This window comes from Rhodococcus sp. 5G237 (genome assembly GCF_053764735.1).
This window is the reverse complement of sequence record NZ_JBSNCD010000006.1, coordinates 170,496-285,838: the sequence shown is the minus strand read 5'-3', so window position 1 is coordinate 285,838 and position 115,343 is coordinate 170,496. Positions and strand designations below refer to the sequence as shown.

The window sequence follows — 115,343 nt, the reverse complement described above, 5'->3', positions numbered from 1 at the left end:
ACTCGAGCAGTACCTGGGGTTGTAAGCGACGATGGAAGCGTGGTGAGACCGCCCAGCGCGCGTTCGGTAGTTCCCGGCCCCGGTCGGCTCGGCCTCGTCGAGCCGACCGCCCCCGCCGAGCTCGCTCGACTCGGATGGAACGACGCCGACAGCGTCGAACTGCTGTGGGCGCTGTCCCGTGCCCCCAACGCCGACCTGGCCCTGCGCACCCTCGCGCGCCTGGCCGACGCGCTCGGTGACGACTGGGCCGAACTCGACTCGGCGCTGCGCTCCGACACGCGCCTGCGCGGCCGGTTGTTCGGTCTGTTCGGGGCGTCGTCGGCGCTCGGCGACCACATCGTCGCCAACCCGGATCGCTGGAAGATGCTCGCGGGCAGCGCGGCGCTGCCCGACAAGCACACCTTCACGGCGCGGATGCTCGACAGCGTCGACGCCGAACCCGAGCCCGACGGACGTCCCGGCCGGCTGATCCACCGGGCCGGGCTCATCGGCCCGCACGCGGTCGCGGCGCTGCGCACCACCTACCGCGACCAACTGATGCTGATCGCCGCCGCCGATCTCGCGGCGGTCGTCGAGAACGAACCGGTGCTGCCCTATCTCGAGGTCGGGGCGCTGCTCGCCGACCTCGCCGACGCGGCGCTGACCGCGGCCCTTGCGGTGGCCGTGTCCACGGTGATCCCGGAGGGCCCGTGCCCGATCGACCTCGCCGTCATCGCGATGGGCAAGTGCGGTGCGCGCGAGCTGAACTACGTCAGCGACGTCGACGTCGTCTTCGTCTCCGAACCCGCCGACGCCCGCGCGAGCCGGATCGCCGGCGAGATGATGCGCATCGGCACGTCGGCCTTCTTCGAGGTCGACGCCGCGCTGCGACCGGAGGGCAAACGCGGCGAGCTCGTCCGCACCCTCGAATCCCACGTCGCCTACTACAACCGGTGGGCCAAGACCTGGGAGTTCCAGGCACTGCTCAAGGCACGGCCGATGACCGGGAACCTCGACCTCGGCCGCCGGTACATCGACGCCCTGAGCCCGATGGTGTGGACCGCCTCCGAACGCGAGGACTTCGTGCCCGACGTGCAGGCGATGCGCCGCCGGGTCGAGGAGATGGTGCCCCCGGAATTACGCGAACGCGAACTCAAGCTCGGACGCGGCAGCCTCCGCGACGTCGAGTTCGCCGTGCAGTTGCTCCAACTCGTGCACGGTCGCGTCGACGAATCGCTGCGCGTGCCCAACACCGTCGAAGCGCTGTGCGCGCTCGCCGACGGCGGTTATGTCGGGCGCGACGACGCCGCGAACATGCGGGCGTCCTACGAGTTCCTCCGCCTGCTCGAACACCGGCTCCAGCTCCAGCGGCTCAAGCGGACCCACACCCTGCCACCGCCCGAGGACCGCGAGGCCCTGCGGTGGCTCGCGCGCGCCGCGCACATGCGGCCGGACGGGCGCAAGGACGCCCTCGGCGTGCTCGAATCGGAGATCAAGCGCAACTCGTCGCGGATCCGGAAACTGCACGCGCGCCTGTTCTACCGGCCGCTGCTGGACTCGGTGAGCAAGCTCGACAAGGAAGCGCTGCGGTTGTCGCCCGACGCGGCCGTCCGCCAGCTCGCCGCGCTGGGGTACAACGGCCCGCAGCACGCGATGGAACATCTGGCGGCGTTGTCCGGGGGAGCCTCCCGCAAGGCGCGCATCCAGGCACTGCTGCTCCCTCAGTTGCTCGAATATCTCGGCGAGACAACCGATCCCGACGCCGGTCTGCTCGCCTACCGGCGGCTGTCCGATGCGCTCTACGACACGGTCTGGTTCCTGCGGGTGCTGCGCGACGAGCCGGCCGTCGCCGAACGTCTCATGACGGTGCTCGGCTCGTCGGCCTACGTCGCCGATCTGCTGGTGAAGTCTCCCGAGGTCATCCGCCTGTATGCCGACGCGTCGACCGGGCCGCGGCTGCTCGAGGCGAACCCGCCCGAGGTTGCGCGCGCCCTCGTCGCATCGTCCTCGCGCTACTCCGACCCCGCTCGCGCCATCGCCGCCGCGCGTTCGCTGCGCCGCGCCGAACTCGCGCGCGTCGCGAGTGCCGACATCCTCGGCATGCTCGACGTGCCGCAAGTGTGCCGGGCGTTGTCCACGGTATGGGCGGGTGTCCTCGAAGCCGCGCTCGACGCGGTGATCCGGGGCTCGGAACAGTCCCGCGGACCGGCGCCGGCGCGTATCGCAGTGATCGGGATGGGCCGGCTCGGAGGCGGCGAACTCGGCTACGGATCCGACGCGGACGTGCTGTTCGTGTGCGACCCGCTGCCGGACGCCGACGAGACCGATGCGGTCAAGTGGGCCACGAGCATCGCCGAGCAGGTGCGGCGACTCCTCGGCGCGCCGAGCACCGACCCACCGCTCGAGGTCGATCTGGATCTGCGTCCGGAAGGTCGCAGCGGCCCGATCGTCCGGACGTTCGCGTCCTACCGGGCGTACTACACGCAGTGGGCCGAGGTGTGGGAGGTGCAGGCGCTGCTGCGTGCACACGCCGTCGCGGGCGACCGCGAACTCGGCACCCGCTTCCTGCACATGATCGACGAGGTGCGCTATCCGGAGGGCGGGGTCTCGCAGGAGGCCGTCCGCGAGATCCGGCGCATCAAGGCACGTGTGGACTCCGAGCGGCTGCCGCGCGGGGCCGACCCGGCCACCCACACCAAACTCGGACGGGGCGGCCTCGCCGACATCGAATGGACCGTGCAGCTGCTGCAACTCCAGCACGGCTACCGGCTCCCGGCGCTCCGCACGACCTCGACGCTCGAGGCGCTCGACGGCATCGGCGCCGCCGAGCTGCTCAGCGCGACCGACGTCGAACTCCTGCGCACGGCATGGATCACCGCGACGGATGCGCGGAACTGTCTCGTGCTCGTCCGCGGCAAACCGACCGACCAGCTCCCGGGGCCGGGACGGCTGCTCGAAGCCGTTGCCCGCGTGACGGGGTGGCGTGGTGAGGACGCGTCGGAGTTCCTCGACCACTACCTACGCGTCACGCGTCGGGCGCGGGCGGTCGTCGAGCGGGTGTTCTGGGACTGACGGACCGTCAGTCGCAGAAGACGACGAGTGCGAGTCCTCGCCAGACCTCGACCTCGGTCTTGTCCCACTCCTTGTTCTCGTGGTCCCAGTCGTACTCGACCTCGACGTCGTAGCCGCGGTCGCGTTGCTCGGTCACCCTGCAGTTCTGCATGGTGCTGCCGGACCGGTTGAGGATGATGTAGGGGACGCCCGCGTCGGAGAGCACCTGCTGTGCCTGCTCCTGCGACATGCCGACGACGGAGATGTCGGTCTGGGCCGCTGCGGTGCCTGCGAATGCGACGGACAGAGGGACGGGGGACAGCATGACAGCGGCGCATGCTGCCGAAACGAGGGATCTACGCATGGTGGCCTCCCGAGGAGACGTGTCGTTCGGATACGGACCACGTCGCATCCACTCCCCCGCGAGCGGGTGTGACGAACATCACCAAAGCTGTGTCCTCACGGTACACCCGTGTGCAGTACGGCTGTCCAGTCGGTTTCGGCTCGGCGGACCTGCGCACGACCCCCTGCACACGACGGAGCCACCCGCCGAACACGACGGGTGGCTCCGGGACGGTGCGTCAGGCGCGGTCGTGGACCGCCGGCGCGGTCACTTCTTCAGATCGAAACGATCCAGGTTCATCACCTTCGTCCAGGCCGCGACGAAATCGCGGACGAACTTCGGGCCGGCATCGTCGGTCGCGTAGACCTCGGCGAGCGCCCGCAGCTGCGAGTTATGCCCGAAGACCAGGTCGACGGCGGTCGCGGTGTACTTGACCTGGTCCGATCCCCGAGCGCGTCCTTCGTAGACGCCCTCGCTGTTCTGCGAGACCTTCCACTCGGTCCCCATGTCGAGCAGATTGACGAAGAAGTCGTTCGTCAGGGTCTGCGGGCGGTCGGTGAAGACCCCGTGCTTGCTGCCGCCGTGATTCGCGCCGAGCGCACGCAGACCGCCGACGAGCACCGTCGTCTCGGGCGCGGTCAGCGTCAGCAGGTTGGCGCGCTCGAGGAACAGCTTCTCGGGCGGAAGCTTCTCTTCACCGCGCAGGTAGTTGCGGAAACCGTCGTGCTTCGGCTCGAGCACCTCGAACGACTCGACGTCGGTCCACTCCTGGCTCGCATCGGTGCGGCCGGGGAAGAACGGAACCGTGATGTCGTGTCCCGCATCCTTGGCGGCCTTCTCCACCGCGGCGTTACCGGCGAGGACGATCAGATCCGCCAGGGAGACCTTCTTGTTGCCGCCCGAGCCGTTGAAGTCCTGCTGGATACCCTCGAGGATCTGCAGTACCTGTGCGAGCTGCTCGGGTTCGTTGGCTTCCCAGTCCTTCTGCGGCTCGAGCCGCACGCGTGCGCCGTTCGCACCGCCGCGCTTGTCGGTGCCGCGGAAGCTCGCGGCCGACGCCCACGCGGTGGCGACGAGCTGCGGGATCGTCGCTCCCGAGTCGAGGACCTTCGCCTTGAGTGAGGCGATGTCGCTCTCGTCGATCAGCTCGTGGTCGACGTCCGGCACCGGGTCCTGCCAGATCTGCGGTTCCGGGATCCACGGTCCGCGGTACCGCGAGAGCGGACCCATGTCGCGGTGCAGCAGCTTGAACCACGCCTTGGCGAACTCCTGCTCGAGTTCCTCGGGATGGTCGAGCCAGCGCCGGGTGATCTCGCCGTAGATCGGGTCGTAGCGCAGCGCGAGGTCGCTGGTGAGCATGCCCGGCGCGTGCTTCTTCGCCGGGTCGTGGGCGTCGGGCACGGTGTCCGCGCCGGCACCGCCCTTCGGCGTCCACTGCCACGCCCCGGCGGGGCTCTTGGTCTTCTCCCACTCGTAGGCGTACAGCGTCTCGAGGAAGGTGTTGTCCCACTTCGTCGGAGTGGGCGTCCAGGTGACCTCGAGGCCGCTGGTGATCGTGTCGGCACCGGCGCCGGTGCCATGCGAGTTCTTCCAGCCGAGACCCTGCTGTTCGAGCGGGGCACCCTCGGGTTCGGGACCGAGATTGTCGGCGGGAGCGGCACCGTGCGTCTTGCCGACGGTATGACCACCGACGATGAGCGCAGCCGTCTCGACGTCGTTCATCGCCATCCGGGCGAACGTCTCGCGGATGTCGCGTCCGGACGCGAGGATCTCCGGGTTGCCGTTGGGGCCTTCGGGATTGACGTAGATCAAACCCATCTGGACGGCGCCCAGCGGGCCCTGGAGTTCGCGCTCACCGGCGTAGCGTTCGTCGCCGAGCCAGGTGTCCTCCGGGCCCCAGAAGACCTCGTCGGGCTCCCAGATGTCCTCGCGGCCGAACGCGAAGCCGAATGTCTTGAACCCCATCGACTCGTAGGCGCAGTTGCCGGCGAAGACCAGCAGGTCGGCCCAGGAGAGCTTGCGGCCGTACTTCTGCTTGATCGGCCACAGGAGGCGACGCGCCTTGTCGAGGCTGACGTTGTCGGGCCAGCTGTTGAGCGGCGCGAACCGCTGCGCGCCCTTGCCGCCGCCACCGCGACCGTCGGCGATGCGGTAGGTGCCGGCCGAGTGCCAGCTCATGCGGATGAACAGACCCCCGTAGTGACCGAAGTCGGCCGGCCACCAATCCTGGGAATCCGTCATCAGGTCGATCAGATCCTGACGGAGCGCCTCGACGTCGAGGGATTCGACTTCCTTCGAGTAGTCGAAGTCGGGTTCCAACGGATTGGACAGCGGTGAATGCTGGTGCAGGACAGTCAGATCCAGCTGGTCCGGCCACCAGTCCTGATTGGTCCTCGGCCGGTGCGGTGACGGCTCGGGGGAGGGGATTGCTGGGTTTTCGCTTTCGGACACTGCGGTTTCCTTCCGGATCAGGGTCGATCGGACCGATTCAGGGCTGTTGTCGTGGATCGTCTGTCGAACAGTCGCGGCACAGGCCCCAGAAGACGACGTCCGCCTCGTCGACGTCGAAACCTGCGTCGTCCACCGGTGACAGGCAACGCGAGTCGCCGATGGTGTGGTCGACATCCGAGATCGCGGCGCAGGACCGGCAGACGAGGTGGTGATGGTTGTCGCCGACGCGCACCTCGTACCGCGCGTGGAAACCTGCGGGCTGGATTCGCCGGAGCAGGCCGTGTGCCGAGAGCGCGTGGAGGATGTCGTACACGGTGTGCCGGCCGATGCCGGGAACGACGGCGCCGACCGCGTCGAAGATGCGATCGGCATCGGCGTGCGGGTGCTCGTGCGCCGCATCGAGCACCGCCAGACGCTGTCGGGTCACGCGAAGACCGGCTGCGCGTAACCGCTCGGAGAAATCCCGCGTCGAGGGCACGTGCCCACTATGGACCACTTTTCTGGAACCGGTCGCGATTTCGCCGGATTCGATGACGAACAAACGATTCTCGCGCGCCGAACCGGGGCTTGCTGCTGCTGCAGCAGGGGCGAACCCCGTTTCGGCGCGCGAGGATGCCGGAGCGGAAGGGGCGCAGACAAGGCGAGAGGCCGCCCGTCCCGGAAGGGACGAACGGCCTCTCGAAGAGTGCTTACCGGACTCGACTCAGCAGTCGAAGTACAGCTGGAACTCGTAGGGGTGCGGGCGCAGGTTGACCGGAGCGATCTCCTGCTCGCGCTTGAGCGAGATCCAGGTCTCGATGAGGTCGGTGGTGAAGACGCCGCCCTCGGTGAGGTACTCGTGGTCGCGCTCGAGGTTGTCGATCACGGCCGACAGGCTGGTGGGGGCCTGCGGGATGTTCTTGGCCTCCTCCGGCGGGAGCTCGTAGAGGTCCTTGTCGACCGGAGCGAGCGGCTCGATCTTGTTCTTGATGCCGTCGAGGCCGGCCATCATCTGCGCCGCGAAGTTCAGGTAGGGGTTACCCGAGGAGTCGGGAGCGCGGAACTCGAGACGCTTGGCCTTCGGGTTGTTGCCCGTGATCGGGATACGCACGGCGGCCGAACGGTTGCGCTGGCTGTACACGAGGTTGATCGGAGCCTCGTAGCCCGGCACCAGACGGTGGTACGAGTTGATCGTCGGGTTCGTGAAGGCGAGCAGCGACGGCGCGTGGTGGAGGATGCCGCCGATGTACCAGCGGGCGAGGTCGGACAGACCCGCGTAGCCGGACTCGTCGTGGAACAGCGGCTTGCCGTCCTTCCACAGCGACTGGTGCACGTGCATGCCCGAGCCGTTGTCGCCGAAGAGCGGCTTCGGCATGAAGGTGGCGGTCTTGCCGTTCTTCCACGCCGTGTTCTTGACGATGTACTTGAACAGCTGCAGGTCGTCGGCTGCGGAGAGCAGCGTGTTGAACTTGTAGTTGATCTCGGCCTGGCCGCCGGTGCCCACCTCGTGGTGGCCGCGCTCGAGCTCGAAGCCGGCGAGCTGCAGGTTGGTGGAGATCTCGTCGCGCAGGTCGACGTAGTGGTCGTACGGAGCGACGGGGAAGTAGCCACCCTTCGGGCGGACCTTGTAGCCGCGGTTCGGGGTGCCGTCGGCGTTGTACTCGGCGCCGGTGTTCCACGAGCCGGAGATCGAATCGAGCTCGTAGAACGCGCCGTTCATCTTCGAGTCGTAGGAGACGGAGTCGAAGATGTAGAACTCGGCCTCGGCACCGAAGAAGGCGGTGTCGGCGATGCCGGTGCTGATCAGGTATTCCTCGGCCTTACGCGCGACGTTGCGGGGGTCGCGGCTGTAGGACTCACGGGTGAACGGATCGTGGACGAAGAAGCTGACGTTCAGGGTCTTGGCGGCGCGGAAGGGATCGATGCGGGCGGTCGTCACATCGGGGAGCAGGAGCATGTCCGACTCGTGGATGGACTGGAAACCCCGCACGGAGGATCCGTCGAATGCCAGGCCGTCCTCGAAGACGTCCTCGTTGAACGCCTTCGCCGGGATCGAGAAGTGCTGTTCGATGCCGGGCAGGTCCGTGAAGCGGATATCGACGTACTCGACGTTCTCTTCCGCGATGTACTTGATGACCTCTTCGGCCGTGGTGAACGCCACGCTTGTGCTCCTTCAGTCGGTGCGCGCCATGGGTGCTGGGCGCCTGCGTCGGATCAGACGTTATGGATCTGGTGTTGCCCGTCCATCAAGCCTATGTTTCGCGGGTGTTACACATGCTTTCGTCCTGCTGTGAGGTCGAAAAGGTGGTATAAGTCACCGCGGCCAACACGGGTCGACGCTGGTCCGCCCATGAGAGCTTATCCTGGTGCCATGGCACGCATGACGGGCAGTTGGCTTTCCGGGCCTGCTGCGGCGCTTCCCAAAGGTCTCCAGCAGGAGCAGGACTATCCCGGGCAACTGCTCGGCCTCCCCGAACACGGCCCCGGCTCCATGGTGCCCACCGTCCGCCGGGTACTCGCCCTCGCGGTCGACTGGTTCATGTCCATGGCGATCGCCGCCGGCCTCGTCGGGGGCAACCCGCTCGAGAGCCCGCTGCTGTCGTCGTACACCCTCATCATCTGGTTCGTGGTGGGCGTGGGATGCGTGAGCCTGTTCTCGTTCACCCCCGGCCAGTTCGTCGCCGGGCTGCAGGTCGTGCGGGTGGACGCCCCCGTGCGGGTCGGCATCGTGCGCGCGCTCGCACGTCAGGTGCTGCTGGTGTTCATCGCCCCGGCGCTCGTCACCGACATCGACGGTCGCGGCCTGCAGGATCGCGCCACGGGCACCGCGGTCGTCCGTTCGCGCTGACCGCGCACGCGTCCGTTCGAGCCGATCACCCGAAAACTGCTCCGCATACGCCGAAGGCCGCCTTCGTCCCCGGGACGAGAGGCGGCCTTGGGCGTACTTCGGAAGATCAGCGGCGGCGCATCGTGCGCTGCACGCTGCGCATCTTCGCACCGGCGGGAAGCGGACCCTTGGGCATGGCCGGCCCGGACTTCTTCGTGCTCAGCGCGGACAGGCGACCCTCGATGGTGTCCATCCGCTTGGTGTCGATGTTGCGAGGCAGCTTGTTCAGACGCTTCTGCAGCTGGGAGAGCGGAATCTGGCCCTCCTCGTTGCCGACGACGAACTCGTAGATCGGGGTGTCGCCGACGAGACGCGCGACCCGCTTCTTCTCCTGGGCCATCAGGCCCTTCACGCGACCGGGGTTGCCCTCACCGACGAGGATGATGCCGGGGCGTCCGATGACGCGGTGCACGGCGTCGAGCTGGGTGGTGCCCGCGACCGCCTGGCTCACGCGCCATGCGCCCTGCAGGTTGTCGAGCGCCCACGCGGCCGCACCGGCCTGGCCGTCGGCCTTCGAGTACACGCTCTTCTGCACGCGGCGCCCGAAGATGATGAAGGCCAACAGGACGCCGACGAGGATGCCGACCGGCAGCAGGAACCACTGGATGTCGAAGATCAGGCCGACGAGGAAGAACACCACGATCGAACCGACGAGGGCACCGATCATCCACGGCAGGAGTGCCTTGTCCTCCTTGCGCTGGATCTGGAACGCCTGCCACAGCTGGGTTCGACGCTCCTTCGACGCCTGCTTGCGTGCGGCCTTCGCCGCGGCCTTCGCTTCCTTGTCGGTCTTGCTGCCCTTCGCCATGTACTCAAGGATACGGCCCCGGTGATGGCACGTTTACCACCACCGGGGCCGCCTGAGGACCTGCCGCGACGAGCGGCGCGAGGTCAGTTGCCGAAGCGCGCGAGAACGGCGCCGGCTTCCTGGGACGCCGTGCCCTCCTCGGCGAGATGCGCCTGGTCGGCGGGAAGTTCGCGTCCGTGGTGGGCCATCGCCTGCGCGTACAGGCGACCGGCGCGGTACGACGAACGCACCAGCGGCCCGGCCATCACACCGGCGAACCCGATCTCGCGGGCGGTCTCGGAGTGATCGACGAACTCCTGCGGCTTGACCCAGCGCTCGACCGGATGGTGGAGCGGGGAGGGCCGCAGGTACTGGGTGATCGTGATGATGTCGCAGCCGGCGTCGTGCAGGTCGTGCAGCGCTTCGGTGACCTCCTCGGGGGTCTCGCCCATGCCGAGGATGAGGTTGGACTTGGTGACCAGTCCGAAATCGCGGGCCTGCCGGATGACGTCGAGCGACCGCTCGTAGCGGAAGGCCGGACGGATGCGCTTGAAGATCCGCGGCACGGTCTCGACGTTGTGGGCGAGCACCTCGGGACGCGACTCGAAGACTTCCTGCAGCAGGTCGGGCTTGCCGTTGAAGTCGGGGATGAGGTTCTCGACGCCGGTGCCCGGATTGAGCGCGTGGATCTGCTTCACTGTCTCGGCGTACAGCCATGCGCCGCCGTCGGGCAGATCGTCGCGGGCGACGCCGGTGATCGTGGAGTAGCGCAGACCCATCGAGCGGACCGACTCGGCGACACGGCGCGGCTCGTCGCGGTCGAGCGCGGCGGGCTTACCGGTGTCGATCTGGCAGAAGTCGCAGCGACGGGTGCACTGCTCGCCACCGATGAGGAATGTCGCCTCGCGGTCTTCCCAGCACTCGTAGATGTTGGGACAACCGGCTTCCTCACAGACCGTGTGCAGACCTTCGCGTCGCACCAGGCCCTTGAGGTCGGTGTACTCCGGGCCCATCTTCGCCCGGGTCTTGATCCAGTTGGGTTTGCGTTCGATCGGCGTCTGCGCGTTTCGGGTCTCGATCCGCAGCAGCTTGCGTCCTTCTGGGGCCACAGTCACGCCCTCGATCGTACGCCGCCGGTCCCGCCCGGACCCGGCGGGTGCGACCGCCCCTCAGAACCGGTGCGTCGTGAATTCCGGGGTGGTGGTGGGAATTCCGGACGTCCCGACCGCCTGCTCGAAGGTGACCCGCTCGATGTCGCACTCGGTCACGGGGATTCGACCGTCGAGAGCAGCGATGACGGCCTCGGTGACGGCCGGGATCACGTCGTCGACGGTGACCTCCCGGCCGAGTTCGCCGGTGAGCGACGCGACTCCGGCGTCGCGGATGCCGCACGGGACGATCGAGTCGAACGCGTCGAGAGCCGAATTGCAGTTGAGAGCGAAGCCGTGCATGGCGACCCCACGCTGCACCCGGATACCGATCGCGGCGATCTTGCGTTCGGGGAGCCAATGCCCGTCGCGCAGCTCGGCGGGGAGCCAGACGCCGGAACGTCCCTCCACACGGCCGCAGGTCAGGCCCATATCGGTGCAGACGCGGATCAGACCCTGCTCGATGCGACGCACGTAGCCGACTACGTCGATCGGCTCGGCGAGCTTGACGATGGGGTAACCCACGAGCTGTCCGGGGCCGTGCCAGGTGATCTTGCCGCCGCGGTCGACGTCGATGACGGGCGTGCCGTCGGTGGGGCGATCGCCGTCCTCGGTTCGGCGCCCGGCCGTATAGACGGGCGGGTGTTCGAGCAGCAGCAGGGTGTCGGCGCCGATGCCGTCGGCGCGCTCGTTCGCGAGTTCGCGCTGCCTCTCCCAGGCCTCGAGATAACCGAGGGTTCCGAGCCGTACGACGGCGACGGGAGCCGAATCGGAACGGGCGGAAGACGAGGGATCACTCATGTTCCTGAACTCTACGCCGCACCGCAGGGGGAGGGCACCCGCTGTGGCGCGGACGCCGACGGGGGCATCACCGCAGCGGTGATGCCCCCGTCGGAGGTCGTCCGGACGGGTAGTCCGGATCCGGGAACCTACAGTCCCAGATCGGCCTCGAACGCGCCCTCCTCGAGACGATGCTTGATCGTCTTGAGGAAGCGGCCCGCGTCGGCACCGTCGATCAGGCGGTGATCGTAGGTCAGCGGCAGGTAGCACATCGAGCGGACGCCGATGGACTCGTTGCCGGTCTCGTCGATCACCACGACCGGACGCTTGACGATCGCGCCGGTTCCGAGCATCGCGGCCTGCGGCGGCACGAGGATCGGGGTGTCGAACAATGCGCCCTGGCTACCGATATTGGTGATGGTGAAGGTGCCACCGGCCAGCTCGTCGGGCTTGAGACCACCCTTGCGGGCACGCTCGGCGATGTCGGCGATCGCGCGGGCGAGCTCGGCCAGCGACAGGTCGCCGGCGTTGTGGATCACCGGGGAGAGCAGACCCTGCTCGGTGTCCACCGCGATGCCGAGGTGCTCGGCCGCGTGGTAGGTGATCTCCTTCTTGCCGTCGTCGAAGGAGGCGTTGACGTTCGGGTGCGCGCGCAGCGCCTCGACGACGGCCTTGGCGAAGAACGGCAGGAAGGTGAGGTTGACGCCCTCGCGCTCGGAGAACGTCTTCTTCGCCTGGGCCCGCAACTGGGCGATCTTGGTGACGTCGACCTCGAAGGTCTGGGTGAGCTGCGCGGTGGTCTGCAGCGACTCGAGGGTCTTCTTCGCCGTGATCTGGCGGATGCGGTTGACCTTCTGGGTCGTTCCGCGCAGCTTGGCGAGCTCGGGACGGACACCCGGAGCCGGACCGGCCGCAGCGGCAGGCTTCTGCTGCTCGCCACCGGCGGCCTTGCCGCCCTCGGCGGCGGCGAGGACGTCCTGCTTGCGGATGCGGCCACCGACACCGGTGCCCTTGACCGTCGACAGGTCGACGCCGTGCTGCGAGGCGAGCTTGCGCACGAGCGGGGTGACGTACGGGGTCGCACCGCTCGGGGTGGACTCCTCCTGAGGTGCGGGCTTCGGGGTCGTCGCCGCGGTCCCGACCGGCTTCGGTGCGGGAGCCGGGGTGGCCTGCTCGACCTTCGGGGCCTGCTGCTGTGCGGCGGGCTTCTGCTCGGCGGGCTTCGGAGTCTCCTGCTTCGGAGCCTCCTGCTTCGGCGCGGGCTTCTCCTCGGCCGGGGCGGACTGCTGGGCCGGAGCGGACTGCTGGGCGGGAGCCTCGCTGCCGATGACGGCGAGCTGTCCGCCGACCTCGACGGTCTCGTCCTCCTGCGCGGTGATCTCGGTGAGGATGCCGGCGACCGGGGAGGGGATCTCGGTGTCGACCTTGTCGGTGGAGACCTCGAGGAGCGGCTCGTCCACGGCGACCTCGTCGCCGACGGCCTTGAGCCAGCGGGTGACGGTGCCTTCGGTGACCGACTCGCCCAGTGCGGGCATGGTGACCGGGGTGCCCTCGCCGCTGCCACCCGAGGATGCGGGCTGCGCGGGGGCGGACTCCGCGGCGGGCTCTTCGGCGGGAGCCTCTTCGGCCGGTGCCTCTTCGGCAGCGGGTGCGGAATCTCCGCCGGCTTCCTCACCGGCGTCACCGATCACGGCCAGTTCGCCACCGATCTCGACCGTGTCGTCCTCCTGGGCGACGATCTTGACCAGCACGCCGGCTGCAGGCGACGGGATCTCGGTGTCGACCTTGTCCGTGGAGACTTCGAGCAGGGGCTCGTCGACTTCGACCGTGTCTCCTTCCTGCTTGAGCCATCGCGTGACAGTTCCCTCGGTGACGCTCTCACCAAGCGCTGGCATCTGGACGGAGAAGGCCATGTCTGTTGACTCCTCGACGGTTGTGTTCGTGTGTGTTGAGTTGTACCGACTCGTGGTCGCCGACCATTGTGTGGTCGTTGACCATTGTGCGCGGGGCAGGAACCCCGTGCCTGCTGGTTCACGTGTTCGGTCGGGCCGATACCGGCGGGGCATGGCCCCTCCCATCCTTGCACCTATCTTTCGGTGATGTTCGGGGAGGGGCGGATCACCTCACACCGGGGGTTCCGCTGTTGCCGATCACACCGGTCCTCTCCCTCGTCCCGGGCGGGGCCCGTCGGGAGAGGACCGGTGCGGGAGATCATCCGTTGGCGGCGACGTCCTCGATCACGGCGAGCATCGTGCGCACGGGCACGCCGGTGCCGCCCTTGCCGACGTAACCGAACGGTCCGCCGGTGTTGAAGGCCGGGCCGGCGACGTCGATGTGCGCCCACTGCACGCCCTCTGCGACGAACTCCTTCAGGAAGATGCCGGCCGTGAGCATGCCGCCCCACCGGTGGGGGGAGACGTTCGCGAGGTCGGCCACGCGGGACTCGAGATCGCCGCGCAGTTCCTTCGGGAAGGGCATCGCCCAGCCGTTCTCACCGACCTCCTGGGACAGCGCGGCCACGCGGTCGCGGAACTCGTCGTGACCCATGACGCCCGGCGTCCGGGTGCCGAGGGCGACCATCTGCGCGCCGGTGAGGGTCGCGGTGTCGATGAGGTAGTCGGGATCGTCCTCGCATGCGCGCACGATGGCGTCGGCGAGGATCAGGCGACCCTCGGCGTCGGTGTTGATGACCTCGACGGTGGTTCCGCCGTACTGGGTCAGCACGTCACCCGGACGCTGCGCGGTCGACGACGGCATGTTCTCGGCCATCGGCACGGTCGCGGTGACGTCGGCAGCGACACCGAGTTTCGCGGCGAGCACGACGGTCGCGACGACCGCGGCGGCGCCGGCCATGTCGGAGGTCATCGCCTCCATACCGGCGGCGGGCTTGATGGAGATGCCGCCGGTGTCGAAAGTGATGCCCTTGCCCACGAGCGCGACCTTCGGGGCCTTGCGCTTCTTCGACGAGTAGGACAGGCGCACGAGACGCGGGGGACGCGACGAGCCCTTGCCGACGCCGACGATGCCGCCGAAGCCCTTCTTCTCGAGCGCCTTCTCGTCGAGGATCTCGACCTTCAGACCGGCGGCCTCGCCGAGTGCCTTCGCGCGCTCGGCGAACTCGGCCGGGAACAGGTGGCTCGGCGGGGTGTTCACGAAGTTCCGGGCCGTCGCGACGGCCTCGGCGATCGCGACGGAGCGGGTGAGCGCCGCCTTGGCCGCGCGGTCGCGGGTCGAGGGCACGAGCAGCTCCACCCGCGCGACCGGCTGCGCGTCCTCCTTGGGTGCGGACTTCTCCGACCGGAACTCGGTGTAGGTGTAGGCGCCGAGCGCGAAGCCTTCCGCCGCGGCACCGAGGTCGACGGCGGACAGTGTGGTCGCGACCGTCTCCACACCCGTCAGTGCGCGTGCCGCGGTACCGGCGGAGCGGCGGACCTGCTCGGCGTCGATCTTGTCGGCGTCGCCGAGACCGACGGCGAGCACGCTCGCCACGGGCAGGGAGGCGGGTGCCGGCACGCGGGTGAGCTCCTCGCCGCGGCCCTTCGCGCCCACGGCGACCAGGGCGTCGAGCAGTTCGCCGAGGACCGCCTCGTCGATCGGGGCGTCGCCCGCGAGGATCTCGGGGGTGCCGTCGGAAGAGGTCACGCCGATCACCAGGACATCGGCTCGTGTGGAAACCGAACCGGCGAGAACGAGTTCGGGAAGATCGGGAGTGGGTGCACTCACAGGGCATCTCCTTGGAGCTGGGTCGGGAACGAGCGAGTCGTTCTCTTGCGGCGTCGTTCGGTGCGAGGGGAATCGCCTCGATGCCATCGACCCTAATGACAACGACGCCCGGCGTCGCTGTCGGACACCATGGCGGTGGGATAGCGTCGTACGCCATGAGCGACGAGGAACTGAAGCAGGGCCCCATCCACACCGTGCACGTCGAACTCGGTGCGACCTTCGCTCCGTTCGGTGGCTGGGAGATGCCGGTCTCCTACGCCGGGACGGTCGCCGAGCACACGGCCGTGCGCGAGAACGTGGGACTGTTCGACGTCAGCCACCTGGGAAAGGCGCTCGTCGCCGGACCGGGTGCCGCCGAGTTCCTCAACACCACGCTCAGCAACGACCTCACCCGGATCGGTCCCGGCAAGGCGCAGTACACGCTGTGCTGCACCGAGAACGGCGGTGTCGTCGACGACCTGATCGTCTATCACGTCTCCGACGACGAGCTCTTCCTCGTTCCGAATGCGGCCAACACCGCGGCGGTCGTCGAGGCACTGGCCGCCGCGGCGCCGGCCGGCGTCACAGTGACGAACCAGCATCGCGATCACGCGGTGTTCGCCGTCCAGGGACCGAAGTCCGGCGAGGTCCTCGAGGCGCTCGGCCTGCCCACCGACATCGCCTACATGGGCTTCGCCGACGCCGAGTACGAGGGTGCTCCGGTGCGCGTGTGCCGCAGCGGCTACACCGGTGAACGCGGCTACGAGGTGCTGCCGCGCTGGGACGACGCCGAACGCGTCTTCCGCGCCCTGCTCGATGCCGTCCGTGCGCAGGGCGGCCAGGCCGCCGGTCTCGGCGCCCGCGACACCCTGCGCACCGAGATGGGCTACGCGCTGCACGGGCACGAGCTCTCCGTCGACATCTCCCCGCTCGAGGCGCGGGTCGGCTGGGCCGTGGGCTGGAAGAAGCCGCAGTTCTGGGGGCGCGACGCCCTGCTCCGCGAGAAGGAGGCGGGCCCGGCGCGGAAACTGTGGGGCCTGCGGGCACTCGACCGCGGCGTCCTGCGTCAGGATCTGACCGTGCGACGCGACGGCGACGAGGTCGGGCGGACCACCTCGGGCACCTTCTCTCCGACCCTCAAGATCGGCATCGCCCTCGCGCTCCTCGACACCTCCGCCGGACTCGAGCCGGGCGACGAAGTGGCCGTGGACGTGCGCGGACGATCGCTGCGTGCCGAAGTGGTGGCTCCGCCGTTCGTCGAGGACCACACCAGATAACGGTTCTGCGGGCGGTTGTACCATTGTCCCCCATGACAGGTGTCCTCGAATTCGCCCGCGTCCAGCATCCTTCACCGAGCTCTGCGGAGCGGCGACAGGAGGTTCTGTCGAATCCCGGATTCGGGCAGCACTTCACCGATCACATGGTGTCGATCACCTACACCGACGGAATCGGCTGGCACGACGCGAAAGTCGAGCCGTACGCGCCGATCCCGCTCGACCCGGCCGCGATGGTCCTGCACTACGGGCAGGCGATCTTCGAGGGCCTCAAGGCCTACCGTCAGGCCGACGGCAGCATCGCGTCGTTCCGCGTGACCGCCAATGCCGCGCGCATGAACCGGTCCGCGGAGCGGCTCGCGATGCCGTACCTGCCGCCGGAGCTGTTCGTGAAGGCGATCACCGAGCTGGTCGAGGTCGACAACGAGTGGGTTCCCGCCGCCGGCGGCGAGGATTCGCTCTACCTGCGTCCCTTCGCGTTCGCGACCGAGCCGGCTCTCGGCGTGCGGCCCGCGAAGGAGTACAAGTTCCTCGTCATCGCGTCCCCGGCGGGTGCCTACTTCCCGCGCGGCGTGAAGCCCGTCAACGTGTGGCTCTCCCGCGAGTACGTGCGCGCCTCCCCGGGTGGCACGGGCGCCGCGAAGTTCGCCGGCAACTACGCGGCTTCGCTCGTCGCGCAGGCGCATGCCGCCGAGCAAGGCTGCGACCAGGTGGTCTGGCTCGACGCCATCGAGCGCAAGTACGTCGAGGAGATGGGCGGCATGAACCTGTACTTCGTGTACGGGTCGGGTGCCGACGCGCGTCTGGTCACCCCGGAGCTGTCCGGCTCGCTGCTGCCCGGCATCACCCGCGACTCGCTGCTCACCCTCGCCAAGGACTCCGGTCTCTCGGTCGAGGAGCGGCGCATCAGCACCGACGAGTGGCGTGAGAAGGCCGGCAGCGGTGAGATCACCGAGGTGTTCGCGTGCGGTACCGCCGCGGTCATCACGCCGGTCGGCAGCGTCAAGGACAAGGACGGCGAGTTCACCATCGCCGACGGCGAGCCCGGCCCCATCACGATGGCCCTGCGCGACACCCTGACCGGCATCCAGCGCGGTACCTTCGCCGACACCCACGGGTGGATGACGACGCTGCGCAAGTGACGTAGCCACGAACGACGACGAAGGGGTGCTGCCGATTCCGGCAGCACCCCTTCGTCGTTTCCGGACGCAGTGCGATCTAGAGGAGCCCCGACGCTGCCACCGCGACGGCGGCGGCCGTGCCCTCGGTAACTGCGCCGAGCACGTCGCCGTTCATGCCGCCGAAGCGCGCGACGCAGTGCCGGGCGAAGAGTACCGCGACGACCAGTACCACCGTGACGACGAGCGGTCCCGCCCAGAGCGGACCGGGCAGGCACACGAGCGACAGTGCCACCGCGGCCACCGTCCACACCGCGATCGGCACGACGCCCTGTGTGCCTGCCACGAGCGAGCCGAAGCCGCTGCCGGGCGCGGCCGGGACACCGCGCCGGCACGCGAGGACCACGGCCACACGTCCCGAGAAGACTGCGAACGCGAGCGCCCACCACGCGTCGGTGTCGGCGAGCGCGCCGAACGAGGCGGCCTGCAGACCGAGGACGACGACGAGCGCCGCGACACCGAAGGGACCCGCGCCGCCGCTGTGCATCACCTCGCGCGCCCGCTCGGGCGGGCCGTAGCAACCGAGACCGTCGGCGGTGTCGCTCAGCCCGTCGACGTGCATTCCCCGGGTGCCGACCGCCAACACCCCGACACACACCAGGCCCGTCACCAGTGGTGGCGTCCCGACGGCGGAACCGACCAGGCAGACGGCCGTGGTCGCGGCGGCGAGTACGGCACCGGCGATCGGCGCCGCGGAGATCGCACGTCCGGCGACCGTCCGGTCGATCTCCGACGGGCCTCGCGCGGGCAGGACCGTCAACCACGACAGGGCCAGCGCGACCCCGCCGATCCAGGCGCGGATCATCAGTCCGCGGTCGCCGGAGCGCTCTCCTCGCGGGTGCTCACGCCCGCCTCGGAGAAGGTGGCCATCTGCGCGAGGATCGCGACCGCACCCTGCAGTACCGGCAGCGTCGTCACGGCTCCCGATCCTTCGCCGAGGCGCATACCGAGGTCGACGATCGGTTCGAGTCGGAGATGACGCAGCGCGATGGCGTGGGCGGGTTCGGCCGACCGGTGACCGGACACCCACCAGCGTGCCGCGCCGGGTGCGAGTTCCTCGGCGACCATCGCGGCGGCGGTGACGACGACTCCGTCGAGGATCACCGGCGTCCGGCGGACCGCGGCCTGCGCGAGGAATCCCGCCATCGCGGCGAAGTCCGCGCCACCGGCGGTGCGCAGCAGGGCGACGGGATTGCGTACGTGGGGCCGCGCCCGCCACATGGCGTCGCGGATCGCGGTGACCTTGCGCATCCACCCCGCGTCGTCGACGCCGGTGCCGCGGCCGACCGCGGCCACGGGTTCGGTGGCGGTAAGGGTGGCGATGAGAACGGTTGCAGGAGTGGTGTTCCCGATTCCCATATCGCCCGCGACGAGCAGATCGGCACCTTCGTCGACCTCGCGGTCGGCGAGCGCACGGCCGGCCTCGATCGCGCGGACCGTCTCGTCGTGTGTCAGTGCGTCCTCGCGGTCGATGCTGCCGCTCGAGCGACGGATCTTGAACTCGGACACCTCGGGGGAGGTGTCGCTCTCGACTGCCATGTCGACGACCCGCACTCCTGCGCCTGCGGCGGCGGCGAGCACGTTCACGGCGGCGCCCCCTGCGGACAGGTTCGCGACCATCTGCGCGGTGACCTCCGGCGGATAGGCCGAGACCCCGTTGCGTGCGACGCCGTGGTCACCTGCGAAGACCACGACCCGCGGTCGGCGGAAGGGATGGGGCGGGACCTCGCCCTGGCAGGCGGCGACCCAGCACCCGAGTTCCTCGAGCCGTCCGAGTGAGCCGGCGGGTTTCGTCAGATCTCGCTGGCGTTCCTCGGCGGCGACGCGTGCTTCGAGATCGGGTAGGTCGACGCGCGGGAACTCGACGTCGGCGGGGGAATCGGAACCGCTGGTCACAGGTCACCTCTCGGACGGATCTTCACGCGAGAACGCTATCAACCGCCCGGTCTGGCAGAAATTCGACGTTATGCGTCATCACTGCCACTTTTCGGCGATCGGGTTCGGTCGGAGGATCGAGACATGATCGAACTCACCGTCACCGTCGTGGTCCTGTCCACCCTGATCATCGGTCTCGAGGTGCTCCGCCGGCGGACTGCTCCCGCGCCGGCCTGGGTCCGGCGTGCACCCTGGCGGCTTCACTGGGAACGCCCCGCACAGACGACTCGGCCGCGGCACCGCATGTCGCAGGACATGCAGGCCGCGGCCGAGATCCGGCAGCTACCGCCGGTGGTGTGCGGGGCGCCTCACAACTGAGGGTCGCCGGACGGTCAGACGGCGTCGCCCGGGCCGACCCGGGGGAGCGGTGCACGCAGCTTCTTGATCTGGGAGGCGCGCACGAAGGCGTACCAGCCGAGGCCGAAGCCACCGTCCGTCGAATCCGGGAAGCGCTCGCGCACCTTCCTGTTGACCATGCGCCCGAGGTAGATGCCCTCGATGATCATCAGGAACATCATCACGAACATCGCGAGCGTGACGTACTGCTGCACCACCGGTCCGAGGAACATCGACATGATGAGCACGAGCGCGAGTGGCATGAACAGGCCGACGAGATTGCGCCGGCTGTCGACGATGTCGCGCACGTAGGCGCGCACCGGGCCGCGGTCGCGGGGGAGCAGGTACTTCTCCTCGCCCGCGAGCATCCGGTTGCGACGCTCGGACGCGTCGGCGCGACGCTGCGCGGCGGCCGCCTTGCGCTCCTCCTTGCTCTGCGACTTGCGCGCGGCCTTACGGCGCTCGCGTGCTTCCTTCGCAGTCAGGGGAGCGGGGGCGACGGGACCGCGGCGACGGTTCTCGGCGTCGCGCCGTTTCGGCGTCGGACGCCCCTTACCGGTCGTCGCCTTCGCGGACGCGGAATCGTCGGGAGTCGCGGCCGGGGAGTCCTCGGTCGCAGGAACCTGGTGATCGGCGGAGTCGTCGGAACCACCGCGGCGTAGCAACTTCACACCACCAGGCTATGGGATAGTGGAGAGAAGCGGGAAATTCCGCGTGCCATACCACGCTCGGCGCGACTCGTCCACGAGGAATAGATTCCGGCGCGGTACCGTTGAACCATCGGGTTTCGACACGAACGACAGGGAGCGCCCATGACTGTGCAGCAAGAGACCGATACTCACGGCGTCATCCTGACCGAGGCCGCCGCTGCGAAGGCGAAGGCACTGCTCGATCAGGAGGGCCGCGACGACCTCGCACTGCGTATCGCCGTGCAGCCCGGAGGCTGTGCCGGTCTGCGGTACCAGCTGTTCTTCGACGACCGCACGCTGGACGGAGACCTCACGAAGGAATTCGCCGGTGTGACGCTCGCCGTCGACCGGATGAGCGCGCCGTACGTCGAGGGTGCGTCGATCGACTTCGTCGACACCATCGAGAAGCAGGGCTTCACCATCGACAACCCGAATGCCACGGGGTCGTGCGCCTGCGGCGACTCGTTCAACTGAGCTGAGGACGCACTTCGGAACCCCGGCGCTTCACGGCGCCGGGGTTCCGTCGTTTCCGCGGTAGTACCGTGGGACCGCTACGGCTCTCCGTGTGAGCAGCCACACCATCGACATCCGCGGAAAGGCTCAGCCACGTGACCATCGCCGTGACCGGCTCCATCGCCACCGACCACCTCATGCGCTTCCCCGGCCGGTTCGCCGAGCAGCTGCTCGCCGACCAGCTCGCGCACATCTCGCTGAGCTTCCTCGTCGACGACCTCGTCGTCCGGCGCGGCGGAGTGGGCGGCAACATCGCCTTCGCGATGGGTGTGCTCGGCGGAACGCCGGTGCTCGTCGGCGCCGTCGGCGCCGACTTCACCGAGTACCGCACCTGGCTCGAGGACCACGGGGTCGACTGCTCGTCGGTGCGGATCTCGCAGACCGCCCACACCGCCCGCTTCGTGTGCACCACCGACCTGGACATGGCACAGATCGCCTCGTTCTATCCCGGTGCGATGTCCGAGGCCCGCGAGATCTCCATCGCCGACGTGGTGAGCAAGCACGGTGTCGACCTCGTGCTCGTCGGCGCCAACGATCCCGACGCGATGATCCGGCACACCGAGGAGTGCCGCCGGCTCGGCGTCCCGTTCGTCGCCGACCCGTCCCAGCAGCTCGCCCGCCTGGACGGGCAGCAGACCGAGCAGCTCATCGACGGTGCCGAGTACCTGTTCACCAACGAGTACGAGTGGGGACTGCTGCTGCAGAAGACCGGTCTCACCGAGGACGAGGTGCAGGCGAAGGTCGGCATGCGTATCACCACCCTCGGCGGCGACGGCGCAAAGATCGTCGACCGCGACGGCAACCAGGTGCAGGTCGGTGTGGTGCCCGAGCGCGCCAAGGTCGACCCCACCGGTGTGGGCGACGCCTTCCGCGCCGGCTTCCTGCTCGGACACCGCTCGGGTCTGAGCATCGAACGGGCCGCGCAGCTGGGCTCGCTGGTCGCGGTGCACGTCCTCGAAACCACCGGCACGCAGGAGTGGACCTTCGACCGCACCGACGCCCTCAAGCGTCTCGCCGACGCCTACGGCACCGCCGCCGCCGACGAGATCGGCGCGGTTCTCGGCGCCTGAACGACGGAACACCCCGTCCTGGAAACGCGACGGCCGCGAGCATCCCTGGGGATGTTCGCGGCCGTCGCGTACGGGTTGGGTGATCAGATCTCGACCGGGTAGGCCGGCTCCTGGATCTGCGGCACGATGCGCTTCTCCACGAAGATGCCGTGCCAGACCATGAAGCACAGCACCGTCCACAGACGACGGCTGTGATCGATCGGGCCGGTCCGGTGCTCGTCGAGCATCTTCGCCACCGCAGCCTTGTCGAGCAGGTGATCGGTCTGCGACTCGGCGATCACCTCGTGCGCCCAGTCGAACAGCTCCGTGCCGGCCAGCCAGTGCCGCAGCGGCACCGGGAAGCCCAGCTTCGCGCGGTGCAGCACGTGCGGCGGGACGATGCCCTCCAGCGCCTGCCGCAGCGCATACTTCGTCGTCTGCTTCGTGATCTTCTGGTCCAGCGGAACCTGCGACGCCACCCGGAAGACCTCGGAGTCCAGGAACGGCACGCGCAGCTCGAGCGAATTGGCCATCGTCATCTTGTCGGCCTTGACGAGGATGTCGCCGCGCAGCCACGTGAACAGGTCGAGATGCTGCATCCGTGCCACCGGATCCCAGCCGGCAGACTGCGCGTAGATCGGGGCGGTGACGTCCTGGTGCGTCCATTCCGGACGGAAGTCGCGCAGCACCGAGCGCAGCTGCGCGTCGTTGAAGCTGCGGGCGTTGCCGTAGTAGCGCTCCTCGAGCGTCATCGAGCCACGGTGCAGCAGGCTCTTGCCTCGGGTGCCCTCGGGGATGCGCTCCGACAGCTTCCCGGCGGCCCGGCGCAGCGCCGGCGGCAGGAACTCGAACGGACGCAGCGACAGCGGCTCGCGGTAGATCGTGTACCCGCCGAACAGCTCGTCGGCGCCCTCACCGGACAGCACGACCTTGACGTGCTTGCGGGCCTCCCGGGCGATGAACCACAGCGGCACGAGCGCCGGGTCGGCCACCGGGTCGTCGAGGTACCAGATGATCTCCGGGATCGCCGCGGCGAACTCGCTGGGGGAGACCACCCGCACCACGTGCCGGGCACCGATCGCGGCCGCCGACTCCGCGGCGACGTCGACCTCGGAGTAGCCCTCCCGCTCGAAACCCGCGGTGAAGGTGATGAGCTTCGGGTTGTGGCGCATCGCCAGCGCGGCGATGGCCGTGGAGTCGATGCCACCCGAGAGGAACGACCCGACGGTCACGTCGGCGCGCATGTGCTTGGCCACCGAGTCCTCGAGGGCCTCGGCGATCTCGCGGTAGCGGTCCTGCTCGCGTCCCGCCGCGAACGGCCGGACCGGGAAGGTGGGGTGGAAGTAGCGGGTGATCTCGGGCTCGGCGCCGGGCGTGATACGCGCGTAGCAGCCCGACTCGAGGCGCCGGATCCGCCGGTGCAGCGTCTCGGGCTCGGGAACGTACTGCAGCACCGTGTAGTGCTCGATCGCACGAGGATCGAGCTCGGTGTCGATGCCGATCACGTCGGCGAGCTCGAGCAGGCTCTTCTTCTCGCTGCCGAAGGCCGTACCGCCGGTGCCGGTCGCGAGGAACAGCGGCTTGATGCCGAACGGGTCGCGAGCGACGAACAGTTCGCGGCTGTGCGTGTCCCAGATCGCGAAGGCGAACATGCCCCGCAGGCGCTGGACCGCGCGCACTCCCCAGTGGTGGTAGGCCGCGACGATCGCCTCGCTGTCGCCCTCGGTCGCGAAGGAGGTGCCGAAGGTCTCGGTGAGCTCCTTGCGCAGTTCGAGATAGTTGTAGATCTCACCGTTGAAGGTCAGCGCGTAGCGGTCGGGCTGTTCCGGCGGGCCCCAGCGCAGCGGCTGGTGCGAGTGCGCGATGTCGATGATCGACAACCGGTTGAATCCGAAGACGAGGTCGGCGTCGTGCCAGGTGCCGTGCTCGTCGGGGCCGCGATGGCGCAGGCAGTGCATCGCGGAGCCCACCTTCGCGACGGCGTCGTCGCTGGTGCCGTCAGTGGTCAGAAACCCGAGCAATCCGCACACGCGTGGGTTACCTCATTCCGGTCGGGGGTGTCGCGAGGAACCCCGGTGGGTGCCCAGCGCGGGACACCGCACCGCGCATGACACCGGGAACTACCACTCGGGGTCCGGCGTTGGTTCTACCGAAGTATGCCGCAGACGGTCGACACCGGGCAGCCGCGCCCGGACGCCGCCGACGATCACTCGCCCGACAGGAGAAAACCGACGTCACGAGCCGGGTCTTCCGGTCGAAACGCCCAGTCCGACACTTTCTTCGTGCCCCGGCGATGGATAGCGCCCGGGTTTGGTCTACGCTGCGTAGTAATTGGGCCGGCCCTCCGGGTGTGCCCTAGTGGAATTGCGGCGATCAGGAAGGCGTGAACGTGGCGCAAGGTCGGATCCTTCGGCGGTTCGGGCTCGCAGCATCACTCGGCATTGCAGCCTTGGTGCTGACCGGGTGCTCGAGCGAAGAAATCCTTCGTTTCGGCTGGCCGGAGGGCATCACTCCTCAGGCCGAGCGTATGCGTGAACTGTGGACGTGGTCGGTTGTCGCCGCCCTCGTCATGGGAATTCTCGTGTGGGGACTCACCTTCTGGGTGATCATCGCCTACCGGCGTCGGAAGGACGATCCGGAGTTCCCGCGTCAGACGGCGTACAACGTGCCGCTCGAGCTGGCTTACACCGCGGCGCCGTTCGTCGCCGTGTGTGTCCTCTTCTACTTCACGGTCGTGGTCCAGAACTACGTCCTGGAGAAGGAGGACAACCCGAACGTCGTCGTCGACGTGACGGCGTTCCAGTGGAACTGGAAGTTCGGTTACCGGACCATCGATCTGCAGGACGGCACCGCCCGGTACGAGGGCACCGACGAGGTCGCCCAGGACGCGGTCGCACTGCAGCCGTACGAGCCGGGCACCGAAGGTGAGCACGGTGGTGGAGAAGGCGGCGAGCACGAGGCTCCGGGTCCCATCCACGGCAAGCCGGCGGAGGACCTGTCCTACCTCCACTACGACAAGATCGAGACGATCGGCACCAGCGAAGAGATTCCGGTGCTCGTGCTTCCCACCGGCAAGCGCATCGAGTTCCACCTCGCGTCGTCCGATGTGATCCACGCTTTCTGGGTGCCGGAGTTCCTGTTCAAGCGCGACGTGAACCCGAACCCGCGTGAGAACAACTCCGATCCGGTCTTCCAGATCTCCGAGATCGAGCGTGAGGGCGCGTTCGTCGGCCGTTGCGCCGAGATGTGCGGCACCTACCACGCGATGATGAACTTCGAGGTCCGCGCCGTCAGCCCGGAGGACTTCGCCCGCTACATCGAGCTCCGCAAGCCGGTCGAGGACGGCGGCGAAGGCCTGTCGAACGCTCGTGCGCTCGAAGCCATCGGCCAGAGCCCGATCGCGACCTCGACGACTCCGTTCAAGACCGACCGCACGGACCGGTCGGCGACCGTCGCCGCAGGCGAGTGACGGCCACCCCACCCGACAAGGACAAGTGCTGATATGAAGATCGAAGCCAAGCTCTTCGAGGTCGTGACGGTGTTCTTCGTGCTCGTCGCCATCGTGTACGGCGTGTTCACCGGGCTGTCGGACAAGGGCATCGAATGGGCCGGCCTCACGGCCATCGTCCTCTCCGCCGGTCTGACCCTGATCGTCGGAACGTACTTCCGCTTCGTCGCGCGTCGTCTCGACACCCGTCCCGAGGATTACGAGGACGCCGAGATCAGCGACGGTGCGGGCGACCTCGGTTTCTTCAGTGCGGGTAGCTACTGGCCGATCCTGCTCGCCGGTGCGGCCGCTTTCGCCGCCATCGCGCTGGCCTTCTACCAGCCCTGGATGATCGTCCTCGCGGTCGCACTCATCATCGCCGCCGCAGCCGGCCTGGTGTTCGAGTACCACATCGGACCCGAGAAGCACTGAGCCGACATTCTCGACGCACACGGGCGCCGCACCTTCGGGTGCGGCGCCCGTGTCGTTTCCGGTGGCGTTCTCGAGGTTTCGTTCTTCAGGAAGCCCCGCGGGTGGTGAGGACGACCCTCGCGGTCGCTGCGACCGTGCGATCCGGGTCGCCGGTCAGAGCCTCGAGAGCATCCTCGGCGGCCGACCCGGGGATCTCCGCGAGTGCCTGCGTGAGACGTAGCCGGACACCGGCATCGTCCGAGCCGCCGAGCGCGTGCTGCAGCGACCGCACGATCTCGGCGGACGACAGCGGCCGATCCGCGAGCAGGCCGAGTACTTCGGCGGCCTCGACGTCCGACCGGCCCTTCACGATCATCTCCACGAGCACGGGGACGGCCGCGTCCACCCCTCGCGCCCCGAGCGCCAGAGCTGCCGTGGAGCGCGCCTCGAGATCGGCGTCGTCGAGTGCCTTCTCCAGGAGCGTCGTCGATTCGGGCACACGGAGTTCCGCGAGTGTCGCGATCGCCCGTCGCCGCACGGGCACTTCGGCGGAGTGAAGGCCCTCCGCGAGCGCCGGCAGCGCAGCGTCGACCTCGTCCGCCGCTCGGGCGAGCGACCAGCGCAACGCGCCGGCGACGAACGGGTCCTCCTCCGACAGCGCCGCCCGGACCAGCGCCGCGACCGGCAGCGTCGTGTCCTCGTCCTGGGACAGGATCGCCTGCTGGCGGCGGGAGCCGGAATCGGATTCGAACGCGCGCAACAGCGCGACGAGGCGCAGGACGTCGTCCCAACCGCTGGGGGAGGCCGAGTCGACGCCTTCGAGACGAGCGAGGAGTTCGGTCTCGGCGGCGATCCGTTCGCGCGTGTGCCGGATCAGCTCCTGCACCAGTTCCACCGGAGCGAAATCCGGTTCCCCCAGCGCTCGTCCGACCTCGTTCAGCGACAGGCCGAGACTCCGGAGACTCTCCACGTGAAAGAGCCTCCGGAGGTCGTCCTCGGTGTACTCGCGGTAACCGCCCGAGGTGCGGCCCGTCGGCGTCACCAGCCTCAGGCGGTCGTAGTGCCGCAGCATGCGGGTGCTGACACCGGAGCGCCGCGAGACCTCACCGATCAGCACCGGCTCACTCCCGGATCCCGTCCGCGCCGAGTGCGGCGACGCGTTTCGCCGACTCCACGGAGAGGACGAACGCGCTGTCGGGGTCGACGCGGATCCGCTCGGTGGCCTCTGCGTGGGCACGGACGCGCGGGTCGGAGCTGTTCATCGCCGCGTGCAGGACCGGCACTGCGGCCTCGTCGAGCGCTGCGAGAGCGCGACCGAGGCTCAGTTGCAGGTCGTGGTCGCCGCGGCCCAGTTCGACGCCGAGAGCCGCAGCGAGGCCGCTTTCCGAGCCCGGTGGCACGAGAGCGACCGCCGCGCGCCACGCGCTGCGTGCCACCTCGTCGTGCTCGTCGTGGAGCATCCCCGAGACCTTCGGCCATGCGACGGGATCGCCGATCTTCGACAACGTGTGCAGGGCCTGACTGCGCGCCTGCGAGACATCCGAACCGAGCTCGTCGAGCAGCCGCGGCACCGTCACCCCGGCCGGCAGGCGGCACAGCGCCCAGGTCAGCATGTCGCGGACGAAGAAGTCCGGCTCCACCGCGCAACGGTCGACGAGAGCCGTCACCGTCCCGGACTCGGCTGCCGTACCCGACTCGAGTGCGGCGCGCAGACGCACGGAGGCGTCGTCGGCGGACAGGGCCTCGACGAGGCGGGTGGACAGGGCCTCGACGAGGCGGGTGGAGGGGTCGTGATGTGTGCGCATGGGAGGCACCTCCTTCACGACCCATTCGAGCGCTTGTCACAGTGTCAAGGTCAAGACGTACGCTCCGGACGATATCCGGTGGGGGAGGGGAGGACCCGCGAACGACGAACGGGGCCCCGGACCGTGATGGTCCGGGGCCCCGTTACGAGCCGCTGATGCGGATCAGTGCTGCGACTTGTCGGGCAGCTGGGCTGCGCCGTCTCCGTTGCCGTGGACGCGCTCCTGGTACTCGCGGAGCGTGTTCCGCAGCTCGAGCTCGGCCTCGTGGTGGGCAGCCTCGAGAGCGGCGGCCTCGTCGGCCGGGTCCGGGCTCCACCAGCTGCCGGCACCGGGCTTGCCGGCGCTGCCGAGGCGGTTCATACGCTTCGGAACCGGGGCCGCCTGGTACTCCAGTGGGATCGGATGGCCGTGCTCGTCCACCGGGCCGAGCGGCTGGTGGATCTCGATGTACTCGCCGGTCGGCAGGCGACGGACGATGCCCGTCTCGATGCCGTGCTCGAGTACCTGGCGGTCGCTGCGCTGCAGACCCAGGCAGAACCGGTACGCGATGTAGTAGGCGAGCGGCGGGAGCAGGACGAGACCGATACGGCCCATCCAGGTCGTCGCGTTGATCGAGATGTCGAACTTGAACGCGATGATGTCGTTGATGCACATGATCGTGGCAACGGCGTAGAACGCCAGGGCCATGAACCCGATACCGGTGCGGACCGGCACGTCGCGCGGACGCTGGAGCAGGTTGTGGTGTGCGTCGTCCTTCGTGAACTTCTTCTCGATCCACGGGTAGACCGTGAGCACGACGAACACCAGGCCCATGATCAGCGCGATCCAGAACGGCTGCGGGATCGTGTACCGGTTGAACAGGTACAGCTCCCATGCCGGCCAGATACGGGCCATGCCGTCCGTCCACATCATGTAGATGTCGGGCTGCGAGCCGGCGGACACCTGCGACGGGTTGTACGGGCCGATGTTCCAGACCGGGTTGATCTGCAGCAGGCCGGACATCAGGGCGAGCACCGCGAAGGTCATCGCGAAGAACGCACCCGACTTGACGGCGAAGACCGGGAGGATACGAACGCCGACGACGTTCTGCTCCGTGCGGCCGGGGCCGGGGAACTGCGTGTGCTTCTGGTACCAGACCAGCGCGAGGTGCGCGGCGATCAAGGCCAGGATGATGCCCGGGACGAGCAGCACGTGCAGCACGTAGAAGCGCGGGATGATCAGCTCACCCGGGAAGTCGCCACCGAAGATCGCCCAGTGCATCCACGAACCGATGATCGGGATCGAGAGCGTGATGCCCGAGAACGCGGCGCGGAGGCCGGTGCCCGAGAGCAGGTCGTCGGGGAGCGAGTAACCGAAGAAGCCTTCGAACATCGCCAGGATGAGCAGCAGCGAGCCGATCACCCAGTTGGCTTCGCGCGGACGCCGGAACGCACCGGTGAAGAACACGCGCAGCAGGTGGACGACGATCGACGCTGCGAACATCAGTGCTGCCCAGTGGTGAATCTGTCGCACGAACAGACCACCGCGGACCTCGAAGGAGAGGTTCAGGGTCGTCTCGTAGGCGCGGGACATACCCACACCGCGCAGCGGCGTGTAGACGCCGTCGTAGATGACGTGCGCCATCGACGGGTCGAAGAACAGGGTGAGGAAGACACCCGAGATCAACAGGATGACGAAGCTGTAGAGCGCGATCTCACCCAGGAGGAAGGACCAGTGGGTGGGGAACACCTTGTTGATCTGGCGGCGGATGCCCGCGGACAGGTGGTAGCGAGAATCGAGATTCTCGCCGATCTGTGCGGCGCGGGACGGGGTTGCAGTACTCACGGGCGACGCTCCCAGAATGCCGGGCCGAGTGCCTCGATGAAGTCACCGTTGGCGACCAGGAAGCCCTCTTCGTTCACTGTAATCGGAAGCTGCGGCAGTGCGCGAGCAGCGGGACCGAAAATCGGCTTGCCGTACTCCAGCGCATCGAACTGCGACTGGTGGCACGGGCACAGGATGCGGTGCGTCTGCTGCTCGTAGAGCGAGGTCGGGCAGCCGAGGTGCGTGCAGATCTTCGAGTACGCGAAGTAGTCGCCGTAGTTGAAGCTCTCCTGGCCCTTGCGCTTGACGACACGCTCGGTGTCCTCGGTGCGCAGACGGATGAGCATGACGGCGTTGCGGATGCCGCGCAGGCCCTGCAGCAGAGCGTGGTCGTCGCCGCGATCGGACTCGCGGAACGGGAACACCGTCTCCATACCGCCGGCGTCGAGGTCCTCCGGGCGCACCAGGACGATGTCCTGGGGGCGGCCGGTGTCGCGACGCAGGTAGATGGTCTCGCCGGGGTAGCGCGGGGTCCAGCCCGACACCCACAGCGACGACTGGTCACCCTCGGCCCACGGGTTCTTGATCAGGCCGCCGAGCGGCATGATCAGACCGAGGCCGAGCGCGCCACCACCGAAGATCGCGGTGCGCTTGATCAGCTTGCGACGCGGCAGGGTCGACGTCTCGAGCGAGTCGGAGAGCTCGGCGACGATCGTCTTGCGATCGACCTCGGGCGAGCCGCCGTCGTGCCGATCCTGGATCGACACCTCCTCCGGGATGAACTTCTTGGTGAACTGCACCGCGCCCACACCGATGCCGAGGATGGCCAGACCCAGGGTCAGGCCGAGCATCGGGGTGTAGAGGCTGTACCAGCCGTAGTTCTCGTCGCCGATGCCCTGGTACTCCCACGGCCAGAACAGGTAGATCGCGATGAACGCGACACCCGCGATGCCCGCGAGGGCGAACCAGAAGGCGACGTTGCGCTCGGCCCGCTTCTCGGCACGGGTGCCTTCGACGGGCCAGCGGTCCTTGCGGAACGCGACGTCGACACCGTCGAGGTTCGTGCCGAGCGTGACGAGGTCGTCCCGGCTCATCCGGTCGAGATCTTCGACCGTGTGCTTGTTCGGCGTTTCGCCGCCACTCATGACCTTGCTCCGATCCACAGTGCAGCGCCGACGACGGCGACCATGCCGACGACCCACATGGTCGGCCCTTCGGCACCGGGGCCGAAGCCGCCGAGCCCGTAGCCACCCGGGTCTCTCGTCTCACTGGCGGACTTGATGTACGCGATGATGTCCTGCTTCTCCTCGACCGTCAGCTGACGGTCGGAGAACTTCGGCATGTTCTGGGGGCCGGTGAGCATCGCGGTGTAGATCTGCTGCTCGTTGGCCGGATCCAGGTTCGGTGCGAACTTGCCGGACGAGAGCGCGCCGCCGCGTCCGGTGAAGTTGTGGCAGGACGCGCAGTTCTGGCGGAAGAGCTCCGAACCGCGTCCGATGTCGTTGCCGCGCAGCGACGACTGGGCGATTTCGCCGTTCTCGTCGCGGATGACGGTCGGGCCTCCACCGTTGGCCTGGATGTACGCGCCGAGGGCGTCGGTCTGCGCGGCGTCGAACTTCGGGTCCTTGCGGAGGGCCTGGGCCTCGTTGCGCATCATCGGCATGCGGCCCGAGGAGACCTGGAAGTAGACGGCGGCCTCGCCGACACCGATCAGGCTGGGACCGCGGTCCTGGACACCCTGAAGGTTGACACCGTGACAGGTCACGCAGGAGGTCTCGTAGAGCTGCTGACCCTCGCGGATCAGAGCGCTCTGGTCGTCCTGCGCTGTAGCCACCTGCGGGGCAGGTGTCAGCGCGGAGGCGATGAAGCCTGCGCTGAGGAGACCGAGCGCGAGGACCAACGCTCCGGTGACGCGCCGGCGCATCTTGCGCTGGCGGCGGGACTTCGCAGCATCGGCTGCAGAGGATCGACCGGGCATGTCACCCTCGGAGGCGAGAGGTGGGGATGAACTCATCTGTATCCCTTTTTTTATGTCGGGACGGACTGGACGTCAGGGGGCTGCCTGGGCGTTCAGCTGGCTAACGGATGAAATAAATCGTGGCAAACAGCGCGATCCAAACGATGTCGACGAAGTGCCAGTAATACGAAACGACGATGGCTGCAGTGGCCTGCGCAGGCGTGAACTTGCTGACCTTCGTGCGGAACAGCAGGAACACGAAAGCGATGAGGCCGCCGATGACGTGCAGGCCGTGGAAACCGGTGGTCATGTAGAACACCGAGCCGTACACGCTGCCCGGGATGGTCGTGCCGTCCTTCACCAGGGTGATGTACTCGTAGCCCTGGCCGAGCACGAAGAAGGTGCCCATGCCGAGGGTGACGATGTACCACCGGCGCAGGCCGAAGACGTCGCCGCGCTCGGCGGCGAAGACGCCCAGCTGGCAGGTGAAGGAAGAAGCGATCAGCACCATGGTGATCGGTACCGCCAACCACAGGTTCAAGTGGGTGGGCGGGGGCGGCCACATGCCCTCCGGGGCCTGTGCCCGTGCCACGAAGTACATGGCGAAGAGCCCTGCGAAAAACATGAGCTCACTGGACAACCACACGATGGTGCCGACGCTGACCAGGTTGGGCCGGTTCAACGAGTGCACGCGCTGTGTGATTGCAGATCCTGAAGTCCCTACTGCGCTCGTCACGCTGGCTAGTATGACCCGTCGTAGTACGTCTTGGGCAATCGGGGCCGAAATCGGCGCGTCCGTGCAGGTCCCAGCCCTGCATTTCTCCAGGTGGGCACTCGGTGGCGGGTGCTCGGAAGGGTGCCACACGGGACATTTCGGAGGGTCGCGGAGGTCACGTGCGATCGTGGTGACATGAGTACCGGAAAGGGTCTTCGGGGGTGGCTGCGGTCCCTGGTCGGCCGGCGCAGCGAACCACTCGACGCGAAGCGGGCCGACCTGGTCGTTGTCGTCTCGTCATTCGACGACGCGGAGGCGTGTTCGACGGCGCTCGAGCGCGCCGCCGAGGCGACGCCTGCGTGGCAGGCCGAGGACGAGGCGGTTCTGCGGCATCACCTCGTCCTGCCCGCCGACACGGTGGACCGGGCGGTGGAACTGGCCGGCCAGGACGGCTACGTCGTGGCCGGAACCGGCGGCGGCAACGTCCCGCCCGCCGCCGTCGTCGAGGGTGCTCCGGTGATCCTGCAGCGTGTCCAGGTCCTCGATGCACTGCACTGTGCGCAGGAGAAGTCGCGCATGGCCTCGCTCGCCCAGCGGCTCGGTGGAACGGCCCTGGGATGGGACGCTCTGCAACCGGAGGATGCCGCTGGCTAAGCTGACCGGTCGGAGGGCACGCCGGTGCCCGGTGAGGAGCGAGATGCGGCGAGGGCAGGTGCGATGAACGCGACGCGAGACGCGGACGAGGTGACGCAGAACTGGCCCTCCGTCCTGGGAGTGCTCACCGCCGGACAGGACCTGTCCGCCGCCGAGGCGCGATGGGCGATGAGCGAGATCTTCTCCGACAACGCCACCCCCGCCCAGATCGCGGCCTTCGGCGTCGCTCTGAAGATGAAGGGCGAGACACCCGAGGAAGTGCGGGCACTCGCCGACACGATGCTCGACTACGCCCGGCTGGTCCCGGTCGACGGTGACGTGGTCGACGTGGTGGGCACCGGTGGCGACCGGGCGAACACCGTCAACATCTCCACGATGGCCTCGCTGGTCGTCGCCGCAGCGGGTATCCGCGTGGTCAAGCACGGCAACCGCGCTGCCTCGTCCAAGAGCGGCGGCGCCGACGTGCTCGAAGCGCTCGGGGTGCACATCGATCTCGGACCCGACGAGGTGGCCCGCTCGGTCGCCGAGGCCGGGATCGGATTCTGCTTCGCCCCGGTCTACCACCCGGCGCTGCGTTTCGCGGCCGCACCGCGCAAGCAGATCGGCATCCCGACGGTCTTCAACGTCCTCGGCCCGCTCACCAACCCGGCCCGCCCGAGTGCCGGTCTGATCGGATGCGCCTTCGAACCGCTCGTCCCGACCGTCGCCGGTGTGCTCGCGCAGCGCGGCAATTCGGCGCTCGTCGTCCGCGGCGACGACGGTCTCGACGAACTGACCACCTCCACGACCTCGCGCGTGCACATCGTCCACGGCGGCGAGGTCCGGGTCGTGACGCTCGATCCGCGCGATCTGGGCATCGAACGGGTTCCGCTCGAGGCGCTCCGCGGAGGCGACGCCACGGAGAACGCGGCGATCGCGCGGGCCGTCCTGGCGGGGGAGACGGGGCCGGTGCGCGACGCCGTGCTCCTCAACGCCGCCGGGGCGATCGCAGCCTTCCGGGGCGTCGACGGCGTTCTCGAGGACGCCCTCACGGCCGGGCTCGAGACGGCGGCAGAGGCGATCGACAGCGGCCGGGCCACGGCCGTCCTCGAGCAGTGGGCAGAGGTCACCACGCGGCTGGGTGCCGGTTCCGGACAGAAGTGACCGGGGAAGAGTAAGGACACCGAACGACGGGCCCGCACTGCATCGGTGCGGGCCCGTCGTTCGTCGGTGGTGCTGCGCGGTGTCAGTTCCCGATCGAGAAGCCGGCCTCGACGTCGGCGCTCGAGTACGACTGGAACGCGATGTGGGTGACGGTCTTCGTCACGCCGTCGATCTTGTTGATGCCCCGGGTGACGACGTCCGCGATCTTCTCGTGGTCGCGGACCCGGACCACGGCCACGAGGTCGACGTCGCCTGCGCAGGAGTACACCGTGTCGACACCGTCGAGGTCGGCCACCGCTTGCGCGGTCTCGGGGATACGGTTCGCCTCGGCGTCGATCAGGACGATCGCGTTGATCATGTGGTCTCCTTCAACCTTCCTCGGGGATTGCATCAGCCTAAGCGGTACGGCTCGTCGGCGGAGAGGAGCCTGCGGACCGCGCGGGCGTCGCGTGCGAGCTCGGCCCACGCGCTCCACCGACCTGCGCCCCGTGTCGGTTCGCACCAGCCCTGGCTCGCCCGGACGATGCGGATGTCTTCGCCGTCGAGCCATCGAGCGACCAGACCGATCTCCTCCGGGGACGCGCCCCGGAGCGGGCCGGGTGACGGCCGCACAGTCTCGGCTGCGGCGACGATCGCGTCGACGACGGGCATCGGCCGCATACCGCGCGGCGCCACCCCTGCGGACGCGAGACGACCGGCGCGCACGACGGCGAACTCCCACCCGCCTTCGGCCCGCGGTCGCGCGGCGACGAGTTCGTCGACGGCCGCCAGCGCCGCGAGGCGTTGCGTGCGCCGCAGCGCGACGAGGGCGGCGGCGAGGCGGTCGCGCAGGCGGGCCGCGTTCTCGAACAACTGGTCGCGCACGAGGGCGTCGAGGCGCTCCTGCGCCGTCTCGACGGCGTCGTCGGTGGTCCCGCGGACGACCGCGCGCGCACGCTCGACCTGGGCCGCATAGGCGGAGGCGTCCTGAACCCCGAAGGAGGCTGCGGCGCAGCCCCCGACGGCGACGGGCGGGCAGCGGTCGCCGTGGCGGGCCGTACGGCCGATCCTGCGCGTACACGTGCGCAGACCGCACATCTCCGCGAGCAGTGCCGCGACATCTGCGGCGTCGGCGCGCACCGAGAACGGGCCGACCGAGTCGGGTCCGGGGGTGCGGCTCACGGCCAGGCGCGGGAACGCCTCGTCCGTGAGGATGATCCACCAACCGCGCATCGGATACTTCGATCTGCGGTTGTAGGGAGGGGTGTGGGCCGCGATCAACCGGAGTTCGCGGACGCCGGCCTCGAGCCCGTGGGCGCATTCGACGTGATCGATGCGTGTGGTGAGCGCGACCATCTCGCGCAATCGCGGTCGCGTCTCGGAGCCCGTGAAATAGGTACGGACACGCCGGTGCAGGTCGACCGCCGTGCCGACGTACAACACCTCGTCCGACGGGCCGCGGAACATGTAGACGCCCGGTTTGCGCGGCAGATGCGCGGCGAGTGCGCGTTTGGCCCTCTGCTCGGCGGTGACCACCGGCATGTAGTCGCGCAGCTCGGTGAGGCTGTGGACGCCCTGGTTGCCGACCCGTTCGATGAGGGCGTGCAGGACGTCCACGGTGGCGCGCGCGTCGTCCAGGGCGCGGTGGGTGGGCACGGTGGAGACCCGGAACAGTTCGGCCAGCGCGGACAGCTTCACCGACGGCGCTTCGTCGCGTCCGAGGACGCGGCGGGCCAGCTTGACGGTGCACAGCACCTGGAAGCGGGGCCACGCGAGTTCGCACTGCGCTGTGGCGGCCTTGAGGAAGCCGACGTCGAATCCGGCGTTGTGTGCGACGAGCACCGCTCCGGACGCGAATTCCAGGAAGGCGGGCAGCACCTCCTCGATCTTGGGGGCCGCGTAGACCATGGCGGTGGTGATGCCGGTGAGCTGCACGATGTACGGGGGGATGGGTCGTCCCGGATCGACGAGGGTCGCGAACTCGCCGAGCACCTCGCCCCCGCGGATCTTCACCGCTCCGATCTCTGTGATGGCGTCCTCGGCTGCCTTCCCGCCCGTCGTCTCGAGATCGACGACGACGAAGGTTGTCTCGCGCAGGGGAGCGTCGAGCTCGTCGAAACCGAGTTGCACGCCCAGGGCGGATGGTTGCGGCGAGGTCATGCGGCAGAGCCTAGGAAGCGTCACCGACACGCCGCCGAGCGGGCTTCGGAGTGGGTTCGAAGCAGGGGGGAGACGAGGATCACACTGCGTTCTTTTCGGCTCGATGAGGGGTACGCGCGGGCCGGAAAACAGACCGATCGGCCTCCGAGGACGGCACTCCGGCGAATCGGGCGCATCGCCTCGTCGAAGGTCGGCGAGTCAGGGCGTCCTGACCTGGTTCTTCCGGAAAGGACTCGGGTGAAACGGGCGCCGAGCCTCCCTCTGGTGAAGGCGCGTCGAGCGGTGGCCGTTACCGCGCCGTTATCGGACCGTTGCCCCGCGGCGGCATTCCCCCAGAGGCGGGCCGAAACGAGCGGGCCACACAGGGAGGCGGTCGACTTCACCGATGCCGTTTCGTAATCTTTTCGAGACCGAGCGGAGAGTTTCCCGCCCCACCCCCGGGTCGGAGCCGCACGGTTACCGCCTAATCGCTTCTCCCGTCTGCGGGAGCAGCGAGCCGGGGACCCACACGTAGTACTCGGGGTGAATCCCCTCCGCCGCTCGCGGGGAGGGGTAGGGCTGATCTTCCGGCCCGAACCCGTCAGCTAACTCGGTCGGCGGGTGAACGGAAGAAACGGAGAACGTCCCCTCGTGGTTTCGAACAACAGCAAGCGCACCGTCCGGCGCGCACTCGTCGCCGGTGCCATTGCTCTCGGAGCAGTCACCGTCTCGGCCGGCCCGGCGATGGCCGAGCCGATCAACATTCCCGGTGTCGGAACGTTCGACCTCCCGGCCGGTGTGACCGTGCCGCCGGAGATCGCCAACATCGTTCCGCCGGCCCCCGAGGCGGCCCCCGCGCCTCAGGCCGGTTCCTTCACCGCCCCCTTCAGCTCCGTCGGCCAGCGCGCTGCCGACGCCGCACAGTCGAAGATCGGTGCCCCCTACGTCTACGGCGCCGCCGGCCCGAGCTCCTTCGACTGCTCGGGTCTCGTGCAGTGGGCCTACAAGCAGGCCGGTCTGAGCGTCCCGCGCACCAGTTACGAGCAGGCCTCCGCCGGTGCCCCGGTGGACGTCGCGGCTCTGCAGCCCGGTGACGTCGTGTCGTTCTACGGTGGCAGCCACACCGGCATCTACATCGGCGGCGGCAACATCGTGCACGCCTCCACCTCGAGCCAGCCGGTCAAGATCGCACCGCTGAACTCGATGCCGGTCGACGGCGCCCGTCGCTTCTGATCGACGGCGCCCCGTCGCTTCCGATCGGTCTGAGCACCCCCCGCTCCAGCGCCGACGCACTGCCGAGGAGGGTGGGTCCGGTACGTACCGGACCCACCCTCCTCGTGTGTCTGCACGTCCCTGCCGATGCGCGAACGGCATGCACAAACGGCCGCTGCGTGGGAGAGCTACTCGCAGGTAGACACAAACCTATGCAATTCCGTAACCTGATCGAGACCTTTGGGAAAGGATGCGAGCCCACGTGGTTTCCGACAGGACAAAGCACCTCGTACGAGTGCAGGACAGGCGACGGACCGGCCGTCCAGCGCTCGTCGTCGCGCTCGTGATGATGGTCCTCGGTTTCACTCTGGCGCCGGCGACGGCGCAACCCGCAGGGGAGAGCCCGGCCGCACGCCTCGAGCACCTCGCGGATCTGTCACGTCGCAGCGAACAGGCCACCGAGGCTTTGCACGCCGCCGGGGCGGATCTCGAAGCGAAGGTCGCGGCGCAGCACGAGGCCGAGGTGCGTGCCGGCCAGGCCGACGAGGCGCTCGGCGCCGCTCGCGCCGAGATCGCCCGCTTCAAGCCCACCGTCGACAAGCTCGCGCGGGCCAACTACCGCGGTGCGCGCACCAACCGGCTGTTCGCCGTGGTGGTGAGCGACTCGCCCCAGCAGATGCTCGACCAGATGGTCCTGCTCGACGTCCTGGGCGAACAGACCTCGCGTGAGGTCGAGGGCTTCCGGGCGGCCACCGCCGCTGCGGCCGAGGCGGCCGTCGCCGCACAGCATGCCGCCGACGAAGCACGTGCCGCCGCCGAGCAGGCCCAGACCCTCCGCGACGAACTCCAGCGGCGACAGGCCGACCTCGAGGAGCAGATCGAAGGAGTCCTGAACGCCTTCGAGGCGCTGAGCGACGCGGAGAAGGCCGAACTCGCAGGCACTCCCTTCCCTCCGGGCCTCGACGCCGAGAAGATCCTGCAGCACCTCGTCCCCGGCAGCAACGGCGCCGCGCTGCGCGCCGCCCTGTCGCGCATCGGCTCACCGTACGTGTGGGGCGCGACCGGCCCCGACCAGTTCGACTGCTCGGGACTGATGGTGTGGGCGTACCAGCAGGTCGGCAAGTCGCTGCCCCGGTCGAGTCAGGCCCAGGCGCAGGGCGGCATCCCCGTCTCCCGCGACAATCTGCAGCCCGGCGACCTCGTCATCTTCTACGACGACGCCTCCCACGTCGGCATGTACGTCGGCGACGGCAACATGGTGCACGCCTCGACCTTCGGTGTGCCGGTGAAGGTGCAGTCGATCGATCGCTTCCCGTTCCACAGCGCCCGGCGGTACTGACCGGGTAGAGGCGGGATCGCCGCCGGTGGGCGAGGGCGTACGGGACCGCCCTCGGACGCCGACCTAGACTGACGCGGTGCCCGCGCGATCGCCCTTCACCGCCGGTACCCGCAAGTGGGAACGTCTCGGCCTGGCCGGACTCGTGGTCGCGCTGGTCACGGCAGGACTGCTGCTGGCCGTCGACCCGGTGGACACCGACGACGCCGACAGCCGGGTACGGGCCGAACTGCAGGTCGTGCTCGACGACTGGGCGCATGCGGTCCGGACCGGCGACGACGGATCGCTCGCGGAGTTGATCGACGACGCGTCCCCGGAACTCCTCGACGCCGAACGGGAGCGGATCGCGGCGATCGCCGTCGTTCCCCTCGCCGATCTCGGCTACGAACTCGCCTCCGAACCCGCGCTGCCGCTGCCGCCCGAGACGATCGCCCGGTTCGCGGCCGACGAGGTACGGGCGCACCGCGTCCACCTGCGGTACGCCGTGGACGGAATCGACGACGTACCCACCCGACGGCCGGTGACCGTGCTGTTCGTCCACCGGCCGCAGGGCTGGCGGATCGCCGACGACGCACCCGATCTCGCCGGGGCACAGACCGTCACCTGGCGAGGACCCTGGGACCACGGCAGCCTCCACCTCGCGACCGCGCAGACCGAGGGTGGTCGCTCGCTCGTGATCGGACACCCGGACAACGCCGCCTTCGTCGACGACCTGGCCGGCGACCTGCCGTCGGTGGTCGAGGCCGTCGACGACCTGTGGGGCGATTCCTGGCCGCGACGCGCACTGGTGGTCGTGACGTCCACACGCGAGGAGTTCTCGCACCTCGTCGGACCCCGGCACGACGGCGACGACATCGCGGCCGTCGCGGTCTCCGACGATGTCGATCACAAGCGCGGGATCGCCACCGGGCAGCGCATCGTCTTCAATCCGGCCGCGAGCGACCGGCTCGACGACACCTCCCGCCGGATCGTGCTCGCGCACGAGACGGTGCACGTCGCCGCACGCGCCGGCACCGTGGACGGCTCACCGATGTGGGTCCTCGAGGGCTTCGCCGACTACGTCGGCCACCGCACGGCCGCAGAGGGTCTCGAGACAGGGCCGCTCGACGTGCAGCGGATCGCGCCGACGCTGACCCGGCAGGTACGGGCGTCGGGTGCGCCGACGTCGCTGCCCGTCGACGGCGACTTCACCGGCCACCGGTCGGCGCTCGCCTACGAGAGCTCCTGGTCGATCGCCGCGTACACCGCGGACGAGTTCGGACACGACAGGCTCGTCTCCCTCTACCGCGCCCTCGCCGCGGGTCCCGTCACCGACGAGCGGCTCGACGACGTGCTCACCGACCTGCTCGGCGTCGACACCGCCGGCTTCGTGGACGGTTGGAGCCGCTGGCTCGGGGAGCGCATCCGCGACATCCGCTGACCGGGACGGTCCGGACCGGGGCCCATCGGCACCGTCCGGGGCCCGGGACCCGTCGACGCCTTCCGGGGCCCGGGACCCGTCGACGCCTTCCCGTCGCGCTGCTTCTACGGTGGTCCCATGTCGCGGACCCTGCTGGTGACGAACGATTTCCCGCCCCGACCCGGGGGCATCCAGTCCTATCTGCACGCCTTCGCGAATCAGCTGCCGTCCGACGACCTGGTCGTCTACGCGCCGCGGTGGCGCGGCGACAGTCACGTGAAGTTCGACGCGCGGGTCCCCTTCGAGGTCGTCCGTCATCCCACGACGCTGATGCTGCCGACCCCCGACGTCGCGCGACGGGCCACTCGGCTGCTCACCGAACACGGCTGCGACACAGTCTGGTTCGGAGCGGCTGCGCCGTTGGCTCTGCTGGCGCCCGTGCTGCGCCGTGCCGGCGCCCATCGCATCGTCGCCAGCACCCACGGCCACGAGGTGGGATGGTCGATGCTTCCCGCCGCCCGGCAGGCGCTGCGGCAGATCGGCGAGCACACCGACACCGTCACCTACGTCAGTCGCTACACGAGGGGGCGGTTCGCCTCGGCATTCGGCCCCGAAGCGGGTCTCGAACACCTGCCGTCCGGCGTGAACACCGACGTCTTCCGGCCCGATCCGGCGGCACGCGCCGAACTGCGGGCACGCTACGGTCTCGGCGACCGGCCCACCGTGCTGTGCCTGTCGCGCCTGGTGCCGCGCAAGGGGCAGGACGTGCTCATCCGCGCGCTGCCCGCGATCCGGAAGCGGATCGACGGTGCCGTCCTCGTGATCGTCGGCGGCGGACCGTACGAGTCGCGTCTGCGGGAGCTCGCCCGCCGCACGGAGGTCGAGGAGCACGTCGTGTTCACCGGCACCGTGCCGTCGGCCGAACTCGCCGCGCACCACACCATCGCCGACGTGTTCGCGATGCCGTGCCGGACCCGCGGCGGCGGTCTCGACGTCGAGGGCCTGGGCATCGTGTACCTCGAGGCGTCCGCGACCGGGGTGCCCGTCGTGGCCGGCCGGTCGGGCGGTGCCCCGGAAACGGTGCGCGACGGTCGCACCGGTTACGTCGTCGACGGCACCTCCGTCACGGCCGTCGCGACCGCGGTGTCCGGTGTCCTCGCCGATCCCGATCGTGCCGCCGCGATGGGCGCGGCCGGTCGCGAGTGGGTCTCCACCGATTGGAGGTGGGACGTCCTGGGCGCCAGATTGCGCGGTTATCTCGACGCCTCGGCGCCCCCGAACGAGACGGTGACGCCGTCGGCGGGGTGACCGGACGGGCCGCCGACGCGATATGTGAAGCTGTCCTGCGTGAGCAGCATTCAGGTGGCGGACCAGACCTTCGTAGCGGCGCCCCCGGAGCGCATCGCCGAGGAGATCGCGGCCCTCGATCGGTGGCGTGCATGGTGGCCCGATCTCGTACTGACCGTGCGGGAGGACCGAGCCGAGAAGGGCATCCGGTGGACGGTGTCGGGTCCGCTCGACGGAACGATGGAGGTGTGGATCGAGCCGGTTCTCGACGGCGCGGTGATCCACTACTTCCTGCACTGCGAACCGGCCGGTGTCGCGCCCGAGCGGGTGGCGGGTCTCGACCTCGCGGGAATGAACCGTACGCGCAGGGTCCAGGGAAAGGTGATGACCTTCGAGGTCAAGCAGCGTCTCGAGGCCGGTCGTCCGGCCGGTGAACCGCCGCGACACTGAAGCCACCGAAGGAGCGTCGTCCCGATACCGTTGTTCCTACGGTGTGATAGACCCTCGGGGCGGGACTGATCGGTGCACACCCGAGGGACCGAGAAAGGGAGCCGTCACCACATGGCCGAGAAGACGAAGAGGTCGATCACCATCGACGCGCCGGCCGAGCGCGTCATGGAGGTCATCGCAGATTTCGATGCCTATCCGACGTGGGTGTCGGCGGCAAAGACCGTGGAGGTCGTGGAACATCGACCCGACGGCCGGGCCGAACGCGTGCGCTTCGTCCTCGACGCCGGCATCGTCAAGGACACCTACGTCCTGCGGTACAAGTGGGCGCCCGACAACCGTGCCGTGAGCTGGGAGCTCGAGAGCGGTGAGATCCAGAAGGCCCAGTCCGGCTCGTACGTGCTGACCGAGGCCCCCGACGGCACGACGGTCGTCGACTACCAGCTCACCGTGGATCTCACGATCCCGATGATCGGTCTGTTCAAGCGCAAGGCGGAGAAGGTCATCACCGACACCGCGCTGAAGGAACTCAAGAAGCAGGTGGAGGGCTGAACGTCCGGCACGCCCCGGCCCGCGTGCGATGGTTCCTCGGAAAGGGCGGCGCCGGGAAGACGACCCTTGCCGCGGCCGAGGCGCTCGCGGCCGCCCGTGCGGGAGAGCCCGTGCTCGTCGTGTCCATCGACCGGGCGCACTCCCTCGGCGACGTGCTCGACCTGCCCCCGGCCACGAACCGGGACGCCGGCGCGACGGACATCCACACCGTCGAGGAGAACCTCGACATGGTGGAGATCGACTCGCTGCAGCTGCTCCGCACGCGCTACGCGGTCCTCGCGTCGATGGCGGCGCTCGCCGGGACGCACGAGCACGCCGATCGGTTCGACCTGCCCGAGCCCGACGAACTGACCGGACTTCCCGGCGTCGAGGAACTGCTCGTGCTCACCGAGGTCGCGCGACTCGCGGACAGCGGGAGGTGGGCTCTCGTCGTCGTCGACGCCCCGGCCTCCGCCGACGCCCTGCGCACCCTCACCGCGCCGCGCACGGTCTCCGATTCGCTGGAACGGATCTGGCCCCAGCACAGCCGGGTCGCAGCGGCCACCGGTCCGGACCCCCGCACGGGTGTCTTCGTCGCGCTGTTCGATCGGCTGCTGTCGGGGATCACCGCGGTACGCGACCTGCTCGACGATCGCGGACGCAGCGCCGCGGTGATCGTGGCGACGCCCGACCGCGCCGGTCGTGCCGAGCTCGCACGGGTACGGTCGTGGCTCGCTCTGTCCGGCATGCGCGTCGACGCGGTCGTCGTCAACGGAGTCGTCCCCGCGGTGGGTGGTTCGGGTGCGGCGGCGCGGCTGCTCGCCGACCAACGGGCCGCGCACGAGGCGATCGTCGCCGAGATCGGGGCGGCCGTCACCGACGTTCCCGTGATCGTGTGCGAGCGCCGCGCCGCGGAGCCGGTAGGGTTGGCAGCTCTGGAGGAGCTCGCCACGGCGCTCCGCCGCGACGCACCCGTTCCCTCGTCGGAGACCGACGAGCCGGTCCGGGTGCAGCACGAATCGGGAACGGGGGTGGAGTCGGTGTACGCGATGCGCATGTACCTGCCGCTCGCCGATCCCGCGTCCCTGACACTCGGACGGATCGGCGACGACCTCGTCGTCGGCGCCGACGGGATGCGACGCCGGGTGCGACTCGCTTCGGGGCTGCGCCGGTGCACCGTCTCCGATGCCGAGTTCGACGGAACCGATCTGGTGGTGCGATTCGTACCGGATCCGGCGGTGTGGCCGCTGTGAGGGACGATCACGAAGCCCTGATCTCCGAGTTGTTGCTGCTCGCCGACGCCGTTCTCGACCGCGTCGAGGGCACGGTGCAGCAGTTCGTCGCCGCGACCGGCGACGCGTCGGCTAATACCGCGCCCGGTTCGACGGCTCCGGGTGACGCCGAGGCCGCAACCACCCCGAGTGGGTGCGCGTGGTGCCCGCTCTGCGCCGCCGCAGCCCTGGTTCGCGGCGAGAACCACGAACTGGTCAGCAGGCTGGCGTCGAAACTGGCGGCGTTGATCGCGCTGCTGCGGGAGTTCCTCGCGCAGTTCCTGCCCTCGACCGGTGGCGTCCCGCCCGAGCCGACACCCGATCCGCCGACGCGGGATCGCCCGGCCTTCGAGCCGATCTCCGTCAACCTCCGCACGTGAACACGCACGACCCCGGGCTCACGGTCGGGATCGACATCGGGGGCACGAGCATCCGCGCGGCGGCCGTCGACCGTAACGGCGACGTCGTCGACAGTGTGCGCACGCAGACGCCGTCCTCCGCGGTCGCCCTCGAGAACGCGCTGCACCGGCTCGTCGAGCATCTGCGCGACCGCAACGACATCGCAGCGGTCGGGCTGGGGGTCGCGGGCTTCCTCACCGAGGACCGCACCACCGTGCGGTTCGCGCCGCATCTGCCCTGGCGCGATACGCCGCTCGCCGAGACGCTCACCGAACGCTTCGGGTTGCCGGTCGTCCTCGAACACGACGCCAATGCCGCGGCCTGGGCCGAGTACCGCTTCGGCGCCGCCGCGGGCAGCACGATCGCGGTGATGGTCGCGCTCGGAACGGGCATCGGCGCCGCCCTGCTGCTCGACGGCAGGATCTATCGCGGTGCCTACGGTGTGGCGCCCGAGCTCGGTCACCTGCAGGTCGTGCCCGACGGTCGGCCCTGCCCGTGCGGCAAGCAAGGGTGCTGGGAACGGTATTGCAGCGGAACGGGTCTCGTGGACACGACCGTCGAGATGCTCGCGGCCGAACCCGGGCGGTCCGTTCTCGCGGGCGAGATCGCCTCGGATCCCGGATCGCTCACCGGCCGGCGGATCGCGGGCGCAGCCCACGACGGCGACCCCGTCGCGCTCGCGGCCTTCGACGATTTCGCCCGCAGGCTCGGGCTCGGCCTCGCGCTCGTCGCCGACGTCTACGACCCCGAGCTCGTCGTCATCGGGGGAGGGGTCTCCGGTTCCGCGCCGCTGTTCCTCGACGCCGCGCGCGAGCACTACGCGGCCGTGACCACCGGCGCCGGCCATCGTCCTCTCGCGCGCGTCCGGGTCGCGCAGCTCGGTGACGCCGCCGGGCTCATCGGTGCCGCCGATCTCGCCCGCTCCGCGATCGAAACCTCACGACCACCGCTGTCGTCGAATTTCCCTGTAGGTGAGATTCGCCGGAGGTGAGATTATCGTCACGTCGACGTGGAAAGGGTGGGGTCGGGCACTGAGGCGATGTGCGAGTGGCAGTCGCATCGTCGTAGAGTCGACCGGCGGGCGGTGCTGCACCGATCCGTGTGGGGGATGATCGGATTCGGGAAGGATGCCATGTGGTACTGGCTGTTCAAGTACGTCCTCCTGGGACCGCTGCTGTGGCTCATAGGACGTCCGAAGTTCGAAGGCGGCGAGAACATTCCGGCGCACGGACCGGCGATCCTGGCCAGTAACCACCGGGCCGTCCTCGACTCGTTCTACCTTCCCCTCCTGGTACGCCGGCGCATCACCTTCCTCGCGAAGAGCGAGTACTTCACCGGCACCGGACTCAAGGGCGCCTTTCAGCGCTGGTTCTTCTCGTCGGTCGGGCAGGTCCCCATCGACCGCACCGGCGCCGACGCCGCGCAGGATGCGCTCAACGCCGGGGTCCGGGTGCTCGGCCAGGGCAAGCTGCTCGGCATCTATCCCGAGGGCACCCGCTCACCCGACGGACGCCTCTACAAGGGCAAGACCGGCCTCGCGCGACTGGCGCTGGAGACCGGCGTCCCCGTGATCCCCGTCGCGATGATCGGCACCGACCGGATGAACCCCATCGGGTCGAAGATGTGGCGACCGGCGAAGATCACCGTCCGGATCGGCGAGCCCATCGACTTCTCCCGGTTCGAGGGCATGGGCGGAAACAGGTTCGTGGAGCGCACCGTCACCGACGAGGTCATGTACTCGCTCATGCAGTTGTCGGGTCAGGAGTACGTCGACATCTACGCCGCCTCCCTCAAGAACAAGGGCTCGGCGAACGAGTCGGGGGCCGGGGACACGGGCGCGTCGACGAACGGCAGTGCCGCGACCCCGCCGCAGGACGGTTCCGTCGCGGACCGCGTTCCCGACACGCGTGCCGGGTGAGCAGGTGCGCTACTTCTACGACTGCGAGTTCATCGAGGACGGCCGCACGATCGAACTCGTCTCGATCGGTGTCGCCTGCGAGGACGGCCGCGAGTTCTACGCGGTGTCGACCGAGTTCGACCCGACCCGGGCCGGAGCCTGGGTGCGCCGCAACGTCCTCCCGAAGCTCCCGCCCCCGGCGCACCCCGCCTGGAAGTCGCGATCGAGGATCCGCGACGACCTGCTGAAGTTCCTCGTGCCCCGACCGGGCATCCGGCCCGAACTGTGGGCGTGGATCGGGGCCTACGACCACGTCGTGCTCGTCCAGCTGTGGGGCACCATGCCCGAACTCCCGGACGTCCTGCCCCGCTTCACCCGCGAGCTCCGGCAGTACTGGGAGGACTCGGGCTCACCGCCCCTGCCCCCGGCGCCGGACGACAACCACGACGCGCTCGCCGACGCCCGCCACAACCTCGCGAAGTTCGAAGCGATCGAGGCTGCTCGCCGGTCGCGGTGACGCGGGTAACGGGGTGCTGCGCCGCTTCCGGCCGTCACGCCATATCCTGGACGGGTGAACTGGACTGTCGACGTGCCGATCGACCGCTTGCCCGAACTTCCCCCGTTGCCCGAGGAGCTGCGTGCCAACCTCGACGCGGCGCTCGCAAAGCCGGCGCTGCAGCAGCCCAGCTGGCCCGAGGAACAGGCCGCGGCGATGCGCACCGTGCTCGAGAGCGTGCCTCCCATCACCGTGCCCCGCGAGGTCGAGGAGCTGCAGAACCAGCTCGCCGCCGTCGCTCGCGGTGAGGCCTTCCTCCTCCAGGGCGGCGACTGCGCCGAGACGTTCGCGGACAACACCGAGCCGCACATCAAGGGCAACATCCGCACGCTGCTGCAGATGGCGGTGGTGCTGACCTACGGTGCGTCGACGCCGGTCGTGAAGGTCGCGCGGATCGCCGGCCAGTACGCCAAGCCTCGTTCGTCCGACACCGACGCGCTCGGTCTGCCGTCCTACCGCGGCGACATGGTCAACTCGCTGGTCGCCGATGCCGAGGTGCGCAGACACGATCCGTCGCGCCTCGTGCGCGCTTACGCGAACGCGAGCGCCGCGATGAACCTCGTGCGTGCCGTCACCGCCGCCGGTGAGGCCGACCTGCACCGCGTGCACGACTGGAACCGGGCCTTCGTCTCGGCCTCGCCTGCCGGTGCCCGCTACGAGGCGCTCGCCTCCGAGATCGATCGCGGTCTGCGGTTCATGGACGCGTGCGGTGTCGTCGACCCGAACCTGCGCGCGGCGACGATCTACGCCAGCCACGAGGCCCTCGTCCTCGACTACGAGCGTGCGATGCTGCGCCTCGACAACTCGGGCGACAAGCCGCGCCTGTACGACCTGTCGGCCCACTTCCTGTGGATCGGCGATCGCACCCGCCAGCTCGACGGCGCGCACATCGCGTTCGCGGAGCTGCTGTCGAACCCGATCGGTCTGAAGATCGGTCCGTCGACCACCCCGGAGATGGCCGTCGAGTACGTCGAGCGCCTGGATCCGCACAACACGCCGGGCCGGCTGACCCTGATCTCCCGGATGGGTCACTCGAAGGTCCGCGACCTGCTGCCCGGCATCATCGAGCGCGTCGAGGCTTCCGGTCACAAGGTGATCTGGCAGTGCGACCCGATGCACGGCAACACCCACGAGGCGTCCACCGGCTACAAGACCCGTCACTTCGACCGCATCGTCGACGAGGTGCAGGGCTTCTTCGAGGTGCACCGCGCGCTCGGCACGCATCCGGGTGGCATCCACGTCGAGCTCACCGGTGAGGACGTCACCGAGTGCCTCGGCGGTGCCCAGGACATCTCCGATCTCGACCTGCACGGTCGCTACGAGACGGCGTGCGATCCGCGGCTGAACACGCAGCAGTCGATCGAACTCGCGTTCCTCGTGGCGGAGATGCTCCGCGGGTAGGGAACAGGCGGTCGGATCAGGGCAGTGCGGTCAGCGTGACCGTGCTGCCCTGTTCTGCTCTCCGGCCCGCCCCGGGATTCTGGCCGATCACGACCGAGCGGTCGGAGTCGCCGAGTTGCCGCACCTCGACCTCGAAACCGAGGCGGGTGAGTTCGTCGCGGGCCGAGCCCACCGAGCGTCCCAACATCGACGGCACCTTCACTGCATTGGATACAAGGAGGGTGACGGTTCCGCCGGCGCTGACGTCTTCGCCCTCCTCCGGGTCGGTGCCGACGACCCGCCCCTCGTCGACATCGGCGTCGAAGACCTCACGGATCTCCCCGACGGTCAGGCCGGCCTCGTCGAGGATGCGACGCGCCTCGTCGACGGGGCGCCCGGTCAGGTCGGGCAGGGTCACGGGCGGCGATCCCTTGCTGATCACGAGCGCGACCTCCGCGCCCACGGGCAGGACGGTGCCGGGCGCGGGGTCGAGCGCGGCCACTCCGCCCTCGGGCACCGTGGTGCTGAACGCGGTACCGCCCTCGACCGGTTCGAAGGTGCGGCTCCGCAGTTCGTCCTCGACGACGGATCTCTCACCGGCGCCGGGAATGGACGGGACGGTGGGTCTGCCGAGCGACACGAGCAACGCGATCGTGTCGCCGTCGGGCACGCGTGAGCCCGCGGTGGGGTCGGTGCCGAGGACGGTGTCGACGGGAACGTCGTCGGAGTACTCGCCCCGGATCTCGCTGGACAACCCGGCCGTCTCGATCGCGGACACGGCCGCCGCCCGGTCGAGTCCCAGCACGGTCGGGACGTCGGTGAGCCGGCCGGCGCCGAGCCACCATCCGGCGATCCCCATGAACAACGCGAGCACGATGATCGCGGCGATCCAGCCGGCGGCGGACCGGCGTTGACGGCGACGGTCGGCGGCGTAGTCGGGCCGGGGCGCCACCGGTTCGGTGTCGGGACGCGGATGGGTGCGGGTCGCGACCCGGGTCGGGTGCGGGCGCGTGGCCGGAGTATTCGGGCCAGGCGTGGCCGGTGCATTCGGGTCGGGTGGGGCCGGCACGGCGGTCTGCACGGTCGTCGGAGCATGCGAGGTCGCGGCCGAGCCGGGGAGCACCGTCGTCGGCGGAGCAGGATCGGCATGCCCGGAAGCGGCGCCGTCGACGGTGCGGGTCGGCGCCGCGGCATCGGGATCCACCACGGGTGGCGTCCGCACCGCGGATCGTCTCGGAGCCGGAACCCGGTAGCGGGGGAGATCGAGCGTGTCGCAGATCTCGCCGAGCGCGTCGGCCATCACCTGCGCGTCGGCGTAGCGTTCCGACGGTTCGCGTTCGGTGGCCCGGCGGACGAAGGCGTCCAGTTCCGGCGGGACCCCGTCGATAGCCGAACTGGGATCCGGCACGTCCTTCTCCACGCGCTGGTACGCCACCGACAGGGACGTGTCGCCGGTGAAGGGAGTGCGACCGGTGAGCATCTCGTACACGAGAACACCGGCGGAATAGACGTCGCTGCGCGCGTCGGCGCTGCCGACGGTCACCTGCTCCGGGGACAGGTACGCCGCCGTGCCGAGGATCACGCTGCGCGAGGTGGTGGTCGCGGCGGCGACCGCCCGGACGAGCCCGAAGTCGGCGATCTTCACCTCACCGTTGCCGGAGATGAGGATGTTCTCGGGCTTGATGTCGCGGTGCACGAGACCCGCGCGGTGGGCGACGGCCAGGGCTCCGAGGACCGGCGCGGCCACGGCGGCCGCGGCGTGCGGCGGCATCGGTCCGCGTTCGCGCAGCAGTTCGCGCAGGGTGCCGCCTTCGACGAGCTCCATGACGAGGAAGACGTGATCGCCGTCCTGGCCCTGGTCGTAGACCGCGACGAGCCCGGGATGCGTCAGTCGTGCGACGGACCTGGCCTCGAACTCGAACCGTGCCAGGAACTGGGGATCGGCCGCGAACTGCGGATCCATGATCTTCACGGCGACGGGACGGTCGAGACGCATGTCGGTGCCGCGGTAGACGGTCGACATGCCGCCCCGCGCGATCTGCGATTCGATGCGATAACGCCGGTCGAGCACGACGCCGACCAGTCGGTCGCCTCCAGCGGTCACCCGGTGTACCCCCGTGTCTCGTGCGTGATGGTGGGACGCCGGTACCCGGGCCTTCGAGGTATCGACGTGACGAAGGTCCGGCTCCGCGTGTGCGAAGCGATTTCGTCCCCGTCGATCGTAGCCAGCTCCCGTGGACGGTAGCCGCGTAGCTGCCCGCGCGGCCGCAGCGATAACGTGGTGGGGTGAGTGCAATCCCTTACTGCGACGACGTTCTCGACCGCTCCGTCCCCGTGGTGCAGCTCGTCGATGTGGCCAAGAGCCTCGGCGTCGCCACTTCCCGCGTGCACCAGATGGTGCGCGACCGGCAGTTGCTGGCGTTCAAGCGCGACCGCGTGCCGGTCCTGCCCGAGGCCTTCCTCGACGACGAGGGGAACGTTCTCAAGGGTCTTCCCGGCCTGATCGCAGTGCTGCACGACGGCGGTTACGAGGACGACGAGATCCTGCAGTGGCTCTTCGCCGAGGACGATTCTCTTCCCGGTGGATGTCCCGTGGCCGCGATGCACACGCAGTCCGCGCGCGAGGTCATGCGGCGGGCGCAGGCGCTCGCCTTCTGAGTTCGTGATGCTTGCCGAGCAGCAGATCGTCACCGCTGCCGGAGCAGCGAACCGGTGACGTACTCGGTGAGCATGACCGCGGCGCGCGTGCGGCGCGGAACCGTCGCGCGCCGGTCGAGTACCCGGAACCCGCTGCGTTCGACCTCGTCGAGGATCCGCCCGTAGAGCGTGAAGGCCGCGCGGATACCCGGTCGGATCCGGCCGGGGAGTACCGCCAGCCCGGGTTCGGCCTTGCGATATTCGGCGCGGGTCAACGCGACCGCGTGGGCGAGTGCCCGCCGGACCTTCGGATCCACCGTGCCGGTGTGCCGGCCTTCCTGCAGCAGGTCGATGTCGACCCCGAACGCCGACCACAGTTCGAGCGGGATGTAGACGCGTCCGCGTTCGAGGTCCTCGCCCACGTCGCGGATGAAGTTGGTGAGCTGGAATGCTTCCCCGAGCGCTGCTGCGGCGGGCGGGGCGGCCGGATCGTCGACGTCGAGGATCGGTAGCAGTTCGAGACCGATCACCGCCGCCGAGCCGTACATGTACTCGCGCAGTTCCTCCATGGTCCCGTAGTGGGGCCGGCACTCGGGCGTGCCCGGCACGTCCATGCGCATGGAACGGATGAAGGCCTCGAAGTACCCGGTCGGGATGCGGTACTGCTCGATCGTGTCGGCGAGCGCGCGGACCACGAGACCCGTGTCGTCGAGCGGGCCGGGATCGCCCGCGAGCGCGGCGTGCAGGCGGGTGTGCGCGTCGTCGACACCGCGGATCGCGGCCTCCGGGTCGTCCACGGCGGTGACGTCGACGATGTCGTCGACGTGTCGGGCGAAGCCGTAGAGCGCGTGCACGGCGTGTCGCCGCGAGGCGGGTAGCAGCCGGGTCGCGAGGTTGTAGGTGCGTCCGTGTTCGGCGGTGAGCTCGGCGCAGTAGGCGTAGGCCCGGGTGAGATCGTCGGCCGCGATCCCCGAGGGGCGCTCAGGCACGGTCGTCCCGGGCAGCGCCGGCGGGCGATGCCGGTCGCGGTCGTAACCGCAGGCGCAGCGGGTCGTAGGTGACCAGCGAACGGGCCGCGACGATCGAGGCGAACACCGCGAGTGCGACGTGCGCGATGTTGTACATCCCGATCGACCCGTCGGGGTTGAAGATCAACATCAGCCAGGTCGACAGCGCGACGAGCACCATGAGCACCCGAGGCGACATCGCGAAGGCGGCGGCGACGGCGAGCGGCCAGGAGTAGTACCAGGGCAGCGCGGCGGGCGAGAGCAGGGTCACCGCGGTCAGCGCCACGACGATCCCGAAGATCGCGTCGCGCTCGGTGCGGCGGAAGCGCCACCACGCCCACACGAGGATCACCACCAGCGCGATCGCGCAGAGCATGCGCGTGATGTCGAGGACCGATCCGAGTCGCCACGGGGTGACCCACGTGACGGCGTGCGCCATCATCGTCGGCAACGACAACCAGTTGATGATCTTCGACGAGCCCGACAGGGCGGTGAGCCAGCCGATGCCCACACCCGCGAGCAGCGAGGTGCCACCGAAGACCGCGGCGAAGACCACCAGTCCCAGGCCGGCGGCCTTGACGAACAGACGGACGGGCGCTGCCGGTTCGCGTCCCTCGGCAAGCGCACGATCGCGTTCGTGGATCATCCACACCCACACCAGGAAGGGCAGCGCCAATCCTGCGGTGGCCTTGATCGCGGCGCCGAGCGAGACCAGGGCGATGCCGCCGAGGTGCCGGCCCTCGAGCACGAGCACGATGCCGGCGATCATGAGACCGACCATCAGCAACTCGTTGTGCACACCGCCGACGAGGTGGATCAACACGAGCGGGTTCAACACCGCGAGCCACAGGGCGATCGCGGGATTCCCGCCCATGCGACGGGCGAGTTTCGGCACGGCCCACGCCATCAGTGCCAGGCCGGGAAGCATGGTCAGGCGCCACAACCAGGTGCCCGTCACCACGTTGTCGTCGGTGATGGACGTGATGCCCGCACCGAGCAGCAGGTGGACGGGCCCGTAGGGCGTGGTCGTCGTCGTCCACACATTGCTGACGTTGTCGAGCAGGACGCCCGGATTGACGACCGGGCCCACCTCGTACGGATCGAAACCGTCGCGCAGCAGTGCGCCCTGCGCGAGGTAGGAGTAGGCGTCGCGGCTGAACATCGGGGTGGCGACCAGCAGGGGAGCGGTCCACGCCGGCAGCACCGTCCACAGATCGCGCACCGTGACGTGGCCGGCGAGGGTCGCCCGGCCGACACGCACCCACGCTGCGATCATGAGGAGCACACCGACCCACAGGATGATCCGCGAGAGCAACTGGCCGTGGCCGAACCGCAGCCACGACAGATAGATGTCCTCGAGGAGCGGATCGACCCGGCGGACACTGCCCGACCCGAAACTGCCGAAGGTCATGAGTACCGCGCCCCACGCGCCGAGCAGCGCGGCGTGGCCGGCGGGACTCCTCAGGAATGCGTGCTTCGGGCGCTCACCCTTCGGTGCGGCCGTCCCCTCCGGCGCGGGCGAGGTCTGTGGCTCGGCGTCGGGCGAGGCAGGGGACGACATCGGTACGGTTCCTCCCCCGTGGACGTGTGGATGCGCGGCGCGCAGGTAGCTGGCGAACGAGGACAGTTTAGTGGAGACGCGGAGCGTGGTGCGCCCGGTGTCACCGCCTTCGCGGAGCACCGAGCCGTTCGGCGGCGAGCCTTCCGGACAACAGCACGGTGGGGACACCGACACCCGGCACCGTCGCCGACCCCGCGAGCACCACGCCGGGAACGGCCGGATCGAGGTTGCGGCGCCGGAACGGTCCCGTCTGCCGGAAGATGTGAGCGCTCGAGAACGGGCTGCCCGCCTGCATGCCACGAGCGTGCCAGGTGGCCGGTGTGTCGATGTGGTCGACGCGGAAACCGTCCGCGATGCCGCCGTATCCGCGGCGGTCGAGGACGTCGAGCAGTTCGTTGCGATAGGGCACCGCGAGCTCGGCCCAGGCGAGCGGCGCGCTGTCGAGGTTCGGGCACGGCGCCAGCACCGACAACGGTTCGTGCTCGACGCCCTCACGGGTGAACCGCAGGCCGGGATCGGACAGTGCCGGTCGCGTGATGAGCAGCGAGGGATCCGACATCGGCCGACCGCGTCCGCGGTTGCGGGTGATCTCCGCGAAGGTGCGGTCCCACTCGCCGCCGAAATCGATCACGTGGTGGTGTTGCGCCGCCCAGCCGCGGGTCACCCCGGTGGGGATCGACCCGTGCAGCACCACGGCCGACGGCGCGGCCAGCGTGCGACGGCGCCGTCGGCGCGGCAGTAATCCGTCGACCACCGGGGTGTCGGGGGTCAGGACGGCCGCGTCGCACGGAAAGCGCTCTCCGTCGCGGGTGCGGACACCGTCGACCCGACCGCCGGACAGATCGAGCGAGGTCACCTCCCGGCCGAGTTCGAGCCGTCCGCCGGCCTCGACGAACGCGGCGGCCATCGCGCGGGCGACCGACCGCATGCCGCCGTTCACCGCGTACACGCCCAGCGAGGTGTCCATGTGCGCGATGGCCCCGTAGACGGCGAGGGCCCGCGCCGGAGCGACCCCCGCGTACAGCGCCTGGAAGGTGAAGACGCGGCGCAGGCGCGGGTCGGTGATCCTACGGTTCACCTGCGCGCCGAGCCTGCCGAACCCACCCAGCCGGAGCAGGCGCGCCAGGTCGCGCAGCGCCGCCGGGGACGAGACCAGGTCGAGCGGCGAGTCGAAACTCGCGTCCATGAAGCGGTCGAACTCGGCGTCGAAGATGTCGGCGAGCCACGCGCGCAACCGCAGATAGCGGCGCGCCTCCTCCGCACCGCACACCCGCGAGATCTCCGCGACCATGGCGTCGGGGTCGGAGTGCACGTCGATCGAGGTGCCGTCGGCGAACCGTGCGTGATATGCGGGGGACAGTCGCCGGGTGTGCAGCGCCGGTCGGACGGAATTCCGGTCGGCGCCCACCGCGGCGAGCGCGTCGTCGATCAACTCGGGCATCGTCAGCACCGTGGCGCCGTTGTCGATCTCGTAGCCCGGGCCGTGATAGCTGCCGACCCGGCCACCGACGTCATCGGCGCGTTCGAGCACCGTCACGTCCCTACCGGCGCCGCGCAGGTACAGCGCCGCCGACAGACCGGCGAGACCGGCACCGACCACGACCACCCGGTCGGCGCCGGGAACCGTCCGCACCGTCCTCACGCCACCCGTCGCGTCGCCGCGACCGCCGACTCGCGCAGGAGAGCCTTGCCGTCCTCGGTGGCGCCGGACGACTCGAGCGCCTCGAACGCGCTGTCGGTCAGTTCCGTGATGCGGTCCTCGATCCGGGCGACCGCGCCGAGATCGACGAGCAGCGAGCGGAGCTGCTCGACCTGCGCGTCGGACAGATCGGTCCCGATCGTCGTGCGCAGCAGTTCGGCCGCGGCCGGATCGGAAGCGTCGGCCGTCTCGAGCGCCAGCGCGTACAGGACCGTCCTCTTGCCCGAGCGCAGGTCGTCGCCCGAGGGCTTGCCGGTGACCTCGGGGTCGCCGAAGACACCGAGCAGGTCGTCGCGCAGCTGGAACGCCAGGCCGATGTCGGTGCCGAAGCGGCGGTAGGCATCGATGAGGTCGTCGTCGGCGCCGGCGAGGGCAGCGCCGATGTGCAGCGGGCGTTCGATCGTGTACGCCGCGGTCTTGAACCGGTTGACCCGCGTGGCGGCCTCCACCGATTCGTCCGCCGCCACCTCGTTGGCGATGTCGAGATACTGCCCGCCGAGCACCTCGGTGCGCATCGCGGCCCAGGCGGGGACCACGCGCGCGACGGTCGCGGGGTCGAGCCCCGCCGAGTGCAGCATGTCGTCCGCCCACACCAGGGCGAGGTCGCCCAGCAGGATCGCCACCGACTCGCCGAACTGCTCCGCCTTACCGTGCCAACCGGCGCTGCGGTGCTGCTCGGTGAACTCCACGTGCACGGTGGGGAACCCGCGGCGCGTGGTGGAGGCATCGATGATGTCGTCGTGGACGAGCGCCGCGGCCTGCACGAGTTCGAGCGCCGAGCACGCCTGCAGGACGGCCTCGGCGTCCGGCCCGGTCGGATCACCACCGGCGCCGAGCCAGCCCGTCCACGCGAAGCGCGGCCGCACCCGCTTGCCGCCGCGCAGCACGAACGCCTCGAGCGTGTCGACGGCCCGCCGGTATCCACCGCCCACCGAGTCGACCAGGTCGGAGCGTGAGGTGAAGAACTGCCGGAGGGAGTCCTCCACCCGATGGGGGAGCTTCTCGGCAGACAAGTGATCGGCGCCGGTAGACAGGACGAAACCTCCAGGTCGATGGGTGACGGCACCTCGGAGGCGGGTGAGCCGGAGGTGCCGCGACCAGCCTATCCGCACAGTCGAGTCGTCGCCGGTAGCGACCGCCCCGGGGGCGCCACCTATGCTGGACCGGTGACAAGCGACTTCGTCAGGGCAACCGAGGACGGCGGGATTTCTCGGACCCCGTCGATCGTGGACCGTCTCGGGTCTGCGCGTTCGGGCCGCATTCCGTTCTCCGTCGAGTTCTCCCCGCCTCGCGACGCCGAGGCCGAGGGACGACTGTGGCGCGCCGTGCGGACGTTCGAACGTCTCGGCCCGGCCTTCGTATCGATGACCTACGGCGCCGGGGGCTCCACCCGCGACCGCACGGTCCGGGTCACCGGACGTCTCGCGGAGGAGACCACCCTCCTGCCGGTCGCGCACCTCACGGCCGTCGGGCACAGCATCGACGAACTGCGCGCGATGGTCGGCGCCTACGCCGACCGTGGCATCACCAACATCCTCGCCCTGCGCGGCGACCCGCCGGGCAACCCGCTCGGCGAGTGGGAGAAGCACCCCGAGGGTCTCGAATACGCCGACGAACTCGTGCGTCTGGTGCGCGATCTCGGCGACTTCCACGTGGGCGTCGCCTCGTTCCCCGAAGGACATCACCGGTCCCCGGACCTCGATCACGACACCCGCTATCTCGTGCAGAAACTGCGCGCGGGCGCCGAGTACTCGATCACCCAGATGTTCTTCGACGTCGAGCACTACCTGCGTCTGCGCGACCGGGTCGTGGCGTGCGACGCCGAGCAGGGGCTCAAGCCGATCATCCCCGAGATCATGCCCATCACGTCGCTGCGGTCGGCGCGACGCAGCCTCGAACTGTCGGGTTCGCATCTGCCCCCCGTTCTCGAGGAGCGGCTGCGGCGCGCGGCGGGCGACGGCCCGGAGGAGAACCGCGCGGCCGTGCGCGAGGTGGGCATCGAGGTGGCCACGGAGATGTGCGAGCGGCTGATCTCCGAGGGCGCACCGTGCCTGCACTTCATCACGCTCAACTTCGCCCGCGCGACGGGCGAGGTGCTCGACCGCCTCGGCTACGAACTCGAAGCTCCCGCCGCGGTGCAGCCGGCCTGACATCCGGCCCGCCCCGGCTCGGGGTCAGGGCAGAACGCGGGCCTTCCACGCCGCGCGGCCGCTGCGCCGGGCCCGGATCGACGACGCCGTGAGCGCACCGAAGGCCAGGACCGACGCCGGGTGCGCAGCGGCGTCCAGCAGATCGTCGACGGGGCGGCCCGGAGCATCCGGGTGTCGGCGTCCTCCCCGTTCGGTGACGCGCGCGAGAAGGCGTGACGTCACGGCCGCGGCGGCACCGGCCACACCCCAGCGTCGCGTCCGCCCCTCACCGAGAAGCGCCGCGGCCGGGGGCACGAGGTAGGCGAGGAGATACAACGCGACCACCGCGGCCGCCCCGACCGGGGATCCGAACGCCGACCACAACCAGCGGGTGTAACCGCCGATCAGCGGGCGGGGCCCGTCGTACATCCGGCACGACGCCAGCCCGCCCGCGGCCGCGACCGTCGTAGGCAGTCCGGCGCGACGCAGTGTCCGGGCCAGATCCAGATCCTCCGTGGGACTCACCGCGACCGCCGCGTGCCCGCCGATCGCCGCGTAGGCGCGCGCGTCGAAGACGAGGAACTGTCCGCACGCGACCGCCATCGACGGCCGACGGGCGCGGTGCGAGACCGCGACGGGCAGCACCGAGAACCACGACCAGAACAGCAGTGGCTGCACGAGCCGTTCGAGCGCCGACCCGGTGAGCTGGTACGGGAACGGTGAGACGAGCGCGGCATCCTGGTGGCGCAGCAGAGCGACGGCGGCGGCGAGCGCGTCGGGTGCGAGCCGGACGTCCGCATCGACGAACACGACGACGCCGCTGTCGGCTGCCGATCCGGCGTGGGCGACGGCCGCGGCACACGCGGCCGCCTTCCCGGTCCATCCCTCGGGCGGCGGTTGCGTCGACCGGACCACCGTGATGCGCTCGTCGCCCTCGGCGGCGGCCGAGGCCAGATCGGCGGTGCCGTCGGACGAGTCGTCGTCGAGGATCACCACGCGCAGGGCGCGCAGTCCTCTCTGGTCCCGCAGGTCGGAGATGATCGCGCCGATGCGGGGAGCCTCGTCGCGGGCGGGGACGACGACCGTGACCTGCTCGTCGACCACCGGACCCGGCACGAGACGGGGGAGCGTGACGCGGTTCGCGAGGGCGACGGCCGCGCCGTAGGAGGCGACGAGAGTGCCACCGGCGACGAGCCGCGCGAGACCGGGGGCCGGGTCGCGCGACAGGCGGGTCAGGACCGCGTCCCGTTCGCCGACGACCACTGCGGCGCGGGATTACGGGTGAACCAGGCCACGCCCGCGATGATCAGCGTGACACCGAAGGCGGCGCCGGCCATGATCCCGGCCCAGCCCGCGAAACCGCGCGTGTTGGGATCGGCGTAGCGCACCTCCGCGCGGAGGCTGCTCACCTCACCGGCCGGAAGCTTCCAGGTCACGATCGAATCCGATTCGCGGGTGCCGTTGGTGGTCGCCACCCGGGCGGGGAACGCGATGGTGAACTGCACGTCGGTGCCCTGGGTGGGAGCGGATTCGAGATCCACGCGTCCGTTCAGGGCGACCAGATCGCCCGAGCGCTGCAGATTGAGCTGGAACATGCCGGCGCTCTGATCGGACATCGTGGCGAGCTGCTGGACGTCGCCGAAGGTGAGGTCGTTGAAGAAGACCTGGCTCCCGACGTAGCCGTCCTGTGAGTACTCCTGCACCCGCACCTTCCCGGCCAGAGCCGAGGGGGCGGTGAGCTCGGGACCGGGATCGTTCTCGTCGGCGGGGATGGTCGCGGCGACGATCTGCCCCGACACACGGTCGTCGGAGGAGATCCCCATCGTCGCCTGCACACGCAGGCAGCCGGTGAGGAGCGGGAGGCCGAGGAGCACGAGCCCCACGACCGCGACGACACGACGGCGGACGGACAGGTTGGACGACTGCACGGAGAACATGGTGCCAGGCACGGTCATCCTCGTCGGTCGTTCGGGTCGCTCGCGGCGAGTCGTGCCTCGTCCCGACCGGGACCGGACACGCGTCCGCGCCACGATCGGACGAGCGAGACCAGCAGGGGAACACCCAGTACGCCCATGACGACCAGTCCGTACACCGCGGAGTAGCGGAGTTCGGGAGCGTCGAGGAAGACGCTGTGGGCGAGCGCCGAACCGAGCCACGTCCACAGGAACAGCGCGATCGGCACGGCATCGCGTCGGGGCGTATCGGTACGGTCCGACCGGGAGTCGACGAGCACGAGCACGGTCGCCATGATCGCGGCGACGAGGAGCCAGCCCGCGTAGTTGGTGAGCGGGATGTGCTCGATCCCGGGCAGGCCGCCGGCGTTGCACCACGACCAGTGACCGTCCGCCACCATCTGGGGGTCGAGGTAGAGATCCCAGCCCAGCATGCCGACGGTGACCGCCGCGATCCGGCCGGGACCGTTGCGGACGAGGCGGGAGGCCACGCACCAGACGGGGTACAGACCCGCCGACCACGCCAGCGGCACCACCAGCGGGACGTCGAAGGCGGCCGGTCCGAGCCGGTCGGTGACATAGCTGTAGCAGCCGTAGGGATAGCCGGTCATCGTGCCGACCACCTCGGACAGATATCCGATGCCGGCCGAGCTGACGAACAGGACGACGGCGAAGGTGAGGCCGCGGTTCAGCGCGGCATGGACGAGGCAGGCGGTGGTGAGCAGCGTGACGACCGCGACGGTCGCGGCGTCCCGGGCATCACCCGCGGTGAGGGGATAAGAGATCTGGGCGAGGACCGCGGCGACGGCCGGGACGATCGGAAGGATCGTCCGCCGACGGGCCGGCCGGGGCGGTGCGGGGACGCGGGTGTCGGTCACCGCGACACCCAGCCCTTCACGCGGTCGACGAGGCTCCCCTTGGCGTCGGCGAGGGCGACTCGGGCGGCATTGCGTCCGCTCGCACCGGAGACACCACCGCCGGGATGGGTGGAGGCGCCGGTGAGGTAGAGGCCGGGCGCGTCGGGCACCCGGTAACCGGACAGCTCCGGCAGCGGGCGCCACAGGAACATCTGGTCCAGCGACATCTCCACGTGCATGACGTTCCCGCCGAGCAGGCCGAGTTCGCTCTCGATATCCGCGGGGGTCTGCACGTGACAGTGCTCCACGCTCGCGGTGAAGCCGGGAGAGCGCGTCTCCATCTCGGCGAGGATGCGGTCGGTCTCGGCGCCGGCGATGTCCGCCCAGCGACGTCCGCCGCGCAGCGCGTACGGATGCCACTGGGACCACAGCGTGATCTGGTGCTTGCCGTCGGGTGCGATCGTCGGGTCGAGGGCGGAGAAGCTCATCGCGAGGACTGCCGGTCGCGGCGGCAGGTCTCCCGCCATCGCGGCACCGTGCGCGGCGCGCAGGTGGGCGCGGTCGTCGACGAGCAGTTGCAGACCGGAGGTCGTCAGTTCGGGCTCGTCGCAGCCGCGGTAGCGGGGCAGCGAGTCGGTGCCGAGGCGCAGGACCATGCCGATGCCCGGGCCGACCCGCATGCTGCGACGCCAGCCCTCGAGCCGGTCGCGGTCGTATCCGCCGCGGTCGAGCAGATCCAGCGTGGTCAGTACGTGGCATCCGGCGACGACCCTGCGGGCCTGCACCGAGCGTCCCGATTCGGTGCGCACGGTCCACAGGCCGCCGGTCCGGCGGATCTCGGTGGCGGCGTCGCCGCAGGTCACCGTGCCGCCGTCGGACCGCAGCCGAGACAGCAGGGCCTGGGTGAGCGCGCCGCTCCCGCCGATCGCACGGCCCGGGGGCAGGGTGTGCATGAGGGCCGCGAAGCCCACCATCGCCGCGGTGCCGGGTTCGGACATGGGCGGGCCGGATTGCGCGCCGAACCAGGCGAAGGCCGCCTTCAGGGGTTCGTCGTCGAAGTACTCGTCGAGCAGGCTGTCGCCGGTGGTGAGGAACCGGCGGGACAGGGCGCTGCCGCCCTCACCCGCGTCGAGTCCCCAGAACGAGGACAGCAGGTGCCGTCCGGTCGGGGGATGGGTGAACGACTTCATCACCGCCGCGCTGCGCGGGCCCCAGTCCTGCACGAAGCGGCGGTACGCGTCGGCCTCGCGGCGTCCGCAGGCGGCCTCGACCGAGGCGCAGGTCCGGTCGAGATCGCGGTGGAAGACGATGCCGGGACGGTCGGAGTCCGCCGGCGGCGGCGCGTACGCCCACGGGTCGCAGTCGATGTAGCGCAGGCCGTGGGCGGCGAGATCGAGTTCCTCGACGATCCCGGAATGGCGCACCATGATGTGCGCCGAGGAGCCGCGGTCGACGGCATATCCGGGGAAACGTTCGACGGTGGAGACGGCGCCGCCCGGCACGGTGTCGCGTTCGAGGACCTCCACCGACCATCCGTCGCGGGCGAGATAACACGCCGCGACCAGGGCGTTGTGGCCCGAGCCCACGACGACGACGTCGAGTGTGGAGTTCATGGGGTACCGCTTCCGTCCGGATCGTCGATCGTGTGATGGTGGTGTGGAACGAGGTCCGGCTCGAGGGGCAGGCTCCTGCCGAGGACCGCGAACGGGCGGGCGTCGCCGGTGAAGACGAACCGGCGGACGACGTCCTGGAATCCGAACCGACGGTACAGCCGCCACGCCCGGTTGTCCTCGCCCGGCACCTCGGGTGTCGACAGCAGTACGGCCGCTTCGCTGCGTTCCCGCAGCAGCGCCGACAGGAGCAGTTCACCGATGCGGCGTCCCTGCATGTCGGGTCGGACGTGCAGTTCGGTGAGCTCGAAGTAGTCGGAGAGGACGCGATCGATCTCCTCGGGGGACCGTCCCGAATGACGCATGCCGGCGCGCACCTGCTGGTTCCACCACTGGCGGGTGTCGCCCCGGTAGCCGTACGCGATCCCGACGACGGTGTCCGGATCCTCGGGGAGGCTCGCGGCGAACGCCTGCCAACCCGCGCGGGCCGAATGCTCGGACCACATCGGCGCGCGGTGGTACTCCGTGCCTCGGGGATATCGCATCGCCGCGACGTAGACGGTCAGCAGCGCGGGCAGGCGCGCACGGAAGTCCGCGGGGGAGAGCTCGGTGAGGATCGGGGCGTCCTGGCAGGGATCGGTGGTCATGCGTGACTCGTTCGGGTGGCTCGCGGTGCGTCGGAGGTGCTCGGGTCTCGCTGATCGTTCGGGATGACGTGGCCACTTTCTCTTGACGGGTTGTCGGTGGGTCCAGCTATATTGAATACGTCGAACGCATGTTCGACACCGGTGATCCGGGGATGTTCGAGGGAAGCGAACATCCCCGGATCACCCTGGGGTCTCCCGCTCGGCGTCCGTGTCGGGCCTCACTCGAGGACAGTGATCTCCGTTCCTCGGCGTTTCGGCGGGAATGCCACCGGATACCGCTCGTTGTAACGAGTGGTGAGACCACGCCGAGGAGGTGCGTGAACATGGCCAACGGTCAGGTCGCGAGTCGAGGCCCGCGCCGAACGTCTCCCACGCTCGGGCCGTCCGTATGCATCGACCATGCCACCTCGGCGCGCGCGGCGACGTTGCTGCGCAAGGCCGACGATCTGCTCTCGGCTGCCGCCGGTGCCGGCGATCCGGGCGAGCGGTTCCGTCTCGCCTATCTGGCGGCGCTGCGCGGTGCCGGTGCGGTGGTCGCCGCCGCGGAGCTGCGTTCCGTGATCCGGCCCCGCCGCCCCGCCACGCGCAACGCATGGGCACTCATGGCGCGTGCCGACGACTCCTTCGCCGTGTGGGCCGACTACTTCGCCGATCGCTCCGCCACTCGCACCGCGGTCGAGGCGGGGGTCGCGCAGGCGGTGGGTGCCGACGAATCCGGTGCGTTCTACGACGAGGTGGGCCACTTCCTGCACGACGTGGAGGGTTATCTCGACGCCGAAGCAGAACCGGAGGTCGGTGTGGGTGGGTGACTTTCGCCCCTTCACGAGGGTCTTCGCCGAAGAGGGGATCGAACTCACGTGTGGAGTTTGTGGTCCACAGCGACATCTGCTCGTATTATTGACTCAGGCGGCCGTACGGACGGCCCCCCGCCGGATTCGCCCCACGGATCCGGTGGCCACCGTTTAGTGCCGGGGGAGGTACCGTGCCACTCTCCGAGCACGAGCAGCGCATGCTCGATCAGATCGAGAGCGCGCTCTATGCTGAGGATCCCAAGTTCGCCTCGACCGTGCGTGGCAGCCGGTTGGGGATGGCGTCGAACCGGCGGCGGCTACAGGCCGGCGCCTTGTTCGTGTTGGGCCTGACGCTGTTGATCGCCGGCGTTGCCCTGCCGCTCAAGCCGGGCGGCTTCCCGATCATCAGTCTGCTCGGGTTCCTCGTGATGTTCGCCGCCGGAGTCCTGTTGCTCCTCGGCGGTCGTCGGCCGTCGACTCCCGGAGCGACGGGCGGTAGTTCCGGTTCCGGAAAGACCGGTCGAAGTTCCCGCGGCGGCAAGAAGTCCTCGGGTGGTGGCTTCACCAACCGCATGGAAGAGCGGTTCCGGAGGCGTTTCGAGCAGGATTGACCTCCTCGACCATCAGGTGTATCGACGACGGCGCGACCCACGGGTCGCGCCGTCGTCGTTCGTCTGCGGACCTTTCACCGACCCGGCGTCGTCCGCCCCTCTGTCCCTCCACCACCGCGCCCCACTCGCGCGATCCCCGTCTTCCCACCGCCTCCCACCTCGGCCCCGACCGCAGTGTTTTCCCTGGTCGCCGATTGCTCGCGCCTCGCTCCGCCGGTGGGGCGGATCGTCGGGGTGCAGACAGCGGTGGATCCGTCGTCGTCACGCGAGCGCGTGTCCCCATTTTCCGCCACCTGCTCTGAGCTGGGAATGTGACGACAACACGCGTGACCGGGCGGCAGTAATCCGTTTCCGGTGGGGCAAAGTGGGGTAATGTGGGGCGCGGCGGGACAAGGTGTCCTGTCGCGCGAAGCATCCGTCCGGCAGCGGGGAGGCGCCGAGTGTTCCTCGGTACCTACACCCCGAAGTTGGACGACAAGGGCCGGCTCACGCTGCCGGCGAAGTACCGAGACGAGCTGGCGGGAGGGTTGATGATCACGAAGGGGCAGGATCACAGCCTCACCGTGTTCCCTCGCGACGAGTTCGCCGCTCTGGCCGAACGCGCCGCGAGTGCCTCACGGAGCAACCCTCAGGCACGTGCGTTCCTGCGGAGTCTCGCATCGGGGACGGAGGAGCAGCGACCCGACTCACAAGGCCGGATCACGCTGTCGTCGGCCCACCGCAAGTACGCCGGTCTCACCAAGGACTGCGTGGTGATCGGTTCGGTCAGGTACCTCGAGATCTGGGACGCGACGGCATGGGAGACCTACCTCGCCGAGCACGAAGAAGACTTCTCGGAAGCGAGAGACGAAGCACTACGCGACATCTTGTAACCACGGCTCGGGCTGCGCGGCGAGTGCCGCGAGGCCTCTGCCCGATGTGCCGGCCCTGACGCACTTCCCCAGCGCCAGGTACGGACCGGAGGGCCCTGACGCACTTCCCCGGCGTCAGGTCTCTTCGGACTCGGACAGAGACCTCGAGGCATTCGCCGTCTTCCGTATCCACCCCCGTGGCGGCGAGCACGGTATCGAGACGAGCGACAGGCAGGCACGAGGCACACCACCGTCCACCCGACGAGTACCCCACAGACCGTAAGCGGCCCGAGCAGGATTCCGGAGGACACATGGTGGACGGCGAGCGCGAATCCGTCGATGGTACGGATGAGGCCACCGGTGCCGATGTGACATCTGCGGCGGAATTCGGCCACGTGCCCGTCATGCTCCAGCGCGCCGTCGACCTTCTCGGTCCGGCCATCGAGAGCGTCGGTCCCGACGGCGAGGGCGCGGTCTACGTCGACGCGACACTCGGTCTCGGTGGGCACTCCGAACACTTCCTGACGATCTACCCGAAGCTGCGGCTCGTCGGCCTCGACCGCGATACCGACGCACTGGCGATCGCCCGCGAGCGACTCGCACGGTTCTCCGACCGCACCGACTTCGTCCACACCCGCTACGACGGGATCGCCGACGCGCTCGAGAGCGTCGGCCTCGACCGGTACGGCTCGGTCCACGCCGCCCTGTTCGATCTCGGCGTGTCCTCGATGCAACTCGACGAGGCGGAGCGCGGCTTCGCCTATTCCAAGGACGCCCCGCTCGACATGCGGATGGATGCCACCACCGGCATCACCGCGGCCGATGTCCTCAACACCTACAGTCACGGCGACCTCGCCCGCATCCTGAGCACCTACGGCGAGGAGCGTTTCGCCGGCAAGATCGCCTCCGAGATCGTGCGGACCCGGGCCAAGACCCCGTTCCGGACGAGCGGCGAACTCGTCGAACTGCTGTACCGCACGATCCCGGCCGCGACCCGCCGTACCGGTGGTCACCCGGCCAAGCGCACCTTCCAGGCGTTGCGGGTCGAGGTCAACGCGGAGCTCGACTCGTTGCGCAACGCGATCCCCGACGCTCTCGACGCTCTCGCGGTGGACGGCCGGATCGTCTTCATGTCCTACCAGTCGCTCGAGGACAAGGTCGTCAAGCAGGAACTGACTCCGCGTGCGAAGTCCCGCAGTCCCGAAGGGCTTCCGGTCGAACTGCCCGGGATGGGACCGGAACTGCGCATCCTCACCCGCGGTGCGGAGCGGGCGACGGACGACGAGATCGAGGCCAACCCACGTTCGGCGCCCGTCCGCCTGCGTGCTGCAGAACGAATCGCCAGGAGGTAACCGATGACCGTACAGGTGGCACCCCCGCAGCGCCGGAACCCGGGGCGATCGACCGCAGCGCAGCGTGCCTATCAGCGACGGTCGCAGCGCGCAGCGCAGCTCGGGGTCGAACAGGTGCAGACCCGCGGGCGCACGACGGGTACCGGACGTGTCCGCACCCGGATCCCGTTCGTCGCCACCATCATCGGGCTCCTGGGCGTGGGCATGGCCGTGACGCTGTTGCTGACCACCCGGGCGACCGAGGACTCCTACGAGCTCAGCGCGGCGCGGTCCCTCAACGAGGAGCTCGCCCAGAAACGCGCGGTGCTCCAGCGCGACGTCGCCACGGCCGAGTCGGCTCCCGCGCTCGCGGTCGCCGCGGCGGAACTGGGGATGATCCCCACGGGGCAGGTCGCGCGGATCGTCGTCGCTCCGGACGGTTCGGTGCAGGTGGTAGGCGATCCGGTTCCGGCCCAGGGTGCCCCGCCGGTCCCGCTGGATCCGCCCGCCCGGGAGGACGCCCGCGTCCAGACCCCGCTGGCCGGCAGCGCCGGGGCGGAGACTCCGCGGCCGCTCGGTGACGTGAGCGAGGAACCCCGGCCGCGCACCGACACCGAGGACACGCGTCGGGCCGCGCCGTCGGCCGACGGCCGCCCGGTGGGCGAGGAACCGGCACCGGCTCCCGTGCCCGTACCTGCGGCGGAGGCTCCCGCGGCCGCCACGCCGGACGTCGAGGGTGCCGTACCTGTACCGCCCGCGGCAGGACAATCGGTACCCGTGAGCGAACTGCCGCAATCCGAAGCGCCCCGTGAGGCGGCGCCCGAAGCACCTGTCCAGGCCGTGCCGACGGAACCCGAGGGCGGGCCTCGGTGAACAACCGCTCCACCCCTCGGCGTGCACCGCAGCGACGTTCCACTCCGGCGACGCGCGGCGGCCGGGCTCGAATGCCCGCGCCGCGCGATCGCAAGCAGCGCGACCGGACGAGTTTCGCGTTCCGCAACAAGTGGGGCCGGATCGGCATGTTCGGCGTTCTGGGCGTAGCCGTCGCCCAGTTGCTGTCCGTGCAGCTCGTCCAGGCCCCCACCCTGTCCGCCGAAGCGGCCAGCCAGCGCACCACCCGACTCGTCGAACCCGCGACCCGCGGCACCATCGCCGATCGCAACGGCGAACCGCTCGCCTACACCATGGAGGCGAAGGCGCTGACCTTCCAACCCGTGCGGGTGCGCAAGGAACTCGAGGAGGAACGCGCGAAGGATCCGTCCCGGCCCGAGGTCTCGGAATATCTCGAGGGTGTCGCGTCGGCGGTCCACGAGGCGCTCGGTGCTGCGGCGCCGGAGAAGGACGTGCTCGAGATGCTGGAGAGCGACGAGACCTTCGTCTACCTCGCCCGCGGCGTCGATCCGGGGGTCGCGGCGGAGATCGTCGACGAGTACGACAAGGTCGGCACCGAGCGTCAGGACATCCGTCTGTATCCGGGCGGGTCGCTCGCCGCCAATCTCGTCGGCGCGACCGGCTGGGACGGACACGGCCTGATCGGGCTCGAAGCGTCGATGGACGCCGTGCTGGCGGGTACCGACGGTTCGTCCACCTACGACCGCGGGTCCGACGGCGCCGTCATCCCGGGCAGCTGGCGCGACCGTCAGCCCGCCGTCGACGGTTCCTCCGTCGAGCTCACGATCGACAACGACCTGCAGTACCACGTGCAGCAGGAGGTGCAGCGCGCGAAGGACCTGTCCGGGGCGAAGAACGCCTCCGCGGTGGTGCTCGACGCGCACACCGGCGAAGTGCTCGCCATGTCGAACGACAGCACCTTCGACCCGTCGATCGGTGTCGCGAACAACCCGCCCGACGCCGAACAGGGCAATCTCGCGGTCAGTTCGCCGTTCGAGCCCGGATCCGTGAACAAGATCATCACCGCGGCCGCGGCGATCGAGGACGGTCTGACCCGCCCGGACGAGGTCCTGCAGGTCCCCGGCACGATCACCATGGCCGGCGCGACCGTCAAGGACGCCTGGGATCACGGGGTCGTGCCGTACACCACGACGGGTGTGTTCGGGAAGTCGTCGAACGTCGGCACCCTCATGCTCGCGGAGCGGATCGGTGAGGACCGCTTCGCCGAGATGCTGCGACTGTTCGGTCTCGGTCAGCGCACCGATGTCGGCCTGCCCGGCGAGTCGGCGGGTCTGCTGCCCAGCCGGGAGCAGTGGTCGGGCGGCACCTTCGCGAACCTCCCCATCGGCCAGGGTCTGTCGATGACGCTGCTGCAGATGACCGCGATCTACCAGACCATCGCGAACGACGGCGAGCGTGTCCCGCCGCGGGTCGTGCGTGCGACCGTCGCGCCGGACGGCACGCGCACCGAGACGCCCCGCCCCGATCCGGTGCGGGTGGTGAGCCCGCAGACCGCCGCGACGGTGCGCGACATGTTCCGCTCCGTCGTCCAGTCCGACACCGGCAACCAGCAGGGCACCGGTGCGGGCGCCGCCATCGAGGGCTATCAGATCTCGGGCAAGACGGGTACCGCCCAGCAGATCGACCAGAACTGCAAGTGCTACTCGAACTCCGACTACTGGATCACCTTCGCCGGCATCGCACCGTCCGACGATCCGCGCTACGTCGTGGGCATCATGCTCGACGCCCCGACCCGCAGCTCCGATGGCAGCGGCGGCCAATCGGCTGCGCCGCTGTTCCGCAACATCGCGTCGTGGTTGCTGCAGCGCGACGGCGTGCCGCTGTCGGCCGAACCGGAGAGCAAGTTGATCCTCCAGGTCGATTGACGAGGTGACCGTGGTGTCTCGGTAGGCTGACACGTCGGTAACGTGACACGACGGTCGTCGCCGAGACCGCATCGGGAACGAACCCGGGAACATCCGTCGGAGTGCCTGCAGACGAGCTGCAGCGAAGCGAGAGGAAACTGGTGCCTGTGCCATCGAGTCCGGATCCGGCTCCTCCGGAGGAGGGGCGGAGACCCGAGCACCCACCGATGACGCAGATCTCGGTTCTCGCCGGCGCCATCGGGGCGCGCGTCGAGATCGTCAATGCAGCCGCCGGAGATGATGCGGCCCGTGCGGCCGCGGTCACCGGCATCGACCTGCGCGCCCAGGGCATCCGCCCCGGCGACGTCTTCGCCGCGCTGCCCGGCGCCCGCATCCACGGCGCCTCCTTCGCAGGAACCGCACTCGAGCGCGGAGCGGTCGCCGTGCTGACCGACGAGGCCGGTCGCGATCTCGTCGCCGAGGTCACCTCGGATCCGGTTGCGATCCTCGTCCATCCCGAGCCGCGTGCGGCGCTGGGGGCGGCGTCGGCCACCGTCTACGGGCACCCCTCCCGGAGCATGCAGGTCATCGGCATCACGGGCACGTCCGGTAAGACCACGACGTCCTATCTCGTCGAGGCCGGTCTGGTCGCGGCCGGACACGTCGTGGGTCTCGTCGGCACGGTGGAGACCCGGATCGAGGGGATCCGCGTGCCGAGCACCCTCACGACCCCCGAGGCTCCGCAGCTGCACGCCCTGTTCGCCGTCATGCGCGAACGCGGTGTCGACACGGTCGTGATGGAGGTCTCCAGCCACGCCCTCGCGCTCGGTCGCGTGGACGCCACCGTGTTCGCAGTCGGCGGGTTCACCAACCTCTCCCAGGACCATCTCGACTTCCACAAGGACCTCGACGACTACTTCGGCGCGAAGGCCCGGCTGTTCGCCGAGGACTCGCCGGTCCGGGCCCACCGAGCGGTGGTGTGCACCGACGACGCGTGGGGACGCCGCATGGCCGAGGTCGCATCGGCCGGCCGCGACGACGCGACCGCCGTCCGGACGGTCACCACAGGTGGCGACCGTGCCACAGGTGGCGTCGGTGCCGCCGCTGCCGACTGGACGGTCACCGACGAGGTCCCCGACGAGACGGGCGTGCAGCAGTTCACCCTGACCGGTCCGGACGGGATCGCCCGCCGCGCCACCGTCGGCCTGCCGGGCCGCTACAACGTCACCAACGCCGCTCTCGCCGTGGCGCTCTGCGCCGAGGTGGGTGCCGACATCGACGCCGCGATCCGCGGTATCGCCGATGTCGCGGTGCCCGGCCGGGTCGAACGGGTCGAGCGCGGACAGGACTTCCTCGCCGTCGTCGACTACGCCCACAAGCCCGCCGCGCTCGAAGCGGTCATCGGAACCCTGCGCGCCGCGACCGAGGGACGAATCGCCGTCGTCGTCGGTGCCGGCGGCGACCGCGACCGGACGAAGCGGCCGATCATGGGCGAGGTCGCGGCGCGGGCCGCCGATCTGGTGGTCGTGACCGACGACAACCCCCGAACCGAGAATCCCGCCGCCATCCGCGCCGCTGTCCTCGACGGTGCACACTCCGTCCCGCCGGCCGAACGCGGCGAGATCCTCGAGATCGGCGACCGCGCCGCGGCGATCGACGCCGCGGTCGCGTGGGCCCGCCCGGGTGATGTCGTCCTCGTCGCCGGCAAGGGCCACGAGACGGGGCAGGAGATCGAGGGAGTGAAGCACCCCTTCGACGACCGCGAGGTTCTCGGCGCAGCTCTCGACAAGTACCGGACCGCAGGACCCGACGGTCGTCATCCGCCTGCTGCGGGCGGTTCGTATCACGGAGGCAAGGCATGATCCCGATGACACTGGCTCGGATCGCGGAGGTCGTCGGGGGCACCCTGCACGACGTCGACGATCCGTCCGCCGAGGTGACCGGTTCCGTCGAGTTCGACTCGCGACGGATCGGTCCCGGCGGCCTGTTCCTGGCGCTGCCCGGTGCGCGCTCGGACGGACACGATCACGCCGCGGCCGCCGTCGCCGCCGGTGCGGTCGCGGTCCTGGCCGCACGGCCGGTGGGCGTGCCCGCCATCGTGGTGCCGCCGATCCCGCCGACCGAGACCAACGCCCTCGCGCTCGAACACGACAGCGACGGATCCGGTGCGGCCGTGCTCGCCGGCCTCGCGAAGCTCGCCCGCACCGTGGTGGACACGCTCACCGACGCCGGTCTCACCGTCGTCGGTGTCACCGGTTCGGCGGGCAAGACGTCCACGAAGGACATGATCGCCGCCGTGCTCGCACCGCTCGGGGAGGTCGTCGCCCCGCCCGGCTCGTTCAACAACGAACTCGGCCACCCCTGGACCGCCCTGCGCGCCACCGAATCCACCCGGTTCCTCGTCCTCGAGAAGTCGGCGCGGGGTCCCGGCCACATCGCGACCCTGACGCGCATTGCGCCGCCACGGATCGGGGTCGTGCTCAACGTCGGTACCGCCCACCTCGGCGAGTTCGGCTCGCAGGAGGTCATCGCCAAGACGAAGGGCGAACTCGTCGAGGCGCTGCCCAGCGCCGCCGAGGGGGGAGTGGCGATCCTCAACGCCGACGACACCCTCGTGTCGAAGATGGCGACCCGCACCACCGGCCGCGTGGTGACCGTCGGGACCGGGTCCGGTGCCGCATACCGCGCCGAGGACATCCACCTCGACGACCAGGCGCGTGCCTCCTTCACCGCCGTCGTCCCCGGCGCCGACGGACAGGAGCGGCGCGTGCCCGTGCGCCTTGCCGTGCACGGCGAACACCAGATCGGCAACGCCCTGTCGGCGATCGCCGTCGCCGTGGAATGCGGTGCGACGGTCGAGCAGGCCGCCGAGGCGCTCGCGACGGCGGGTCCCGTCTCGGCACACCGCATGGCGGTGCAGACCCGATCCGACGGGGTGACCGTCATCGACGACGCCTACAACGCCAATCCCGATTCCATGCGCGCAGCCGTGAAGGCCCTGGTCACCATGGCGCGGTCCGGTCCGGATCGCCGGCGCACCTTTGCGGTGCTGGGGGAGATGGCCGAGCTCGGGGACGACGCCGTCGTCGCCCACGACGCCATCGGACGCCTCGCCGTGCGCCTCGACGTCACCCGCATCATCGCCGTCGGTGCCACCCGGCCGGTCCGGGGTCTGTTCCAGGGCGCCGTGATGGAAGGATCGTGGGGTGAGGAAGCGAGCCACGTACCCGACGCCGACGCCGCGATCGCGTTGTTGCGCGACGAACTGCAACCGGGCGACATCGTGCTCGTGAAGGCATCACAGTCCGTGGGACTGTGGACCGTCGCCGAGGCCGTCCTCGCGGACGATCCCGGTACCGGAGACGACGACGCTGCTGTGGGGACGGAGGACGCCCGGTGAGACAGATCCTGTTCGCGGCGGGCATCGCGCTCGCAGTCTCGATCCTGCTCACCCCCGTCCTGATCAAGATGTTCTCCCGGCAGGGCTTCGGGCAGGAGATCCGGGTCGAGGGCCCGCAGAGCCACCAGTCCAAGCGCGGCACTCCCACCATGGGCGGCGTCGCGATCCTCGCCGGTCTGTGGGCCGGTTACTGGGGGTCGCATCTCATCGGCATGGGATACGACGCGGAAGGTCCCACGGCCTCGGGTCTGCTCGTCCTCGGCCTGACGACGGCGCTCGGCGGCGTCGGCTTCCTCGACGACTTCATCAAGATCCGCAAGCAGCGCAATCTCGGCCTGAACAAGACGGCCAAGCTGGTCGGCCAGCTCGTCGTCGCGGTGGGCTTCGGCATCCTCGCGCTGCAGTTCCGCAATGCGGACGGCCTCACCCCGGCCAGCACCGATCTGTCCTACGTGCGCGACATCGCCACGGTCTCGATGGGCTCGATCGTGTTCATCCTGTTCGTCTATCTGCTGGTCAGCGCATGGTCGAACGCGGTGAACCTCACCGACGGCCTCGACGGTCTCGCTGCCGGTTCGATGGCGCTGGTGCTCGGCGCCTACGTCATCATCACCTTCTGGCAGTACCGCAACGCGTGCGCCGTGGAGCCGACCGCCGGGTGCTACGACGTCCGTGACCCGCTCGACCTCGCATTGCTGTGCGCCGCCGGCGCCGCCGCCTGCATCGGCTTCCTGTGGTGGAACGCCGCACCGGCCAAGATCTTCATGGGCGACACCGGCTCGCTCGCCCTCGGCGGCATGCTCGCCGGTCTGTCCATCACGACGCGCACCGAGCTGCTCATGGTGGTCATCGGCGCGCTGTTCGTCGCGGAGGCCGCCTCGGTGGTCATCCAGGTCGCCGTCTTCCGGTCCAGCCGCAGGCGGGTGTTCCGGATGGCACCCTTCCACCACCACTTCGAACTCGGCGGATGGGCCGAGACCACGGTGATCATCCGGTTCTGGTTGCTCGCCGCCATCGCCTCGGCGATCGGTCTGGCCCTCTTCTACAGCGAATACCTCGCGGCGATCGGGGACTGACCGTGAACGACGAACTCGAACGGCTCAGGGGACGGGCGGTGCTCGTCGCCGGGGCAGGGGTGTCCGGCCGCGCGACGATCGAACCCCTCACCGATCTCGGCGCCCACGTCACCGTCACCGACCGCAACGAGCGGGCACTGGCCGAGTGCGCGGCGCTCGGCGCCCGGACGATCGACCTCGACAGCCTCGTCGACGACCCCGCTGCGCTGCGAGAGTTCGCCCTGGTGGTCACGAGTCCCGGATTCCCGCCCGACGCCCCGCTGCTCTCGCGCGCGGCCGGCGCGGCGATCCCCATCTGGGGCGACATCGAACTGTCCTGGCGCATCGACCGCGCCGAGGTCTACGGACCGGCCCGTCGGTGGCTGGTGGTCACCGGGACGAACGGCAAGACCACCACGACCATGATGCTGCACGCGATCCTCGAGGCCGCCGGTCTCGGCAGCGTCGCGTGCGGCAACATCGGTCTTCCCGTGCTCGACGCCCTGCGCCGCGACGAGCCACGGGCCGACGTCCTCGCCGTCGAGTTGTCGTCCTTCCAACTGCACTGGGCGCCCTCGGTTCGGCCCGAGGCCGGCGTCGTGCTCAACATCGCCGAGGACCATCTCGACTGGCACGGCGGCATCGAGAACTACATCGAGGCCAAACTCGGTGCCCTCACCGGCGCTGTCGGGGTCATCGGTCTCGACGACCCGATCGCCGGTGGTCTCGGCGACCGGTCCCGTGCCGTGGTCACCGTGGGCTTCACCCTGGGCTATCCGCAGGAAGGCGAACTCGGGATCAGCGGCGAACTGCTCGTGGATCGGGCGTTCGCCGATTCCGCTGTGCTCGCCCGGGTGGACGACGTGACGCCGCCCGGCCCCGCCGGACTGTCCGACGCACTCGCGGCCGCCGCCCTCGCCCGGGCCGTCGACGTGCCCGCCTCGGCGGTACACGACGGCCTGCGACGGCACCGCGTGGGCCCGCACCGCGCCGCGCCCGTGGGGCAGGTCGACGGCGTCGAGTACATCGACGACTCGAAGGCGACCAATCCACACGCGGCCCGCAGTTCGCTGCTCGCCCGCGACCGCGTGGTGTGGATCGCCGGTGGTCTGCTCAAGGGCGCCCGCGTGGACGACCTGGTCGCCGAGGTGGCGCCGCGACTGTCCGGAGCCGTGCTGCTCGGCCGCGACGCCGGCGAGATCGCCGACGCGCTGGCGCGACACGCCCCGCAGGTCCCGGTCGTCGTCGTGGACACGGGCGACGATGAAACGATGACCGATGCGACGAGCGCGACCGACACCGCCTCGGTGAGCGCGACAGGCACCGCCTCGGTGAGGACGGTCGCGGCGCCGGGAGCCGACGGCCCCACCGCGATGCGCGTGGCGGTCCGGGAAGCGGCCGCTCTCGCCTCGCCGGGGGAGACGGTGCTGCTCGCGCCGGCCGCGGCATCGCTCGACATGTTCGCCGATTACGCGGAACGCGGCCGTAGCTTCGCGTCCGCGGTCGAGGAACTCCGCGGGGGCGGGACGCAACCGTGACCCCTCGGGCAGGAGCGACCCGAACAGGGGCGACCACCGACGAACCGGTGGTCGGAGTACGCGGGCGCTTCGGGGCCTGGATGGCGCGACCGCTCGCGTCCTTCCACCTCGTGGTGACGATCGCCGTCCTGCTCACCGTGCTCGGACTCGTCATGGTGCTGTCGTCGTCGAGCGTCGGCGCGGTGGCCGCGGCGGGATCGGCCTACGGACTGTTCACCTCGCAGGTGATCTTTGCCGTCCTCGGCATGGTGATCTTCTACATCGCGCTGCAGATCCCGGTCCGTCTGATGCGACGCTTCGCCTTCCCGGCGTTCGCGTTCTCGGTCGTACTGCTCGTGCTCGTGCTCATACCGGGCATCGGTACGGTCTCGCAGGGCACCCGGGGCTGGTTCGTCGTCGCCGGTATCTCGCTGCAGCCGGCGGAGATCGCCAAGATCACCCTTGCCGTGTGGGGTGCGCACCTGCTCGCCTCCCGGCGCGGCGAGAACTCGACGCTGCGCGAGATGCTCGTCCCGCTCGTCCCGGCCGCACTGCTCGTGACCGGCCTGATCGTGCTCCAGCCCGACCTCGGCACCACCGTCTCGATCGTGATCATCGTGATCGCCCTGCTGTGGTTCGCGGGACTTCCGCTCAAGGTGTTCCTCGGGATCGTCGGCACGGCCGCCACACTCGCGGTGATCCTGGCCCTGACGGCCGGCTACCGCTCGCAGCGTGTGCGGGCCTTCTTCAACCCCGGCGACGACCCGCAGGGTGCCGGTTACCAGGCGCGACAGGCGAAGTTCTCCCTCGCGGACGGCGGCCTGTGGGGTCGTGGGCTCGGTCAGAGCCGCGCGAAGTGGAGCTATCTGCCCAACGCCCACAACGACTTCATCTTCGCGATCATCGGTGAGGAACTCGGCTTCCTCGGCGGAGTGGCCGTCATCGGCCTGTTCGGTCTGTTCGCCTATGTCGGACTCCGGATCGCGATGCGCTCGGCCGACCCCTTCCTGCGCCTGTTCACCGCGACGGCGACCACGTGGATCATCGGCCAGGCCTTCATCAACATCGGCTACGTCGTGGGACTGCTGCCCGTGACCGGCCTGCAGCTGCCGCTCGTGTCGGCCGGTGGCACTTCCACTGCCACCACCCTGCTGATGTTCGGTCTGATCGCGAACGCGGCCAGACACGAACCCGAGGCGATCGCCGCGCTGCACGCCGGGCAGGACGGCCGGTTCGCGCGACTGCTCCGTCTGCGCAAGCCGGAGGCCTACCGGGCCGGTCGCTCCTCGGCGACGCGTACGGTCGCAGCACGGCAGCCGCGGGCACGGGCACGGGCCGCGGCACCCGAGCGCAGTGCCCGCCCCGCGTCGGGTGGTGGGGGATCGCGCAAGCGGCAGCCCCAGGCGCCCAACGAGCGGCAACGGGGAGCCGCGAAGGACCGCCGGACATCCGCGGGCCGGACGGAACCCCGGGAGGGGACCGGCCGGACCCGGCGTGCACAACCCGCGCGTGAACCGGCCCGGGGCCGGCAGCAGACGAACCGCACGACACGCGGATCGAACGGACGAAGCGGAGAGAGAGGAAACCGTAGGTGAGTGGGGAGAGGCCGGCATTGTCGGTGGTGGTGGCCGGAGGCGGTACGGCCGGTCATATCGAACCGGCACTCGCGGTGGCCGACGCCGTCCGCGCACTCGTGCCCGACGCGCGGATCACCGCGCTCGGCACCGAACGGGGACTCGAGACGACGCTGGTGCCGCGCCGCGGATATCCCCTCGAACTCATCCCGCCGGTGCCTCTGCCCCGCAAGCCGACGATGGACCTGCTGAAGCTTCCGGGCAGGGTCGTCTCGTCGGTGCGCCGCACCCGGCAGATCCTCGACGAGGTCGACGCCGACGTCGTCGTCGGTTTCGGCGGGTACGTGGCGCTGCCCGCCTACCTCGCGGCCGGGGCCGGTCCGCTGCGTCGACGCCGGCGTATCCCGGTCGTCGTCCACGAGGCCAATGCCGGCGCGGGCATCGCCAATCGCATCGGTGCCCTGCGGGCCGAGCGTGTGCTCGCCGCCGTCCCGCGCTCGGGAATCGTCCGGCGTGGCGACGCGCAGATCGTGGGGATCCCGGTCCGCTCGTCGATCACCGGTCTCGACCGCGCCGGGCTGCGCGCGGAGGCACGACGGCACTTCGGTCTGCCCGACGACGTTCCCGTGCTGCTCGTCTTCGGCGGGTCGCAGGGTGCACGCTCGCTCAACGAGGCCGTGTCCGGTGCGTCCTCGGCGCTCGCGGAGGCCGGCATCGCGGTGCTGCACGCGCACGGACCGAAGAACACCGTGGACATTCCCGCTCACCCCGGACACGCCCGCGCGCCGTACGTCGCCGTGCCCTATCTCGAACGGATGGACCTCGCGTACTCCGCGGCCGACGCGGTGGTGTGCCGGTCCGGGGCCATGACGGTCGCGGAGGTCTCGGCGGTGGGTCTGCCCGCCGTGTACGTGCCGCTCCCGCACGGGAACGGTGAACAGGAACTCAACGCCCGCCCCGTCGTCGAGGCCGGCGGTGGCAGGATCGTCGCCGACGGCGACCTGAGTTCGGACTATGTCGCCACGGAAGTGGTGTCGTTGCTCGGCGACGAGCGGAGACTCGTGGAGATGGGGCGCAGCGCCGCGGCCGCCGGTCACCGCAGTGCCGCGGACGAGATGGCGCGCATAGTGCTCGAGGTTGCCGGAGTGGAACCGAACAGGAGTGAACGATGAGTGCGCAGTTGCCCGCCGAGCTCGAGCGGGTGCACATGGTCGGTATCGGCGGTGCCGGGATGTCGGGCATCGCCCGGATCCTGCTCGCCCGTGGGGGACAGGTATCGGGTTCCGACGCGAAGGAGAGCCGCGGTGTGCTCGCGCTGCGGGCCCGCGGCGCGCAGGTCCGCATCGGCCACGCCGCCGAGGCTCTCGACCTGCTCGAGGGTGGTCCCACCGCCCTGGTCACGACGTTCGCGGCCATCCCGAAGGACAATCCCGAACTGGTCGCCGCCCGCGAGCGGGGCATCCCGATCCTGTTGCGCCCCGCGGTCCTCGCCTCTCTGATGCGAGGGAATCGCACCTTCCTGGTCTCCGGTACCCACGGCAAGACCTCCACGACGTCGATGCTCGTCGTCGCGTTGCAGCACTGCGGCTTCGATCCGTCCTTCGCGGTCGGCGGTGAACTCAACGAATCCGGGACCAACGCCCACCACGGCAGCGGGGACGTCTTCGTCGCCGAAGCCGACGAGAGCGACGGCTCGCTGCTGCAGTACGACCCGAACACCGTGATCGTCACGAACATCGAGGCCGATCACCTCGACTACTTCGGCACGCCGGAGGCGTACACGGCGGTCTTCGACGAGTTCGTCGCCCGCATCGCCCCCGGCGGCCTGCTCGTCGTCTGCCTCGACGATCCCGGCTCGGCGGCCCTCGCCGAACGTGTCGTCGCCCTGGGTCGCGACGACCTGCGGGTGCAGGGTTACGGCACCGCCGACGTCCTCGGCACCGCAGGCGACCACCGCGGCGTTCCCGTCGGGGTGCGGCTGCTCGGCTGGGAGGCCAAGGATGTCGGCGGCGTCGCCGAGTTCCACCTCGCGGGTGAGGATTCGCCGCGCACCGTTCGACTGTCCGTCCCCGGCCGGCACATGGCGCTCAACGCTCTCGCCGCGCTGCTCGCCGCGCTCGAAGCCGGAGCGCAGGTCGACGAGGCGCTGGAGGGACTCGCCGGCTTCGGTGGTGTGCACCGGCGGTTCCAGTACACCGGCCGCGAACACGGCGTGCGGGTGTTCGACGACTACGCCCACCATCCCACCGAGGTCCGGGCGGTCCTCGCGGCCGCGGCCGAACTCGTCGCGGGAGAGCCGCTGCGCTACACCGAGACCGGCACCGAACGACCCCGCGTGATCGTCGTCTTCCAGCCGCATCTCTACTCGCGCACCGAGGCGTTCGCCACCGAGTTCGGGCGGGCGCTCGACCTCGCCGACGAGGTCGTGGTGCTCGACGTCTACGGCGCCCGGGAGGAACCGATCCCGGGTGTGAGCGGCGCGCTGGTCGCGCGGGCGGTGAGCAAGCCTGTGCACTACCAGCCGAATCTGTCCGCGGTGCCGCGGCAGGTCGCGCGTCTGACCCGGCCGGGCGATGTCGTGATCACGATGGGTGCCGGTGACGTCACGATGCTGGGCCGGCAGATCCTCGACGCGCTGCACAGCAAACCGGGTCGTTTCCGTCCGGCCGGGGCGGCTCCCGAGCCCGGCGGATTCCGCGCACCCGGCGGTTCCGGACCGGAGTCGATCGGCTCGTGACGCCCGCCGCCGTCTCGTCACGCCGCCGTCGCGGACGACCGTCACGCGAACCGCGTGATCCCGACGAAGCCCGCGAACGCAGCACCGCCCGCCGCCCGTCCGGGCGGTCGGTGCGCCTGCGGACCGTGCTCGTCGGGGCGGCTGTCGTCGCGGTGCTCCTCGGTGCCATCGCGGTGGCCTGGCTGTCGCCGTTGCTGTCCGTGCGGGTGATCGAGGTGGACGGGATCGAGGTCGTCACCTACGACGAGGTGGTCGACGCCCTCGCGGTCGCCGAGGGCACGCCGCTGCTCCGGGTCGACACGGCCGAGGCGGCCCAGCGGGTCGCGACGATTCCGCGCGCGGCGTCGGCCCGGGTCCAGCGGGTCTATCCCTCCACCGTCCGGGTGACGGTGACCGAGCGCGAGGCGATGGTCTTCTTCGACGCCCCCGACGGCACCCACTCGGTCGACATCGAGGGAGTCGACTTCGCGGTCGAACCGCCTCCGATGTTCACGCCCCGCCTCGTCACCCCGACGCCGGGCACCGGTGATCCCGCGACCCGCGCCGCCGTGGAGGTGCTCGACAAGTTGCCGCCCGACCTGCGCGTGCAGGTGGAGACGGTCGAAGCGCCCTCCCCGTCCGACATCTCGATCGTCCTCACCGACGGGCGTGTCGTGGTGTGGGGTGGAACCGATCGTTCCGAGCGGAAGGCGGCGGTCGTCGGCCCGCTGCTGACACAGCCGGGGGAGCGATTCGACGTGGCGAGTCCCGACCTGCCGACGGTGAGGTGAGGGATCGACGAAATTCGTCCGGCGTGTCCGGCGCGTCTACTGGCTAATCCCGGTACCCGTGCCATAGCGTTTCGGACAGTCGCGTTACTTGACATAACCTTCAAGCTGTGGTTGAGGGTTTGTCGGGGTAGCGCGCTGCGGAGCCGTCCGCCCGGCCGGCGGACGTGACCGACATCGAGCCAGACCCAGCACCACCCAGACCCGAGCACCACCCGGACACCATGCACCACCCGGAACTTCAGGAAGGCGAGAGCACATGACGCCCCCGCACAACTACCTCGCCGTAATCAAGGTCGTCGGTATCGGCGGTGGCGGCGTGAACGCGGTCAACCGCATGATCGAGCAGGGACTCAAGGGAGTCGAGTTCATTGCCGTCAACACCGACGCGCAAGCCCTGCTCATGTCGGATGCCGACGTCAAGCTCGACGTCGGCCGCGAACTGACCCGCGGACTCGGCGCCGGCGCAGACCCGGAGGTCGGCCGCAAGGCCGCCGAGGATCACAAGGACGAGATCGAAGAGGTGCTCAAGGGCGCCGACATGGTCTTCGTGACCGCAGGCGAGGGTGGTGGAACCGGTACCGGCGGCGCTCCCGTCGTCGCGAGCATCGCCCGCAAGCTCGGCGCGCTCACCGTCGGTGTCGTCACGCGTCCGTTCTCGTTCGAGGGCAAGCGTCGCGGCAGCCAGGCCGACACCGGAATCCAGACGCTGCGCGAGTCCTGCGACACGCTCATCGTCATCCCCAACGACCGGCTCCTCCAGCTCGGCGACGCCGCCGTCAGCCTCATGGACGCCTTCCGCTCCGCCGATGAGGTGCTCCTCAACGGTGTCCAGGGCATCACCGACCTCATCACCACCCCGGGTCTGATCAACGTCGACTTCGCCGACGTCAAGGGCGTCATGTCGGGTGCCGGCTCGGCCTTGATGGGCATCGGCTCGTCGCGTGGTGAGGGTCGTGCCATCAAGGCCGCGGAGGCCGCGATCAACTCGCCGCTGCTCGAGGCGTCGATGGAAGGCGCGCGCGGCGTGCTGCTGTCGATCGCCGGCGGCTCCGATCTCGGCCTGTTCGAGATCAACGAGGCCGCCTCGCTCGTGCAGGAGGCCGCACACATCGACGCCAACATCATCTTCGGCACGGTCATCGACGACTCGCTCGGCGACGAGGTCCGCGTGACCGTCATCGCCGCAGGTTTCGAGGGCGGGACGCCCGCCCGCCGTCCCGTCGAGGTGGGCCAGCAGCAACCGGGTCAGCAGTCGGGCCAGGGGCAGCAGCCGCAGCAGCAGCAGCAACAGCCGGCCGGTCGGCCCGGCGCGATCGGCGTCGCGCGTGCCGGCGAGCTCGGCCGTCCCGAGCGCGAGACCGTCGAACCCACCCCGGTGCGCGATCAGCCCCCCGTCGGCAACCAGCCGCCGGCCGCAGGCGGCAACGCACCTCGCAGCGTGGACATCGACGACGACGGTGACGACGACGTCGACGTGCCGATCTTCATGCGCCGTTGACGGCTCCGCACCGCCTGCTGCGCGCCCGCCGGGTCGTGACCACACGAGCCGGCGGGGTGTCCGCAGCTCCGTACGACAGTTTCAACCTCGCCGACCACGTCGGCGACGACCCGGCCGCAGTCGCCGCCAACCGGCGGCGGCTCGCGTCCGTCCTCGGGCTGCCGCCGGAGCGGTTCGTCTGGATGGAACAGATCCACAGCCGCAACGTCACGGTGGTCGACGGGCCGGTGCCCGAACCCGTTCCCGCCACCGATGCACTCGTCACGCGCGAGACCGGGCTGGCGCTCGTGACCCTCAGCGCCGACTGCGTGTCGATCCTGCTGTCCGACGAGGGGGCCGGGGTGATCGCCGCCGTGCACGCCGGCCGGGTGGGGGCGCGCATCGGGATCCTCCCGCGCGTGCTCGACGTCATGGTCGATCTCGGCGCCCGCCCCGATCGCATCGGCGCGCTGCTCGGACCCGCCGCGAGCGGCCGGCAGTACGAGGTGCCCGCGGCGATGAGGGCCGATGTCGAGGCACACCTGCCCGGCAGTGCGACCCGCACGAGCCGCGGTACTCCGGGCCTCGACCTGCGTGCCGGACTGCGCCGCCAGCTCGCCGACCACGGCGTGACCGCCGTGGTGGAGGATCCGCGCTGCACGATCGAGGACACCTCCCTGTTCAGCCACCGGCGCTCCGCCCCCACGGGCCGCTTCGCCTCGGTCGTCTGGCTCGAGGAGGGAACGGCGTGAGCGCCCCCACCTCCGAGGGCCGGCGCGACGAACTCGCCGGACGTCTCGCCGCCGTACGCGAGCGGCTCGACGCCGCGGCCCGCGCCGCCGGCCGTGATCCGTCGGACGTCGCGTTGCTGACGGTCACCAAGTTCTTTCCGGCCTCCGACGCCGTGCTCCTCCACGAACTGGGATGCGAACGCTTCGGCGAGTCCCGCGAGCAGGAGGCGAGCGCGAAGATCGCCGAGTTCCGGGAGAGCGTCACCGCGCCGGTCGAGTGGCACATGATCGGGCGGGTGCAGCGCAACAAGGCCCGTGCCGTCGCCCGCTGGGCGCACACGGTGCACTCGGTCGACAGTCTCCGTCTCGTGCAGGCCTTCGAGAAGGGGGTGCGAGCCGCCCTCGACGCCGGCGAACGCACCGCCCCGCTGCGGGCGCTGTTGCAGGTCAGCCTCGACGGCGACCGGGAGCGCGGCGGCGTGGTCGCCGAGGATCTTCCCGCCCTCGCCGAGGCGGTCGCCGCGTCCGAGGTCCTCGAACTCGGAGGCCTGATGGGAGTGCCGCCGCTCGGGTGGGAGCCCGAGCGGGCATTCGAGCAGCTGCACGACATGCATGCACGGTTGCTGCAGGACCACCCGGCTGCGGTGGAGCTGTCCGCCGGCATGTCCGGTGACCTCGAGCACGCGGTTCGATGGGGTTCGACGTGCGTGCGTGTCGGAACGGCGGTCTTGGGGTATCGACCGTTAGCCTGAATGACATCCGCCGCGCGAGGGAAAGGCGATCGATGAGCACACTCCACAAGTTCAAGGCGTACTTCGGGATGGTGCCGCTCGAGGATTACGAGGACGAGTACCTCGACGATCCGGCGAGCGGACGCCGCGACCGTGATCGCGACTACGGCGAGGCGCCCTACGGCGGCTACGCGCCGTCGCACCGCGACGAGTACGCCCCGTCGCACCGCGAGGAACCGGTTCGCGAGTTCGAGCACGACGAGTTCGACCGGTACGAGCCGGCACCGCGTCCTCGGGTCGAACCCATCACGGCCCGCAGCCCCCGTCCGGCGCCCACCCCGGCCCGCGCGGTCCCCAGCCGTGCACCACTGACGGCGGAGAGCCGGCTCGAGCGCGCCGAGCCACGGCGTGGTGCGCTCTTCGACGAGGGAGGTCCGTTGTCCAAGATCACCACGTTGCGCCCCCGCGACTACAGCGAGGCGCGCACGATCGGTGAGCGTTTCCGCGACGGAACGCCGGTCATCATGGACCTCGTCGAGATGAGCAACGCCGACGCCAAGCGACTCGTCGACTTCGCGGCCGGGCTCGCCTTCGCGCTGCGCGGTTCGTTCGACAAGGTGGCCACGAAGGTCTTCCTGCTCTCGCCCGCCGACATCGACGTCTCCGCCGAGGAACGGCGGCGTATCGCCGAGACCGGCTTCTACAACCAGCAGTAGTCGACGCGCGCTGCGCGGACGTGCACACGGCACGTCCGTGGCGGCATGCCCGTCGCCGTCCCTCGAGCGTTCCGACACGCCCGGCCATGATGCAGATCACTGCAGGCCGGGCGTTTCGGTTTTGATCGACCCGTCATCGTCGGGCATTGTGGGCAGGTGGCCGTTTTCGAGGTGCTGTGGTTCCTGCTGTTCATCTTCTGGCTTCTGCTGATCGGACGGATCATCGTCGAGTTCATCAGAACCTTCGCGCGGGAGTGGAAGCCGTCCGGCTTCGTGGTCGTCGTTCTCGAGGCGATCTTCACGGTCACGGATCCGCCGGTGAAGCTGCTGCGGAGACTGATTCCGCCGCTCAATCTCGGTGGTGTACGGCTCGATCTGTCCATCATGGTCTTGCTGTTCATCGTGTATTTCCTCATGGCATTCCTGCCCAGGGGCGGCGCAGCATGAGGCCTGCGTCCGACGTCGTGTCGGGCCGTCCCGGAGCTGCCGTGTGCCACAATGGAGTGCCGTATACAGTGGGTTTTGATACGCGTAACCCACTGTCGATTACTCAGAACGCCTGCTTGACCGCTTACTCGACGCGTGAAGGGATCCTTCCATGCCGCTGACACCAGCTGATGTGCACAATGTCGCGTTCAGCAAGCCTCCGATCGGGAAGCGTGGTTACAACGAGGACGAGGTCGACGCCTTCCTCGATCTCGTCGAGCAGGAGTTGACGAACCTCATCGAGGAGAACGCCGACCTGCGTCAGCGGGTCGCCGAACTCGACCAGGAGCTCGCCGAAGCCAAGAAGGCGCCGCGCAGCGCGTCGTCGTCCGCGCCGGCGGCCCCGTCCAAACCCGAACCCGCACGTGTCGTCGAGACACCCAAGCCGGAACCCGCTCCGGCGCCGGCTCCGGCACCCGCCCCGGTCGCCGCTGCGCCGTCGAGCGGCGACGCGAGCATGCAGGCCGCCAAGGTCCTCGGGCTCGCGCAGGAGATGGCCGACCGCCTCACCGGCGACGCCAAGGCCGAGGCCGAGGAGCTCGTGCGTAACGCCCGGACCAACTCCGAGCAGCTCGTCTCCGACGCCCGCACCCGCAGCGAGGCGATGATCGCCGACGCGCGGCAGAAGTCCGACGCGATGCTCGCCGATGCGCGGACCCGTTCGGAGACCCAGTTGCGTCAGGCCAAGGAGAAGGCCGACGCGCTGCAAGCGGACGCGGAGAAGAAGCACACCGAGATCATGGCCACGATCAACCAGCAGCGTTCGGTGCTGGAGGAGCGTATCGAGCGGCTCAAGACGTTCGAGCGCGAATACCGGGTGCGCCTGAAGTCCTACCTGGAGTCGCAGCTCGAAGAGCTCGAGCAGCGCGGTTCCGCCGTTCCGGTGGACGGTGGACAGGAAGTGTTCAACCAGTCCAACTCGTCGTCGTCGTTCGGATCGTCGTCCTTCGCGAAGGGCAACAGCTGACCGACGGTCTCTCCGGCTGGTGCTGTACGGCCTGGTGCTGTACCTCGGTAGAGGAGGAGCGTCGTGCTCGTCGTCACGCTGGTACTCGCAGCTGTCGGATTCGGTCTTCTCGTGATCGCGTTGATGACCGGTTCGGTGCTCTGGGCATGGGGTTGTATCGCGGTGTGCGTCGTGGGAGCGGTGCTCCTGCTGGCGAGCGCACTCGGCGGACGGAGTTCGGCCGAAGGTGAGTGGGCCGATCCCCGTTCCGTCGGGCAGGCCGGAGCCTCGGGCGGACGTCCCGGTCGGCGTGCACCGCGCCGGCGTCCCGGCGACCGGAATTCTTCGGATCGCTGAAGCGTCCTACAATATGCATCACCGAGCGTGAAGCTCGATCCCGCGATCGCGGGCGGCGTCGATCCGGCCATCACCGGGGAGCCTCCGGAAGAACGGCGACCTTGCCGGTCGCCCAGTAGAACCGGACGGGTGGGCCCGTCACAGCCCGAACGAGTGGCCGTCCCTCGGGACGTGCAAGCGGGGTGGTACCGCGGTGGCCGTGCACGCGCACGGCGATCGTCCCCGTGCCGAGACGTATCCAGGCACGGAGGAGCCACGCTGTGACCGAGAACCACGCTGCACCGGATCCCACCGCAGCAACCGCCGGCAGTACTGCCGGATATCCGCGCGTCGACTACGACCTGCCGCGCGATTCGGGTGTCGACTTCCCGGCGCTCGAAGAGCGTGTGCTCGCGCAGTGGGCCTCCGACGGTACCTTCGAGGCGTCGCTGCGCAACCGTGACGGCGCCGACGAGTTCGTCTTCTACGACGGCCCGCCCTTCGCGAACGGCCTCCCGCACTACGGGCACCTGCTCACCGGCTACGTCAAGGACGTCGTCCCGCGCTTCCAGACCATGCTCGGGAAGAAGGTCGACCGCCGCTTCGGCTGGGACTGCCACGGCCTGCCCGCCGAGCTCGAAGCGGAGAAGCAGCTCGGCATCAAGGACAAGTCCGAGATCGATTCGATGGGCCTGGCCGAGTTCAACGCCTACTGCAAGCAGTCGGTGCTGCGCTACACCGGTGAGTGGCGCGACTACGTCACCCGTCAGGCCCGCTGGGTCGACTTCGACAACGACTACAAGACCCTCGACCTCGACTTCATGGAGTCGGTCATGTGGGCGTTCAAGTCGCTGTACGAGAAGGGCCTGATCTACCAGGGCTTCCGGGTGCTGCCCTACAGCTGGTACGAGCAGACGCCGCTGTCGAACCAGGAGACCCGTCTCGACGACGCCTACAAGATGCGTCAGGACCCGGCGGTCACCGTCGACATGGTGCTGCGTGCACCCGGTTCCGAACTCGACGGCGCGTGCGCGCTCATCTGGACCACCACGCCGTGGACCCTGCCGTCCAACCTCGCGATCGCGGTGCACCCCGAGATCGAGTACGTCGCCGTGCGTGGCGCCGACGACAAGACCTACCTGCTCGCGCAGGATCGTCTCGGCCACTACGCCCGCGAACTCGGCGAGGAACCCGACGTGCTCGGCCGTTACCGCGGCACCGACCTCGTCGGTCTCGCCTACGAGCCGCCCTTCGACTTCTTCGCCGGCCGTGAGAACGCGCACCGGGTGATCGCCGCCGACTACGTCACCACCGAGTCCGGTACCGGAATCGTCCACCTCGCACCGGCTTTCGGTGAAGAGGACATGGAGTACTGCCAGCGCAACGGCATCGAGCTCGTGCAGCCGCTCGATCCGGGCGGCAAGTTCACCTCGATGGTGCCGCCGTACGAGGGCCTGCAGGTCTTCGACGCCAACCCGGTCATCATCAAGGACCTCAAGGCCGCCGGAAAGCTGTTGCGGCACGAGACCATCGAGCACTCCTACCCACACTCGTGGCGGTCGGGTCAGCCGCTGATCTACATGGCGGTGCCGTCGTGGTTCGTCGCCGTCACCCGTTTCCGCGACCGCATGGTCGAGCTCAACCAGCAGATCACGTGGGTGCCCGAGCACATCCGCGACGGTCAGTTCGGCAAGTGGCTCGAAGGTGCCCGTGACTGGAACATCAGCCGTAACCGCTACTGGGGCAGCCCGATCCCGGTATGGATCTCGGACGACCCGGAGTACCCGCGCGTCGACGTCTACGGTTCGCTCGACGAACTCGAACGCGACTTCGGCGTGCGGCCCACCGACCTGCACCGGCCGATGATCGACGAACTGACCCGGCCGAATCCCGACGACCCGACCGGGAAGTCGACCATGCGTCGCGTCCCCGAGGTCCTCGACTGCTGGTTCGAGTCCGGCTCGATGCCGTTCGCCCAGGTGCACTATCCCTTCGAGAACCGCGACTGGTTCGACACGCACTACCCGGGCGACTTCATCGTCGAGTACAACGGGCAGACCCGCGGCTGGTTCTACACGCTGCACGTCCTGGCCACCGCGCTGTTCGACCGTCCTGCCTTCAAATGCGTTGCCGCGCACGGCATCGTCCTCGGCGACGACGGCCTGAAGATGAGCAAGTCGAAGGGCAACTATCCCGACGTCAACGAGGTCTTCGCCCGCGACGGTTCCGACGCGATGCGCTGGTTCCTCATGTCCTCGCCGATCCTGCGCGGCGGCAATCTCGTCGTCACCGAACAGGGCATCCGCGAGGGTGTGCGGCAGGCGCTGCTGCCGTTGTGGAACGCGTGGAGCTTCCTGCAGCTGTACGCGTCGAAGCCGGGCACCTGGCGGACCGATTCGACGAACGTGCTCGACCGGTACATCCTCGCCAAGCTCGCGCAGACCCGCGACGTCATCACCGAGGCGCTCGAGGCCGTCGACATCGCCGGGGCGTGCGACGAGCTGCGCACCTTCTGCGACGCGCTGACCAACTGGTACGTGCGCCGCTCGCGGAACCGGTTCTGGGACGAGGACACCGACGCGATCGACACCCTCCACACGGTGCTCGAGGTCGTCACGCGCCTGGCCGCGCCGCTGCTGCCGATGGCGTCCGAGGTGATCTGGCGGGGTCTGACCGGTGGCCGGTCGGTGCACCTGGCGGACTGGCCGGCGTCCGACGACCTGCCCTCGGATCCCGCGCTCGTCGCGGCGATGGACGAGGTGCGCGGGGTGTGCTCGACCGTGCTGTCGCTGCGTAAGGCCCAGAAGCTGCGCGTGCGACTCCCGCTGCCCGAGGTCACGGTCGCGACGCCGGGCTCGTCGCATCTCGATCCGTTCGTCGACCTCATCAAGGACGAGGTCAACGTCAAGCGGGTCGTGACCACCGACGACGTCGAGGCCCACGGCCGGTTCGAGGTGGTCGTCAACGCACGTGCCGCCGGTCCCCGTCTCGGCAAGGACGTGCAGAAGGTCATCAAGGCCGTCAAGGCGGGCGACTGGACGCAGGCGGAGGACGGCACGGTCACCGCGGCCGGCATCGCCCTGCTGCCCGAGGAGTACACCAGCCGTCTCGTCGCGGCCGAGCCGGAATCCACCGCCGCGCTGCCGGGTGGCAACGGCCTGGTGGTCCTCGACACGACCGTCACCGAGGAACTCGAGGCCGAGGGCTGGGCCAAGGACCGCATCCGCGAATTCCAGGACGCGCGCCGCAACCTCGGCCTGGAGGTCTCCGACCGCATCTCGGTGCGGTTCGAGGTTCCGGCCGAACGCGCCGAATGGGCCGACCGCCACCGGGATCTGATCGCCGGCGAGATCCTCGCCACGACCTTCGAGCTCGGCGCCCCCGAAGGCGAGGCGATCGAACTCGGCGAAGGAACCCGCGCGTCCATCGTCAGGGCGTGACCGGGCCGGTGCTTCCGGAAGGACCGAGCGTCCTTCCGGAAGCACCGACCTGCGGCCTCCCACCGGACGTGTGGGTGCGGCGCACTAGTCTCGACACGTGCCCGCTTCCGTGAGTCGGCGCTGGGTGTTGCACCTGGATCTCGACGCGTTCTTCGCGTCCGCCGAGCAGTTGACCCGGCCGACCCTGCGGGGCCGGCCGGTCCTCGTCGGTGGGCTCGGTGCCCGCGGGGTGGTGGCCGGCGCGAGCTACGAGGCCCGCGTCTACGGTGCGCGCTCTGCCATGCCGATGAGCCGGGCACGGCGCCTCGTCGGACCGGCGGCGGTCGTGCTGCCTCCGCGCGGAATCCTCTACCGCGAACTGAGCGGACTCGTCTTCGACACCCTGCGCGCCCGGATCCCGATCCTCGAGACCCTCTCTCTCGACGAGGCGTTCGCCGAACCTCTCGAACTCGCCGGCGCCGACGCCGACGAGGTCGAACGCTTCTGTTCCGAGTTACGCGAACACGTCAGGGAGAAAACAGGTCTCGTCGCCTCCATCGGGGCCGGATCGGGTAAGCAGATCGCGAAGATCGGGTCCGGTCTCGCGAAACCGGACGGGCTGCTCGTCGTCCGGCCCGAAGGCGAACTCCCGTTGCTGCACAGCCTGCCGGTGCGCAAGCTGTGGGGGATCGGTCCGGTGGCCGAGGACCGGTTGCGGCGACTCGGCATCGAGACCATCGGAGATCTCGCGGCGCTGCCCGTCGCCGAGGCGGCGTCGATCCTCGGCGGCACCATCGGGCCGGGACTGCACCGGCTCGCCAACGGATTCGACGACCGGCCCGTCGCGGAGCGCGCCGAGGCGAAACAGGTCAGCGCCGAGACCACCTTTCCCACGGACATCGTCGCGATGCCCGGACTGCGGCGGGCGATCGCCGCGTCGGCGACCGCCGCGCACACACGCCTGCGCAAGGACGGGCGTGCCGCCCGCACGGTGGTGCTCAAGCTGCGCAAGGCCGACATGTCGGTGCTCACCCGGTCGTCGACCCTGCCCTACGCCACCGAGGACATGCAGGTGCTCACCGCCGCCGCCCAGCGACTCGCGCTCGATCCCCTCGAGATCGGCCCCGTCCGGCTCGTCGGGGTGGGCTATGCGGGTCTGTCCGCTATCGCGCAGGACACCCTGTTCCCCGAACTCGACCGGACGACGACCGAGGAGACCGGACCGGCAGAGGAGGACGACGAGGAGCGCGTCGCGGCGAGCGGACCGGCCACCCGGTGGACGCCGGGCGCCGACGTCTGCCATCCCGAATTCGGGCACGGATGGGTGCAGGGCGCGGGCCACGGCGTGGTCACCGTCCGCTTCGAGACACGCAGCACGGGTCCGGGACCAGCACGGACGCTCGACGAGAACGATCCCGACCTCGGCGTCGCCGACCCGCTCGCGAGCCTGAACTGAAACATGTTCCCGGCGCCCTCATGGTCTTCTTACTACCGCCGGGTACTCTTGCGGGCGATCCGCTGCCGGATGACCGAGCACGACGAACACATCGTGCACGACCGAACGAGAAGGACGAGAAGTTGAAGCTTCGCAAGATCACCGTCGCCACCGTGGCGCTCGCCGCCGCCCTCACGATGTCCGCCTGCAGCTCGGACGACGGCGGTAGCTCCTCCGAGACGACCGCGAAGACCAGCACGACCACGACCGCCGCGGCTCCGGCCGTCGACTACCCGCCGGTGCCCACCGTCGAGGAGCTCAACGCCGACCTCGCGCGCGCCTTCGACCTGAGCGTCCCGGCCGCCGAGAAGACCGACCTGGTCCAGGGCGCCGAGGAGGATCCGGAGCTGATCAACATGGTCGCCCAGGCGGCCAACGACGCCGGCGTGCAGGTCAACGTCGTCGACGTGACCGACAACGAGAACGGCACGATCACCGCCGGTGTCGAGATGGCGCTCGCGGGCAGCGACCAGCCGTCCTTCGGAACGGTCGACTTCGTCGCCGAGGACGACACCTGGAAGGTGTCGAAGGACTATGCGTGCTCCATCGTCATCAACATGGCGCAGCTGCAGTCCCCGGCCTGCGCATGATGTAGTACTCGTCCCGAACGAACCGACGGCCGGCGCGGATCATCCGCGCCGGCCGTCGGCGTTCGTCCATCTTCCGGACTACCGATCCGGGGTGTTCCAGCCCACGCGGTCGACCTGCGACTGCGACAGGCGTGTTCCGCCGTCCGGCTCGACGTAGGTCTGATCGCCCCGCACCGTCAGTTCTCCGCCGACGGGCAGGGGGAGCGACGCGTCGATCGTCATCGACCCCTCACCGGCCATCGTGTACTGCTCGATGTCGAGACGGCCCTGTCCGTTCGGCAGCACCCAGGTGGACTCGCGCGGTGTCTGTTCGACCCTCACGTCGACCGTGATGCGGTCGTCCTCCCGCTCGACGAGCGTCGCCGTCCCGACCTGGTCGAGGGTGATGCCCGCGCTCATCACCTGCTGGTGGATCTCCCACACCGCGCCCACCCCGACGGCTTCGTCCGGGAACGAGACGATGCGATAGACGGCCTGGTAGAAGGCCTGCTCGATCGCCGACCGTGCGATGTTCGCAGCATCGGGAGCGGGCTCGAGGCGCAGCGCACTGATCGCGCCGGTCGGCCCGATCGTCAGTCCGGCTCCGGAACCCTCGGCATCGGACAGTGCCGACCCGAGCGTCTCGTCCGGCGATGTCGCCGATCCGACGGTGATGTCGACCACGGTGCTCGGGTCCTCGCCGGAGACCGCTCGCTCGACCGTCGCCGAGAGCGGAAGGGTCAGCTCGGGAGTGGAGAAGTCCTGCTGCGGGTCGTCGCCGACGCGCTGGAAGACCTCGGATCGGGTGGTGAGGACGACGCTCTGCTGCACCCCCGCCTCGGGTGCGAGCCGCACCACCGATCGGGGTTCGGCACCGGGGTCGAGCACCGTCGTGGTCACCGCCGACACCGGCACCGTCACCTCCGTCGATGTCGCCGCCGTGACGGCGGGCGCGCCGTCCGAAGGACCACCGCAACCGGCGACGAGAGCGGAGAGGGACAGCACAGCCGCGAGGGCACACGGCCCCGAGCGGGGGAATCTGGACAGCGCAGGCACGCCACCCAGGGTAGCCACGACGGGAGGGGGAACCGCCGCGGTCGTCCGGTAGGGGATGATGGAGCGGTGACGAACGAAGCTTCCCGACCCGACCGCGACGCGGAGACGCCGGTTCCCGGTCGTGCCGACGAGCCGGCGCCGCCCCCCTCCGTCGGCCGGCGCATGCTGCGGCCGCTGCTGCTCGTGGCGCTCGTCGTCTACGTCGCGGATCTGGTGACGAAGGTGCTCGCCGTCCACTACATCGACCCAGCCGACCCGATCTCGATCGTCGGCGACACAGTCACCCTGACACTCGTCCGCAATCCCGGTGCCGCGTTCTCCATGGCCACGGGCATGACCTGGCTGCTCACGCTGGTCGCGATCGCCGTTGTCGTCGGCGTCGTGAAGATCGGTCGGACCCTGAGATCGCGGTGGTGGGCGCTCGGCCTCGCCCTCGTCCTCGGGGGAGCGCTCGGCAATCTCACCGACCGTCTGTTCCGCTCGCCCGGACCGCTGCAGGGCCACGTCGTCGACTTCGTGTCGGTCGGATGGTGGCCGGTGTTCAACGTCGCCGACTCGGCCATCGTGTGCGGAGCGATCCTGCTCGTGGCCCTGACCATCTTCGGCGTCGAACCCGACGGTGGTGCCTCGCAGGGCCCGGGCGCAGCGCCGGATGCGGACGAAACGAGAAAGGAATCACACCAGTGAGGGAAACCCGCGCGATGCCCGTACCCGACGGGCTCGACGGGATGCGTGTCGATGCAGGCCTCGCGCGCCTGCTCGGTCTGTCCCGGACCGTGGTCGCCACGCTCACCGAGGAGGGCGCCGTCGTGGTCGACGGCGCGGCGATGGGCAAGTCCGACCGACTGTCCGCCGGCTCCTGGCTCGAGGTGGAACTGCCCGAGCCGCCCCGCCCCCTGACCATCGAGGCCCAGCCCGTCGAGGGCATGGAGATCCTCTACGCCGACGACGACATCGTCGCGGTCGACAAGCCCGTGGGTGTCGCCGCCCACGCGAGCGTCGGCTGGACCGGACCGACCGTGATCGGCGGCCTCGCCGCAGCCGGCTACCGGATCTCCACGTCCGGCGCCCACGAACGCCAGGGCATCGTGCACCGGCTCGACGTGGGCACCTCCGGCGTCATGGTGGTCGCGACGTCCGAACGCGCCTATACCGTCCTCAAGCGCGCCTTCAAGGAACGCACGGTCGACAAGCGGTACCACGCGCTCGTCCAAGGGCATCCCGACCCGAGCAGCGGCACCATCGACGCACCGATCGGCCGCCACCGCAGCAGCGACTGGAAGTTCACGGTCACCGCCGACGGCAAGCCCAGCGTGACGCACTACGACACGATCGAGGCGTTCCAGGCCGCGAGCCTGCTCGACATCCACCTCGAGACCGGTCGCACCCATCAGATCCGGGTGCACTTCTCGGCACTGCGTCACCCCTGCTGCGGCGACCTCACCTACGGAGCCGACCCGCGTCTCGCGGCGCGTCTCGGCCTCGAACGGCAGTGGCTGCACGCGTGCACCCTCGGGTTCTCGCACCCGACGCGCGGGCACTGGGTCGAGATCACCAGCAAGTACCCTCCGGATCTCGAACACGCGCTCGCCGTGTTGCGCAACGCCTGACCGATGGGACGTGTCCTGCCCTGGGCGGCGGTCGTCGTTCTCGTCGTCGCCGTGCTCGTCGCCGGGTGGACCTCACCGCCGCGGACGGCCCCCGTGGGGAGCGACACCCTCGGCCCCGACAACGGGGAAGTGGTCGCCGACTATCTGGCACGGGCCGCGGACAGCCTGACCGAGGCCGAAGCGGACGGAGACCTCGAGCACTGGGGACTGGTGTCGTTCACCGACGCCGTCGGCATCGACCGGGTCGTCGAACTCACCGACGAGGTGCGCGTGGCGCAGGTGCTCCTCCGTGTGCCGATCGACCGCGTCCAGACACCACTGGTGCCGGTCGCGGTGCCGGAGAACCCGGAGGCGGTGCGTCGTGCCCCTTCGGTCGCCGCGGGCCGGCTGAGCCTGGTGGAGTTCGGGACCGAACGCGCCGCGCGGGTCGGGGCGGTCTCCGCGCAGCGCCTCGCCGACGGCTGCGACTGCGTCGTCGCGGCGGTGCTCCGTGGCACTCCCGCGCAGTTCCGGGCCGTCGTCGACGCCCCGGACGTGCGGGCCGTGGAGGTCCTGCCCGCAGACGCGATCGCGGGACGCTTCGCGGTGACCCCGCTGCTGCCCACCCACGTCGAGACGGTCGTGCCCGGCCCGGACGACGGGGAGGTGTGACGGTGCGGTGCGATCCGTCTCGAAACGGCGGTGTCTCGGAACGGCGGTGTCTCGGAACGGCGGTGTCTCCGGACGACAGCGCACCGGCGGCGCCGTAGGGTGAGCCGGTGAGCGACTCGGGGGATCGGAACGACTCGGGGCAGCGGAACATCGTGCGCACCGGGGTGCTGTGCGGTCTGGGCGCCTACGGATTGTGGGGACTGTTCCCCGCCTACTTCGGTCTGCTCGAACCCGCCGGCGCCGTCGAGATCCTCGCGCACCGCGTGCTGTGGACCCTCGTGCTCATGCTGATCGTGCTCGGCGTCATGGGACGCCTGGGCACCCTGCGCGGCCTGTCGGCCCGCACCTGGGGCCTGGTCGCCGCGGCGTCCACCGCGATCGCGGTCAACTGGGGCGTCTACATCTACGGCGTCGTCTCGGGCCGGGTCGTGGAGACCGCACTCGGCTACTTCATCAACCCGCTCGTCAGCGTGGTGTTCGGTGTCCTGTTCTTCCGGGAACGACTGCGGCCGGCGCAGATCGCGGCGCTGGTGCTCGCGGTGTGCGCGGTGGTGGTCATCACCGTCGACTACGGCAGACCCCCGATCATCGCCCTGACCCTGGCGCTGTCGTTCGCGTCCTACGGGGTGATCAAGAAGATCGTGCCGCTCGATCCGCGCACGTCCCTGACAGGGGAGGGGATCGTCGCGGCCCCGTTCGCGCTCGGGTACGTGATCTTCCTCGCGGTGACCGGCACCGGCACCTTCCTCGGGCACGGCATCGATCACACCGCCCTGCTCGTGTCGGCGGGTCTGGTGACCGCAGTGCCGCTGCTGCTCTTCGGCGCGGCCGCACAACGGGTCCCGCTCGCGACACTCGGCATGCTGCAGTACCTCACGCCGAGCCTGCAGATGACGTGGGGTGTGGTGGTGCTCGGGGAGGACATGCCCGCCTCGCGGTGGATCGGTTTCGTCCTGATCTGGATCGCACTGGCGGTGTACAGCACGGACGCGCTCGTGCGGGCCCGTCGTCAGCGTGCCGTGGTCACCGCGGAGCCTCGCGCGGCTTAGACTCGTCTCTGCCCACAGACATCCCGGGAGAGGCACGCGTGGCTGACTCGTTCGTTCATCTGCACACCCACACCGAGTACTCGATGCTCGACGGTGCCGCGAAGGTCGGACCGTTGTTCAAGGAGGCCGAACGGCTGGGGATGCCGGCCGTGGGCATGACCGACCACGGAAACATGTACGGCGCCAGCGAGTTCTACAACGTCGCCAAGAAGTTCGGCATCAAGCCGATCATCGGCATCGAGGCGTACGTCGCGCCGGAGTCGCGCTTCTCCACCAAGCGTGTGCAGTGGGGCGATCCCGGCCAGAAGTCCGACGACGTCTCCGGCTCGGGTGCCTACACCCACATGACGATGGTCGCCGAGAACTCGACGGGCCTGCGGAACCTGTTCAAGCTGTCCTCCCTCGCATCGATCGAGGGTCAGCTCGGCAAGTGGGCCCGTATGGACGAAGAGCTCATCGCCCACCATCACGAGGGCATCATCGCCACGACCGGCTGCCCGTCGGGCGAGATCCAGACGCGCCTGCGCCTCGGCCACGAGCGTGAAGCGCTCGAGGCCGCCGCGAAGTGGCAGGAGATCTGGGGCAAGGACAACTTCTTCCTCGAGCTGATGGACCACGGCCTGTCCATCGAGCGTCGTGTGCGCGAGGGTCTGGTCGAGATCGGCCGCAAGCTCGACATCCCGCCGCTCGTGACCAACGACTGCCACTACGTCACCAAGGATGCGGCCGCGAACCACGAGGCGCTGCTGTGCATCCAGACCGGTAAGACCCTCTCCGATCCCACCCGGTTCAAGTTCGACGGCGACGGCTACTACCTCAAGTCGGCGCAGGAGATGCGCGAGCAGTGGGACCGCGAGGTGCCGGGCGCGTGCGACAACACGCTGCTCATCGCCGAGCGCGTGCAGTCCTACGAGGACGTGTGGACCCACCGCGACCGGATGCCGATCTTCCCGGTGCCGGAAGGGGAGACGCAGGCGAGCTGGTTGCACAAGGAGGTCATGCGCGGCCTCGACCGTCGCTTCCCCGCCGGCCCGCCCCGCGAGTACGTCGAGCGCGCCGAGTACGAGATCAGCGTCATCAACCAGATGGGCTTCCCCGCCTACTTCCTCGTCGTCGGCGACCTCATCAACCACGCCCGCGAGGTCGGCATCCGCGTCGGCCCCGGCCGTGGTTCGGCCGCCGGTTCGCTCGTCGCCTACGCGATGGGCATCACCAACATCGACCCGATCCCGCACGGTCTGCTGTTCGAGCGGTTCCTCAACCCCGAGCGCGTGTCGATGCCCGATATCGATATCGACTTCGACGATCGCCGCCGCGGTGAGATGGTGCGCTACGCCACCGAGCGGTGGGGCAACGACAAGGTCGCCCAGGTCATCACGTTCGGCACCATCAAGACGAAGGCCGCGATCAAGGACTCCGCGCGAGTGCAGTTCGGCCAGCCCGGATTCGCGATCGCCGACCAGATCACCAAGGCCCTGCCGCCGCCGATCATGGCGAAGGACATCCCGGTCTCGGGTATCACCGACCCGAGCCACGAGCGGTACAAGGAAGCCGCCGAGGTCCGCCAGCTCATCGAGTCCAACCCGGACATCAAGAAGATCTACGACACCGCGCTCGGTCTCGAGGGCCTGATCCGCAACGCCGGCGTCCACGCCTGCGCGGTGATCATGTCGTCCGAACCGCTCATGGACGCGATCCCGCTGTGGAAGCGCGCGCAGGACGGCGCGATCATCACCGGCTGGGATTATCCGTCCTGCGAGGCCATCGGTCTGCTGAAGATGGACTTCCTCGGTCTGCGCAACCTCACCGTCATCGGCGACGCGATCGAGAACATCAAGGTCAACCGCGGGATCGATCTCGACCTCGACACTCTCCCGCTGGAGGATCCGGCGACCTACGAACTGCTCGCGCGCGGCGACACGCTCGGCGTGTTCCAGCTCGACGGCAGCGCCATGCGCGACCTGCTGCGCCGCATGCAGCCCACCGGCTTCGAGGACATCGTCGCCGTGCTCGCGCTGTATCGCCCCGGCCCGATGGGCATGAACGCGCACAACGACTACGCCGACCGCAAGAACGGGCGGCAAGAGGTCAAGCCGATCCACCCCGAGCTCGAGGAACCGCTGAAGGAGATCCTCGCCGACACCTACGGCCTGATCGTCTACCAGGAGCAGATCATGCAGATCGCTCAGAAGGTGGCCGGTTACTCGCTCGGACAGGCAGACCTGCTGCGTCGCGCGATGGGTAAGAAGAAGAAGGAGATCCTCGACGAGGCCTACGACGGCTTCGCCCAGGGCATGAAGGACAACGGCTTCTCGCAGGCGGCGATCACCGCGCTGTGGGACACCGTTCTGCCCTTCGCCGGCTACGCGTTCAACAAGTCGCACGCCGCCGGCTACGGTCTCGTCTCGTTCTGGACCGCCTACCTCAAGGCGAACTACCCGGCCGAGTACATGGCCGGTCTGCTCACCTCCGTGGGCGACGACAAGGACAAGGCCGCGGTCTACCTGTCCGACTGCCGCAAGATGGGCATCACCGTGCTGCCCCCGGACGTCAACGAGTCGCACACCAACTTCATGTCGGTGGGCGAGGACATCCGGTTCGGCCTCGGCGCCGTCCGCAACGTCGGCACGAACGTCGTGGCCTCGATCATCAAGGGGCGGGAGGAGAAGGGTCGCTACACCGACTTCTCCGACTATCTCAACAAGATCGACACCGTCGCGTGTTCGAAGAAGGTCACCGAATCCCTCATCAAGGCAGGCGCATTCGACTCGCTCGGACACCCGCGCAAGGGATTGATGCTCGTCCACGCCGACGCGATCGACGCGGTGATGAGCACGAAGAAGGCCGAGGCGATCGGCCAGTTCGACCTGTTCGGCGGCGACGACGCCGACGAGTCCGTCGCCGCGGTGTTCAACGTCCGCATCCCCGAGGAGGAATGGGACACCAAGCACCGCCTCGCCCTCGAACGGGAGATGCTCGGCCTCTACGTCTCCGGGCACCCGCTCAACGGCGTCGAGCACGTGCTCGCGTCGCAGGCCGACACCCAGATCCCCGCGATCCTCGAAGGCGCGCTCAAGGACGGCAGCCAGGTCACCGTCGGCGGCATCCTCGCCTCGGTGAACCGGCGCATCAACAAGAACGGTCTCGCCTGGGCGTCCGCGCAGCTCGAGGACCTCACCGGTGGCATCGAGGTGCTGTTCTTCCCGCAGTCCTACGCCGTCTACGGCATGGACGTCGTGGAGGACTCGGTGGTGCTGGTCAAGGCCCGGGTGTCGATCCGCGACGACCGGATCTCCCTGATCGCCAACGATCTCGTCGTCCCCGACCTCTCGCAGATCGGGGTGGCGAAGCCGGTGTCGGTGTCGATGCCCACCCGGTTGTGCACCCCCGACAAGGTCGGTGCCCTCAAGAACGTGCTCACGCGCCATCCCGGCTCGTCCGACGTGCACGTGCGGCTCATCACCGGCAGCAAGGTCACCGTCCTCAAGCTCGACGACAGCCTGCGGGTCGAACCGTCGTCGGCGCTGATGGGCGACCTCAAGGCACTGCTCGGGCCGGGCTGCCTGGCCACCTAGCGATCCCGCCGCGCGGCGCGAGCCCTTCGGTGAGCGCCGCGCGGGAAGCCGGGGTCGGCCGGTGCGTCTAGGAACGGAGTGCGTGCTGCTGGATCCTGCGGACCCACCACACGACGACCGTGACCGCAGCGGCACCGAGCACGGCGCTCTGGGTGCTGGTGGTGACGATGAGGACCACGAGCAGGGTGAGAAGGCCCGAAGCGAGTGCTTCGAGCTTGTACAGGGGCCAGATCGTGCCGGCGATGTCCACACCGTCGGTGCGCTCACGTCGTATCCGGGTATCGAGCACGGACATCGCGGTGCACCTCCTGTAGGCAGAGCGGCTGTAGGCCGGGCGGAATCCTTTCTTCAGGATAGGCGCAGGGAAGAGTTCGGGCCACCGAACTCGACGATCGGGCGACGACTGTCACAACGATTGTGTTGACTGGTCGGTATGCCACTGCACGGAGAATACGAACCGAGTCCCGTCGAATGGAGCGCCAAGCAGGTCGAGGAGTACGAGTCGTCGGGCGGAACCCGCGGCACCACCCTCCAGGGGCGGCCGGTCATCATCCTGACCACGGTCGGCGCCAAGTCCGGCAAGCTCCGCAAGATCCCTCTCATGCGAGTCGAGCACGAGGGCAGGTATGCCGCCGTCGCCTCGCTCGGCGGTGCACCGAAGCATCCCGTCTGGTACCACAACATCGTCGCGAATCCGCACGTCGAGGTGAGGGACCACACCGAGGTGTGGGACATGACCGCCCGCGAGGTCCACGGTGAGGAGAAGGCGCAGTGGTGGGAACGTGCCGTCGAGGCGTTCCCGCCCTACGCGGAGTACCAGGAGAAGACCGACCGCGAGATTCCCGTCTTCGTCCTCGAGCCGGTCGAGGGCTCGTAGACCGAGCACCCTCGGACGGACTGTGCTGCCACCCCCTCGATGCGGGTCCCGCCGTGGTGGGCGAATCGGGGGAGTGGCAGCATTGACGGGTGACCTCCACTTCGCGAACAGCAGAACCGATGACTGTGACCGCCGTGCCCTGCGCGGCCGACATCGATGCGGCTGCCGAGCGAATTTCGGAGGCGGTCGCCCCGACGCCGCTCGAGCACAGCCCCCGGCTCTCGGCCCTCGTGGGAGCCAATGTCTACCTCAAGCGTGAGGACCTCACCCGTGTGCGGTCCTTCAAGCTCCGCGGGGCGTACAACGCCATGGCGCAGCTCGACGCGGCCGAGCGCGCCGCGGGCGTCGTCACGGCCAGCGCCGGCAACCACGCGCAGGGCGTCGCCTACGCGTGCCGGGTGATGGGAATCCAGGGCCGCATCTACGTGCCCACCCGCACTCCCAAGCAGAAGCGCGACCGGATCCGTGTTCACGGCGGCGACAGCGTCGAACTCATCGGTGTCGGCGACACCTTCGACGCCGCGGCCGCGGCCGCCGCCGACGATGCGATCCGCACCGGGGCGACGATGATCCCGCCCTTCGACGACGCCCGCACCGCTGCCGGGCAGGGCACCATCGCGCGCGAGATCCTCGAGCAACTCGACGGCGATCTCGACGTGGTGCTCGTCCCCGTCGGTGGGGGCGGCCTCATCGCCGGTGTCGCCGCCTATCTGCGCGAGCGGTCCCCACGCACGTCGATCGTCGGCGTCGAACCGGCCGGCGCAGCATCGATGACCGCCGCGCTGGTCGCGGGCGGTCCCGTCACGCTGCCGGAGGTCGAGCCGTTCGTCGACGGCGCTGCGGTCAAGCGGACCGGCGACGTCCCCTACGCCGTCGTGTCCGAACTCGGTGCCGAGGTCGTGTCCCATTCGAGCCTGCCGCTCGTGGCCACGCTGCGCCGGGAGGGGCTCGGTCGGGCCCCGTTCGGGATGACCCAGATCGACGAGGGTGCGCTGTGCACCACGATGCTCGATCTGTACCAGAACGAGGGCATCATCGCCGAGCCCGCCGGCGCCCTGTCCGTCGCTGCCCTCGAGTCGATCTCGGTGCAGCCCGGAGCGAACGTGGTGTGCCTGGTGTCGGGCGGCAACAACGACGTCTCGCGCTACGGCGAGATCATCGAGCGGTCGCTCGTCCACCGCGGGCTCAAACACTATTTCCTCGTGGACTTCCCCCAGGAACCCGGCGCGCTGCGCCGGTTCCTGGACGAAGTCCTCGGACCGGACGACGACATCACCTTGTTCGAGTACGTCAAGCGCAACAACCGGGAGACCGGTGCTGCCCTCGTCGGTATCGAACTGGGTGCTGCAGAAGACCTGTCGGCCCTGCTCAATCGCATGGATGCGTCGCCGATCGACGCGCAGCGACTCGAGCCGGGGTCGCCGGCCTACCGTTACCTCACCTAGTCGGAGCCGCTACCAGGGCGAGCACACCAGCCAGGGGCCGAACCAGAAGCAGTCGGGACGCCAATGATTGTCCCAACGGCGATCCCAGTCCTTGTTGTGGTGCTTGCCGTGGTCGCGATCCCTCTTGTGATCGTTCTTGTGGTGCTTGTCGTAGTCTCGGTGGTCGTGGTTGACGGCGACGACGCCAGGGGAGGTGTCGACCACCGGTGACGCCGAGGCGACCCCCGCAGGGGCGAGGACGAGTGCGGTGCTGAGGAATACGCTCGCCAGAATCTTCTTGGGTTGCATGGTGATTCACCTCGAGAATTCGACGGTACTTGAGACGGTACTCGCCCACTCGTGGCATAATCAACGACTTTTTCGCCTGACGAACGTTTATCGGCGGGGCGTCTCGGGAGCCTCCAGGACCGCGAACGACCAGCCCGGGATCAGTACTGCGGACTCGGTGCGGTTGACCACCGGTTCGTCCCACCAGAGCAGCGGTTTCCCGCCGACCGGCACGGTGACGGGATCGGGTCCGAGATTGCACGCCACCCGCAGCGCACCGCGGTGTACGACGAGCCATTTCTCGTCCTCGTCGTACGTCACGTGCACGTGCTCGAGCCAGGGATCGGTGAGCTCGGCGCGGTCCCGCCGCAGCGCGATGAGCGCGCGGTAGCACTCCAGCAGCCGGGCGTGCCCGTTCTCGTCGCGTTCGTCCCAGCGCAGCTTCGAGCCGGTGAAGGTCTCCGGAGCCTGCGGGTCGGGTACGTCGGCGGCGTCCCAGCCGTGTTCGGCGAACTCGCGCCGGCGACCCTCGACCACGGCCGCGGCGAGTTCCGGTTCGGGATGCGACGTGAAGTACCGGAAGGGCGTGCTCGCACCCCACTCCTCGCCCATGAACAACATCGGCGTGAACGGGGATGTGAGCACGAGCGCCGCCTTGAGGGCGAGCTGACCGGCTTCGAGATAGGCACCCGGCCGGTCGCCGAGCGCCCGGTTGCCGACCTGATCGTGCGTGCAGGTGTAGGCGACCAGACCGCTCGCCGGCGTGCGCCGGGTGTCGAGCGGGCGTCCGTGGACCCGGCCGCGGAAGCTCGAATACGTCCCGGCGTGGAAGAAGCCGTGCCCGAGCGTGTACGCGAGGCAGTCCAGGGAACCGAAGTCGCCGTAGTAACCCTGCCGTTCACCGGACACCGCCGCGTGGATCGCGTGGTGGACGTCGTCGGCCCACTGCGCGTGCAGTCCGTATCCACCGCCGGGACGGGGAGTGATCAGCTTCGGATCGTTGAGGTCCGATTCGGCGATCAACGACAGGGGACGACCGAGATGGGCGGACAGGCGGAACGTCTCGACCGACAGTTCCTCGAGGAGGTGTGTGGCGGTGTGGTCGATCAGCGCGTGCACGGCGTCGAGCCGGAGCGCGTCGATGTGGAACTCGCGGAACCAGCGCAGCGCATTGTCGAGGATGTACCTGCGCACCTCCCCGGATCCGGGACCGTCGAGGTTGATGTTGTCGCCCCAGATTCCCGGCGCCGCGGAGAGATAGGGGCCGAAGCGCCCCAGATAGTTCCCCGACGGACCGAGATGGTTGTAGACGACGTCGAGTGCCACTGCCAGTCCGCGCGCGTGGGCGGCGTCGACGAAACGCTGCAGGGCGTCGGGGCCGCCGTAGGGTTCGTGCACCGCGTACCAGAGCACGCCGTCGTAGCCCCATCCGTGGGTGCCGTTGAACGCGTTGAGCGGCATGAGTTCGACGAACTCGACACCGAGATCCACGAGTTCGTCGAGACGGTCGATCGCCGAGTCGAGCGTGCCCTCGGGGGTGAAGGTCCCGACGTGCATCTCGTAGACGATGCTTCCCGTCAGTTGTCGGCCGGTCCAGCCGCGGTCGGTCCACTTCGTCTCGTCGAGCACGTGAAGCTGCGACGGCTCGTGCACGCCCTCCGGCTGACGCGGAGATCGCGGGTCGGGAAGGACCGTCCCGGTGTCGTCGTCGAGCACGAAACCGTATCGGGTGTCGGGAGCGACGTCGACGGTGGTGCGCCACCAGCCGTCGTCGTCGCGTTGCATGTCGTGGAGCCGTCCGTCGGCGAACAGCCGGACGGACGACGGGATCGGAGCCCAGACCTCGAAGGTGTGCACTCGACCAGCATGCCGTGTCGACGGCGTCGGTGCAGGGGATGGCGCCGACCGGCGTCCCACCCCGCCGCGCGTCAATTTTGTTGCAGCTGCAATGCACTCGATACTGGGGGAGTGAACCCGAATCCCGAGCGAGCCCGCCGACGATACACCTCGCCGTTGCGGGAGGAAGCGGCCCGCCGAACCCGCGAGACGATCCGAGACGCCGCAGCGCGGCTGTTCGTTCGCGACGGCTACGTCAGCACCACCGTCAAGAACATCGCGGACGAAGCGGGTGTGGCGGTGCGGACGGTGTTCACCGCCTTCCCCGGCGGCAAGGCGGAGATCTTCCGCGAGGCGCTCGATCACGCGGTGACCGGCGACGGCGATCCGCGCGCGGTCGCGGCGGCGGATCCGGAACCGTCCCACGGCAGCGGCGCGGTATCGCACGTCGACCTCGTGGTCGAGCAGGTGGTCCGCTACGGCACCGCGATGCTCGAACGCGCGGGCGGGCTGCTGATGACCTCCGTGGAATCATCGGGGGCGGACCCCGACATGCGTCGTTTCGCCGCGGACGACGCGAAGGCGACGGCCGAGAACGCCCGCACCCTCGCGGAAGGACTCGAACACGCCGGCTGGCTGCGCGAGGACGTCACCGTCGAGCACGCAGCGGATGTCCTGTTCACCCTGAGTTCCCCGCAGGTGCACGCGTTGCTGAGACGGGATCGCGGATGGGACGTCGACCAGTACCGTCAGTGGCTTTCCGGAACGCTGCGCGCGACGCTGTTGCGGCGAACGGCGCCGTGACGGAGTCGGTTCAGTCGCTGCCGCGGTCGTCGAGGTAGAGCCACTCGCCGTCCTCCCGCACGAACCGGCTGTGTTCGCGCATCGAATCGGGCACCCCGTCCGCCGTCCAGTGTGCGCGGAAGTCCACCGTGCCGGTGGTGTGCAGGAATCCTCCTCCGGTGGTGTGCAGCACCTCGAGCCCGGTCCAGCGCTGACCGGGATCGAACTCGATCGAGCGCGGACGCGTGGAGGGGTGCCAGGTGCGCAGCAGGTGCGCCGCATCACGCGTCGCGAAGGCCGTGTATCGCGAACGCATCAGCCGTTCGGCGGTGGGCGCGCTCGCACCGGCCAGCAGCGGCCCGCAGCATTCGGACAGGGGAACGCCGCGACCGCACGGGCACGGGGAATCCGGGCGGGTGTCGGTGCTGCGGTCGGCTCTGCTCATGGCCACAGTGTCCCCCGAGGGGCTCGGTCGGCCGACCTCGGGGCGGTGACTGCGGGAGCGGACGATCACCGAGTGCGAATGATGTTCTCGGACCGCGCGCTCCGGAGCGCTCCATGATGCAGAATGCCGAACATGAATGCGCAGCGCTATGTCGGGGTCGTGGGGCCGGGTGAAGCCACGCCCGAACAGCGACGCCTCGCCCGCCAGGTCGGGGGACTCCTCGCCGGACGCCGGGCCGTCGTGGTCACCGGTGGTCTCGGTGGGGTGATGGCGGCAGCCTGCCGCGGCGCTGTGGAAGCCGGTGGGACGACCCTCGGCCTGCTGCCCGGAGACGACCGTGCCGAGGGCAATCCCTATCTGACGGTGGCCGTTCCCACGGGCCTCGGAGAGATGCGCAACGCGCTGCTCGTGCGCAGCAGCGACGCGTTGATCGCGGTGGGTGGAAGCTGGGGCACCATGAGCGAGATCGCGCTCGCGGTCCGCATCGGTGTCCCGGTCATCGCGATCGGAGGCTGGTGGATGCCCGCCGCGGGAGTGCTCGACGTCGAATCGCCCGCCGAGGCCGTCGAGTGCCTGCACGCACTGCTGTGGCGCAAGGACCCGGTATGAGCCGACCGTAGACTGACGATGCCCGCCGATCCGGATCGGCGGGCATCGTCTGTTGTGGGCTCCTGTGGAGCAGGCCCTACGAGCCGGAGTTGGTGAGCTCGTAACGGCGGCGGTACTCCTCCTTGGAAGTCTCGCTGATGTCGACGTCGGTGGCGCGGGCGCGCAGGGCACCGACGGTGGCCTGCTCACGCGGGATGTGCTTGAAAGGATCCCAGCCGAAGAACTTCGCGGCGTTCGCGAAGGTGATCTTGTCGATCTCCTCGTCGGTGCACTCGCACGCGTCGAGTTCCTCCTTGAGCATCTCGGGGGAGTTCGGCCACGTCGAGTCGGAGTGCGGGTAGTCGCATTCCCACGCGATGGTGTCGATGCCGAGGCGGTGACGGTTGTTCAGTCCGCTGGGTTCGGTGATGTAGCAGGCGAGGAAGTTCTTGCGCCACACGTCCGTCGGGCTCATCCCGGCCGGCAGGAAGCTCGTTCCGGTCCAGGACTGGTTGACGATGTGCCGGTCGAGGCGGTCCAGCCACGGCGCCACCCATCCGACGCCGCCCTCACTCATCGCGACCTTCAGGTCGGGGAACTTCTTGAACGCGCCGCTGAGCATCATGTCGGTGGCGGCGATCGTCGAGATGAGCGGCGTGAGGATCATCATGTCGTCGATGTTGAAACCGGCCGGGCGCTTGACCAGGTTGATGCCGCCGCCGATGTGCAGGGACAGCACGATGTCGTGCTCGACGCACGCCTTGAAGATGGGATCCCAGTGCCCGGACTTGAAATCGGGATAACCCTCACCGACGCCGTACGGCGTCTCCGGGATGCTGATCGACCGGCATCCCATGGCGGCGATGCGCTCGATCTCCTTCACCGATTCCTCGGCGTCGTAGAACGGGACGATGCCGATGGGGATGAAACGGCCCGGGTGGGCGTCCGGGACCTCGCCGACGACCCAGTCGTTGAACGCTTTCAGGGCGGCGAGGGACAGTTTCTTGTCGGGCAGGCTCGCCAGGTGGGTGCCGGCGAAGCCGGGGAAGGTGGCGAACAAGGTCGCGGCGAGGGTGCCGTTGGCGTCCATGTCGCGCACGCGCAGGTCCATGTCGTAGACGCCCGGCCGCATCTCGGCGTAGCCGGTGGGGTCCATGCCCCATTCGTGCTTGGGCCACGAGACGACCGCGTTGAGGCCGGAACTGCCGACAACGGTGCCCTGGAACTGCCAGGCCTGCACAGTGGGGTTGCGGGGATGGGCGGTGAGTTTGGGAGCCTGGTCCATCAGGCTCTTGGGGAAGTGCTTCTCGAAGATGTCCGCGGGCTCGACGACGTGGTCGTCGATGCTGATCATCACCATGTCTTCGGTCTTCATCGAATCCTCTCCCTGGGCTGCGCAAAGGTCCTGCCGGCGTCGGCGCTCGCGATGAGAACTAGATTTCCGTATTCGAGAACATAAATCAAGGATTGCTGCGTATCGGGTGGATTCCGTAGGTGGCGATCCCGAATCCACCCCTCGTCGGGATCGGATCCCGCTCGGAAATCGCGGCATTGTTGCATGATTCGCCGAAGGCCGGAGCGGTGTCGGAACCTTCGGTTGCGAGAATGTAATTCTCCATTTCGTGATCGACTGCGTCGAGGGGTGATCGCATGTCCAGTTCGACGGGTGTGCCGGGGTGGTTCGACGAGCGAAAATGACAAGAATGCTTGACATAAAATGACAAGCAGAGTTTACTTCTGATGTGACCGACACGCCGAGGAGCAACCGGGTCCGCGAATTCCGCAAGAAGGCGGGACTCACCCAGGCCGCGCTCGGCGACGCGGTCGGAGTCAGCAGACAGAGCATCGTCTCGACGGAGAAGGGGGACTACGCGCCCAGCGTGTACCTCGCTCTGCGTCTCGCCCTCAGACTCGACAGCACGGTCGAGGAACTGTTCCCGCTCACCACCAAGGAGCCCTCATGACGGTCTTCGTGAAAACCGCGCGCTTCATCGGCGATCTGGACGACGAGTTCTACCGCGACGAACGTCAGCGAGACGTCTGGAACGAAGCATCGGCGGTGGGATTCCAGTTGTCCCTGTGGATCGCGCTGGTGGCGGCGGCGCTGCTCCCGTGGCTCGCCGGCCGCCCCGGGGCGTGGACGGCACTGGGCATCCTCGTGGCCTGGTTCGTCGTGTCGATCGTGACCCAGTTGTACGCGCGGCAACGCGACGTCGACCTGTACGCCACCGCGAAACTGTGGCGACCCCGCAGTGCCGCCGCCGCCGCGCTCTATCTCGTCGGCGTCGCCGGCATCTTCCTCCGCCTGCGTTACGAAAGCCATCCTTTCGAGAACGACGCCGCGACCTGGGCGGGGCGCGTCGTCGGCGCGGCGGTCGCCATCGTCCTCGCAGGACTGGTTCTCGCCTGGAGCCGGCGACGCACCCAGCGGCGACTCGACGCGGAAGAAGCGCTCGACGCGCTCGAGGACTAACGCGCGCGGACCAGCGCCGCGACCGGCAGGGAGTCGAGCAGATCGGCGACCCGCACCCGACCGGTGAAGGAGCGTCCGGTCAGGGCATCCGACCAGTCGCCGTCCGGCAGGTCGACGGTGGTGTCCTTCCACCCCGAGCGCGACAGCGCCACGGTGCGGCGGGAGGCCACTGCGAGTACGTCGAGGTCGTCCGGCGCCGGACCGCGGCCGAATGCGAGCAGGTGCTCGGCGGCCGGTCCGGTGGCGAGGACCGGAACGTACGCCCCGCCGACGAAGCTCGCCGGTCGTTCGCGGCGCAACCGGAGCGCGGTGCGCACGATCGTGAACTTCGCCGGCGCCGAATCGGGGTCGTCGAGCAGCCGCCGTCGGGCGTCGAAATCCACCGGTCGCCGGTTGTCCGGGTCGACGAGCGAGTCGTCCCACAGTTCGGTGCCCTGATAGACGTCGGGGACGCCGGGGCCGAGCAGTTGCAACAGTTTCTGGCCGCACGAGACGGCAGCGACGTGCGGTTCGACCTCGGTGACGAAGGTGGTGAGCTCACCCGCGACCGGCCCGTCGAAGACCGCGTCCAGCCACCGGTCCACCGCGGTCTCGAATTCCTCGTCGACCTCGGTCCACGTGGTTCGGGTTCCGTTCTCCCGCAGCGCCTTCTGCGCGTAGGCATGTACCCGTTCGCGCAGCCCCTCGGTCACCACTCCGTCGAGCGGCCAGACTCCGAACAGGGTCTGCCACAGGAACAATCCGATCGCCGGATCCGGTGCGGGCGCCGACTCGTTCCACGACCCGAGCCGACGGGACCACTCGTCGGCGACCTGCGAGAGCACGCCGATCCGCGCCCGGACGTCCTCGCTGCGTTTGGTGTCGTGGGTCGACAGGGTGGTCATCGCCCGCGGCCAGTGCCGTGCCCGCTGGGTCCACGCGAGGTGGAACTCGGCCGGGGTGGCCGAAAAACGGCCGGGTTGCCCGCCCACCTCCTGCAGCGAGATCAGCCGCGCCGCCCGATAGAACAGGCAGTCCTCGACCGCCTTGGCCGTCGCGGCACCGCACACCTGGCCGAAGCGGGCCGCGGCCTCACCACCGAGGGCCATCGCCCGGGCGAACACCGCGAGCGCGGGATCGAGCGCGGGTTGCGTCCGCGCGAGGTCGCCGACGATGCGCGGCACCAGGGTCGCGAGCGGCGCGTAGTCGGCGCGGTAGACGGGAAGCTGTGCGGCGACGGCGATCACGGCCTCGCGCAGCGCCGCGTCGTCGCACCCGGTGTCGCCGGTCTCGCGTCGGATCGCCCGCACGAGGCGGCGCACCTCGGGTGCGAGCCCGCTGCCGAGCACCGATCGTTTGAGGTCGTGTTCGCGGGCGTGCAGCCACGGCGCGTCGCCTTCGGCGCCGGTGAACCTGCGCGACAGGGCGTTCAGCTCCGTCTCGCCGGCCGGATCGACGAACACCGTCGACAGTTCGCCGAGTGCGTCGTATCCGGTGGTGCCGTCCACCGGCAGCGTCGCATCCAGCGGTTCGGCGTCGCCGAGGATCTTCTCGATCACGAGCCACCGATCGGGGCCGATCACCTCGCGCAGGCGCGCGAGATAGCCGGCCGGATCGGCGAGACCGTCCGGATGGTCGACGCGGATCCCGTCGACCAGATCGTCGGCGATCCACGACGCGACCTGCTCGTGCGTCGCGTCGAACACCGCGGGATCCTCCACCCGCACCGCGGCGAGATCGTCGACGGTGAAGAAGCGGCGGTATCCGATCAACCCCGAGTTCCACGCCACGAGCCGGTAGGCCTGCCGCGCGTGGACCTCCTCACCGGTGCCCTCGTCGGTCCCGGGAGCGATCGGGAATCGCTTGTCGTAGTAGGCGAGCATCGGCTCGTCGCCGGAGCGGTCGACGGTCAGTTCCTGCACGGCGTCGTCCGATCCGAGCACCGGCAGAGCGATCCGGCCGTCCACACCGTTGTCGTCGGCGAGGTCGAGATCGAAGAACGACGCGTAGCGGGATCCGGAGCCGTGCTTCAGGACGTCCCACCACCACGCGTTCTGGCGTGGGTCGGCCACCCCGACATGGTTGGGGACGATATCGACGACCAGCCCCATGCCCCGTGCGCGTGCCTCCCGCGACAGCCGTTCCAGGCCCTCGCGTCCCCCGAGCGACTCGGAGACCGTACCGGGGTCGACCACGTCGTATCCGTGGGTGGAGCCGATCGTCGCGCTGAGGACGGGGGAGAGGTAGACGTGCGAGACACCCAGGGCGTCGAGATAGTCGAGCAGGGCGACGGCGTCGGCGAAGGTGCACTCGTCGCCGCGCATCTGGAGTCGGTAGGTGGACAACACCGGCGCAGTATTCCCCGCGCCGGTGCCGCTCACACCTGCCGACTCCGCACCTCCGGTGGTCACCGGGTCTTCCGGAGCACCAGCACCGAGCGGGCCTGCACCCGGACCGGCTTACCGGCGACGACGATCTCCTCGCGCAGACCGTCGGGAACGTCGGTGTCGAGCGCGACCGTCCACTCCTCGGCGTGTGGGCCGTCGGGGGTGACGAACTCGATCGGTTCGTGATGGGCGTTGAAGCACATCAGGAACGAGTCGTCGACGACGCGCTGTCCCCGCTGATCGGGTTCGGGGATGCCCTCGCCGTTGAGGAAGACCGCGAGCGATTTGCCGAAACCGCTGTCCCAGTCCTCGGGCATCATCTCGTCGCCGGCCGGTGTGCGCCACGCGATGTCGCGGGACTGATCGCCGCTGCGGATCGGCCGGCCCTCGAAGAACCTGCGACGCCGGAAGACCGGATGGTCGGTGCGCAGCGCGATCACGTTGCGGGTGAACGCGACCAGGTCGGCGTTGGACTCGGCGAGCGACCAGTCCACCCACGACAGTTCGTTGTCCTGGCAGTACACGTTGTTGTTGCCCTGCTGGGTGCGACCGAACTCGTCGCCGTGGGCGAGCATCGGAGTGCCCTGCGACAGGATCAGCGTCGCGAGCATGTTGCGCTGCTGGCGCCCGCGCAGCGCGAGGACCTCGGGATCGTCCGTGGGACCTTCCACCCCACAGTTCCACGACCGGTTGTGCGACTCGCCGTCGCGATTGTCCTCGCCGTTGGCCTCGTTGTGCTTCTCGTTGTACGACACCAGATCCGCGAGGGTGAACCCGTCGTGGGCGGTGACGAAGTTGACCGACGCGCCGGGACGGCGGCCGGTGTCCTCGTACAGATCCGACGAGCCGGTCAGGCGCGACGCGAACTCGCCGAGGGTGGCCGGTTCGCCGCGCCAGTAGTCGCGGACCGTGTCGCGGTACTTGCCGTTCCACTCCGTCCACTGACCGGGGAAGTTGCCCACCTGGTAGCCGCCCTCACCGACGTCCCACGGCTCGGCGATGAGCTTGACCTGCGAGACCACCGGATCCTGCTGGACGAGATCGAAGAAGGCCGACAGCCGGTCGACGTCGTGCAGCTCGCGCGCCAGGGTCGACGCGAGATCGAACCGGAAGCCGTCGACGTGCATCTCGGTCACCCAGTAGCGCAGCGAGTCCATGATCAGCTGCAGGGTGTGCGGGTGACGGGCATTGAGGCTGTTGCCCGTTCCCGTGTAGTCCATGTAGTAGGCCTTGTCGTCGTCGACGAGGCGGTAGTAGGCGGCGTTGTCGATGCCGCGGAAGCAGATGGTGGGACCGAGATGGTTCCCCTCGGCGGTGTGGTTGTAGACCACGTCGAGGATCACCTCGATGCCCGCCTCGTGGAAGGCCCGCACCATCGCCTTGAACTCGGCGACCACTGCGCTCGGCTTGGTCGACGACGAGTACTCGGCGTGCGGCGCGAAGAACCCGAAGGTGTTGTACCCCCAGTAGTTCCGCAGTCCCTGGTCGATCAGCACCTGGTCGTGCATGAACTGGTGCACGGGCATCAGTTCGATCGCGGTGACGCCGAGATCGAGGAGATGGTCGATGATCGCCGGGTGCGCGAGACCGGCGTAGGTGCCCCGCATGTGTTCGGGGACGTCCGGATGCGTCGCCGTCATGCCCTTGACGTGGGCCTCGTAGATGACCGTCTCGTTGTAGGGGCGACGGGGATGGCGATCCGCCGCCCAGTCGAAGAACGGGTTGATCACCACGGTCGTCATGGTGTGCCCCAGCGAATCCAGGCCGGGCAGCTCCGCGGCGGCGTCGGAGGTCTGCCCCGTCGCGATCGCCTCGGGCTCGGCATCGTCGGTGGACGCGGCGTCGCCGGTGTCGGTGTCCTCGGTGCCGGCGGTGTCGTCCGTGTTCTCGTCCGCGGCGCTGTCGGCCTCGGGCTCGGCGCCGGGCAGCGGGTACGAGAACAGCGACGGGTCGCCGTCGAACGACCCGTCGAACGCCTTCCCGTACGGGTCGAGGAGCAGCTTGCTCGGATCGCACCGGTGACCGTTCTCCGGATCGAACGGACCGTGCACGCGGTAACCGTAACGCTGACCGGGGGAGACCGTCGGAAGGTAGGCGTGCCAGACGTAACCGTCCACCTCCTCGAGCGGGATGCGGGTCTCGCTCCCGTCGCGGGAGATGAGGCACAGCTCGACCTTCTCGGCGATCTCGGAGAACAGTGCGAAATTCGTGCCCGCCCCGTCGTAGGTCGCGCCGAGGGGATACGGGGATCCCGGCCATACTTCCAGGGTCTCGGGCATCTCGTCGCTAGCGCTCGCTTCGATGGGCTCCATGCACGCCAACAGTAGTCTTCCGGCGCTCGCGGCACCGGATGAGCGCGTTACCACCAACCGGTGGCGGGACCGAGTTGTCGGCCGAGCTCGGGCGTCAGCGTCCGGACGTAGGTCGTGGTGAGGTGGTTCTCGTCACGGTAGATGAGGATGTTTCCCTCCACCGCCCGGCACAGATCCTGCCGGCAGAACTTGTCGGACAGGTCGAGCAGCGACACGGTGGGCAGGTGCGCGGATGCGGCGACGGCCGGGTCGATCGGGTCCAGCGCCTCCTCGCGCGGCACCCCGCACGTTTCCGCGGTGCCGCCCCCGGCGAGGCAGTCCGCGGCCCGATAGGCGAGATCGCCGCGGAACAACCACGGGTTGTCGCGGATCGCCACCACCGGGATGCCGTAGTCGGCGAGCGTCTCCCACAGATCGACGTACCAGAACGGAACGAAGTCGCCCGGTCCCTCGCCCTGGTCCTTGGTGCGCGTCGACGTGGTGAACACGTAGTCGGGCGGATCTGCGCGCAGTTCCGCGAGCACGGCGGTCGACCACGTGTCGCACTCGACCGTCGGGGACTCCTCGACGAGCGGGGCGAGGGGATCGGAGAGCGGGCACCCGACCTTGAGATAGGTGTCGAGGCGGAAACCGTGTTCGATGCCGAGCGCGTCGAGCGCGGCGAGCCAGTGCTCCGAGTGCGACCCCCCGACGATCACCATGCGTCGCGTCGCGAGCGGGTCGCCGTAGGTACAGGTCAACGGTGTGCGATTGGTGTGCTGGGCGATGCAGTTGTCGAGCGTCGCGGGAGGCAGGTCGCGATGGGCGACGAGCAGCGGCGGTTGCACCGGTTGCGGCTCGGTGGAGACTGCGGGATCGAACACCGCAGCGCCGGGATACAGCTCCGTCGGTAGGGCGGTGACGCCTTCGAGGGTCTCCGTCGAACGGTCGACGTGGGTGTGCCAGAGGTTCGCGGCCCCGACGAGAGCGACGGCCAGGACCGTCACGAGACCCACGAGCGCGGTGCGGGACGGCCGAGGGGGTTCGACGCGGCGGATGGGGTCCTCGAACCACCGGGTCGACGCCTCGGCGAGCAGCAGCGACAGGGCGATCACGACGAGTCCGCCCACCAGGCCGACGGACGGGTGCCCGCGCACGATCAGGTAACCGATGAGGATCGGCCAGTGCCAGAGGTACAGCGCGTAGGCGATCGCCCCGAGGCGCACCATGGGCGCGGATGCCAGCAGTCGCGCCGACGGCGTGTCGTGCTCGGCGCCGGAGTCCGAACCAGGGCCGGAGCCGGAGCGGATGCCCGCGACGACGAGCGCCATCGCCGCCCCGACGGGGACGAGTGCCCACGGCCCGGGGAAGAGGGCGTTGCCGTCGAGGACGAAGCCGCACGCGAGCAGCACCGCGAGTCCGAGCGCACCGAGCACGATCCGCAGCGCGCGCGGAACCCGCAACCACGGCGACAGGCACATCAGCAGTCCGCCGAGGGTCAGCTCCCAGGCACGGGCGGCACTGTCGTAGTACAGCCACGACTGTGGCCGGTCGGCGAGCACCGCGTACGCCAGCGACGCCGCGGTGAGGACGGCCAGCAGCACCGTCAGGGGCAGGCGGACCGGCACCGACATCCGGCGCAGCAGCCACGCGGAGCCGAACACCACCACGAGCGCTGCGATGTAGAACTGGCCCTGCACGGCGATCGACCACAGGTGCTGGAGCGGGCTGACCATCGGATCCGCGGCCAGATAGTCGCTCGCCGTGCGGGCGAGGTACCAGTTCTGGAAGAAGAGCAGTGACGCCCCGGTCTGGTCGGCCACGTCGAGCCACCGCGTGAACGGCCGCAGCACCACCGTGGCGGCCGCGACGGCGGTGAGCACGACGACGAGCGGAGGCAGCAGACGACGGCCGATCCGCCGCAGGACGGGACGCGGATCGAGCGGGGCCGAGGAGTCGGCCGTCCTCAGGAGCGTGCCCACGAAGAAGAAGCCGGAGAGCGCCAGGAAGACGTCGACACCACCGGAGACGCGACCGAACCAGACGTGGAAGATCACCACGAGCGCGATCGCGAGACCGCGCAGTCCGTCGATGTCGGCACGGCGCGCGGGGCGCGTGCCTGTCGTCCGCGCACCACTCTCGAGTTCCGGTCCCGAGGTGTGGACGGACATGTGACGGATACCCCCGGTGTCTAACGTGTGCGGCTGTGCTGCGAACCGGGCGACGAGCGCACCGGCCGATTGCCGTGAGCGTCGTTCACGGCAACTCGGGCAGACTACGCGGCTGCGGGCGGCGACTTCCAACCGCCTACAGTCTGGGCGTGGGCAATTCTCCTCTCCCGGTCGAGCGGATCCGCACCCTCGACGCTCGGCACCTCTGGCACCCCTACGGCGCGTTTCCGGCGACCACCGAATCGTTGGTGGTCGACCGTGCCCACGGTACCCGGATCGTCCTCGCCGACGGTCGTGAGCTGGTCGACGGCATGAGTTCGTGGTGGGCCGCGGTGCACGGATACGGGCATCCCGTCCTCGACGCGGCGGTCCGCGATCAGTTGGACCGGATGAGCCACGTGATGTTCGGAGGCCTCACGCACGAGCCGGCCGCGCGTCTCGCGGAACTGCTCGTCGACATCACCCCCGACGGTCTCGACACGGTCTTCCTCGCCGACTCGGGTTCGGTGTCGGTGGAGGTGGCCGTGAAGATGGCGGTGCAGTACCAGCGTGCCGTCGGTAGACCGGGACGGCGTCGCCTGCTCACCTGGCGCGGCGGCTACCACGGCGACACCTTCGCCCCGATGAGCGTGTGCGACCCGGAGGGCGGCATGCACGCGCTGTGGACCGACATGCTCGCGCGACAGGTCTTCGCCCCCGCCCCACCGGCCCGTTTCGATCCCGACTACGTCGCGCAGTTCGAAGCGGTCCTGCTCGAGCACGTCGACGAGCTCGCCGCGATCGTCGTCGAGCCGGTCGTCCAGGGTGCCGGCGGCATGCGCTTCCACGACCCGCGGTATCTACGCGAGCTGCGCAGGATGTGCGACGAGCACGGACTGGTACTGATCTTCGACGAGATCGCGACAGGTTTCGGGCGCACCGGCGAACTCTTCGCCGCCGACCACGCGCAGGTGAGCCCGGACGTGATGTGCGTGGGCAAGGCACTCACCGGCGGATACATGACCCTCGCGGCGACACTGTGCACGCGGGCCGTCGCCGAGGCGATCAGCGCGGGGGAGGGCGGCGGTGTGATGCACGGCCCGACCTTCATGGGCAACCCGCTCGCATGCGCCGTCGCCGTCGCGGCGGTCGAACTGCTGCTCTCCCGCGACTGGCGAGCCGAGGTGGCGGCCGTGAATGCGGGACTGACGGAGGGACTCGCGCCGGCCCGCGAGTTGCCGGGGGTCGCGGACGTCCGCGTCCTCGGAGGCATCGGCGTGATCGAACTCGCCGATCCGGTGGACATGCGCGCGACGACCGACGCCGCCGTGGCGGCCGGGGTGTGGCTGCGGCCGTTCCGCAATCTCGTCTACGCGATGCCGCCCTACATCTGCTCGGCCGACGATCTCGCGGCGATCACCTCGGGGATGATCGCCGCCGTCGGCGCGAACACCCGGTGACCGAAGGGGTCAGCGGACGGCGGTGAGGAACTCCGCGATCGCGTCGGCCACCGCCGTCGGGGTGGTGACGTGCGCGAAGTGCTCGTGCCCCGCGAACTCGACCAGCCGGGTGTCGGGCATGACGGCCCGCAGGG

General features: G+C 69.4%; 103 protein-coding genes and 1 riboswitch (2 of these 104 cut by a window edge). Of the genes, 62 read left to right on the top strand and 41 right to left on the bottom strand.

Features of this window, described 5'->3' with window-relative positions:
• Together glnA (ACWPOC_RS16230) and ACWPOC_RS16225 are read left to right on the top strand one after the other, a co-directional pair.
• Nucleotides 1-25, top strand: the 3' portion of a protein-coding gene (glnA, locus tag ACWPOC_RS16230; RefSeq protein WP_024101316.1) for a type I glutamate--ammonia ligase. The gene continues 1,313 nt to the left of window position 1, outside the view; the window shows 25 of its 1,338 coding nt (coding positions 1,314-1,338); its start codon lies beyond the left edge, outside the window; the stop codon is at nt 23-25.
• A gap of 14 nt (nt 26-39) precedes the next feature.
• Nucleotides 40-3,051 (top strand): bifunctional [glutamine synthetase] adenylyltransferase/[glutamine synthetase]-adenylyl-L-tyrosine phosphorylase, encoded by a 3,012-nt coding sequence (locus tag ACWPOC_RS16225; RefSeq protein WP_455408972.1) that lies wholly within the window; start codon nt 40-42, stop codon nt 3,049-3,051.
• Between the two features lie 7 nt (nt 3,052-3,058).
• Here the strand turns inward: ACWPOC_RS16225 and ACWPOC_RS16220 are convergent, their stop codons facing one another.
• From ACWPOC_RS16220 to glnA (ACWPOC_RS16205), 4 genes are all read right to left on the bottom strand, one after another.
• Entirely contained in the window at nt 3,059-3,394 is a 336-nt protein-coding gene (locus ACWPOC_RS16220; RefSeq protein WP_024101314.1) for a hypothetical protein, read from the bottom strand.
• Between the two features lie 246 nt (nt 3,395-3,640).
• Nucleotides 3,641-5,824 carry a catalase/peroxidase HPI gene (gene katG / locus ACWPOC_RS16215; protein WP_252172858.1) on the bottom strand — a complete coding sequence of 728 codons (2,184 nt, stop codon included), beginning with the start codon at nt 5,822-5,824 and terminating at the stop codon, nt 3,641-3,643.
• A gap of 37 nt (nt 5,825-5,861) precedes the next feature.
• The gene (locus tag ACWPOC_RS16210; protein WP_120283314.1) at nt 5,862-6,251 is read right to left on the bottom strand and encodes a Fur family transcriptional regulator; all 390 of its coding nucleotides are present in this window, start codon (nt 6,249-6,251) and stop codon (nt 5,862-5,864) included.
• Nucleotides 6,252-6,527: 276 nt separating this feature from the next.
• A complete protein-coding gene (glnA, locus tag ACWPOC_RS16205) occupies nt 6,528-7,964 on the bottom strand; it encodes a type I glutamate--ammonia ligase (RefSeq protein WP_006554411.1) in 1,437 nt (478 codons plus the stop codon).
• Between the two features lie 210 nt (nt 7,965-8,174).
• Between glnA (ACWPOC_RS16205) and ACWPOC_RS16200 the strand changes: the two genes are divergently transcribed.
• On the top strand, nt 8,175-8,651 hold the full coding sequence (locus ACWPOC_RS16200; RefSeq protein WP_016694972.1) for an RDD family protein: 477 nt from the start codon (nt 8,175-8,177) through the stop codon (nt 8,649-8,651).
• 106 nt (nt 8,652-8,757) lie between these two features.
• Here ACWPOC_RS16200 and ACWPOC_RS16195 read toward each other — a convergent pair whose 3' ends face one another.
• From ACWPOC_RS16195 to ACWPOC_RS16175, 5 genes are all read right to left on the bottom strand, one after another.
• Entirely contained in the window at nt 8,758-9,498 is a 741-nt protein-coding gene (locus tag ACWPOC_RS16195; RefSeq protein WP_024101311.1) for a DUF4191 domain-containing protein, read from the bottom strand.
• Nucleotides 9,499-9,581: 83 nt separating this feature from the next.
• Nucleotides 9,582-10,592, bottom strand: coding sequence for a lipoyl synthase (gene lipA, locus ACWPOC_RS16190; RefSeq protein ID WP_024101310.1), 1,011 nt, complete (start codon nt 10,590-10,592; stop codon nt 9,582-9,584).
• Between the two features lie 54 nt (nt 10,593-10,646).
• Nucleotides 10,647-11,426, bottom strand: a complete 780-nt coding sequence (gene lipB, locus ACWPOC_RS16185; RefSeq protein ID WP_120283312.1) for a lipoyl(octanoyl) transferase LipB — start codon at nt 11,424-11,426, stop codon at nt 10,647-10,649.
• Between the two features lie 128 nt (nt 11,427-11,554).
• On the bottom strand, nt 11,555-13,318 hold the full coding sequence (sucB, locus tag ACWPOC_RS16180) for a 2-oxoglutarate dehydrogenase, E2 component, dihydrolipoamide succinyltransferase (RefSeq protein WP_455408971.1): 1,764 nt from the start codon (nt 13,316-13,318) through the stop codon (nt 11,555-11,557).
• Nucleotides 13,319-13,616: 298 nt separating this feature from the next.
• On the bottom strand, nt 13,617-15,128 hold the full coding sequence (locus ACWPOC_RS16175; protein WP_120283309.1) for a leucyl aminopeptidase: 1,512 nt from the start codon (nt 15,126-15,128) through the stop codon (nt 13,617-13,619).
• 155 nt (nt 15,129-15,283) lie between these two features.
• Between ACWPOC_RS16175 and gcvT the strand changes: the two genes are divergently transcribed.
• Together gcvT and ACWPOC_RS16165 are read left to right on the top strand one after the other, a co-directional pair.
• A complete protein-coding gene (gene gcvT, locus ACWPOC_RS16170; protein ID WP_024101306.1) occupies nt 15,284-16,384 on the top strand; it encodes a glycine cleavage system aminomethyltransferase GcvT in 1,101 nt (366 codons plus the stop codon).
• 32 nt (nt 16,385-16,416) lie between these two features.
• Nucleotides 16,417-17,523: a branched-chain amino acid aminotransferase gene (locus ACWPOC_RS16165; protein WP_060652772.1), complete on the top strand. Its 1,107-nt coding sequence runs from the start codon at nt 16,417-16,419 to the stop codon at nt 17,521-17,523.
• Between the two features lie 76 nt (nt 17,524-17,599).
• On the opposite strand, the gene ACWPOC_RS16160 is transcribed toward ACWPOC_RS16165, so the two are convergent.
• A complete protein-coding gene (locus ACWPOC_RS16160) occupies nt 17,600-18,364 on the bottom strand; it encodes an adenosylcobinamide-GDP ribazoletransferase (RefSeq protein ID WP_455408970.1) in 765 nt (254 codons plus the stop codon).
• The gene (gene cobT / locus ACWPOC_RS16155; protein ID WP_120283305.1) at nt 18,364-19,455 is read right to left on the bottom strand and encodes a nicotinate-nucleotide--dimethylbenzimidazole phosphoribosyltransferase; all 1,092 of its coding nucleotides are present in this window, start codon (nt 19,453-19,455) and stop codon (nt 18,364-18,366) included. Before cobT ends, ACWPOC_RS16160 begins: the two co-directional genes overlap by 1 nt.
• Before the next feature lie 123 nt (nt 19,456-19,578).
• On the opposite strand from cobT, the gene ACWPOC_RS16150 reads away from it, so the two are divergent.
• Nucleotides 19,579-19,812 (top strand): hypothetical protein, encoded by a 234-nt coding sequence (locus tag ACWPOC_RS16150; RefSeq protein WP_024101302.1) that lies wholly within the window; start codon nt 19,579-19,581, stop codon nt 19,810-19,812.
• A 14-nt stretch (nt 19,813-19,826) separates the two neighbouring features.
• Here ACWPOC_RS16150 and ACWPOC_RS16145 read toward each other — a convergent pair whose 3' ends face one another.
• Nucleotides 19,827-20,501 carry a DUF3043 domain-containing protein gene (locus ACWPOC_RS16145; protein WP_024101301.1) on the bottom strand — a complete coding sequence of 225 codons (675 nt, stop codon included), beginning with the start codon at nt 20,499-20,501 and terminating at the stop codon, nt 19,827-19,829.
• A gap of 141 nt (nt 20,502-20,642) precedes the next feature.
• Here ACWPOC_RS16145 and ACWPOC_RS16140 point away from each other — a divergent pair, with 141 nt between their 5' ends.
• Both ACWPOC_RS16140 and ACWPOC_RS16135 read left to right on the top strand, forming a co-directional pair.
• Nucleotides 20,643-20,993, top strand: a complete 351-nt coding sequence (locus tag ACWPOC_RS16140; protein WP_006554400.1) for a HesB/IscA family protein — start codon at nt 20,643-20,645, stop codon at nt 20,991-20,993.
• Nucleotides 20,994-21,127: 134 nt separating this feature from the next.
• Nucleotides 21,128-22,102 carry a carbohydrate kinase family protein gene (locus ACWPOC_RS16135; protein ID WP_024101300.1) on the top strand — a complete coding sequence of 325 codons (975 nt, stop codon included), beginning with the start codon at nt 21,128-21,130 and terminating at the stop codon, nt 22,100-22,102.
• An 83-nt stretch (nt 22,103-22,185) separates the two neighbouring features.
• Here ACWPOC_RS16135 and asnB read toward each other — a convergent pair whose 3' ends face one another.
• On the bottom strand, nt 22,186-24,111 hold the full coding sequence (gene asnB / locus ACWPOC_RS16130; RefSeq protein WP_120283303.1) for an asparagine synthase (glutamine-hydrolyzing): 1,926 nt from the start codon (nt 24,109-24,111) through the stop codon (nt 22,186-22,188).
• Nucleotides 24,112-24,464: 353 nt separating this feature from the next.
• Between asnB and ctaC the strand changes: the two genes are divergently transcribed.
• Both ctaC and ACWPOC_RS16120 read left to right on the top strand, forming a co-directional pair.
• A complete protein-coding gene (gene ctaC, locus ACWPOC_RS16125) occupies nt 24,465-25,550 on the top strand; it encodes an aa3-type cytochrome oxidase subunit II (RefSeq protein WP_120283301.1) in 1,086 nt (361 codons plus the stop codon).
• A 33-nt stretch (nt 25,551-25,583) separates the two neighbouring features.
• Nucleotides 25,584-26,000 carry a cytochrome c oxidase subunit 4 gene (locus ACWPOC_RS16120; RefSeq protein ID WP_006554396.1) on the top strand — a complete coding sequence of 139 codons (417 nt, stop codon included), beginning with the start codon at nt 25,584-25,586 and terminating at the stop codon, nt 25,998-26,000.
• Nucleotides 26,001-26,085: 85 nt separating this feature from the next.
• Here ACWPOC_RS16120 and ACWPOC_RS16115 read toward each other — a convergent pair whose 3' ends face one another.
• The 6 genes from ACWPOC_RS16115 to ctaE form a co-directional block, all read right to left on the bottom strand.
• Nucleotides 26,086-27,096: a MerR family transcriptional regulator gene (locus ACWPOC_RS16115; RefSeq protein ID WP_455408969.1), complete on the bottom strand. Its 1,011-nt coding sequence runs from the start codon at nt 27,094-27,096 to the stop codon at nt 26,086-26,088.
• Nucleotides 27,097-27,100: 4 nt separating this feature from the next.
• Entirely contained in the window at nt 27,101-27,784 is a 684-nt protein-coding gene (locus tag ACWPOC_RS16110) for a HEAT repeat domain-containing protein (protein ID WP_120284375.1), read from the bottom strand.
• A 162-nt stretch (nt 27,785-27,946) separates the two neighbouring features.
• Complete coding sequence (gene qcrB, locus ACWPOC_RS16105; protein WP_120283297.1) at nt 27,947-29,608, bottom strand: cytochrome bc1 complex cytochrome b subunit; 1,662 nt, start codon at nt 29,606-29,608, stop codon at nt 27,947-27,949.
• The gene (gene qcrA / locus ACWPOC_RS16100; RefSeq protein WP_120283295.1) at nt 29,605-30,732 is read right to left on the bottom strand and encodes a cytochrome bc1 complex Rieske iron-sulfur subunit; all 1,128 of its coding nucleotides are present in this window, start codon (nt 30,730-30,732) and stop codon (nt 29,605-29,607) included. Before qcrA ends, qcrB begins: the two co-directional genes overlap by 4 nt.
• The gene (qcrC, locus tag ACWPOC_RS16095; protein WP_174247132.1) at nt 30,729-31,565 is read right to left on the bottom strand and encodes a cytochrome bc1 complex diheme cytochrome c subunit; all 837 of its coding nucleotides are present in this window, start codon (nt 31,563-31,565) and stop codon (nt 30,729-30,731) included. Before qcrC ends, qcrA begins: the two co-directional genes overlap by 4 nt.
• Nucleotides 31,566-31,665: 100 nt before the next feature.
• On the bottom strand, nt 31,666-32,280 hold the full coding sequence (ctaE, locus tag ACWPOC_RS16090) for an aa3-type cytochrome oxidase subunit III (protein WP_120283293.1): 615 nt from the start codon (nt 32,278-32,280) through the stop codon (nt 31,666-31,668).
• Between the two features lie 174 nt (nt 32,281-32,454).
• Here ctaE and ACWPOC_RS16085 point away from each other — a divergent pair, with 174 nt between their 5' ends.
• Both ACWPOC_RS16085 and trpD read left to right on the top strand, forming a co-directional pair.
• Nucleotides 32,455-32,913: a hypothetical protein gene (locus tag ACWPOC_RS16085; protein ID WP_120283291.1), complete on the top strand. Its 459-nt coding sequence runs from the start codon at nt 32,455-32,457 to the stop codon at nt 32,911-32,913.
• Nucleotides 32,914-32,976: 63 nt separating this feature from the next.
• Nucleotides 32,977-34,056: an anthranilate phosphoribosyltransferase gene (gene trpD / locus ACWPOC_RS16080; RefSeq protein WP_120283289.1), complete on the top strand. Its 1,080-nt coding sequence runs from the start codon at nt 32,977-32,979 to the stop codon at nt 34,054-34,056.
• A gap of 82 nt (nt 34,057-34,138) precedes the next feature.
• On the opposite strand, the gene ACWPOC_RS16075 is transcribed toward trpD, so the two are convergent.
• Entirely contained in the window at nt 34,139-34,414 is a 276-nt protein-coding gene (locus ACWPOC_RS16075) for an Lrp/AsnC family transcriptional regulator (RefSeq protein WP_016693842.1), read from the bottom strand.
• A gap of 32 nt (nt 34,415-34,446) precedes the next feature.
• A complete protein-coding gene (locus ACWPOC_RS16070; RefSeq protein WP_120283287.1) occupies nt 34,447-36,195 on the bottom strand; it encodes a DEDD exonuclease domain-containing protein in 1,749 nt (582 codons plus the stop codon).
• Between the two features lie 450 nt (nt 36,196-36,645).
• Nucleotides 36,646-36,810: riboswitch (cyclic di-AMP (ydaO/yuaA leader) on the top strand.
• A gap of 15 nt (nt 36,811-36,825) precedes the next feature.
• On the opposite strand from ACWPOC_RS16070, the gene ACWPOC_RS16065 reads away from it, so the two are divergent.
• The 12 genes from ACWPOC_RS16065 to ACWPOC_RS16010 all read left to right on the top strand — a co-directional run bounded on the left by ACWPOC_RS16065 (nt 36,826) and on the right by ACWPOC_RS16010 (nt 47,910).
• Nucleotides 36,826-37,407, top strand: a complete 582-nt coding sequence (locus ACWPOC_RS16065; protein WP_059380920.1) for a C40 family peptidase — start codon at nt 36,826-36,828, stop codon at nt 37,405-37,407.
• A gap of 274 nt (nt 37,408-37,681) precedes the next feature.
• Nucleotides 37,682-38,725 carry an NlpC/P60 family protein gene (locus ACWPOC_RS16060; RefSeq protein WP_455409030.1) on the top strand — a complete coding sequence of 348 codons (1,044 nt, stop codon included), beginning with the start codon at nt 37,682-37,684 and terminating at the stop codon, nt 38,723-38,725.
• Between the two features lie 76 nt (nt 38,726-38,801).
• The gene (locus ACWPOC_RS16055) at nt 38,802-40,142 is read left to right on the top strand and encodes a hypothetical protein (RefSeq protein ID WP_455408968.1); all 1,341 of its coding nucleotides are present in this window, start codon (nt 38,802-38,804) and stop codon (nt 40,140-40,142) included.
• Nucleotides 40,143-40,259: 117 nt separating this feature from the next.
• Complete coding sequence (locus ACWPOC_RS16050) at nt 40,260-41,429, top strand: glycosyltransferase family 4 protein (protein WP_268653871.1); 1,170 nt, start codon at nt 40,260-40,262, stop codon at nt 41,427-41,429.
• Between the two features lie 39 nt (nt 41,430-41,468).
• The gene (locus ACWPOC_RS16045; RefSeq protein ID WP_455408967.1) at nt 41,469-41,858 is read left to right on the top strand and encodes a polyketide cyclase / dehydrase and lipid transport; all 390 of its coding nucleotides are present in this window, start codon (nt 41,469-41,471) and stop codon (nt 41,856-41,858) included.
• A 111-nt stretch (nt 41,859-41,969) separates the two neighbouring features.
• Complete coding sequence (locus ACWPOC_RS16040) at nt 41,970-42,407, top strand: SRPBCC family protein (protein WP_060652790.1); 438 nt, start codon at nt 41,970-41,972, stop codon at nt 42,405-42,407.
• A gap of 23 nt (nt 42,408-42,430) precedes the next feature.
• Nucleotides 42,431-43,639, top strand: coding sequence for an ArsA family ATPase (locus tag ACWPOC_RS16035; RefSeq protein ID WP_455408966.1), 1,209 nt, complete (start codon nt 42,431-42,433; stop codon nt 43,637-43,639).
• A complete protein-coding gene (locus ACWPOC_RS16030) occupies nt 43,627-44,037 on the top strand; it encodes a hypothetical protein (protein ID WP_455408965.1) in 411 nt (136 codons plus the stop codon). The genes ACWPOC_RS16035 and ACWPOC_RS16030 overlap by 13 nt, the downstream gene beginning before the upstream one ends.
• On the top strand, nt 44,034-45,047 hold the full coding sequence (locus ACWPOC_RS16025) for an ROK family glucokinase (protein ID WP_120283273.1): 1,014 nt from the start codon (nt 44,034-44,036) through the stop codon (nt 45,045-45,047). The genes ACWPOC_RS16030 and ACWPOC_RS16025 overlap by 4 nt, the downstream gene beginning before the upstream one ends.
• Before the next feature lie 141 nt (nt 45,048-45,188).
• Nucleotides 45,189-45,974 carry a lysophospholipid acyltransferase family protein gene (locus ACWPOC_RS16020; protein WP_120284373.1) on the top strand — a complete coding sequence of 262 codons (786 nt, stop codon included), beginning with the start codon at nt 45,189-45,191 and terminating at the stop codon, nt 45,972-45,974.
• Nucleotides 45,975-45,978: 4 nt separating this feature from the next.
• Nucleotides 45,979-46,470 carry a polyadenylate-specific 3'-exoribonuclease AS gene (locus ACWPOC_RS16015; protein ID WP_026061497.1) on the top strand — a complete coding sequence of 164 codons (492 nt, stop codon included), beginning with the start codon at nt 45,979-45,981 and terminating at the stop codon, nt 46,468-46,470.
• A 54-nt stretch (nt 46,471-46,524) separates the two neighbouring features.
• On the top strand, nt 46,525-47,910 hold the full coding sequence (locus tag ACWPOC_RS16010) for a class II 3-deoxy-7-phosphoheptulonate synthase (RefSeq protein WP_060652794.1): 1,386 nt from the start codon (nt 46,525-46,527) through the stop codon (nt 47,908-47,910).
• Between the two features lie 16 nt (nt 47,911-47,926).
• Here the strand turns inward: ACWPOC_RS16010 and pknB are convergent, their stop codons facing one another.
• Entirely contained in the window at nt 47,927-49,993 is a 2,067-nt protein-coding gene (gene pknB, locus ACWPOC_RS16005; RefSeq protein ID WP_159418038.1) for a Stk1 family PASTA domain-containing Ser/Thr kinase, read from the bottom strand.
• A 182-nt stretch (nt 49,994-50,175) separates the two neighbouring features.
• On the opposite strand from pknB, the gene ACWPOC_RS16000 reads away from it, so the two are divergent.
• Entirely contained in the window at nt 50,176-50,547 is a 372-nt protein-coding gene (locus ACWPOC_RS16000; protein WP_225623576.1) for an Rv2175c family DNA-binding protein, read from the top strand.
• A gap of 29 nt (nt 50,548-50,576) precedes the next feature.
• Here the strand turns inward: ACWPOC_RS16000 and ACWPOC_RS15995 are convergent, their stop codons facing one another.
• The 4 genes from ACWPOC_RS15995 to ACWPOC_RS15980 all read right to left on the bottom strand — a co-directional run bounded on the left by ACWPOC_RS15995 (nt 50,577) and on the right by ACWPOC_RS15980 (nt 55,779).
• A complete protein-coding gene (locus ACWPOC_RS15995; protein ID WP_455408964.1) occupies nt 50,577-51,515 on the bottom strand; it encodes a phytoene/squalene synthase family protein in 939 nt (312 codons plus the stop codon).
• Nucleotides 51,508-53,094 (bottom strand): alpha-(1->6)-mannopyranosyltransferase A, encoded by a 1,587-nt coding sequence (locus ACWPOC_RS15990; protein WP_455408963.1) that lies wholly within the window; start codon nt 53,092-53,094, stop codon nt 51,508-51,510. Before ACWPOC_RS15990 ends, ACWPOC_RS15995 begins: the two co-directional genes overlap by 8 nt.
• Before the next feature lie 100 nt (nt 53,095-53,194).
• On the bottom strand, nt 53,195-54,727 hold the full coding sequence (crtI, locus tag ACWPOC_RS15985; protein ID WP_120283264.1) for a phytoene desaturase family protein: 1,533 nt from the start codon (nt 54,725-54,727) through the stop codon (nt 53,195-53,197).
• 5 nt (nt 54,728-54,732) lie between these two features.
• On the bottom strand, nt 54,733-55,779 hold the full coding sequence (locus tag ACWPOC_RS15980) for a polyprenyl synthetase family protein (protein WP_455408962.1): 1,047 nt from the start codon (nt 55,777-55,779) through the stop codon (nt 54,733-54,735).
• A gap of 219 nt (nt 55,780-55,998) precedes the next feature.
• Between ACWPOC_RS15980 and metF the strand changes: the two genes are divergently transcribed.
• A complete protein-coding gene (gene metF, locus ACWPOC_RS15975) occupies nt 55,999-56,943 on the top strand; it encodes a methylenetetrahydrofolate reductase [NAD(P)H] (protein WP_174247133.1) in 945 nt (314 codons plus the stop codon).
• A gap of 24 nt (nt 56,944-56,967) precedes the next feature.
• On the opposite strand, the gene ACWPOC_RS15970 is transcribed toward metF, so the two are convergent.
• From ACWPOC_RS15970 to ACWPOC_RS15950, 5 genes are read right to left on the bottom strand one after another with little or no spacing between them, the layout of a single operon-like run.
• Nucleotides 56,968-58,185, bottom strand: a complete 1,218-nt coding sequence (locus tag ACWPOC_RS15970; RefSeq protein ID WP_120283260.1) for a glycosyltransferase family 2 protein — start codon at nt 58,183-58,185, stop codon at nt 56,968-56,970.
• Entirely contained in the window at nt 58,155-58,877 is a 723-nt protein-coding gene (locus ACWPOC_RS15965; RefSeq protein WP_120283258.1) for an LppM family (lipo)protein, read from the bottom strand. The genes ACWPOC_RS15970 and ACWPOC_RS15965 overlap by 31 nt, the downstream gene beginning before the upstream one ends.
• On the bottom strand, nt 58,874-59,752 hold the full coding sequence (locus ACWPOC_RS15960; RefSeq protein ID WP_455408961.1) for a carotenoid biosynthesis protein: 879 nt from the start codon (nt 59,750-59,752) through the stop codon (nt 58,874-58,876). Before ACWPOC_RS15960 ends, ACWPOC_RS15965 begins: the two co-directional genes overlap by 4 nt.
• On the bottom strand, nt 59,749-61,344 hold the full coding sequence (locus ACWPOC_RS15955) for a phytoene desaturase family protein (protein WP_120283254.1): 1,596 nt from the start codon (nt 61,342-61,344) through the stop codon (nt 59,749-59,751). Before ACWPOC_RS15955 ends, ACWPOC_RS15960 begins: the two co-directional genes overlap by 4 nt.
• A complete protein-coding gene (locus ACWPOC_RS15950; RefSeq protein WP_120283252.1) occupies nt 61,341-61,988 on the bottom strand; it encodes a GNAT family N-acetyltransferase in 648 nt (215 codons plus the stop codon). Before ACWPOC_RS15950 ends, ACWPOC_RS15955 begins: the two co-directional genes overlap by 4 nt.
• Before the next feature lie 323 nt (nt 61,989-62,311).
• Here ACWPOC_RS15950 and ACWPOC_RS15945 point away from each other — a divergent pair, with 323 nt between their 5' ends.
• The 24 genes from ACWPOC_RS15945 to ACWPOC_RS15830 all read left to right on the top strand — a co-directional run bounded on the left by ACWPOC_RS15945 (nt 62,312) and on the right by ACWPOC_RS15830 (nt 90,308).
• On the top strand, nt 62,312-62,797 hold the full coding sequence (locus ACWPOC_RS15945) for an SAV_6107 family HEPN domain-containing protein (RefSeq protein ID WP_120283250.1): 486 nt from the start codon (nt 62,312-62,314) through the stop codon (nt 62,795-62,797).
• Nucleotides 62,798-62,970: 173 nt separating this feature from the next.
• Nucleotides 62,971-63,390, top strand: a complete 420-nt coding sequence (locus ACWPOC_RS15940; RefSeq protein WP_060652805.1) for a DUF3040 domain-containing protein — start codon at nt 62,971-62,973, stop codon at nt 63,388-63,390.
• Between the two features lie 440 nt (nt 63,391-63,830).
• Entirely contained in the window at nt 63,831-64,262 is a 432-nt protein-coding gene (gene mraZ / locus ACWPOC_RS15935) for a division/cell wall cluster transcriptional repressor MraZ (RefSeq protein WP_006554148.1), read from the top strand.
• A gap of 290 nt (nt 64,263-64,552) precedes the next feature.
• On the top strand, nt 64,553-65,593 hold the full coding sequence (gene rsmH, locus ACWPOC_RS15930; protein WP_120283248.1) for a 16S rRNA (cytosine(1402)-N(4))-methyltransferase RsmH: 1,041 nt from the start codon (nt 64,553-64,555) through the stop codon (nt 65,591-65,593).
• Nucleotides 65,594-65,596: 3 nt separating this feature from the next.
• A complete protein-coding gene (locus tag ACWPOC_RS15925; RefSeq protein WP_120283246.1) occupies nt 65,597-66,445 on the top strand; it encodes a hypothetical protein in 849 nt (282 codons plus the stop codon).
• A 71-nt stretch (nt 66,446-66,516) separates the two neighbouring features.
• Nucleotides 66,517-68,349, top strand: a complete 1,833-nt coding sequence (locus ACWPOC_RS15920; protein WP_060652808.1) for a peptidoglycan D,D-transpeptidase FtsI family protein — start codon at nt 66,517-66,519, stop codon at nt 68,347-68,349.
• A 206-nt stretch (nt 68,350-68,555) separates the two neighbouring features.
• On the top strand, nt 68,556-70,190 hold the full coding sequence (locus ACWPOC_RS15915) for a UDP-N-acetylmuramoyl-L-alanyl-D-glutamate--2,6-diaminopimelate ligase (protein WP_120283244.1): 1,635 nt from the start codon (nt 68,556-68,558) through the stop codon (nt 70,188-70,190).
• Nucleotides 70,187-71,728, top strand: a complete 1,542-nt coding sequence (locus ACWPOC_RS15910) for a UDP-N-acetylmuramoyl-tripeptide--D-alanyl-D-alanine ligase (protein ID WP_120283234.1) — start codon at nt 70,187-70,189, stop codon at nt 71,726-71,728. Before ACWPOC_RS15915 ends, ACWPOC_RS15910 begins: the two co-directional genes overlap by 4 nt.
• On the top strand, nt 71,725-72,804 hold the full coding sequence (mraY, locus tag ACWPOC_RS15905; protein WP_016693810.1) for a phospho-N-acetylmuramoyl-pentapeptide-transferase: 1,080 nt from the start codon (nt 71,725-71,727) through the stop codon (nt 72,802-72,804). Before ACWPOC_RS15910 ends, mraY begins: the two co-directional genes overlap by 4 nt.
• 2 nt (nt 72,805-72,806) lie before the next feature.
• Nucleotides 72,807-74,321: a UDP-N-acetylmuramoyl-L-alanine--D-glutamate ligase gene (murD, locus tag ACWPOC_RS15900; protein WP_120283232.1), complete on the top strand. Its 1,515-nt coding sequence runs from the start codon at nt 72,807-72,809 to the stop codon at nt 74,319-74,321.
• Nucleotides 74,322-74,401: 80 nt separating this feature from the next.
• A complete protein-coding gene (gene ftsW / locus ACWPOC_RS15895) occupies nt 74,402-75,895 on the top strand; it encodes a putative lipid II flippase FtsW (protein ID WP_455409029.1) in 1,494 nt (497 codons plus the stop codon).
• Nucleotides 75,892-77,046, top strand: coding sequence for an undecaprenyldiphospho-muramoylpentapeptide beta-N-acetylglucosaminyltransferase (gene murG, locus ACWPOC_RS15890; protein ID WP_120283228.1), 1,155 nt, complete (start codon nt 75,892-75,894; stop codon nt 77,044-77,046). Before ftsW ends, murG begins: the two co-directional genes overlap by 4 nt.
• Nucleotides 77,043-78,611, top strand: a complete 1,569-nt coding sequence (murC, locus tag ACWPOC_RS15885; RefSeq protein ID WP_120283226.1) for a UDP-N-acetylmuramate--L-alanine ligase — start codon at nt 77,043-77,045, stop codon at nt 78,609-78,611. The genes murG and murC overlap by 4 nt, the downstream gene beginning before the upstream one ends.
• The gene (locus ACWPOC_RS15880; RefSeq protein ID WP_372473805.1) at nt 78,608-79,381 is read left to right on the top strand and encodes a cell division protein FtsQ/DivIB; all 774 of its coding nucleotides are present in this window, start codon (nt 78,608-78,610) and stop codon (nt 79,379-79,381) included. Before murC ends, ACWPOC_RS15880 begins: the two co-directional genes overlap by 4 nt.
• Before the next feature lie 256 nt (nt 79,382-79,637).
• Nucleotides 79,638-80,879 (top strand): cell division protein FtsZ, encoded by a 1,242-nt coding sequence (ftsZ, locus tag ACWPOC_RS15875; protein WP_120283224.1) that lies wholly within the window; start codon nt 79,638-79,640, stop codon nt 80,877-80,879.
• Nucleotides 80,876-81,610 (top strand): peptidoglycan editing factor PgeF, encoded by a 735-nt coding sequence (pgeF, locus tag ACWPOC_RS15870; RefSeq protein WP_120283222.1) that lies wholly within the window; start codon nt 80,876-80,878, stop codon nt 81,608-81,610. The genes ftsZ and pgeF overlap by 4 nt, the downstream gene beginning before the upstream one ends.
• Entirely contained in the window at nt 81,607-82,341 is a 735-nt protein-coding gene (locus tag ACWPOC_RS15865; protein WP_159418055.1) for a YggS family pyridoxal phosphate-dependent enzyme, read from the top strand. The genes pgeF and ACWPOC_RS15865 overlap by 4 nt, the downstream gene beginning before the upstream one ends.
• Nucleotides 82,342-82,373: 32 nt before the next feature.
• Nucleotides 82,374-83,036: a cell division protein SepF gene (locus tag ACWPOC_RS15860; RefSeq protein WP_060652817.1), complete on the top strand. Its 663-nt coding sequence runs from the start codon at nt 82,374-82,376 to the stop codon at nt 83,034-83,036.
• Between the two features lie 156 nt (nt 83,037-83,192).
• Nucleotides 83,193-83,483, top strand: coding sequence for a YggT family protein (locus ACWPOC_RS15855; protein ID WP_006554132.1), 291 nt, complete (start codon nt 83,193-83,195; stop codon nt 83,481-83,483).
• Between the two features lie 151 nt (nt 83,484-83,634).
• Complete coding sequence (gene wag31, locus ACWPOC_RS15850) at nt 83,635-84,489, top strand: DivIVA-like cell division protein Wag31 (RefSeq protein ID WP_016691808.1); 855 nt, start codon at nt 83,635-83,637, stop codon at nt 84,487-84,489.
• A 63-nt stretch (nt 84,490-84,552) separates the two neighbouring features.
• Nucleotides 84,553-84,825, top strand: a complete 273-nt coding sequence (locus ACWPOC_RS15845) for a hypothetical protein (RefSeq protein ID WP_120283218.1) — start codon at nt 84,553-84,555, stop codon at nt 84,823-84,825.
• Nucleotides 84,826-85,085: 260 nt separating this feature from the next.
• Nucleotides 85,086-88,244: an isoleucine--tRNA ligase gene (gene ileS, locus ACWPOC_RS15840; RefSeq protein ID WP_024101262.1), complete on the top strand. Its 3,159-nt coding sequence runs from the start codon at nt 85,086-85,088 to the stop codon at nt 88,242-88,244.
• Nucleotides 88,245-88,368: 124 nt separating this feature from the next.
• On the top strand, nt 88,369-89,679 hold the full coding sequence (locus ACWPOC_RS15835) for a DNA polymerase IV (protein WP_071935182.1): 1,311 nt from the start codon (nt 88,369-88,371) through the stop codon (nt 89,677-89,679).
• Nucleotides 89,680-89,801: 122 nt separating this feature from the next.
• On the top strand, nt 89,802-90,308 hold the full coding sequence (locus ACWPOC_RS15830; RefSeq protein ID WP_024101260.1) for a hypothetical protein: 507 nt from the start codon (nt 89,802-89,804) through the stop codon (nt 90,306-90,308).
• Between the two features lie 78 nt (nt 90,309-90,386).
• Here ACWPOC_RS15830 and ACWPOC_RS15825 read toward each other — a convergent pair whose 3' ends face one another.
• On the bottom strand, nt 90,387-91,343 hold the full coding sequence (locus ACWPOC_RS15825) for a hypothetical protein (RefSeq protein WP_024101259.1): 957 nt from the start codon (nt 91,341-91,343) through the stop codon (nt 90,387-90,389).
• A 66-nt stretch (nt 91,344-91,409) separates the two neighbouring features.
• On the opposite strand from ACWPOC_RS15825, the gene lspA reads away from it, so the two are divergent.
• The 5 genes from lspA (at nt 91,410) to dnaE (ending at nt 98,228) form a co-directional block, all read left to right on the top strand.
• Nucleotides 91,410-92,030 (top strand): signal peptidase II, encoded by a 621-nt coding sequence (gene lspA / locus ACWPOC_RS15820; protein ID WP_120283214.1) that lies wholly within the window; start codon nt 91,410-91,412, stop codon nt 92,028-92,030.
• A 14-nt stretch (nt 92,031-92,044) separates the two neighbouring features.
• Nucleotides 92,045-92,953, top strand: coding sequence for an RluA family pseudouridine synthase (locus tag ACWPOC_RS15815; RefSeq protein ID WP_183070819.1), 909 nt, complete (start codon nt 92,045-92,047; stop codon nt 92,951-92,953).
• 3 nt (nt 92,954-92,956) lie between these two features.
• Nucleotides 92,957-93,604 carry a hypothetical protein gene (locus ACWPOC_RS15810; RefSeq protein ID WP_455408960.1) on the top strand — a complete coding sequence of 216 codons (648 nt, stop codon included), beginning with the start codon at nt 92,957-92,959 and terminating at the stop codon, nt 93,602-93,604.
• Nucleotides 93,605-93,711: 107 nt separating this feature from the next.
• Nucleotides 93,712-94,653, top strand: a complete 942-nt coding sequence (rarD, locus tag ACWPOC_RS15805) for an EamA family transporter RarD (protein ID WP_455408959.1) — start codon at nt 93,712-93,714, stop codon at nt 94,651-94,653.
• A gap of 38 nt (nt 94,654-94,691) precedes the next feature.
• On the top strand, nt 94,692-98,228 hold the full coding sequence (gene dnaE, locus ACWPOC_RS15800; RefSeq protein ID WP_455408958.1) for a DNA polymerase III subunit alpha: 3,537 nt from the start codon (nt 94,692-94,694) through the stop codon (nt 98,226-98,228).
• A 67-nt stretch (nt 98,229-98,295) separates the two neighbouring features.
• On the opposite strand, the gene ACWPOC_RS15795 is transcribed toward dnaE, so the two are convergent.
• Nucleotides 98,296-98,523 (bottom strand): hypothetical protein, encoded by a 228-nt coding sequence (locus ACWPOC_RS15795; protein ID WP_455408957.1) that lies wholly within the window; start codon nt 98,521-98,523, stop codon nt 98,296-98,298.
• A gap of 138 nt (nt 98,524-98,661) precedes the next feature.
• On the opposite strand from ACWPOC_RS15795, the gene ACWPOC_RS15790 reads away from it, so the two are divergent.
• Nucleotides 98,662-99,105, top strand: coding sequence for a nitroreductase family deazaflavin-dependent oxidoreductase (locus ACWPOC_RS15790; RefSeq protein WP_016695726.1), 444 nt, complete (start codon nt 98,662-98,664; stop codon nt 99,103-99,105).
• Between the two features lie 119 nt (nt 99,106-99,224).
• The gene (gene ilvA / locus ACWPOC_RS15785) at nt 99,225-100,550 is read left to right on the top strand and encodes a threonine ammonia-lyase IlvA (RefSeq protein ID WP_174247024.1); all 1,326 of its coding nucleotides are present in this window, start codon (nt 99,225-99,227) and stop codon (nt 100,548-100,550) included.
• A gap of 9 nt (nt 100,551-100,559) precedes the next feature.
• On the opposite strand, the gene ACWPOC_RS15780 is transcribed toward ilvA, so the two are convergent.
• Together ACWPOC_RS15780 and treZ are read right to left on the bottom strand one after the other, a co-directional pair.
• Nucleotides 100,560-100,838: a hypothetical protein gene (locus ACWPOC_RS15780; RefSeq protein WP_120283202.1), complete on the bottom strand. Its 279-nt coding sequence runs from the start codon at nt 100,836-100,838 to the stop codon at nt 100,560-100,562.
• A gap of 87 nt (nt 100,839-100,925) precedes the next feature.
• A complete protein-coding gene (gene treZ / locus ACWPOC_RS15775) occupies nt 100,926-102,674 on the bottom strand; it encodes a malto-oligosyltrehalose trehalohydrolase (protein WP_455408956.1) in 1,749 nt (582 codons plus the stop codon).
• Nucleotides 102,675-102,785: 111 nt separating this feature from the next.
• On the opposite strand from treZ, the gene ACWPOC_RS15770 reads away from it, so the two are divergent.
• Nucleotides 102,786-103,457 carry a TetR/AcrR family transcriptional regulator gene (locus tag ACWPOC_RS15770; protein ID WP_271036601.1) on the top strand — a complete coding sequence of 224 codons (672 nt, stop codon included), beginning with the start codon at nt 102,786-102,788 and terminating at the stop codon, nt 103,455-103,457.
• A 10-nt stretch (nt 103,458-103,467) separates the two neighbouring features.
• On the opposite strand, the gene ACWPOC_RS15765 is transcribed toward ACWPOC_RS15770, so the two are convergent.
• The gene (locus ACWPOC_RS15765) at nt 103,468-103,881 is read right to left on the bottom strand and encodes a YchJ family protein (protein WP_120283196.1); all 414 of its coding nucleotides are present in this window, start codon (nt 103,879-103,881) and stop codon (nt 103,468-103,470) included.
• Nucleotides 103,882-104,004: 123 nt separating this feature from the next.
• Here ACWPOC_RS15765 and ACWPOC_RS15760 point away from each other — a divergent pair, with 123 nt between their 5' ends.
• Entirely contained in the window at nt 104,005-104,490 is a 486-nt protein-coding gene (locus tag ACWPOC_RS15760; protein WP_455408955.1) for a TIGR00725 family protein, read from the top strand.
• 76 nt (nt 104,491-104,566) lie between these two features.
• Here ACWPOC_RS15760 and ACWPOC_RS15755 read toward each other — a convergent pair whose 3' ends face one another.
• Complete coding sequence (locus tag ACWPOC_RS15755; RefSeq protein ID WP_120283194.1) at nt 104,567-105,844, bottom strand: amidohydrolase family protein; 1,278 nt, start codon at nt 105,842-105,844, stop codon at nt 104,567-104,569.
• Nucleotides 105,845-106,211: 367 nt separating this feature from the next.
• Between ACWPOC_RS15755 and ACWPOC_RS15750 the strand changes: the two genes are divergently transcribed.
• Both ACWPOC_RS15750 and ACWPOC_RS15745 read left to right on the top strand, forming a co-directional pair.
• Nucleotides 106,212-106,433, top strand: a complete 222-nt coding sequence (locus tag ACWPOC_RS15750) for a helix-turn-helix transcriptional regulator (RefSeq protein WP_120283190.1) — start codon at nt 106,212-106,214, stop codon at nt 106,431-106,433.
• Complete coding sequence (locus tag ACWPOC_RS15745) at nt 106,430-106,942, top strand: DUF2029 domain-containing protein (RefSeq protein WP_120283188.1); 513 nt, start codon at nt 106,430-106,432, stop codon at nt 106,940-106,942. Before ACWPOC_RS15750 ends, ACWPOC_RS15745 begins: the two co-directional genes overlap by 4 nt.
• Here ACWPOC_RS15745 and treY read toward each other — a convergent pair.
• Genes treY through ACWPOC_RS15730 form a run of 3 tightly spaced genes read right to left on the bottom strand, consistent with a single transcriptional unit; the run spans nt 106,939 to nt 113,770 of the window.
• Nucleotides 106,939-109,302: a malto-oligosyltrehalose synthase gene (gene treY, locus ACWPOC_RS15740; protein ID WP_455409028.1), complete on the bottom strand. Its 2,364-nt coding sequence runs from the start codon at nt 109,300-109,302 to the stop codon at nt 106,939-106,941. The two genes, ACWPOC_RS15745 and treY, sit on opposite strands and share 4 nt — an antisense overlap.
• A gap of 26 nt (nt 109,303-109,328) precedes the next feature.
• A complete protein-coding gene (gene glgX / locus ACWPOC_RS15735; protein WP_455408954.1) occupies nt 109,329-111,620 on the bottom strand; it encodes a glycogen debranching protein GlgX in 2,292 nt (763 codons plus the stop codon).
• Nucleotides 111,621-111,667: 47 nt separating this feature from the next.
• Nucleotides 111,668-113,770, bottom strand: a complete 2,103-nt coding sequence (locus ACWPOC_RS15730) for an acyltransferase family protein (protein ID WP_088898453.1) — start codon at nt 113,768-113,770, stop codon at nt 111,668-111,670.
• 149 nt (nt 113,771-113,919) lie between these two features.
• On the opposite strand from ACWPOC_RS15730, the gene ACWPOC_RS15725 reads away from it, so the two are divergent.
• Complete coding sequence (locus tag ACWPOC_RS15725) at nt 113,920-115,209, top strand: adenosylmethionine--8-amino-7-oxononanoate transaminase (RefSeq protein WP_088898452.1); 1,290 nt, start codon at nt 113,920-113,922, stop codon at nt 115,207-115,209.
• A 9-nt stretch (nt 115,210-115,218) separates the two neighbouring features.
• Here ACWPOC_RS15725 and ACWPOC_RS15720 read toward each other — a convergent pair whose 3' ends face one another.
• Nucleotides 115,219-115,343, bottom strand: partial view of an alpha/beta fold hydrolase gene (locus ACWPOC_RS15720; protein ID WP_159418067.1) — the 3' portion only. 664 nt of this gene lie beyond the right edge of the window; only the last 125 of its 789 coding nucleotides appear in the window; its start codon lies beyond the right edge, outside the window — the gene reads right to left on this strand; it ends in the stop codon at nt 115,219-115,221.

What these genes read in the sequence shown, in the direction of transcription:
- ilvA (WP_174247024.1), top strand. Translation starts at nt 99,225, where the DNA reads ATGACTGTGACCGCCGTGCCCTGCGCGGCCGACATCGATGCGGCTGCC.
- gcvT (WP_024101306.1), top strand. Translation starts at nt 15,284, where the DNA reads ATGAGCGACGAGGAACTGAAGCAGGGCCCCATCCACACCGTGCACGTC.
- ftsZ (WP_120283224.1), top strand. Translation starts at nt 79,638, where the DNA reads ATGACGCCCCCGCACAACTACCTCGCCGTAATCAAGGTCGTCGGTATC.
- ACWPOC_RS16020 (WP_120284373.1), top strand. Translation starts at nt 45,189, where the DNA reads ATGTGGTACTGGCTGTTCAAGTACGTCCTCCTGGGACCGCTGCTGTGG.
- ACWPOC_RS16140 (WP_006554400.1), top strand. Translation starts at nt 20,643, where the DNA reads ATGACTGTGCAGCAAGAGACCGATACTCACGGCGTCATCCTGACCGAG.
- ACWPOC_RS16120 (WP_006554396.1), top strand. Translation starts at nt 25,584, where the DNA reads ATGAAGATCGAAGCCAAGCTCTTCGAGGTCGTGACGGTGTTCTTCGTG.
- ACWPOC_RS15780 (WP_120283202.1), bottom strand. Translation starts at nt 100,838, where the DNA reads ATGCAACCCAAGAAGATTCTGGCGAGCGTATTCCTCAGCACCGCACTC.
- ACWPOC_RS16070 (WP_120283287.1), bottom strand. Translation starts at nt 36,195, where the DNA reads ATGACCTCGCCGCAACCATCCGCCCTGGGCGTGCAACTCGGTTTCGAC.
- ACWPOC_RS16165 (WP_060652772.1), top strand. Translation starts at nt 16,417, where the DNA reads ATGACAGGTGTCCTCGAATTCGCCCGCGTCCAGCATCCTTCACCGAGC.
- ACWPOC_RS16160 (WP_455408970.1), bottom strand. Translation starts at nt 18,364, where the DNA reads ATGATCCGCGCCTGGATCGGCGGGGTCGCGCTGGCCCTGTCGTGGTTG.
- ACWPOC_RS16150 (WP_024101302.1), top strand. Translation starts at nt 19,579, where the DNA reads ATGATCGAACTCACCGTCACCGTCGTGGTCCTGTCCACCCTGATCATC.
- ACWPOC_RS15990 (WP_455408963.1), bottom strand. Translation starts at nt 53,094, where the DNA reads ATGTCGTCCCCTGCCTCGCCCGACGCCGAGCCACAGACCTCGCCCGCG.
- trpD (WP_120283289.1), top strand. Translation starts at nt 32,977, where the DNA reads ATGAACGCGACGCGAGACGCGGACGAGGTGACGCAGAACTGGCCCTCC.
- glgX (WP_455408954.1), bottom strand. Translation starts at nt 111,620, where the DNA reads ATGGAGCCCATCGAAGCGAGCGCTAGCGACGAGATGCCCGAGACCCTG.
- ACWPOC_RS15760 (WP_455408955.1), top strand. Translation starts at nt 104,005, where the DNA reads ATGCCGAACATGAATGCGCAGCGCTATGTCGGGGTCGTGGGGCCGGGT.
- ACWPOC_RS16200 (WP_016694972.1), top strand. Translation starts at nt 8,175, where the DNA reads ATGGCACGCATGACGGGCAGTTGGCTTTCCGGGCCTGCTGCGGCGCTT.
- rsmH (WP_120283248.1), top strand. Translation starts at nt 64,553, where the DNA reads ATGGTGGACGGCGAGCGCGAATCCGTCGATGGTACGGATGAGGCCACC.
- ACWPOC_RS16110 (WP_120284375.1), bottom strand. Translation starts at nt 27,784, where the DNA reads ATGCGCACACATCACGACCCCTCCACCCGCCTCGTCGAGGCCCTGTCC.
- ACWPOC_RS15965 (WP_120283258.1), bottom strand. Translation starts at nt 58,877, where the DNA reads ATGACCGTGCCTGGCACCATGTTCTCCGTGCAGTCGTCCAACCTGTCC.
- ACWPOC_RS16040 (WP_060652790.1), top strand. Translation starts at nt 41,970, where the DNA reads ATGGCCGAGAAGACGAAGAGGTCGATCACCATCGACGCGCCGGCCGAG.
- ftsW (WP_455409029.1), top strand. Translation starts at nt 74,402, where the DNA reads ATGGCGCGACCGCTCGCGTCCTTCCACCTCGTGGTGACGATCGCCGTC.
- ACWPOC_RS15755 (WP_120283194.1), bottom strand. Translation starts at nt 105,844, where the DNA reads ATGAAGACCGAAGACATGGTGATGATCAGCATCGACGACCACGTCGTC.
- ACWPOC_RS15765 (WP_120283196.1), bottom strand. Translation starts at nt 103,881, where the DNA reads ATGAGCAGAGCCGACCGCAGCACCGACACCCGCCCGGATTCCCCGTGC.
- ACWPOC_RS15815 (WP_183070819.1), top strand. Translation starts at nt 92,045, where the DNA reads ATGCCCGTACCCGACGGGCTCGACGGGATGCGTGTCGATGCAGGCCTC.
- ACWPOC_RS15745 (WP_120283188.1), top strand. Translation starts at nt 106,430, where the DNA reads ATGACGGTCTTCGTGAAAACCGCGCGCTTCATCGGCGATCTGGACGAC.
- ACWPOC_RS15920 (WP_060652808.1), top strand. Translation starts at nt 66,517, where the DNA reads ATGCCCGCGCCGCGCGATCGCAAGCAGCGCGACCGGACGAGTTTCGCG.
- sucB (WP_455408971.1), bottom strand. Translation starts at nt 13,318, where the DNA reads ATGGCCTTCTCCGTCCAGATGCCAGCGCTTGGTGAGAGCGTCACCGAG.
- wag31 (WP_016691808.1), top strand. Translation starts at nt 83,635, where the DNA reads ATGCCGCTGACACCAGCTGATGTGCACAATGTCGCGTTCAGCAAGCCT.
- ACWPOC_RS15915 (WP_120283244.1), top strand. Translation starts at nt 68,556, where the DNA reads ATGACGCAGATCTCGGTTCTCGCCGGCGCCATCGGGGCGCGCGTCGAG.
- ACWPOC_RS15730 (WP_088898453.1), bottom strand. Translation starts at nt 113,770, where the DNA reads ATGTCCGTCCACACCTCGGGACCGGAACTCGAGAGTGGTGCGCGGACG.
- murC (WP_120283226.1), top strand. Translation starts at nt 77,043, where the DNA reads ATGAGTGCGCAGTTGCCCGCCGAGCTCGAGCGGGTGCACATGGTCGGT.
- ACWPOC_RS15790 (WP_016695726.1), top strand. Translation starts at nt 98,662, where the DNA reads ATGCCACTGCACGGAGAATACGAACCGAGTCCCGTCGAATGGAGCGCC.
- ACWPOC_RS15945 (WP_120283250.1), top strand. Translation starts at nt 62,312, where the DNA reads ATGGCCAACGGTCAGGTCGCGAGTCGAGGCCCGCGCCGAACGTCTCCC.
- ACWPOC_RS15860 (WP_060652817.1), top strand. Translation starts at nt 82,374, where the DNA reads ATGAGCACACTCCACAAGTTCAAGGCGTACTTCGGGATGGTGCCGCTC.
- ACWPOC_RS16050 (WP_268653871.1), top strand. Translation starts at nt 40,260, where the DNA reads ATGTCGCGGACCCTGCTGGTGACGAACGATTTCCCGCCCCGACCCGGG.
- ACWPOC_RS15950 (WP_120283252.1), bottom strand. Translation starts at nt 61,988, where the DNA reads ATGACCACCGATCCCTGCCAGGACGCCCCGATCCTCACCGAGCTCTCC.
- ACWPOC_RS16075 (WP_016693842.1), bottom strand. Translation starts at nt 34,414, where the DNA reads ATGATCAACGCGATCGTCCTGATCGACGCCGAGGCGAACCGTATCCCC.
- ACWPOC_RS15910 (WP_120283234.1), top strand. Translation starts at nt 70,187, where the DNA reads ATGATCCCGATGACACTGGCTCGGATCGCGGAGGTCGTCGGGGGCACC.
- ACWPOC_RS15795 (WP_455408957.1), bottom strand. Translation starts at nt 98,523, where the DNA reads ATGTCCGTGCTCGATACCCGGATACGACGTGAGCGCACCGACGGTGTG.
- ACWPOC_RS16220 (WP_024101314.1), bottom strand. Translation starts at nt 3,394, where the DNA reads ATGCGTAGATCCCTCGTTTCGGCAGCATGCGCCGCTGTCATGCTGTCC.
- ACWPOC_RS16085 (WP_120283291.1), top strand. Translation starts at nt 32,455, where the DNA reads ATGAGTACCGGAAAGGGTCTTCGGGGGTGGCTGCGGTCCCTGGTCGGC.
- qcrC (WP_174247132.1), bottom strand. Translation starts at nt 31,565, where the DNA reads ATGCCCGGTCGATCCTCTGCAGCCGATGCTGCGAAGTCCCGCCGCCAG.
- ACWPOC_RS15925 (WP_120283246.1), top strand. Translation starts at nt 65,597, where the DNA reads ATGACCGTACAGGTGGCACCCCCGCAGCGCCGGAACCCGGGGCGATCG.
- ACWPOC_RS15810 (WP_455408960.1), top strand. Translation starts at nt 92,957, where the DNA reads ATGGGACGTGTCCTGCCCTGGGCGGCGGTCGTCGTTCTCGTCGTCGCC.
- lipB (WP_120283312.1), bottom strand. Translation starts at nt 11,426, where the DNA reads ATGAGTGATCCCTCGTCTTCCGCCCGTTCCGATTCGGCTCCCGTCGCC.
- qcrA (WP_120283295.1), bottom strand. Translation starts at nt 30,732, where the DNA reads ATGAGTGGCGGCGAAACGCCGAACAAGCACACGGTCGAAGATCTCGAC.
- ACWPOC_RS16195 (WP_024101311.1), bottom strand. Translation starts at nt 9,498, where the DNA reads ATGGCGAAGGGCAGCAAGACCGACAAGGAAGCGAAGGCCGCGGCGAAG.
- ACWPOC_RS15955 (WP_120283254.1), bottom strand. Translation starts at nt 61,344, where the DNA reads ATGAACTCCACACTCGACGTCGTCGTCGTGGGCTCGGGCCACAACGCC.